Raw genomic sequence first — 111902 nt, forward strand, 5'->3', positions numbered from 1 at the left:
TTTCTTCGGGACAATAGGCGTTGTCGGTGCCGCAGCCGCCGCAACGCCCGTCACCCCCCGCGCAGCATCCCCGCCACCGCATCCGCAAGCTGTGCCAGCGCCGCGCTCATCGCCGCCACCATCGCTGGTGTCCCGTCGCCCGCTGCCGGCAGGCTCAGCCGCAGCGACCGCGTCCTCGTCCCCTCCCTGCGGCCGCTGCCGCGCCGCACCGCCACCTGCGCCAGCAGCGTCACCCTGCCGGCCGCATCGGCGTCGAAGCGCTGCACGTCCAGCTCCACCACCCCGTCGGCATCGGCCGAGAGCCCGCCCGCCTCGGTGAAGACCGTGCTGCCCGGCAGGCGCTGCGTCAGGTTCTCGGCCAGCACCCGGCCGAGCATGTCGGCGAAGGGCTCCGCCCAGCGCTCCGCCCCCGCCAGCCCCACCTGGTAGGGCCCCGCCGCGCGCACGATCTCCGGCCGGTCGAGATAGCCGGCCAGGCCCGGGCGCCGCAGCTCGATCGTCCGCGGCCCGCCCGGCCGCGCCTCCCCCGGCAGCGGCGCGAGCGTGAAGAGCCGCGGCTCCGGCGAGCGGGCGCAGGCGCCGAGCGCCAGCGCCGCGAGCAGCCCCCGCCGCCTCACCGGAAGGCCTCCCCGCTGCGGCCGCGCAGCAGCGCCTCCGGGTGCCTGTTCAGGAAATCCGCCAGCAACCGTATGGAGCGCGCCGCGTCGTTCGCCTGCTCGAGCATCCGCTGCGCCTCCCGCCGCACCGCGCTGTCCTGGCCATAGCCGCGCTCGGCCGAGCCGAGCAGCGCCGTCGCCCGCGTCAGCGCCTCGTTCATCCGGGCCAGCGTGCGCGGCAGCTCCGCCATTGCCGGGGCAAGCCCCTGGTTGGCCTGCCGCAGCACCCCCTGCGCCTCCTCCATCGTGCCGGTGGCCGCCCGCAGCGCGGCGCCGAGATCCGCCGCAAGGCGGTCGAGTGGCAGGGCATTCACCTTGTCCGCGATCGAGGTCAGCGAACTCGTCAGGTCGTCGAGCCCGCCGCCCGCCGTCGGCAGCACCGGCACCTCGCCCTCGAAGCCCGGCTCGGCCGGCGGGGCGGCGGGATTGAAGTCGAGCGCCACGAGCTGCTGCCCGGTCAGCAGGCTGGCGCTGGCCAGCCGCGCCCGCAGCCCGCCCGCCACCAGCCGCCGCGCCGCCTCCGGCACGTCCTTCGGCGGCGGCGCATCCGGGCCCATGAAGCGCTCCGGCTGGATCTCGATCCGCACGCGCACCCGCGGCCGCTGCCCGCGCGCGAGATCCTCGGTCAGCCCCACCTCCGTCACCGTGCCGATCTGGATGCCCAGCATCTCCACCGGCGCGCCGGGGGCGAGGCCGCGGGCGGCGCTGTCGAAATAGGCCAGCGCCGCGACGCGCTGGCGATAGCCGGCGGCGCGCGCCTCCTCCTGCGAGCGGTAGAGGCGGAAGCGGCCATCCTCCGGCGCCGGCTGGTGCTGGCCGTCGACCGAATCCTCGAAGGCGATGCCGCCGGCGAGCACGGCTTGCAGCGATTCGAGCTCCACCCGCACCCCCTCCGCCCCGACCCGCACCGCGACGCCGGAGGCGTTCCAAAAATGCGTGCCGCCATTGATCAGCCGGTCATAGGGCGCGCGGACGAAGGCATTGATCGTCACCGGGCCGCGGCCATCGTCCGGCAGGTCGTAGCCCAGCACCTCGCCGACCGTGATGTCGCGGTAGAAGATGGGCGAGCCGCTGGCGAGCGAGCCGATGCGGTCGGCGGTGATGTGCACCGTCCGCCCCGGCTCGCCCGAGCGCACGCCGGGCGGGGAATCGAGGCCGGTGAAGGCCCGCCGCACCGTCCCACCGGGCTGGCCGGGATCGAGCTCGATGAAGGCGCCGGAGACCAGCGTCTCCAGCCCCGAGACATTGCCCGCCGTCACCCGCGGCCGCACCACCCAGAAGCGGGCGCGGTCGGTCAGGAAGGGCTCGGCATCGCGCGACATGCGCAGCGTGGCGACGACATGGTCGAGGTTCTCCGTCAGCCGCACGCCCTCGACGGTGCCGAGCTCGACCGCCTTGTGCCGCACCTTGGTCTGGCCCGCGGTCAGCCCGTCCCCGGTCTGGAAGGTGATGGTGATCTCCGGCCCGCGCTGGGACAGCGTCCGCCAGGCGAGCCAGCCGGCGATGCCGGCGGCCACCACCGGGATCAGCCAGATCAGCGACCAGCGGCCGCGCGGGGCGAGCCGCGCCTCCGGCATCGCGTCATGCCCGCTCATGCCGCGCCGCCCCGCCGCTCCGCGGCATCCCAGACGAGGCGCGGGTCCAGCCGCTCCGCCGCCAGCATGGTCAGCACCACCACGGCGGCGAAGGCGAGCGCGCCGAGCCCCGGCGTCACGGTCGCCAGCACGCCCGCCTGCACCAGCGCGACCAGGGTCGCCAGCATGAAGACGTCGATCATCGACCAGCGCCCGACCGCCTCCACGATGCGGTAGAGCCGCATGAGGTCCCGCAGCCGCCCCCGGGCCCCGCGGCGGGAGGCGACGAGCAGGAGGCCGAGGCCCGCGAGCTTGAGCACGGGGACGGCGATGGAGGCGACGAAGACCAGCAGCGCGAGCGGCCAGAGGCCGGCGCTGACCAGGTCCTCCGCCCCGCCGAGGATGGTGTGCGGCGCGCCGCGGCCGAGATAGGTGACGGTCATCACCGGATAGGCATTGGCCGGCAGGTAGAGGATTGCCGCCGCGGCCACCAGCGCCCAGGCCTGGCCGACGCTCCCCGGCCGCCGCCGGTGCAGCCGCGTCGCGCAGCGCGGGCAGCGCGCGCCCTCCGCCGCCCGGCTCACCAGCCCGCAGCCGGTGCAGGCGATGAGCTGCGGGCCGGCGAGCGGCCGGCGCGCGGCGGTGCAGCCGCGCCGCTCCAGCGCCTGCCAGACGGCATGGCCGTCCTGTGCCGCATCGGCCGCGCACATCGCCAGCATGACGGCGCCGAGCGCCCAGAGGGCCGGCCCGACCTCGACCTCGGCCAGCGCGACGAGGCGGGTGTAGGCGACGAAGACGCCGAGCAGGAAGACCTCCGTCATCGCCCAGGGGCGGAGCGCTGCCTGCCAGCGATAGGCCAGGTAGAGCCGCCGCGGCGGCGCCGGCAGCCGCAGGCCGAGCAGCACGGCGAGCAGCAGCAGCAGGCGCAGCACGGGCAGCAGCACGACGGTGGCCGCCGTCAGCGCCGAGAGCTCCCAGAAGCGGTAGCGGTCGAAGGCGAGGGGGAGGGTGGCGAGCGTCGTCGCCTCCCCCCGGCCGCGGATGTCGATGGCGAGCAGGGGGAGGGAGAGGGCGACGAGGGCGAGGAGGAGGGCGGCGAGGATGAGGGCGAGCGGCGCGCCGAAGGGGTCCCGCCGCTGGCGGCGGAGCACCGCGTCGCAGCGCAGGCAGCTTGCCGCGGCGCGGGGCGGCAGGGCGCCCGGCAGGCGCTGGAAGAGGCCGCAATCGGGACAGCCGGCGAGGTGCGGGAGGCCGAGCGGCGGCGCGGGCGGGGTGGTCATGCCGGGCGAAGCGCCGACGGGGAGGATTCGTTGCGCGGTGGGTGGGTGACGAGCGCGCGGGCGGGGGTGAGGCCGTCCTGTGCGGGATCGTCTGCGGGCCTTGTCAAGATCGCCACTCGATCTGTCGGACGGTGTCCGATCAGGGCGGATGTGCGGCCCTCATCGGTCCATTCCGGCCGAGGAGCGCCGCGCCGTCATGGCGCGACTCTTCGCTGGGCTGGTTCCGCCGATCTGCCGACACAGGTGCCGATCACCATCAGATCAGATACTGCCCAGGTCGTGCTGGGTGCTGCGATCACCTCGGCCAATCGGTCGCTTGCATGTCCAGACCATTGAGCTAGCCCCGCATGAGCCGCCGCGCATTGGCCCGCACCCGCCGGTGCGCCGGGGCCAGCGCGGCCTCGATCACCGCCGGCGCCGCGGCGCCGGCCAGCACGGCATTGCCCGCCGCCATGGCGCCGGCCGCGAAGGCCTTCTGCTTTTCCAGCGCATAGGAGGTCAGCCTTGCCTGCGCCGCCGCCGGCTCGGTCCAGAGCTGCAGGCTGCGCAGGGTGAAGACGAAGGCGGTCTGCCAGGCGAGGGTCGCAGTGGTGAAGGGGTTCAACGCCGTCGCTCTCCGGATGGGGCGGCCGACAGAACGCGGCCGGCGCACCGCGGGATGCCATGCGCCGACACAGTATAACGGCTGCGCGACCTATGGTCAGTCAAAATTGTGCAGTGCAACATAAAGCTCCGGTCGAGGCCGAGTCGCCGGAGGTCCGGCGCGTGCCGGGACCGGCGCCGAGGCCCCACCGGGCGCCCGCCGGCAGGCGTGGCGATGTCGGCGGCGCGCATCGAGCCCCGGAGCCGGCAGCCGGGGCGCCGCCGGCGGGCCGCCAGGGACGACGGCCCTGGCCCTTTACAGGGCGCCGAGGACCGCCTCCGCCCGGCTGACCTCGAAGGCGCCCGGCGCCTCGACCGCGATATGCGTCACCTTGCCGTCCTTGGCGACGAGCGCGAAGCGCTGGCAGCGGATGCCGAGGCCGCGGGCGGTCAGGTCGAGCTCGAGGCCGAGCTTCTTGGTGAACTCCGCGCTGCCGTCAGCGATCATCGCCACCTTCCCGGCGACGCCCTGGTCCTTGCCCCAGGCGGCCATGACGAAGGCGTCGTTGACCGCCATGCAGGCGACCACCTCGGCGCCCTTCGCCTTCAGCGCCTCGAAATTATCGACGAAGCCCGGCAGGTGCTTGGCCGAGCAGGTGGGCGTGAAGGCGCCCGGCACGCCGAACAGCACGGCGGTCTTGCCGCCGAACAATTCCTCGGTGCTGGTCTCCTTCGGCCCTTCCGGCGTGCCGAGCATGAGCTTCGCGGACGGGATGCGGTCGCCGACCTGGATGGTCATGGGTGGTCCCTCCCTCGTTGGGGTGCCGTCGCATGTAGTCGCTTCCGCCTCCCCTGTCACCGCGCCGTGCCGCCGATGAAGAGACGCGGCGCGGCCGGCATGGGCTGCTTGCGCCGGTGCCCCGCCACGGCCATCTTGCCCGCATGGCAAGACGCGTGCGCCCCGAACCGGCAAAGGCCTCCTCCGCGGAGGCGGGCTACCTTGGCGGGCAGGTGCTGATCGCCATGCCCAGCATGCAGGACCCGCGCTTCGCGAAGTCCGTCATCTGTCTTTGCGCCCATTCCTCCGAGGGTGCGATGGGCATCGTGCTCAACCGCCCGCTCGAGGGCATGTCCTTCGACGAACTCCTGGCCCAGCTCGGCCTCAAGCCCGTGCCGCCGCAGCGGCGCATCCGGCTGTGCCAGGGCGGCCCGGTGGATGGCGGCCGCGGCTTCGTGCTGCACACGCTCGACTGGTCCAACGACCAGTCGCTGCGCGTCACCGAGGATCTGGGGCTGACGGCGAGCGTGGACATCCTCTCGGCCATCGCCGGCGGCGGCGGGCCGCGGCAGGGGATCCTCGCGCTCGGCTATGCCGGCTGGGGCCCCGGGCAGCTCGAGGACGAGATCCAGGCGAATGCCTGGCTCTCCGTGCCGCCGGACGAGGGCCTGCTGTTCGGTGAGGATGGCGACCGGAAGTGGTTCCAGGCCATGGCCAAGCTGAAGGTCGATCCGCTGCTGCTCTCGGGCGCGGCCGGGCACGCCTGAGCCGCCCGATGACCGAAGGGCCGGATGGCCCGGAGGTCTGAATCGGCTCGCCCACCATACAAGCCGGCCCGATGGCCGCAGCGCCCGCAGGGCGTGGAGGCCTGAATCGGCCTGCCTATCGGACAAGGGCGGCAACCATTCCTGATCGGGGCCGGCACGGGTCCGACAGCGTGCACAATCGTTGTACGACCTGTGCGGGCAGGCACAGTACAGGACGTCCTCGCGCCAAATACAGATTTGGCATTTCCACAGCATGCAATCCTCCGGCGCTGGCAAAAGACAGGAGGATGTCGCCGTGTCGGATCCCCAGGTTGCATCGCTTGCCCAGGCCCTCAGTCAATCGAATGCCCGATGGCAGGCGCGCAACACGCCCCTGACCACCATGCCGGACGACCTGCGCCGCCGCCGCCTCGGCGTGGTGGTGGACCAGGCCTCGCTCGCCGCCGCCATGGCGCCGAAGCCGGCCCTCGCGGCGCTCGCCGCCGGCGCGCTCGGCTTCGACCCCGCCGTCGACTGGCGCAACCGCAACGGCCGCAACCACATCACGCCGGTGAAGGACCAGGGCAATTGCGGCTCCTGCGTCTCCTTCTGCTGCGCCGCGCTGGTGGAGGCCATGGCCTCGATCGAGCATGGCCAGGCCCTCGACCTCTCCGAGGCCGACCTGCATTTCTGCTCCTCGCACGGCGCCAATTGCGGGGGATGGTGGCCGGACCAGGCGCTCGGCCAGATCCAGTCGCGCGGCATCCCCGACGAGGCTGCCTTCCCCTATGCCTCAGCCTTCGAGGGCGGCGCGCCGCATTGCCACCTCGCCCCGGACCGCGACGCGCGGGCGGTGAGGATCACCTCCTTCGGCAGCCTCGCCGATGCCGATGCGCGCAAGCACCATCTCTCCACGGTCGGACCCTGCTCGGCCATCCTGCACGTCTTCAACGACTTCTTCTCCTATGGCGGCGGCGTCTACCACCATGTCTCGGGCACCGAGGCCGGCCTGCACTGCGTCGAGGTCATCGGCTATTCCGAGGCCGACCGCTGCTGGATCTGCAAGAACTCCTGGGGCCCCGGCTGGGGCGATGCCGGCTTCTTCCGCATCGCCTATGGCGAATGCGGCATCGACACGGAATTCCCCTTCTTCTGGGGCACCGGCACGGTGCTGCCCGTGCATCGCGGCTGGTCGAACTGGGTGCCGCTCGGCGCGCCCGCGGGCGGCTTCACCGGCGCGCCCTCGGTCATCTCGCGCAACAGCACGGTCTGCAACATCTATGTCCGCGGCAGCGACAATGCGCTGTGGCAGAAGGCCTGGTTCAACAATGCCTGGCACGACTGGGGCCGGCACAACGACGGCGGCGTGCTGGCCTCGGAACCCGCGCTCGGCTCCATGGGCCCGAACCACGAGCACGTCTTCATCCGCGGTACCGACAACCAGGTCTGGCAGAAGTTCTGGACGGCGGAGAAGGGATGGTCCGGCTGGTTCGCCCTCGGCGCCCCGCCGGTCGGCTTCCAGGGCGCGCCCGCGGTCATCTCGCGCAACAGCACGGTCTGCAACATCTATGTCCGCGGCAGCGACAATGCGCTGTGGCAGAAGGCCTGGTTCAACAATGCCTGGCACGACTGGGGCCGGCACAACGACGGAGGCGTGCTGGCCTCGGAACCCGCGCTCGGCTCCATGGGCCCGAACCACGAGCACGTCTTCATCCGCGGTACCGACAACCAGGTCTGGCAGAAGTTCTGGACGGCGGAGAAGGGCTGGTCCGGCTGGTTCGCGCTAGGCGCCCCGCCGGTCGGCTTCACCGGGGCTCCGGCGGTCATCTCCCGCAACAACACGGTCTGCAACATCTATGTCCGCGGCAGCGACAACGCGCTGTGGCAGAAGGCCTGGTTCAACAATGCCTGGCATGACTGGGGCCGGCACAACGACGGCGGCGTGCTGGCCTCCGAGCCGGCGCCCGGCTCCATGGGCCCGAACCACGAGCACGTCTTCGTCCGCGGCACGGACAACCAGGTCTGGCAGAAGTGGTGGAATGGCTGAGCAGCGCCAGGTGTCCCTCGACCTCTCCGTCGGCGAGGTCGGGGCGGTGCCGCTGGAGCGGCAGGGCACCGCCGGCTATGACTGGCAGGTCACGCAGATCCCGCCGGGCATCGCGGATGTGGCGATCGAGCCGCGGGCCGGCGGCGCCGCGGCGGTCGGTGCCGCGACGCTGGAGACGCTGCGGCTGCGCCCGACGGCGCCCGGCGAGCATGACCTAGTGCTGACGCTGCGCCGGCCCTGGGAGAGCGCGCCGGTGCAGGTGCTGCACGTCATGGTGCGGGCGCGGTAGGGCGGTCCGCCGCGGGGCGGAAGACCGGGAGCAGCGGATCGGCCTGTGGTCATGGGCGCGATCCGCTGCAATGCCCGCCCGGCCGGCCTTCGCCTAAGCAGGCTTTCGCGGATTGGGCCACACTTCGTGCGGCCCAACTTCTTCAAGTGAAAGCCTGCTTAGGGTTTTGTTGCAGCGCAAACCCCCAAGGGGTTTGCTTAGCCGCCGTGCCGCCGGGCGTAGCGCAGCGCCGCCTGCGCCCCGAGCGCGCCGGCCAGCATGCAGGCGCCGCTGGCGATGCCCGCGCCGCCCTCCAGCGAGCCGGCCAGCACCGTCGCCAGCGCGCCCGCGCCCATCTGCAGCGCGCCGATCAGCCCGCTCGCCGTGCCGGCCAGCATCGGCCGCACGCTGACCGCGGCCGCGATCGCGCTCGGCTGCGTCATGCCGTTGCCGAGCGCGACGACCGCCATGGGCAGGAAGAAGGAGAGCAGGCTCGGCGCCACGGCCAGCGGCAGGACGAAGGCGGCGAGGCCGCCCGCCGTCGTCACCGCCGTGCCGACCAGCAGCATCCGCGCCGTCCCCAGCCGCCGCACCAGCCGCGCCGCGGTGAAGGTGCCGCTGCTCCAGCCGGCCGAGATCGCCATCATCGCCAGCGCATAGGTGGTCGGCGCATGGCCGAGGCCCTGCACCACCACGACGGGCCCGCCGGCGGCGAAGGAGAAGAACATCGAGGTCGCGCAGGCGGTGATGCCGCAATAGGCCCGGAAGACCGGGATGCGCAGCAACGTGCGGTAGGCGCCGAGCATGCCGCCGAGGCCGGGCAGGGGCGCCGGCTGCGCCAGCGTCTCCGGCAGCTTCGCGCGCACCGCTAGCAGCAGCGGCAGGCCGAAGCCGAGGCAGGCCAGCATGGTCGCCCGCCAGCCGAGATGCGCATGCAGCAGCGAGCCGATGATGGGCGAGAGCATCGGCGCGACCGCCATGGCGGTGGAGACATAGCCGAGGACGACGGCCGCTTCCTCCCGCGGGTAGCTGTCGCGGATCATGGCGCGGCCGAGCACGAGCCCGGCGCAGCCGCCGACCGCCTGCAGCACCCGCGCCGCGATCAGCCAGCCGGCCGAGGGCGCCAGCGCCGCGGCGACGCTGCCGACGAGGTAGATCACGAGGCCGCCGAGCAGCAGGTTCTTGCGGCCGAAGCGGTCGGAGAGCGGACCGTAGCCGAGTTGCGCGACGGCGACGCCCGCGAGGTAGAGCGTCAGCGTGAGCTGGATGGTGGAATAGGGCACCGCGAGCGCCGCGGCGAGGACCGGCAGGCTCGGGATCAGGATCTGCATGGTGAAGGGGCCGAGGCCGGTCATCGCCACCAGCAGCCAGGTGGCGGGCTTCGGCCGGGCCGCGGGCGCGGCCTGGAGAGGCGGGGCGAGGTCGCCCTCCGGGAGGTCGCGCGGGCTCATGCGGGGCGGGTTGTAGGACGGCCGGGCGGTTGCGGGAATGGTACGGCGCGCGGCGCGGCGGGCCGGATGGTGCGGGAAAGGGATGACGGCGCCCGGGTGGGCCGTCCCCGGCGGCACTCCGGGCATCGCTGCCAGCGGAGTCTTGCCAGCGGACTCTTGATGGTCCGGGACTGCGATGCCCGGCAGTCCCCGGAGGGCGGTGGCCGGACCCATGCCGGAGCCGGCAGGCACATCGGCGCCCGCCAGGTGGCAGGCGCCGCAATCCTGCTCAGGCCGCTCTCGCGCCCTCCGTCCTGCCGATGTCCGAGAGGAAGCTGCCGATCTCCTGGTCGAGGGTCTTGGCCTGCCGCCCGAGTTCCTCGGACGCGGTGGCGACCTCGCCGGCGGTGGTGCGGGCCTCGCCGGCGGCACGGCTGACCGCGCCGATCGCGCCCGAGACGCTCTGCGTGCCGGCCGCGGCCTGCTGCACGCTGCGGGCGATCTCCGAGGTCGCCGAGCCCTGCTCCTCGACGGCGGCGGCGATGGTGGCGGCGATCTCGCTCACCTCGGCGATGCGCGTCCCGATCGCCTGGATCGCGCCGACCGCGTCGCCGGTGGCCGACTGCATCGCCCCGACCTGGGCCGCGATCTCCTCGGTCGCCTTGGCGGTCTGTGCCGCGAGGTTCTTGACCTCGGAGGCGACCACCGCGAAGCCCTTGCCGGCCTCGCCGGCCCGCGCCGCCTCGATGGTGGCGTTGAGGGCGAGCAGGTTGGTCTGGCCGGCGATGGTGGTGATCAGGCGCATGACCTCGCCGATGCGCTGGGCGCCCTCGGCGAGGCCGCGGACGACCTCGTCGGTGCGCCGCGCCTCGGCGACGGCCTGGCCGGCGACCTTGGAACTCTGGGAGACTTGGCGGGTGATCTCGGCGATGGAGGCGGAGAGTTCCTCGGCGGCGGCGGCCACCGTCTGGACATTGGCGCTGGTCTGCTCGGCGGCGGCGGCGACCGCGCCGGCGCGCTCGAGGGTGCCCTCGGCGCTGCCGGCCATGGCGCGGGCGGTGCCCTGAAGCTGCAATACCGCCGCCGCGACCGCCTCGACGGTGCGGCGCACCTTGGTCTCGAAGCCGCGCAGCAGCGCGGCCAGCCGGTCCGCCCGGGCTGCCTTCGCCGCCTGCTCCGCCGCCTGTTCCGAGGCCAGCCGATCGGCCTCGCGTAGGCCATTGCGGCACTCGTCGAGGGCGCGGGCGAGGTCGCCGATCTCGTCGCTCCGGAGAGCGCAGGGCAGGTCGAAGCCGTAGTCGTGTCGTGCGAGCTGCCGGGTGACGCCCGCCAACCGGATGACGCGGGCGATCACGTTGCTGTTCAGCCAGGCAGCGGCAGCGAGGGTCAGGCCCGTGGCCGCCAGCGAAACCAGGCCGATGATCCAGAGCGAAAACTGGTAGGCTTCGCTCCCCCGATCGGCGGCCGCTTTGCCGGAGCGCTCGTTGAAATCGGCATCGGCCATAATCGCGGCGCGCAGGCGGTCGAACACCGTCCGGCCCTCACCCATGAAGAGTGCCGCCGCCGCGGCGGTGTCGCCACCCCGCACGAGATCGGCAACGCGCCGGCTGAGGGCGCTGTAATCCTGCCAGGCCTGCCCGATGGCGGCCGCGAGGGCCTGCTCCTCACCGGCCGACACGAGCGATCGGTAGTCCGACCAGAAGCGCTCGACCTCCGCCTCGGTGGTCACGAGGGCCTTCGCCAGACTTTCCCCGCGTTCGGGATCGGTGTTCAGGAGCGCGAAGGCCTGAACCTGGCGGTACCGGGTGGCCCGCTCGCCCAGCCGGCCGAGTACGCTGACGCTCGGCAGCCAGTTGTCTCGCACCTCGCGTGCACGGGAGTCGAGGCTGCCGAGCTGCAGGACGGCAAAGCCGCCCATCACGATGACCGCCAGGAGTAGCGCGCCGAACGCGGCCATCAGCTTGGCACGGACGCCAAACCCTTGGCGCCCGGGAGGAGGCGACGAGGCCGCGTGAAAGGCCGGGGAGGCGTAGGTCATGCAGGGATTCCAGATGAGAAGCAGATCCGGAGCGGAAGGCTCGTGACTGGACCCATCTAAATCGACGCGATACCGGGTCGCCTACCGCAATCTCAGGGTGTGGTGCCTGGATTTGCGGGTCCGGCTCCCGGATCCGGCACCGGCGACGGACGGGCTGCCGGTCCAGGCCCGCCGAGGGCTGCGGTGCATCGCGGGCGGTCCCTCGCCACCGGGCGGGGCGCCTTGCATGTCGGGCGAGCCGATCCGGACCTTCGGGCTATCCGGGGCACCCCACGAAGCGCTGCTTCGTGGGGACCCCTCCGGCCCTTCGGTCATCGGCACGCCTTGTATGATGGGCGAGCCGATTCAGACCTCCGGGCCATTCGGCCCTTCGGTCATCCGCACGCCTCACCCCCTGACCGCCTCCGCCAGCCGCCGCGCCGCGCGCCGCAACTCCGGCGGCCCATATCCCGAGAACCCCAGCATCAGCCCCTGCAGCGGCGGCGCCGCGAGGAACATCGGGCTGACCGGCCGCGCCACGACCCCGCGCCGCGCCGCCGCCTGCGCCACCGCCAGGTCGCTCCGCCCGCCGTGCAGCCGGGCCACCAGCTTCAGCCCCTGCTCGGGCGCCTCGACCTCGAGGATGTCGCCGGCCTCCGCCCGCAGCGCCTCGACCAGCGCGTCCCGCGCCGTGCGGTACTGCAGCCGCATGCGCCGGAGGTGCTGGGCGAAATGCCCCTCCGCCAGGAGATCCGTCACGACCCCTTCGGTCAGCGTCGCCGGATGCCAGTCCGTGCGCAGCCGTGCCTCCCGCACCGGCCCGAGCAGCGCCGGCGGCAGCACGCAATAGCCGAGGCGGAGGCCGGGGAAGAGCACCTTGCTGAAGGTGCCGACATAGATGACGCGCCCCGCCTCATCGATGCCCTGCAGGGAGGCGAGCGGGCGGCCGGCGTAGCGGAACTCGCTGTCGTAGTCGTCCTCCAGCAGGAAGGCCCCGGTGCGCCGCGCCCAGGCCAGCAGCTCCAGCCGCCGCGCCATGGAGAGCACGCTGCCGAGCGGGTATTGCGAACTCGGCGTGACATAGGCGAGGCGCGCCTCCGGCGCCGCGGCGATTCCGGCGGCGACATCCAGCCCCTGCGCGTCCACCGGCACCGGCACCAGCCGCGCGCCGGCCGCCGCCAGCGCGGTGCGCAGCGCGGGATAGCAGGGATCCTCCAGCCAGACCGGGTCACCCGGCCGCAGCAGCACGCGCAGCACCAGGTCGATCGCCTGCTGCGCCCCGGTGGTCACCACCACCTGGTCCGGGTCGCAGCGCACCGCGCGGGCGGCCCGCAGGTAGTCGGCGATCGCCACCCGCAGCGCCCGGCTGCCGCTCGGGTCGCCATAGCCGAACATGGCGGGGTCCGGTGCCGCGAGCCGCTTCAGCGTCAGGCGGCGCCAGACCCGCTGCGACCGGTCGTCCCAGCCGGTGCGGCCGGTGTTGAAGGGGCGGGTCGACAGGTCGTCGAGTGCCGGCCCCTCGACGGGCGGCGGCACGGGCGGCGCGGGCGGGGGCGGCTCCGGCGCCTCCGGCAGGTCGCGCGAGACATGCGTGCCGGCGCCGACCCGCCCCTCGACGAAGCCTTCGGCGAGAAGCTGTTCATAGGCCACGACCACGGTATTGCGGGCGAGGCCGAGCTGCTGCGCCAGGGCCCGGGTCGGCGGCAGCCGCGCCCCGGGCGGCAGGGCGCCCGAGAGGATGGCGCCGCGCAGCGCCAGGTAGAGCTGCCGCAGCACCGGCACGCCGGAGCCGCGGTCGGGTGGCGGCAGCATCAGCTCGACGGCATGGGCCATGGCGGATTGGACCAGCGCTTGCGGCCCCGATTGGCCCTCGCGCTGGTCCAATCATGGTGCTGTCATGATCCCGCCCGCAACACCTTCCGCCGAGTGCCCGATGCCCGACACCGCCCTGCCGCCCGACAGCTACCCCGTCTCCGAGCGGAACAAGGTCCGCCGCCTGCATGAGCGCGGGCGCTACGACCGGGCCTCGGTCCACGCCATCCTCGACGCCGCGATGATCGCCCATATCGCCTATGTCATCGACGGCCAGCCCTACTGCACCCCGACCGCCTTCTGGCGGGAGGGCGACACGCTCTACTGGCACGGCTCCTCGGCCAGCCGGATGCTGCGCGCGCAGAAGGGCGGCCTGCCGGTCTGCCTGACCGTGACGCATCTCGACAGCCTCGTCCTTGCCCGCTGCGGCTTCAACCATTCGGTCGACTACCGTTCGGCGATGTGCTTCGGCACCGCGCGCATCCTGGAGGATGCGGCGGAGAAGGCGCGGGCGCTGGATGCGATGATCGACCGCTTCTACCCCGGGCGCGCGCAGGAGTTGCGGCAGAGCACGGCGCAGGAGCTGAAGGCCACCACCGTCATCGCCATGGAAATCGAGGAGGCCAGCGGCAAGGTCCGCAGCAAGGGCGTGGCCGACGAGGAGGAGGACTACGCGCTGCCGATCTACGCCGCGCGCTATCCGGTGACGCTGGTGATCGGCGCCGCCGAGCCCTGCCCGCGCATGCCGGCGGGCGTGCCCCTGCCGGAGGGGCTGCAGGGCTTCACCCCGGGCCGGCGCCTGGACGCGCTGATGCTGGAGAACCAGCAGAAGGCCTATGGCGGGGAGTAGCCGCGCCGGCCGGACGCCCCGACTGGACGCGTAGACCGGGGCGCGCGATGGTCGGCGCATGCCGACGACCGATCTCGCCACCGCCTCCGCCACCGAGCTTGCCGCGCTGGTCCGCGCGCGACAGGCCTCCCCCGTCGAGGTGACGGAGGCCGTGCTCGCCCGCATCGCCGCCTGGGAGGGGCGCCTGAACGCCTTCGTCGCGCTGGACGCGGAGCGGGCGCGGGCGGCGGCGCAGGCGGCCGAGGCGGCGGTGATGCGCGGCGATCCGCTCGGCCCGCTGCACGGCGTGCCGGTCACCATCAAGGACATGCAGGCGGTGGCCGGCCTGCCGACCCGGCGCGGCTCGCGCCTCTCCGACGCGACGCCCGCCACGGCCGATGCGCCGCTGGTCGCCCGGCTGCGCGCGGCGGGCGCCGTCATCCTCGGCAAGACCACCAGCACGGAGCAGGGCTGGACCGCGGTCAGCCACAACCCGCTGACCGGCGCGACGCACAACCCCTGGCAGCACGGCATGACCTCGGGCGGGTCGTCGAGCGGCGCGGCGGCGCTCTGCGGCGCGGGCTGCGGGCCGCTGCATCTCGGCACCGACGGCGCCGGCTCCATCCGGCTGCCGGCGCATTTCTGCGGCGCGGTCGGCTTCAAGCCGACCTATGGCCGCGTCCCCTATGCGCCGGTGCCGAACAACGGCGCGCTGTCGCATGCCGGGCCGATCACTCGCAGCGTCGCCGATGCGGCGCTGATGTTCTCCGTCATGGCCGGGCCGCATCCGCTGGACCACACGACGCTGGGCGAGACCTTTCCGGGCGGGGTGCCGACGGACGGGCTGCGAGGCCTGCGCATCGCCTATAGCCCGGACCTGGGCCATGCGAAGGTCGATCCGGAGGTCGCGGCGCTGGTCGCCGATGCGGTGCGCGCCCTGGAAGCCGCGGGCGCCGTCGTGGAGCAGGTGACGCCGCCCTGGGGCCCGACCGGCCCGGCGCTCGAGCGCGAGATCTGGGGCGCCGCCATGCGCCCCTTCCTGCCGCGCGACGCGGCCGAGGCGGCGCAGATGGACCCCGGCCTGGTCGCCTGCACCGAGGCCTACCGCGACTTCGGCTTCCTGCAGGGCCATGCCGCGCAGGGCCGCCGCTTCGCCTATGCGGCGGCGGTGAATTCCTGGTTCGAGGAGGCGGGGTTCGACCTGCTGGCGACGCCCGCCGCCTCTGTCGCCGCCTTCCCGGTCGGGCTGCAGCGGCCGCCGCACTGGGAGCAGCACGCCTGGGACTGGCTGGTCTGGGCGGAGTTCTCCTATCCCTTCAACCTCTCGCATGGCCCGGCGGTCGCGCTGCCCTGCGGCCGGACCGCGGCGGGCCTGCCGGTCGGGCTGCAGCTTGCCGGCCCGCGCCTCGCCGACAGCCTGGTGCTGCGCGCCGCGGCGGGGTTCCTGGAGGCAAGGCCCTTCGCGCCCGGCTTTTCATCCTTGTAGCCGAATCAGTTTCGGTCCCGTATGCTGCGCCGCGAAGGAGGACCGCCATGAACCGCCTCTCCCGCCGCCGCCTGTTGCAGGGCAGCGCCGCCGCCGGTCTCGCCTGCACCGGCTTCGTCCGCGACGCCGGCGGCGCCGAGGTGCCGCGCATCGAGGCGCCGGTGGTCGACAGCCTCTCCATCCAGGTGGTGACCGACGGCAACCACGACATCTTCATCAGCGGCGCCCAGGTGCCCGGCATCCGGATCGAGCGCGTGCGCGGCTTCAACGGCCCGAAGGAACGCCGCGTGCTGCGCAGCGAATGGGGCCTGTCGCTCTGGCTGACCTCGGCGAAGGGCGGCGAGGAGAAGCGGATCCTGCTCGACTACGGCTGGACCGGCGAGACCATCAACAACAACCTCGACCTGCTCGGCCTCGACCCCGCGACGCTCGACGCGCTGGTGGTCAGCCATGGCCATCTCGACCATTTCGGCGGGCTGGAGGGCTTCCTCGAGAAGCACCGGCCGCGGATGAAGGGCGACCTGAAGCTCTATCTCGGCGGCGAGGACGCCTTCTGCCAACGCCTCTCGCCCGCGGGCAACGGCGCCTTCGCCAGCTTCGGCCGCTTGGACCGCGCCATGTTGGCCGCGGCGCGCGTCACGCCGGTGCTCAGCGAGGACCCGCTGGTGATCGAGGGCCATGCCTTCACCACCGGCGCGGTGCCGCGGGTGAGCCAGGAGCGCGTGCTGCCCAACAGCTACGTCGTCTTCGGCCAGCAGGACGGCGCCGGCTGCGACGTGAGCAAGTATGCGGCGCACCACTTCACCCCGGCCGAACTCGCGGGCCAGCCGGTCCCGGACCAGCACCTGCACGAGCACGCCACCTGCTACCACCTGAAGGGCCGCGGCCTCGTCGTCATCACCTCCTGCGGCCATGGCGGCATCCTCAACACGATCCGCCGCGCCCGCGCGGTGACCGGCATCGAGAAGGTGCATGCGCTCGTCGGCGGCTTCCACCTGGCGCCGGCGCCGCAGGACTACCTGGACCGCATCATGGCGGAGCTGAAGCAGCAGGACGTCGACTACGTCTTCCCCATGCATTGCAGCGGGCCCAACTTCCTTGAGGCCGCGAAGCGCGAGATGCCGCAGGCGCTCGTGCTCTGCACCACCGGCAGCCGCTTCGCCTTCGGCGCCTGACGGCGGCGGCGCAGCCAGGCGTGATCCCGCCGCCTTGAACTGCGGCGCCGCGCCGCCGGGTCTATGGGATGTGCCTCAAGGAGGGACGTCCCGCATGAAGCAGCACCTCACCAACAACCTCTGGCTCTGGGCGGGCCTCATGGCCGGGCTCGCCGCCGTCGCCGCCATGGCCCGCGCGCGCATCGGCCTCGGCTACCACCTCGGCGACCTGGCCGCCCTCGCGCTCATGGCCAGCGCGACCTTCGTGATCATGATCAGCCAGCGCCATGGTCCGCAGCCCGGGGCGGAGGAGGATGGGCCCTGAATCTCCCCTGATCGTGATGTCTTGCGTCTGCAACAGGTACGTGATGGCGCCGTTCCGCCCGAACGGCGGTGTGGGCGGGGGCCTGCGCCGCCGACTGGCATGACGATGCCGCAGGCGGCGCCGCCTGCGCGGCAAGGGGGGAAGACATGGCGCTGGTCCTCGGGACGGACATACGGGACACCCTCGCGGGCGGGACGGGCGGCGATCTGATCGTCGGCGCGGGGGGCGACGACTACCTCATCGGCGGGCCCGGCGCCGACACCTTCGCCTTCGCGCCCGGCGACGGGCTGAACTGGATCGACGGCTTCACGCCCGGCACGGACAAGCTGCTGCTCGGCGGCGGCATCACGCCCGGCGATGTCAGCGTGCAGCCCTTCACGCTGGAGGGCGTGCCGGGCCTGGTGGTGTTCTACCATCCCGGCACCTTCGAGGACGCCTTCCTCGCCAATGTCTCGGCATTGCAGGCGAACGACATCGTCTATGAGGCGCTGCCGCCGGTCTATTTCGCGCCGCCGGCCGGCAATACCAATGGCGATGCCTTCGGCGACATCCTGCTGCAGACCGGCTTCGGCACGCTGGTGAACTGGATGATGAACGGCCCGACCGTCGGCGGGGCCAGCATCCTCGGCGACCCGCCGGCGGGCTACGAGGTCGCCGGCCAGGGCGACTTCAACGGTGACGGCCGCACCGACCTGCTGCTCCGCAACGATGCCGGCACCCTGGTGGAGTGGCAGCTCAATGCCGCCGCCACGCCGGTGCAGGCGACGGTCGCGGATCCCGGCGCCGCCTGGCGGGTCGAGGCCGTCGCCGATTTCAGCGGCGACCGCCAGGCGGACATCCTGCTGCGCAACATCGATGGCTCGCTGTCCGTCTGGCAGATGAATGGCGCGGCGGTCGCCAATACCGCGATCATCAGCAATCCCGGCAATGCCCAGGCCGTGGTCGGCTATGGCGACCTGACCGGCGACGGGAAGGCGGACATCCTGCTGCAGGGCACCGACGGCGCCCTGACGCTCTATGTCATGAACGGTCCCGCGATCGCCACGTCGCAGCCCTTCGGCAATCCGGGCGCGGGCTGGAAGGTGATCGGCATCGGCGATTTCGACGGTGACGGCCGCAACGACATCCTCCTGCAGGGGACCGACGGCTCCCTCTCCGACTGGAACATCGTGGCCGGCACGGTCAAGCTCGTCGGCAATCCCGGCCTCGGCGCGCATGTCGCGCATACCGGCGACTACACCGGCGACGGACGGGCCGATATCGTCCTGGCGAACCAGGACGGCACGCTCTCGCTGTGGGAGCTGAACGGCAATGCGGTCGTCAGCGCCCGGCTGGTCTCGCCCAACCCGCAGCCGGACTGGCACATCGTCTGAGCAAACCCCTCGGGGCTTGCGCTGCAACACAACCCTGAGCAGGCTTTCGCTTCAAAGGGCTGGGCCGCACGACGTGTGGCCCAGCCCGCGAAAGTCTGCTTGGGCGCGGGCGCGGGCGCCGCTACCAGCGCAGCGCCCGGAGCGCGGCGACCGGCTCCACCCCCTCGCTGCGCGCGACCTCGCGCAGCAGGTCGGGCGAGGGATCGTCGCCATGCGCATGCTGCGCGAGGCCGGTCAGCGCCCAGAGCGCGTCCAGCCCCGCCGCCTGCGCGCCGGCCAGGTCGGTATGCGGCGTGTCGCCGATCGCCACCACGCGGCGGCGGTCGGTGATGCCGAGCAGCTCCAGCACCGGGTCGTAGACGGCGGGGTCGGGCTTGCCGACCTCGAAGATGTCGCCGCACATCGGCTTGTAGAGGTCGGCCAGCGCGCCGGCGCAGATCAGCCGGTCGTTGCCCACCATCACGTGCCGGTCCGGGTTCACGCAGAGCATCGGCAGCCGGTAGCGCGCCGCCGCCTCCAGCGCCGGCATGTAGGCCGAGGCGTCGTGCGAGCCGCGATCGGGATCGGGGCCGGTATTGAGCAGGAAATCGGCCTCGGCCGCATCGGCGACCAGCTCCGCCGCGCCCTCCTCGGCGACCGAGAGGTCGCGCTCCGGCCCGATATGGAAGGCGCGCGGGCCGAGCCGGGCGAACCAGGGGTGGTCCTTCCGCTTCAGCATCCGCCAGGCGATCTCGCCCGAGGAGATGATGCCGTCATAGAGCGCGCGGTCGAGCCCCATGCGGTCCAGCATGCCGGCGATGAACCAGGACCGGCGCGGCGCATTGGTCAGGAAGACGATGCGCTTGCCGCCCGCCTTCAGCCGGCCGAGCGCCTCCGGCACGCCGGGATAGGGGCGCTGGCCGTCATGCACCACGCCCCAGAGGTCGAGGACGTAGCCGTCATAGCGGTCGGCAATCGGCGCGATGCCGTCCAGGATGTCCATGCGTGTTCCTTTCCTGCCGAGGCTGTCCGGACGGGGGGCGAATGGCCGGTCCGGGTTACCCGGCCGTGGACGCCGCCCCGGTCCCGACCGCCTCGGCGACATGGGTGAAGCCCTCGCGCCGCAGCAAGGCGGCGAGCTCGGCCTTGATGCGGGGGATCAGCGCCGGGCCGCCATAGGCGAAGCCGGTATAGAGCTGCACCAGCGAGGCGCCGGCCTTGATCTTCTCGAATGCCTCTACGCCCGTCGACACGCCGCCCACGCCGACCAGCGCCAGGCGGCCGCGCGCGAGGCGATGCGCCTGGCGCAGCATGGCGGTCGAGCGGGCGAAGACCGGCGGGCCGGAGAGGCCGCCCGTCTCGGCGCGGTGCGGGCTGCGCAGCGTCTCCGGCCGGGCGATGGTGGTATTGGCGATGATCAGCCCGGCGACGCCGCGCGCCGCGCATGCCTCGACGATCGGGCCGAGCGCATCCTCGGCGAGGTCGGGCGCGATTTTTACGAGTAGCGGCGGGCCGGAGGCCTGCCGGACCGCGGCGATGGCGTCGAGGATCTCGATCAGCCGCGCCTCCCCCTGCAGGTCCCGCAGGCCGGGCGTATTGGGCGAGGAGACGTTCACCGTCACGTAGTCCACCAACGGCGCGAGGGCGGCATAGAGCGCCGGATAGTCCCGCGCCGGATCGGCGCCTTCCTTGTTCACCCCGATATTGCCGCCGAGCACCGCCGGCAGCGGCCGGGGCAGGGCGGCGAGGCGCGCGCGGTAGGCCTCGAGCCCCGCATTGTTGAAGCCCATGCGGTTGATGACCGCGCGGTCCTCCTCGAGCCGGAACAGCCGCGGTCGCGGATTGCCCGGCTGCGGCCGCGGCGTGACGGTGCCGCATTCCACGCAGCCGAAGCCGAGGCGCATCAGCGGCAGCACCGCCTCGGCATTCTTGTCGAAGCCGGCGGCGAGGCCGATGGGGTTGCGGAAGGAGAGGCCGAAGGCGGTCGTGGCCAGCACCGGATCCTCCGGCCCGGTGTCGCGGCCGGCGAGGCCGGCGCGCAGGCCCCGCAGCGCCAGGCCATGCGCCGTCTCGGCATCGAGGCTGCGCATCAGGGGCATGAGGGCGGAGGCGAGGCGGGGCGTCATCGCGCGGGTCAATGCCGCAGGACGGCGCGGAAGGGAAGGCGGGGGGCCGGCTGGCCGGGCCGCGCGCGCCCGACCGTCGCGCAATCCACCCCTGCGCCGCGCAGGCTCGGCAAGCCCGGCGCCTTCTGCGATATGTCCGGGCGACACCGCGACGCGCTCCGACGGCGCGCAACGACGACCGGGAGGAAGGCGCGTGAAGGGTCCGGCCCTGCTGCTGGCAGGCATCCTGTTTTTCAGCCTGCTGGATGCCAACAGCAAGCTCCTCTCCGGCCACTATGCCGTCGGGCAGGTGATCGCCCTGCGCTTCGCCGTGCTGGTGCCGCTTTTCCTCGTGGCCCGCGCGCTGCGCCCCGGCTTCGGCGGGCCGCTCGGCACGAGGCGGCCCGGGCTGCATGCCCTGCGCGTCGCTGCCATGATGGTCTCGGCCGCCAGCTTCTTCCTCGGCTTCCGGCACCTGCCGCTGGCCGAGGGCTACCTGGTCTTCTTCACCGCGCCGCTCATCACCCTCGCCCTCTCGGCCCTCGTGCTGAAGGAGGCGGTGCCGCGCGCCGCCTGGCTGTGGTGCCTTCTCGGCTTTGCCGGGGTGGTGCTGGCGGTCGCGCCGCGGCTCGGCGGCGGCGGCGGGCCGCTCGCGGGCTATCTCGCCGTCATGACCGGCACCCTCGCCTTCTCCGTCACCCAGACGGTGAACCGGCGGCTGCGGGCGGAGCCGGGGCTGGTCGGCGTGGTGCTCTGGCCCGGCCTGGTCGGGCTGCTGGTCTTCGGGCCGCTGGCGCTGCGGGACTGGGTGCCGCCGCCGCCGGCCGACCTCCTGCGGCTCGGGCTGAACGGGCTGCTGGCCGGCGGGGCGGTGGTGCTGGCCGCCGCCGCCTACCGGCATGCGGATGCGGCGCGGCTCGGGCCCTATGGCTTCGCGGCGCTGCCCGTCTCGGTCGCGCTCGACATCGCCCTGTGGGATGTCTGGCCGGACCCCGCGACGCTGGCCGGCGGCGCCGTGGTGGTCTTCGCCTGCCTGATGAGCGAGCGGGCGCGCCGGACCGCGGCGGCACCCCTGGCCGTCCCGCCCCGGCGCGAGCCCGCGGCCGCCCTGCGGCGCATCCCGGAAGGCTGAGCGTCCGGGCGCTCAGGGGATCTCCGCCGGGAAGACGTGTCGCCCCTCCGCATCGAGCGGCAGCGGCGCGACGGAGCGGACCTTCGCCACCGGCAGCGCGCCGTAGAGATGTGGGAAGAGGCCGGGGCGGCTGCCGCCCTTCGCGGGCTCCCAGACCAGCGCCTCGCCGAGCGCCGCGGCCTCGACCGCGACCAGCAGCAGGTCGCGCTCCCCCGCCCGGTGCTTCGCCGCGCTGGCGCGAAGCTGCGCCGCGGCGGAGAAGTGCAGGAAGCCGTCGCGCCGGTCGTCGGCGCTGCCGCGATACTCGCCGAGCCGTTCCGCCGCCTGCCAGTCGGCGGCGCGGACCATGGTGTAGATCAGGTCGTCCATGGCGCCGGTGTAGCGGCGCCGCGCCATGGCCGGAACACCGCCCGCCCTCACCGGGGGGCTGTCCCGTTCGCGCCGGCGCTTGGGTGGTCGTGTCCGGCAAAGCGGTAATGGTTTCCGGACCTATGCTGTGAGTGCCAAATAAAGATCAAAGTCGATTTGGCGAAAATGCCAGCTTCCCCATCACAGATGCTTTGGATTGCGCTGCGGTCCATTGGCCGTTTCAGGCGAAGGTCTGACATGATGGTCATCCGGCCGGGGGCCAGCGGCGGCTCCGGCGGCCATCGCACGGGAGCAGCGCGGCATGGCGGAGGAATACGGCAGGTGGATCATCGGCTCGGTCTACCGGGACATCCTCGGTGCCGACGACCCGCCCGGCGCACCGCCCCGGGGCGACCTGATCATCGCCGGGCCGGGCAATGACTTCCTGATCGGCGATGTCGGCGCCGATCTGTTCGGCTTCAACCCGGGCGACGGGCTGGACTACATCGCCGACTTCACCCCGGGCGAGGACAAGCTGCAGTTCGGCAGCGGCCTGACCGCGGCCTCGCTGACCATCCGGCAGGAGGCGATTTTCGGCATCCCGGGCACCAGCATCTACTACGACGGGCCGAACGGGATGAACTCCATCGTGCTGCGCGACGTCACCGCGCTGCAGCCGGGCGACATCGTCTTCGGCGACCTGCCGGCCCGCGTCATCGAATACCCGCGCGGCGACCTGAACAACGACGAAAGATCCGACCTGCTGCTGCGCGGCCCGGACGGCACGGTGGCGCTGTGGCGCCTGGACGGCACGACAGTCGCCGACCGCTCCACGGTCGGCATGGCGAGCGCCGACTGGAGCGTGGTCGGCACCGGCGACTTCAATGCCAACGGCACGCAGGACCTGGTGCTGCAGCAGCAGGCCGGGCCGCTGCTGGACTGGAGCCGCGCCTTCAGCGGCGCCGTCACGCCCTTCCCGCTGCCCGATCCCGGGCCGGGCTGGCGCGCGCTGCAGACCGGGCATTTCGACGACGACCCGGCGGCCGACCTGCTGTTCCAGCACGCCGATGGCCGCGTGGCGATCTGGTTCATGGGCGGCTGGCAGAACCCGGACGGCACCGTTGCCGCCATGGCGGATGTCGGCAATCCCGGCGCCGCCTGGAAGGTGGCGGGCGTCGGCGACTTCAACCGGGACTACAGGACCGACATCCTGCTGCAGGACACGAACGGCACGCTGGTGCAGTGGCTGATGGACGGCGCCGCCGTCACGGCCGCGACCACCCTCGGCAGCCTTCCCGCCGGCACCAGGGTGGCGGGCACCGGCGACCTGGACGGCGATGGCCGGGATGACATCCTGCTGCGCCAGGCCGATGGCAGCCTGACGCTCTGGAGCATGAACGGCGGAACGGTCACCGCGACGACGCCCATCGCCAGCCCCGGACCTGACTGGGCGGTGGCCGCGACCGGCGATTACGACGGCAACGGGCGCGACGACATCCTGCTGCGCAATACCGACGGCGCGCTCTCGGTCTGGCTGATGGAGGGGGCGCGCGTCGCCACCGCCGCCATCATCGGCAATCCCGGCACCGACTGGCAGGTGGCCTGAGCCGGCTCGGGCGCTTCCTCCAGCCGGTAGAAGACCAGCCCGCCGATCTCGGCCAGCGGCACCCGGCCCAGCGCCCAGCCGGGCAGCGTCTCCGCCGCGTGCCAGTGGGTCGCGCCGCCGGTCGGGTCCGGCAGCGCGCCGGCCATCGCGCGGGCCGCGACGCGGCGGCAGATGGCGAGTGGGGAATCCTCCTGCCGTGCCGCCTCCAGCAGCGCCGCGCGGCGCGGGTGCCGCGGCCGCCAGCAGGCGAAGAGGAAGGGCGCGCGGCAGGCGAAGGCCAGCAGCCGCGGCCAGGGCTCCCGCGCCGCGGCGCCCGGCGCGAAGCGGGCGCGTGCGGCCGCATCGCCCATGGCCAGCCGCGCGCGGTTGACCACCAGCGCGGCCAGCGCCTCGATCGCGCGGACGGGACGGTCGCCGGCCTCGGCCCGCAGGGTCAGCGCCAGGATCTCGGCCGCGGTCACGACACGTCCTCCCCCACCACGCCCCCGAGGGACCTTGCGTCGCGCAGGCGCGGCACCGCCATCTGGTGGCGCTTCACCTCCTCCAGCTTCTCCTCGATCCGCAGCAGGTGCTGCGACAGGCGGCGGTCCACGTCGCGGATCAGCGACAGCGGCACATAGGCGCGCGCCACTTCCAGCTTGAACTCCGCCAGCTCGTCGCGCGTGCGCGTCACCACGTCGCTCTCGCGCTGGTCGCTGCGCTCGATCCGCTCCTGCAGGTCCCGCCGCAGGCCGTGGATCATGGTGAAGAGGGCGGCGACGATCGGGGCCTCGATCGCCGTGATCCACCAGCTCGCCTCGATCTGCATGGCTTCTCCGCTGCCTCCTTGAAGGGATGGGCCGGCACGACCACCCTTGCGGGCGATGCGACCGGGAACGACGAACTCCGTGACGATATGGAACGAGCCCTATCTCGAGACCTGCTGCCGGTCGGCCCTGCACCGGCTGACGCTGGTGGGCGAGCCCGGCCGGCCGGACGGGCTGAAGGACGGCCCCTGCCTCGCGCGGCTGCGCGAGATGGGCCTGGCCGAGCGGCGCGCCGACGGGCGCTACGTGCCGACGGCCGAAGGCGTCGCGCGGCATGCGCGGGAGGTGCTGAGGCGGTGCGCATAACGCAGAGGGGGCGCTGCCCCCTCTGCACTCCCCCGCCAAGGGCTTAAGGCCCTTGGATCCCATGGGTAAACGACGAAGGGGAGGCCCCCGCCGGGGGCCTCCCCTTCGTCGTTGAACTCACGCCGGGGTCCGGGGGGTCGCTTGACCCCCCGGCGGGGGTGCAGGGGGCAGAGCCCCCTGCGGTCACGCACCTCTCCACGACACCCCGCGCACCGCCGGCGGCACCTGCGGCAGCCGCACGGGCTCGGTCAGCAGGCAGCCGGCGACGGCGTCGAGAGCGTCGTCGCGCGCATGGGCCGCTTCCGGCCGCCAGGCGGCCATTTCCGCCGGAAAGGGCGTGCGGAAGACGCTGTCATGCGCGTGCAGCCGGCGCCCGGCTAGCGCCGGGTCGAAGGCCGAGAGGATGCGGTCCGCCTTGGCGCGCCGGCTGCTGTGCTCGATCACCGTGCAGGGCGCATTGGCGCGGGCGAGTTCCCGCCGCAGCAGCGCCGGCAGGAAGCGGCCGAGGCCGTTGGTCTCCACCCGCACCGCCGGCAGCAGCAGGTCGCGCACGATCTGCGCCACCGCCCGGCATTGCTGCGTCGCGGGATCCGTCGCGCCGTCCGGGTCCTGTGTCAGCCAGGCGAGGCGATGCAGGTAGCTGTTGCCCTCGCCATCCACATAGACGGCGGCGAGCACGCTGCCGTCGCCGAGGCCCGGCTTGCCATAGGCCGGGTCCCAGAAGGCGCTGCCCGAGAGCAGCCTTCGCCCGAGCAGCATGAGCTGCGCCCGGCCATGCGCCTCGCGGTAGTCCGGCTCCTCCGCGTAGCGGATGATGAGCGAGGGATCGAGCCGCAGGGCGGATTCGGCGACGGGCTGCAGCAGCATCTGCCGCGCAAAGGCAAGCGGCCCGACGCGGTCGCGCAGCGCCGCGATGCCGGCGGACGTGAAGCGTTCCGGCCAGGCGCTCTCGCCATCCGCATCGAGCAGCGGCAGCGCGAGGCGCCGGTAGCCGCGGAGGAAGGCGCCCTCCGCGGCGGGCGGGGCATAGATCGTCTCCGTCGTATGCGGCGTGCCGGCGAAGAGTAGCGTGCCGCCGGGGACCAGGATGAACTCGCATTCCGCGAGGCGCTCGCGCAGTTCCTCCCGCTTCGCCGGCGTGTCGCAATTGCCGGCGACCTCGACGTCGTCGCAGATGATCAGGTCGGCGCGGGCGCCGGTGATGTTGCCGGTGATGCCCTGCGCGAGCATGGAGGGATCGCGCAGCACCGCCTCCCGCGCCACGGTGAAGCGGTCCATGGCCCAGTCGCCCGGCCCTTCCGGCAGCAGCGGCCGGCAGAGCGGGTGGCGTTCCAGGATGCGGCGGACCTGCGCGACCATCTTCACCGCCAGCATCTGGTCGGCGGCCAGCACCAGGATGCGCGTGTCGGGCGCCGCGAGCAGGCGCCAGGCGCAGAACAGCCCGACCAGGGTGGACTTGCCGCAGCCGCGGAAGGCCATCAGCAGCAGGCGGTGGTCGCCGGCCTCCCAGCGCGCCTGCAGCCAGCGGGCGATGCGTCGGTGCGGCGCCGGCGTCGCCTGGTTCTGCAGGTGGTTCCAGATCCAGACGAATTCGAGGAAGTCAGGCGTCTCCCCCTGCGTCGTCATCCGGCGCCTCCATGTCATCGCTGGCCTCGGCGGCGATGTGCCGCCGCGCCTCCTCGAGGATGTTGCTGACGGCCCGGTGCTGGTCCGGATCGCCGCTGGCTTCCGCGCGCTTCTCGATATGCTCGAGATGCGTCAGCGCCGAGCGGGCCGCGGTGTGGCGCGCGGCGAAGGCCTTGCTGTCGCCGCGCTCCGAGGCCGGCACCGGGCTGTTCAGGAATTCCAGGTAGCTGTCGAGCACGAGCCGCGCCGCGGCGGCGTAGTCGAACTCGACCTGCAGCCTGCGCTTCGGGGCCATGCGGATCAGGCCCTCGGCTTCAGGGCGCGGACGAAGAGCGTGCCGGCCGCGAGGTCGATGGCGGTCGAGCCGTGCCGGTTCGTCACGCGCGCCGTCACCGTGCCGGTGGCGCCGGTGGTGGTGACGGCGGCCGTCCATTCCATATAGGCGCTGGCCTGGCCGCTGAAGCCGGCCTGGACGAAGTCGCCGTTCTGGATGTTCGGCAGCGTCACCGCCTGCATGGCGCTGGCGCCGGCGGCAAGGCTCGGCGGGTCATAGGCCAGCGAGGCCGAGAGCTCCCGCGTGCCCCAGGCCCGGCCGCCGCCGGCGAGCACCATCGGTGCCTCCGTCGCGGGTACGTAGAGCCGGAGCGACTTCAGCACGGAGGCCGCATTGCCGCCGCGCACGCCGATGACGGCATAGGCGGCGCCGGGGGCGAGCGTGACCCGCTGCAGTCGGTTCAGCGGCAGGCCGCCGACCAGGCTGTCGAGATCGGCATTGCCCTCCCACCAGTAAGAAGGCGCGCCCTGCCAGACCGCGTTCATGTTGGACCAGAGCAGCGGCGCGCTGCCGTCGAGCACGTTCTCCGCCGCGTCGAACTGCATCGCCATGGGCCGCAGGCCGCTGCCCTCGGCCGCGAGGAAGAACTCCTTGCAGGTGCTGCAATCCACCACAAAGGCGAGCGCCCGGCTGGTCGGCAGCGTCACCGTGTCGGCGTTCAGGGTGATGGAGGAGAGGCCGGGGAAGCAGAAATTGGTCAGCGTATTGGCGGGGATGGTCGGGTTGCCGGAGAGCACCGCCAGCCCCTCGAACCCCGTCGCGGTCGTGTCCCAGCGGAAGGCGCGGGCACGGATGTTGGACGCATCGGCGGCCAGCCGCGGCGTGCCGAGCGCGGCCGCGGCCTGGTGCAGCGGCAGCACCGTGCCGCCGGCGCGGGTGGCGCCCGCATAATCCACCGCGCAGCCGGCGAAGCCGTAGGTGCCGACATAGGCGACCTCGTAGCGCGCATCGTTGAAGCCGCCGGTGTGGCGCGCCACGAAGGGCGAGCAGGCCTCCATCCGCACGCCCTGGGCGGTCAGGCTACGGCCATCGACCTCCAGCAGGAAGGGGATGGCGTCCACCGTGCCCGGCGTGCCCTGGCGCTGCAGCTCGAAGGCGGGACCGACGAAGAGATGCGCATTGTGCAGCCGGTAGGCGCCGGCGGCCGCCGAGAGCCGCACGCCGAAGCGGCCCACGCCCGGGTTGGTCCCGCTGCTGCAGGCGAAATGGCCGCCGTGGTGGCGCAGGGAATTCATCCAGGCGCTGCCGGTCAGCGTGCGGAGGTCGAGGCCGATGCGGTTGTCGGCGATCCGGCCGTAGTGGATGTCGCTGTCCTCACAGCCCCGGGCATCGCCGAGGAGCTGCACGCCGATGGTGAAGCGCTCGGCGCGGCGGATCTCCACCTTGCAGGCATCGATGTTGCGGATGCGGATGCCGACATCCGCCTCGTCCAGCCAGTCGCTCTGCAGGGAGCGGTAGACCGCGAGGCCGGTATAGGACTTGCGCTGGTTGTTCGCCGTGCCGCCATCGCCCAGCGTCAGCGCCGCATTGCCGCCCGGGCCGGCATAGAGGAGGGTGCCGCGCATGGAGAGGCCGGCGGCCGCGCCCGGCAGCAGCAGCGGCATGGTCGTGCGGAAGATGCCCTCGCCGATCTCGAGGAACTTGCCGCTGGCGGCGGCCGCGTTCATCGCCGCTTGCAGCGCCGGGCCGTCATCCGCCGTGCCGTCGCCGATCGCGCCGAAGTCGCGGGCCGAGAGGCGCTCGGCCAGCTTGTCCTCCACCGTGCGCGGGATGCCGCCGGGGAAGGGCACGGTCATGGTGCCCTCGCCGCGGTCGAAGACCGTCACGCCGCCGGTGCTGTCGAAGCCGAGGAGCTTGTTGGCGCGGGCCTCGCGCAGCGGCAGGGTGGCGGCGCCGCCGACCTCGGAGGGGTCGAGGCGGAGGGCGCTGCCGAGCTCCTCCTTCACCTCCTGCAGGGCGGCGACCTGGTAGTCCAGCTCGTCGTTCAGGGTATTGGCGCGCAGCACGCCGTTCGGCTGGAAGTCCGTGGTGCGCGCGACGGCGAGGTTGCGGCGGAGCGTGACGCGCCGGCCCGTGGCGGGCGGCGCATCGAAGAGCACGCTGCCGCCCTCGGAGGCGCCAGCGCCCGCGACGGCGTAGCCGGCGGACAGCACCAGGCCGTCCAGCCGCACCTCGAGATCCGTGGCCTCGAAGATCGGGAAGGGATAGGTGAAGCTGGCCTGGACGCCATCGGCCAGGTACTGCACGCGCGGCGCGACGTCGCCGATCCTGATGTGCTCGTCCATCGGGCGAACTGGCTCCTAAGGGGGGTTAGGGGGGACCTGTCCCCCCTTCGGCCACACCATCAGGGTTGGTGTGGCGGCTGATGCTGTGGCCGACTAATCCAACAAGCTCCGCGCGGCGAAGCCGAAGGTCCGGCCGCTCTGCAGCAGCGCGGTGAAGGTGCCGTCGGGGTTCAGCAGGCTGACGCGGCCCTGCGCGAGGCGGGCGCGCAGCGTCGCGTCGTCCGCCTGCTGCGCTGCCGCGGCCTCCTGCGTCAGGCCTGCCGCCAGCGCGCCGGCGGAGCCGTCATCCGGCGCGAGGCCGGAGGCGGCGAGCCGCGCGCGCGTGGTGGCGATGGTCTTCGCCAGCGTCTGCGCGCGCTGTTGCGCATCGGCCGCCTGCTGGGCGCGCAGCGCCTCCTGCCGGGCGGCGTCCTGCTGCTGCGCGATCTGCACCTGGGCGCGGTTGATCGCGTTGGTCTGCTGCGCCTGGCGGGCATTGCCGTAGATGGAGGCGCCCGCCCCGACCAGGGTGGCGAGCGAGGCGAGTGCGGCCATCAGTCGGTGATCCTCGTCTCTGTGGTGACGGAGAGCAGCGTCATCGGCAGCGGCGTGTCGTCCGCGATGCGCCAGAGTGGTGCGAGCGCATCGCGCCGCCAGCCGATGGCACGCAGCCGCACATCGCCGGTGAAGGCGGGCGGCGGCGCGTCCAGCATCGGGGTGTCGAGCCGGCGGAAGCTCACGGGCTGCGGCCCGCGGCCGAGATCGACGCGCAGCGCCGCCGTCTCCAGCAGCCGGAAGGTGACGGCGACCAGCCGCAAGGGCGCCGCGCCGCTGCCGCCGGGGATGCTGAGGTCGGGCGGCAGCGGCTCGACCTCATGCGCGAAGGGCAGGCCGATCTGCACCGCCTGCGCCGGCCGCTCGAGCGTGACCGCGCCGCCCGCGACCTCGGCCGTGCCGCGCGGCGCGCCATCGGCGACCACGCCGACGATGCAGCCCTCGAGGTGGTCGAGGCCCGTCCAGCGGTCCTGCGGCGCGGCGCTGCTGCCGGTCAGCGCCGCGTCCGTCGCCAGCGCCTCGTCGAAGCGCTCCAGCCGCGGCGTGCCGGCGCGCTCGACCACGGCCCAGACCGTGCCCTCGATATCGGCGAGCGAGCGGACGAGCCCATCCGTCGCCTGACCGCACCAGGCGGTCACCTGCTCGGCGCGGTAGAGCGTCAGCGTCGCCAGCGACCCGTCCGCCATCGCCACGTGCAGCAGCCGGCGGCGCTGGTCATAAGCCATCGCCACCGGGTCCCGCACCAGGTGCTGGGAGACCAGCGCGAGGTCGTTCGCCTGGTAGAGCTGCTGCAGGTCGGTATAGGTGAACTCGACGATCCCCCGCCCGTTGCGGGCGGCGAAGATGGTGGATCCGTCCACGTCCACCGGCTGCACCAGCCGATCGACCGGGGAGCCGACGCGGGTCTGGCGGTTGAGCTGGATGCTGCCTGGCGTCAGCGGCGCGCCGCTGACCATCCACTCCGCGCCCGAGGTGAAGACCTGCAGGTGCTGGCCGGAGAAGACGGCGCGGATGGCGTTCACCTGGTCGGAGACCAGGCCGAACTCGATCGCCTGGTCGTCCAGCCCCGTGCCGAGGTCGAAGTCGAACAGGTCGCCGGAGCGGGAGAGCCAGAGCCGGTTCGGCAGGTCGCGCGAGCCGCCGATCACCAGCCGGTCCTGGTGGAAGCAGACCGTCACGGGCCAGCCGCGCACGGGGGGAGAAGGCGGCCTCCTCCCAGTCCGTCGTGGCGGCGGTGTCGGAGAGGGTCTCCTCCACCGTCGCGCTCGCCTGGGTGGCGCCGGCGACGGACGTGACCAGCAGGCGCTTGCCGCCGAGGCGGAAGCGCATCCCGGTATGGCCCGGCTGGAAGACGGCGGCGGAGGCCGTCAGCGTCACACTGCCCGAGGTGGCCGAGGGCGTCAGCGTCACCGCCGCATCGGCGAAGCGGGAGAAGGGCTCGCGCAGGAAGGACCAGGGCGCGACCGTCCAGCTCGTGTGGCTGGTGCGGGTGACCTGCTGCGGCGGCATGTCGGGGTGGCAGAGCAGCAGCGTGTCGGCGCTCTGCGTGAAGGCCATCTGCGGCAGCATGGCCGCGGTCCAGGGGCCGGCCACCTGCGCCACCTGGGCATCGCCGACGAAGACCGAGAGCGCGCCTTCGGTCAGCACCAGCAGGTAGGTCTGCTCCGTGTTGAACTCGAAGGCGATCAGCTTCGCCGCGCCGGGCAGCATCGCCACATGGCGCAGGCCGGGGCGGCGCGTGACGCCGCCCGTCGGCTGGATGAAGACGTTGCGCAGGCGCCGCGCGCCATTGGCATAGGCGCGCAGGTCGGGCCGGCCGAGCAGCTCCGGCGCCAGCTCCCCCGCGGTGAAGCTGGTCTTGAGGGTGCGGGACTGCGCCATGCTCAGCCCCGGACGTTGATCAGCGGGAAGTCCTCGATCGCCCGCGGCGTCGCCTGCTGGCTGTCGGTGCGGCGCGCGGCGCGGAACTCCGCCTCCGCCTGGCTGGCGAGGAGCTGGGCGCGGCCGGTGTTCTCCGTCAGCGGAATGCAGAACTCGGCCGCCAGCCGGTCGACCAGCGCGGCGGCGAAATGCGGCGGGAAGGCGCTCTCCTCCGGGCGGAAGATGTAGGTCAGCACCACCTGGTCCGCGTTGCAGTGCAGCCGGTCCTCCTGGATGCGGTAGGGCAGGCCGCGGCCGCGCTGCGGGCTGCCGGCCGAGAGGGCGCGGAGGAAATTCGCCGGCAATTGGAACGCGTTGGCGAAGTCGGCGACGGGCCTGGCGGCGAGGCGCGGCAGCGTCGCCTGACCGGTCGCGAAGCTCCAGGGATGGGCTGCCAGCAGCGCGTCGCGCAGGCCGGGATAGAGATTGGCCGCGACCTCGGCCTCGGCGGTCCCTTCGTCGAGCGAGGCGATGGGCTGCGCGCCGATCTTCAGCAGCGCGCGCGCGCAGAGCGCGAGGGCGGAGAGGGCCATCGGGAGACTCCGGCAGGGAAGGAGGGATGGCCCCACCCGCATCCGGGTGGGGCCGAGAGATGCGCGACTACTCCTTCGCGCGCATACGCACGACGCCGATGTCGTTCACCAGCACTGCGCCCTGGCTCATCATCGTATTGACGAAATGCGCGGCGCGGTCGCCGTGCCAGGTGATGTCGGTGGTGATCTCCATGCCCGCGGCATGGCCGATCGCCGTCTTGTGGTAGAAGTAGCAGTAGCGCAGCGCGCCGTTCTTGGTCAGGCCGCTATGCGGGATCCAGGTGGCGCCCAGCCAGCGCTTCGCCTGGGTGCCCTTCCAGGGCAGGTCGCCATCGCCGATATACTGGGCATTGGCGAATTCCTGGATGGTCAGCAGCTCGCTCCACTGCTTCCAGCCGACCACCGCGTAGCGCTGGCCGTCATCCGGCACGTCGGCATTGCCGAGCATCTGGAAGGCCAGCAGCACCTTGGCGCGGGTCAGGCCGTCCGTGTCGGTCTCGCCGGCGCCGGTGCCCACCGCCTCGCGCGTGCCGCTGTCCATGGCCGCGATGATCAGCTCGTCCGTCTTGCGGCCAAGGGCATAGGCGCCGGCATTTGCCGCCACCGCGCGCTCGTCGATATTGGTCTTCAGCTCGTCGAGGCGATCCACCCAGTCGCCGGCGTAGTAGTCCTGCAGGAAGCACTCGACCGTGCTGTGGTCGATGTTCATCACCGGGACGACGCCGTTGCGCGCCTTGGCGGCGGCGGTGCCGGCGCCGACCTTGTTGAAGACGGTGGAGGCGCCGCGCACCTCCGTCTTGCTGCGCACGGTCGGGCGCAGCTTGGAGCCCTGGCGCTGGTAGGCTTCCTGCACCTCGGCCTGGTACTGCTTGATGAAGGCCTGGTCGATGGACGCGGACATGCCTTGGTCCTCCTAGGAGTGGCGGGGGAAGCGCGACGCGGCGGTTGGCCGGCATGCGGGCCGCAGCGGCGCGCACGGCCCCGCGCCCGCGGATGCGGGTTGGGCAGGGCCGGGCAGGGGAAGGGGCGGGCGGCGCGCGCGGGGATGGCGCGCGCCGCCCGCCCGGAGCGGCGGGGCGAGCGCGGCGGGGGTTTGGGCGCTCGAGCCCCGCCGGGTCTCAGCCGTTGCCGCCGACGAGGCGGCGGAAGCCCTCGGTCACGCGCTGGATGAACTGCGGGTCGCGGCTGCGCCAGTAGCGCGGGTCGCGCATCATGGCGCGCAGCGCCGACTCGCTCTCGGGTGCCGGCACCTCGGCCTCCCGCGCCAGGCCGGGCTCCTGCGCCGCCATCATCTGCTCCATGGCCGTCACGCCCTCGGCGGTCGCGGCGAGCGCGGCATAGACCGCCGGCGGCAGCTTCGCCTGACCCCAGGCCGAGAGCTGCGCGGCGATGCGGCGGAAGGCGTCCTCGCCGCCATAGTGCCGGACCAGCACCTCGCGCTGCCGGTCGGCCTCGTACTGCGCGGCCGCCTCGGCGATCAGTGGCAGCAGCCGCTCGGCCGCGAGGTCATAGACGAGCTGCGCCTGGTCGTTGCTGAACTGCGCGGCGTGCAGGCGCTGGTTCACCTCGGCATCGGGGCAGCAGAGATCGTGCGGCGCCGCGATCGCGTAGCCATCCGGCGTCTCCGGGATGCCCATCATGGCGCGGAAGCGCGCGAGGTCGTCGGGCGCCGCATCCGGGCCCGGGCGCGCGATGCGCTGGGACAGGCGCCGCTCGAGCTCCAGGTAGGACTTCAGCAGCGCATCGGTGCGCAGCGTGCCGGTCGCGGCATCCCAGAACTTCTCCGGCACCTCGGCCGGGCGCGGCGCGGGCTTGCCATCCTCCGGCATCGCGTCGGCCGGCGGCTGCAGCAGGTCCTCGGGCATGCGGGTCACTCCTTGGAGGGGACAAGCACCTCGGCCGGCGCGCCGAGGGTCTTCGCCAGCCAGCGCGTCGCGGCGCCGGCATCGATCTGCGCCGCCGCCTCGCCACCGAGCTGCGCGGCGGATTGCAGGAAGAGCAGCGTGTTCGCCGCATCGGCGCGGCCCTGCAGGCGCGCCAGCGGGCTCTCGTAGCGCAGCGCCACGCCGCTGCCGTCGAGCAGCAGCGGCGGGATCTCCCCGCGCCGGCGCAGGATGGCGAGGCAGCGGGTGACCAGCGGCGTCAGCAGCTCCGCCTGCAGGCGGCCATAGGTGGCGCCGAGCAGCCGCGCGGTCTGCGCGCCGCGCTCCAACACCTCGGTCGCGGTCATCCGCGCGTCCTGCAGCGGGCCGATGCGGTCGGCGAGCAGCGCGGTGCGGATCCGCGCCCTGAGCTCCTGCAAGACGAGCTGGGAGACGTCGAAATTGCCGGGCGCGGCGAGCGGCGTGAGGCCGGCGCTCCCCGGCGCCTTCGGGATGATGGCGCCGGGGACCAACTTCACCGTGTCCGGGTTCAGCACGCCGTCATCCTCGGCCTGCCAGATCCCCGTCACGGCGATGGAGGCGTTCTTGAGGACCAGCTCGACCACCTTGTTGGCGGTGCGGATGTCCGGCAGCGCCTTCATGACGGGGCCGCGGCCGTAGCTCTCGCCCGGCGCCTTCAGCCAGCGGAAGGCGATGGCCGGGCTCTCGGCGAAGCGGCCCTCGGCAAGCAGCAGCGGCTGCGCCGGGTCAGCGAGGATGGCGGCATAGCGCGTCGCCCCGCGCTCGGGCCAGAGCGCCTCCAGCACCGGCTGCGGCGCCGGGTCGTCCGCGGCCGCGGCGCGCTGCAGCGCCTCCGGCAGTTCGGCGCGCGGGAAGCGGGCGCGAAGCTGCGCCGCGGTCAGCCGCATCTGGCGATAGACGGTGGAGAGGCGGCCGTCCGGCCCCTCCTCCAGCACTGCGCTGCGCACGGGCACCGCAGCGAAGCGGAAGGCCGAGGCTTCGCCGAGCGGCGCTTCCTCCACCAGCAGCAGGCCGGTGCCGGCGACGACCAGGTCGAGGAAGGCCTGGTGCATCTCGACGACGAAGTTGGAGCGGTCGAAATGCCCCTGCAGCGTCGTGGCCGCCTCCTCCAGCGCCTCGGCCGCGGCGCGGTCGGCGGTGGGGCGCGCGGGGGCGAGCCCGAACCAGCGCGACCAAGGGGGCGTCAGCTCGGCGAGGAGGGAGGCGGCGAGCTGCTCCGCCGCATCGGCGGCCGTCGCGTCGAAGAGCGCGGGCGCATCCGCGGCGTGCGGCAGGACATGGTCGTAGCAGGCCTGCCAGAGCGGCTCGAGCGGCCGGCGCCGTTCCAGCGCGCGGCCGAAGCGGGCGAGGATGTCGGTGGGGTCCATGCGCCTCACTCCCCGAGCAGCGACTTGCGCGGCGCCGCCGGGATCGGGTCCAGCACGCCGCGGGCGGAGGTGGCGATGGTGCCGGCGAGGCCGCGGGCGGCGCGGGCGCGGGCCTCGGCGCGGGCCTCCTGCCCCTGCTGCTCGGGCGGCGGGGCGGCGGGCGCCGGGTCTGGGGCCGGCGGCGGCGGGACGACGACCGGCTTCGGGGCGCGGAACAGGCCACCCATGCGCGTCACCTCATCCTGGTTGGGAGTCCCGCGCCGAAAAGCCCGCGGGCCCGCCCCCGGTGAGGGAGGCGGGCCCGCGGCAAGGTCGGGCAGGGATCGGGAGGATGCCGCCGGGCGCAGTTCGCCCGTTGGCGGAATGGGTGTTAGCGCGCCGCCGCAAGGCGCGTCAAGTATTTTTTCCTATTATCTGCGAGGGCGCGGAACAGCCCCCAGGGCGTCAGCGCGAAGGGCGCGCCGGCGCCCAGCACGGCGCGGCAGAGCGCGACGCAGGTGAAGGGCGAGAGCGGCGGCAGGGGCCGCCAGCGCGGCGCGCCCGGCACGAAGGGGCCCGTCACCGAGAAGCCGGCGCGGCGGTAGAAGCCCGGCAGGTCGAATTGCGGCGGCACCTCCAGCCGCACCACCACCAGCCGGCCGGAGAGCGGGTCGAGCACCGTCCAGCCCCTGGCATCCGCGATGGCCGCGAAGCAGTGGCGGAAGCCCGGGCGCAGCAGGCGGAGCCAGGGCTGGTCCGCCTCCCCGCCGAAGACGATGAAGGCGCGCTGGCCGGCCTGCACGGCGCGCCGGTGGGCGGGCTTGGCCGCGGCCGTCACGACGTGCCGCCCGGGAAGGGAATGATCTCCGCGCCCTCCGCCAGGGGCAAAGGGCCGGCGACGATGCCCTTCACCCGCAGCGGCCAGTCGAGCCGCGTCATCACCTCCCGCCACAGCCGCCAGTCGCCCTTCTCGCGGGGGTAGCGCGGGTCGGGCACCTGCTGCCGCTCGCCCCAGATCCGCAGGATGCGCACATGCTGCAACTCGACCCGCCGCTGGCGGTAGAGCCGGTCCAGGCACTTCACCACGTCGTCCGGCTCGCAGGGGCGGGCGACCAGGCCGGCGCCGGAGACGATGCGGGCGCCGTCGCGCCGCGCGATCAGCGCGGCCATGGTCCAGAACCAGGCCTCCTCGGCGCTGCGGAAGGGCTCGGCCCGGGCCGGGCCGCGGGGGGCGGGGGCATGGCCGGGGCGGGGGGCGGTGGTCATCGGGGGGATTTTCCTCTCTCGCCGGACGGGAACAGAACGGGAACTTATTCGCGCCCGAGCGTCACATGCAAGCGAATTCAAGGAAAATTAGCCTATTGATCTCAGACTCGATCCCTAGGATGTTATCCCCAGAAAACAACCTATCCTGGTTCGCCGGGGGCTTCTCGCAGGGGCGATGCCGTGACGCATGAGGATATCTGGCGCGCGCTGGACGCGCTGGCGGCGGAGAACGGTCTCTCCGCCTCCGGTCTGGCGCGCAAGGCCGGGCTGGACGCGACCGCCTTCAACCCGTCGAAGCGAATCGGCGCCGATGGCCGCGCGCGCTGGCCCTCGACCGAGAGCGTGGCGAAGGTGCTGATGGCGACCGGCGCCGGCCTTTCCGAGTTTGCCGCGCTCGTCACCGGTGTGCCGGCGCTGCCGCGCAGCGGCCGCGGCGGGGTGACGCGGCGCATCCCGCTCATCGGCCTCGCCCAGGCGGGCGGGGAGGGCTATTTCGACGATGGCGGCTATCCCGTCGGCGGCGGCTGGGACGAGATCTCGGTGCCCGAGGTCGCCGATCCCAATGCCTATGCCCTCGAGATCTCGGGCGAGAGCATGGAGCCGGTCTACCGCGACGGCGATGTCGTCATCGTCTCCCCCGGTGCGCCGGTCCGGCGCGGCGACCGCGTGGTGGTGAAGACCCAGAAGGGGGAGGTGATGGCGAAGGAACTGAAGCGGCAGTCGGCGAAGCGCATCGACCTGCGCAGCCTGAACCCGGCGCATCCCGACTACAGCTTCGAACTGCCCGAGATCACCTGGATGCACCGCATCGTCTGGGCGACGCAGTAGCGGTCAGGCCGCCGCCGGGTCGAGTTCCACCACCAGCCCCTCATGCGGCCGCAGCCGCGTCGGGCTGCCGGGATCGCCATGCGTCGAGAGCAGCGGCGTGCCGCGCAGGTCGAGCGCATGTTCGGCGCCGCCGAGATTGAGCATGACCAGCAGCCGGCGGCCATCCTGCGGGTCCTGCCGCTCGTAGCGCAGCACCTCGCCCTCCGCCGCCACCGCGGTGATCGGGCCGAGGGCGAGCGCCGGCTCCCGCCGCCGCAGCATCAGCAGGTCGCGGGTCAGCGACAGCATGGAGCGCGGGTCGCGCGCCTGCGTCGCGGCGTTCAGCGCCCGGTGGTCCTCGCCGAGCGGCAGCCAGGGCGTGCCTGACGTGAAGCCGCCCTGCGGCGTATCATCCCAGGGGATCGGCGTGCGGACGGGGTCGCGGCCCAGGCCGAGGCCGGGCACGCGCCGCTCCCAGGGGTCCTGCACGAGATGCGAAGCGATGGGCACGTCGGTCAGGCCCAGCTCGTCGCCCTGGTAGAGGGTCGGCGTGCCGCGCGAGGTCAGCAGCAGCATGGCGGCGACGCGCGCCTGCGCTGTCCCGAGGCGGCTGGCGACGCGGCTGCGGTCGTGATTGCCGAGCACCCAGTTCGGCCAGGCGCCCGCCGGCAACGCCGCCTCGTAGCGGGCGATGAGGTCGGCGATGGCATCGGCCCGCCAGGGCGTCGAGAGCAGGTGGAAATTGAAGGGCAGGTGGAAGCCCGTCAGGTCCACGCCGTAATAGGCCATCAGCCGGTCGATCGGCAGATAGGCTTCGCCGATCAGCAGGCGGTCGCCGGGATAGGCATCCGTCACGCGGCGCATGGCGCCAACGGCCGCCTGCACCTCCGGCTGGTCCATCGTGCGGGCGCGGATGACGCGGCGCGCCGGCGACATCTCTTCGCGCCAGTCGGGGTTGGGCGGGTTGTCGCGGAACCCGGCATCCTCGACCAGGTGGTGGATGGCATCCACCCGGAAGCCGTCCACGCCGCGGTCCAGCCAGAAGCGCAGCACGTCCAGCATGGCCTCCTGCACTGCCGGGTTGCGCCAGTTCAGGTCCGGCTGCTGCGGCAGGTAGGCGTGATAGAAATACTGGCCGGTCCCCGCGTCCAGCGTCCAGGCGCCGCCGCCGAACTCGCTCAGCCAGTTGTTCGGCGGGCCGCCATCCGGCGCCGGGTCGCGCCAGACATACCAGTCGCGCTTCGGATCGTCGCGCGAGGCGCGGCTTGCGACGAACCAGGGATGCGTGTCCGCGGTGTGGTTCGGCACATAGTCGAGGATGAGGCGCAACCCGCGTTCATGCCCCGCGGCGACCAGCGCGTCGAAATCCGCCAGCGTGCCGAAGGCGGGATCGACGTCGCAGTGGTCGGCGACGTCATAGCCGAAATCCGCCATGGGCGAGGGGTAGAAGGGCGAGATCCAGACCGCGTCCACGCCGAGCCGGACCAGATGGTCCAGCCGCGCCGCGATGCCGCGCAGGTCGCCCAGGCCGTCCCCGTCGCTGTCCTGGAAGGAGCGTGGATAGACCTGGTAGATGACGGCCGACTGCCACCATGCCGCCATGCCGCTCAGCCCCGCGCCAGGGGCGATTCGTCGTAGTGCGCCAGCAGGTCGGCCGGGTCGCGGTAGAGCGCGATGCAGCCGGCGCCACGCAGGTCCTTCTCCGGGAAGCCGCCGCTGAGCAGGCCGATGGTGCGCAGCCCGGCCTTGCCGGCCGCCTCCGCGTCATAGGGCGAGTCGCCGACGACGATCGCCTCCTCCGGCGGCAGGCCGTCCAGGGCGGCGAGGAAGATGTCGGGATGCGGCTTCGACTTCTCCGCATCCTCCGAGGTGGTCGCGGCATCCACCAGGTCCCCGATGCCGAGGAGCGTCTTGTAGTGCTCCAGCTCGTCCGGCTTGCCGGAGGAAGCGAGGACCACGCGCCGCCCATCCGCGCGGATGCGGCGGAACAGGTCGGCGACGCCGGGGAAGCCCTGGGCGCGCTGGATCAGGCGGCTCATGTAGAGCTCCTTCCGGAAGCCCTCCATCTCCTTGCCCTGCCGCTCCACCACCTCCTCCGGCAGGAAGACGGGCATGAGCTGGTCGCCGCCCTTGCCGATCTGCGCGCGCACGGCATCGAAGCCGACCTCGTGGCCAAAATGGCGGAAGGTCTCCACCCAGCTTTCGGCATGCAGGTCCACCGTATCGACCAGCGTGCCATCGACATCGAACAGGACAGCCTTCACCGCGGCACCTCCACCAGGGGCGGCGCCACGCCGTGCCGCGTGGCGTCACCCTGGCCTCTTGTTAGTCGGGCAGACGGGCGCCTTTAGGCATACCTGCCCTGCGGCGATCCGCCCTGGCGCAACCGGCGGGCCGGGCGCCGGTTCCCTCAGCGGTTGTCGACCTCGTCCTCGGTCGGCAATTCGCAGCGGTTGTGGATATGGGTCGCGGCGGTCGCGGCATGCGCCATGGCGACCACGATCTGGTCGAGGCCGCGCACGATGTCGCCGGCGGCATAGAGGCCCTTCACCGTGGTCTGGCAGTGCTCGTCCACGCAGAGGGCGCCGCGGCCGTCATGCTCCGCGCCCAGCGCCACCGCCAGTTCCGAGCGGTAATGCAGGCCGAGCGCGGAATAGAGCACGTCGAAGCGATGCTCCCGCCCGCCCTCGCGCAGCGCGGCGATGCGGCCGTCGCGGATGTCGAGGGCCTCGATCGGCTGCTCCACGATTTTCAGCCGGTGCTCGGCGACCTTCGCGCGGTCCTGCTCGGAGAGGTCCATGGGGCAGCCATGGGTCAGCAGGGTGACGTCGTCCGAATAGGTGCGGGCGATGAACAGCGCCTCGCCCAGGCCGCGGGCGCCATGGCCGATGACGGCGATGCGGCGCTCGCGCGACTCGTAGCCGTCGCAGATCGGGCAGTAGCGCACCAGGCCGCGGCGGACGGCGTCCGGCAGGTCGGGCAGGTCGGGCTCCACATCCACCGCGCCGGTCGCCAGCAGCACGCGGCGGGCGCGGATCGCCCGGTTGCCGCCGCCAGCCTCGTGCGCCGATGCGGTGAAGCCGTCCCGGTCGCGCGAGAGGCGCGCGACCGTCGCGTCCAGCACCGCCACGCCGTAGCGCGCCACCGTCTCCCGGTCCCGCCGCAGGATGTCCTTGCCGCCGATCCCCTCGGCGAAGAAGGGGATGTTGTGGCTGGTCGGGATCCAGCTCGCCCGCGGCTCGCCGCTGTCCACCACCAGCACGCGGCGGCGGAAGCGCGCGAGGTAGAGGGCGGCGGTCAGCCCGGCCGGCCCCCCGCCGATGACGAGGCAGTCCAGCGGCGAATCCTCGGTCGGCGGCATGATCCTGGCCCCTTGCCGGTGTCACCGTGCCGCAACGCAGCAGACATGCGGAAGACCGCTCGCGCCGCGCAGGTTTATCCCGGCCGCAGGCAGCGGCGGGCGGAAGGCCGCGGCGCGCCGGCCCGGCATGGCCATGAGAAGCAGCCCGGGGGCGAGGGACGGCAGACCTGCGCGTCGTGCAGGAGCGTCATGCAGGGAAGAACCCGCGGGCGCCGCCGCCGTTCTGCCGGCTGGCGCCCGGGCGAACCGTCCGGGCGGAACTCGCGCAGAAGGAATGACAGCATGGATCGACGCGGCATCCTGCTCGGCTCGGCCGGGCTCGGCCTCCTCTCGCTGGCGCCCGGGCTGGTCCTGGCGCAGGTGCGGACGGTGCCCACCGTCTCCGGCAGCGAATACCTCGCGAAGACCCTGATGGGCGGCACGCTGGCCAAGCAGACCAGCGCCCTGGCGCAGGAGCGGGCGCAGAACCCGAAGGTGAAGCAGTTCGCCGGCTACGAGATCGCCGAGCAGACGGCGCTGGCCCAGGTACTGACCGATACCGAGAACCCGCCGCCGGTCCCGCTGGATGCCGACCATGCGGCGGTGCTGAAGACGCTGCAGGCCCAGCCGGCCGGCCCGGCCTTCGACCGTGCCTATATCCTCGGCCAGGTGCAGCAGCACCAGGCGCTGCTGCTGATCCAGCAGGGCTACCTGGAGAACACCAACCGCAGCACGGACACGCAGCACATCGCCGTGCTGGCGCGCATGTCGATCCAGCAGCACCTGACCATGCTGCAGGAGATCGCGATGATGCTCACCTGAGCCAGGCGATCAGCAGGGACAGCGTGACGACGGAGGCCGCGGTGCTGACCAGCACCGTGGCCCCCGACCGTGCCTCGTCCAGCCGGTAGCGCTGCGCCAGCATGAAGGCATTGGCGCCGGTCGGCAGCGCCGCCGCCACCACCGCGACCGCGGTCTCCAGCGGCGAAAGCCCGAGCAGCCGCGCGATCGCCCAGACCAGCGCCGGCAGCGCCAGCAGCTTCAGCCCCGCGATCAGCAGGGTCGTGCGCCAGGCGCCGCGGGCATCGAAGCCCAGCAGGCTGCCGCCGAGGCAGAACAGCGCGGCCGGCGGCGTCGCGGCGCCCAGCATCTCCAGCGTCCGCCGCAGCAGGCCGGTCAGCGGCGGCAGGCCCAGCAGCCGCCAGGCCAGCGCGGCGACCACGGCCATGACCACCGGGTTCCGTACCACGCCGAGGACGGTGGCGCGCAGCACGCGCTGCCAGGGCGCCCTGGCATGCAGCCCGATCTCCGCCACGATCGTCGCCGCGCCCAGCATCAGCATGGAATGCAGCGCGATGACCGCCAGCAGCAGCCCCAGCGCCTGCTCGCCGAAGGCGGCGAGGATGAGCGGGATGCCCATCATGACGGCATTGCCGTAGGTGGCATCCAGCGCGAGCGCGCCCGCCTCCCCCAGCGGCAGGCGCCGCCGCGCCAGCACCAGCAGGCCGGCATAGAGCAGCGCGGCGCCGAGGAAGAAGGCGAGCGCGGTGCGGCCGCCGCCCGCCTGGCCCGAGGTGCCGCCGAGGAAGAGCAGCGCCGGGGCGCAGAAGGTGAAGGCGGAGCGGTTCAGCCCGGCGAAGCCCGCCTTGTCCACCAGCCCGCGGCGGGCCGAGAGCCAGCCGAGGCCGATGATGAGGAAGACGGGCGCGACGACGGAGAGGATGGCCTGCACCGGCTCAGCCTCCGCGCGGCGGGGCGGCGCGCGTCACACCCGTAGCAATTGGGCGACGAAGCCGGCCAGCCAGGGCTGGCGCGTGCGGTGGGTGCGGGCGGCATGCAGCACGGCGCGCACCGCGGCGACGGTCGCCTCGAAATCTTCGTTCACCAGCACATGGTCGAACTCGTGCCAGTGCTCCATCTCGGTCCTGGCCGCGACCATGCGGCGGGCGATCTCGTCCTCCGGGTCCTGGCCGCGGCCGCGCAGCCGGCGCTCGAGCTCGGCCAGGCTCGGCGGCAGCAGGAAGATGCCGACCACATCGGCCGGCATGGTCTGCTTGAGTTGCCGGTGGCCCTGCCACTCGATGTCGAAGAGCACGTCCCGCCCGGCCTCCAGCGCCTGCTCCACCGGCGCGCGCGGCGTGCCGTAGGAGCGGCCGAGGAAGCTCGCATGTTCGAGGAAGTCGCCGGCCGCGACGCCGGCCGCGAATTGCTCGGGCGTGCGGAAGAAGTAGTGCACGCCCTCCTCCTCCCCCGGCCGCGGCGCGCGGGTGGTGGCGCTGACGGAGAGCGACAGCTCCGGCTCCGTCGCCAGCAGCCGGCGCGATACGCTGGTCTTGCCGCCGCCGGGGGCGGAGGCGAGGACGAGGCAGATACCCCGTCGCCTGGGCATGTGGGTGGCCATCCGGTTCATGCTCCGCTCCCCGGTCCCCTGGACCTCCGGTGCTCCGCGACCGGATGGCGTGCCTGCTTGGCCATCCGATTCACGCTCCGCGCCTCGGTCCGCCGGACCTGCGGTGCTCCGCGACCGGATGGCGTGTTGGGCTGGCCATCCAATTCACGCTCCGCTCCTCGGTCCGGCGGACCTGCGGCGCTCCGCGACCGGATGGCGTGTCGGGTTGGCCATCCGATTCACGCTCCGCGCCTTGGTCCATTGGACCTGCGGCGCTCCGCGATCGGATGGCGCTACTCGACATTCGCCGCCTGCTCCCGCAGCCGCTCGATCGCCGCCTTGAGGTCGAGGCCGATCCGCGTCAGCGGCACGGAGGCCGATTTGGAGCAGAGCGTATTGGCCTCCCGCACGAATTCCTGGGTCAGGAATTCCAGCTTCCGGCCCGCGCCCTCGCCCGCCGCCAGCAGGGCCCGCGCGGCCTCGATATGGGCGGCGAGCCGGTCCAGTTCCTCCCGCACGTCGGATTTCTGCGCGAGCAGCGCCACCTCCTGCGCCAGCCGCTCGGGCGGGACGCGGGCCGTGCCGTTCTCCCCGAGCAGCGCCGAGAGCTGCTCCAGCAGCCGCGTCCGCTGCGCCTCCGGCTGGCCGGCCGCCTCCGCGGCCGCCGCCTCGCGCAGTCCGGCGATCTCGTCCAGCAGGCCGGCGAGGATGCCGCGGAGCTTCGCCCCTTCCGCCTCGCGGGCGGCGGCGAGGCCGGCCAGCGCCGAGTCGAAGGCCGTCGCCAGGGCGGCGCGCTTTGCCGCCTCCTGCGCCTCGTCCGGCTCCGCCTGCTCGGCCCGCAGCACGCCGGGGAGCGCCAGCAGCGCCTCCGCCCGCGGCGGGGCGGCGCCCGGGATGCGGCCCGAGAGGTGCAGGGCGAGGTTCAGCGCCTGCTCCAGCGCCGCCGGGTCGACCGACAGCTTCGGCCGCTCCGTCCGGGTCAGCGTCAGGGTGGCGGAGACATTGCCGCGCTTCAGGCGCTTCGCCGTCGCCTCCCGCAGCAGCGGCTCCAGCGCGTCCTGCCCGTTCGGCAGCCGCAGGCGGAGGTCGAGGCCCCGGCCGTTCACGCTGCGCAACTCCCAGGCGAAGGCGGTGCCGTCCGGAAGCTGCCCGCTCTCGCGCGCGAAGCCGGTCATGCTCATAAGGGTGCCCATCGGGGCGCCTTGTCCCGCCGAAGGGGATCGGATGCAAGCGATGGCGGGGCAGCCCTATCCGTGGCGACACGTGCTGGTCACCGGCGCCTCCTCCGGCATCGGGCGGGCCCTGGCGGTGGCGGCCGCGGCGCCGGGCGTCACGCTGCATCTCAGCGGGCGCGACGCGACGCGGCTGGAGGCGACGGCCGCGGCCTGCCGCGCCGCCGGCGCCACGGTGGCGGTGCGGGCGGCGGATGTGCGGGACCGCGACGGCATGGCCGCCTGGATCGCCGGCGCCGGGCGGCTGGATCTGGTCATCGCCAATGCCGGCATCTCGGCCGGCACCGGCGGTGCGACCGAGCCCGCCGACCAGGCCCGGGCGATCTTCGAGACCAATGTGGCGGGCGTGCTGAACACCGCCCTGCCGGCGATCGAGGCCATGGCCGCGCAGGACCCCGGCCCGGACGGGGTGCGGGGGCGGGTCGCCGTCATCGCCTCCATCGCCGCCTTCATCGCAGTGCCGGGGGCGCCGGCCTATTGCGCCAGCAAGGCGGCGGTGCAGCGCTGGGCGGAGGCGCTGGACGCCACCGAGAGGCGGCGCGGCATCCGGCTGCACGCGGTCTGCCCGGGCTATATCCGCACGCCCATGACCGCGGCGAATGCCTTCCCCATGCCGCTGCTGATGGAGCCGGAGGAGGCGGCGCGGCGGACGCTGCGGGGCATCGCGGCCGGGCGGGTCCGGATCGCCTATCCCTGGCCGGTCTATCTCGCGGCGCGACTCGGCGGGGCGCTGCCGCCCGGGCTGCGGGCGGCCCTCTTCGCGGCGGCGCCGGCCAAGGGGGCGATGCCGCGGGTGGGGTGAGGGCGCCCGGCCCGGGCTATCGGCGCCCCCTCCCGCAGCCAGACGATCGCCGCGCGCGCGGGCGGTGCGCCTGCGGCACTCGACAGGCCCGTTCCGCCGCCCTATAGGCCTGCCCTCGCGCCGCGGCCGGGCCGTGGGCGTGCAGGGGCATAGCTCAATTGGCTAGAGCGCCGGTCTCCAAAACCGGAGGTTGGGGGTTCGAGACCCTCTGCCCCTGCCAGCGCCCCTGCCAGTCCGGCATCTCTGGTCTTCACCAGGGTGGCGCCCTTCCCCATCTCTCCGGGGTCGGGCGACCGCCCGCGAAGCGTTCCACCGCAGCCCAGGAAGGTTCGTCCCGTTGGCCAAGCTGGATCCCGCGCAGTATGTCCGGGACGTGCGGTCGGAGGTGGCCAAGGTCACCTGGCCGAGCCGCAAGGAAACCCTGATCACGACCGGCCTCGTGCTGGCGATGTCCGCGCTCGCCGCCGTGTTCTTCCTGATCGTGGACCAGGTCATCGCGCTCGGGATGCGCGGCCTCTTCGGGCTCGGGTGAGGGGGTAGGGATCGATGGCCAAGCGCTGGTACGTGGTGCACGTCTATTCGGGCTTCGAGAAGAAGATCGCCCAGCAGATCAAGGAGCAGGCCGCGCAGAAGGGCCTCGGCGACCAGTTCGACGAGATCCTGGTCCCCTCCGAGGAGGTGACCGAGGTCCGCCGCGGCCAGAAGGTGAACTCCGAGCGCAAGTTCTTCCCCGGCTACGTGCTGGTGAAGATGGAGATGTCGGACGAGGCCTGGCACCTCGTGAAGGACACGCCGAAGGTCACCGGCTTCCTCGGCAACAAGAACAAGCCGAGCCCGATCACCGAGGCCGAGGCCCAGCGCATCGTCGCCCAGGTGAAGGAAGGCGTGGACAAGCCGCGCAAGCCCGCCGTGGTCTACGAGGTGGGCGAGCAGATCCGCGTCGCCGACGGCCCCTTCACCAGCTTCATGGGCACGGTGGAGGAGGTGGACGAGGAGCGCGGCCGGGTGAAGGTCAGCGTCTCCATCTTCGGCCGCTCCACCCCGGTCGAACTGGAATACGGCCAGGTCGAGAAGGCCTGACGCGCGGGGCGCGGCGGCCGGTTGCCGCCGCCCGACCTGCCCGGGCGAATTTCCGGGCGCAAACCCCGAGAGGTTTGCTTAGGCTCCCCGGCCCAAGAACAGGCACGGGGAAACGACCACATGGCGACAACCCGAAGGGCCGCGCTGGCGGCCGCGGCGGCCCTGCCGCTCGCGCGCCAGGCGGCGGCGCTGGACTTCCCGACCCGCACCATCACCTGGGTGGTCCCCGGCGGGCCCGGCAGCGTGCTCGACGTCGCGGCCCGGCTGATCGCCACCAAGCTCGGCCCACGGCTCAGCCAGGGCGTGGTGATCGACAACCGGCTGGGCGCCGGCGGCACGGCCGCGGCCGAATTCGCGGCCCGCTCCGCGCCGGACGGGCATACCCTCTTCTTCGGCAATTTCGCCACCTTCGCCATCGCGCCGCTGCTGATCCCGAACCTGCGCTACGACGCGCAGCGCGACTTCGTGCCGGTCCATGGCATCGGCGCCTCGGCCAATATCGCCGTCACCGGCATGAACCGGCCCTGGAAGACGATCCCCGAGCTGATCGCCTATGCCCGGGCAAATCCGGGCAAGGTGACCTTCGGGGCCAGCATCGGCTCCGGCCAGCATGCCGCCACCGCGCTCTTCATCGAGAAGGCGGGGATCGAGCTGACGCACATCCCCTACAACAATTTTGGGCAGATCACGAACGACCTAGTGGCGGAGCGGGTGGACCTCTATTTCGACTACCCCCTCAGCAGCCTGCCTTTCGTGCGCGACAACCGGCTGAGGGCGCTGGCGGTCAATGCCGCAGAGCGGCTGGCGGTCGCGCCCGAGGTGCCGACCCTGGCCGAGGCCGGGCTGCCGGATGCCGAACTGCTCGGCTGGTCCGGCCTCTATGTCCCGGCGCGCACGCCGCCCGCCGTCCTGGCGCGGCTGGCCGCGGCGACGCGGGAGGCGCTGCGCGAGCCGGAGGTCAAGGCGCTGTTCGACAGCACCGGCACCATCCTCTGGGACGGGGTGGATGCGGAGCAGCTTGCCCGGGCGCTGGAGGAGGAGATCCCGCGCATGCAGCGGCTGATCGGGCGGACCATTCCGAGGAAGGGATAGGGCGCGCCGCGCGGGACTTCCTCAGGCCGGCGTCATCCGTCCCGGACCGGCGCGGGGCATTGCCCCAGAGGCCCGCGCCACCTCCTCCCGGGCCTGCGGAAATCGGCCCTGTCCGGTATCGAAAGGCCTTGTCTGCCATGGCGGCCGATCCCAAGGCCAGTCCGAAGGAGAGCCCTCACATGTCCGATACCAGGCCCATGGTCGACGGTGTCGCATCCGCGCCGCCCGCCCTCCCGCCGCTCTACCGCTCCCTCGAACCGCTGACGCCGGAGCGCCACGGGGCGCTGCGGGTCCGCGATGCCGGCTATGCCTTCGCCGCCGCCGCCAATGCGGTCCCGCTGGCCGCGGACGAGTTCCCGGCCGCGGCGCGGACGCTGCCCATCGTCTTCGGCGCCCAGGCGCCGCATCTGCCGGTGGCGCTGACCGGCCTCGCCGCCGGCAGCAACCTCTATGTCCAGGCGGACGGGACCTGGCGGCCGGGCGCCTATATCCCCGCCTATCTCCGCCGCATGCCCTTCTTCCTGGTCCGCGCAGCGCCGGGATCGGAGCAGCTCGTGCTCTGCCTCGACACCCGGGCGCCGCAGGTGAGCGGGACGGAGGGCGAGCCGCTCTTCACCGAGGAGGGCAAGCCCACCCCGCAGCTCGAGCAGGCCCTGGCCTTCACGCGCATGGTGGAGGAGGGGATCCTGCGGACCCGTGCCATCACCGAAGGCCTGAACGGGCTCGGCCTGCTGAAGGCCGCCCAGGTGGAGGTCCCGCACCATGGCAAGCCGCTGCGCATCGACGGCTTCTTCGCCGTGGACCGGTCCGCGCTCATGGCCTTGCCGGCCGGGCAGCTCGCCGAGCTGCGCGACAAGGGCTGGCTGGAGGTGGTCTATGCCCATCTCTTCTCCCTCGGCAGCTTGGCGGACCTGGCGCGCGACCTCGCCGCACCGGCGGCCTGACGCGGACTGATGACCGAAGGGCCGGATGGCCCGGAGGTCTGAACCGGCTCGCCCGACATACAAAGCGGACCGATGGCCGCAGCGCCGCAGGGTGCGAAGGCCTGAATCGGCCCGCCCGACATGCAAGGCGGACCGATGGCCGCAGCGTCGCAGGCCGCGAAGGCCTGAATCGGCCCGCCCGACATGCAAGGCGGCGGCCGTCGCGCTTGCCGGCTGCATCCCGGCGCGTTGCCGCCGACCCGGCCGCGCGATAGACCGGAGGGCGTGACCGGGAGGAACCCATGCTGCACCGCCGCCCCATGCTGGCCGCCCTCGGCGGCCTTGCCCTGCTTGCGCGGGGCGCCGCGGCGGAGCAGCGATACCCCAACCTCTATGTCATGGTCCCGGCCGGCCCGGGCGGCGGCTGGGACGGCCTCGGCCGCGCCATCGAGCAGGTGGCGCGGCAGGCGGGCCTGGTCGGCAACTTCCAGTTCGAGAATGTCGGCGGTGCCGGCGGCACCATCGGCCTGACCCGCTTCGTCGCGCAGCGCCGAGGCCGGCCCGAGAGCATCCTGATCGGCGGCTCGATCATGGTCGGCGCGACGCTGACCAACAAGACGCCGGTCGGGCTGAAGGACGTGGTGCCGGTCGCGCGGATGACGGAGGAAGCCGGCGTCATCGTCGTGCCCGCCGGTTCCGACATCCAGGACTTGGCGGGCTTCATGGCCGCGCTGAAGGCGAATCCCGGCGCGGTCTCGATCGGCGGCGGCTCGGCCGGCGGGACGGACCACATCACGCTCGGCCTGCTGCTGAAATCGGTCGGGCGCTCCGCGAAGGAGGGGTCCTATGTCGCCTTCGCCGGCGGCGGGCCGGCCCAGGCCGCGATCCTCGGCGCGCAGGTGAAGGCGGGCATCTCCGGCCTTTCGGAATTCGCCGAGCAAATCAAGGCGGGCCGCATGCGGGCCCTGGCGACGACCGGCGAGACGCGCAGCGACCCCAGCATCCCGACGCTGAAGGAGAGCGGCGTCGACGTGGTGATGACCAACTGGCGCGGCGTCTTCGCCGCCCCGGGCGCCAGGCCGGATGCGCGGGCGAAGCTGGTCGGCCTGATGACCGAGGTGCATGCCCTGCCGGCCTGGGCGGAGATGCTGAAGACCCGCGACTGGCAGGACGCCTTCCTGACCGGCGATGACTTCACCGAATTCCTCGCCAGGGACGTGCAGCAGACCGAGGCGGTGCTGAAGGAGGTCGGGCTGGCGTGAGCGGGACGGGGATGCGCCGGACGATCGGCCCCGACCTCATGGTCGGGATCTTCGTGCTGCTGCTCGGCGGGCTGGCGATCTGGCAGGCCGCCGCCATCCCGGACTCGCCGATCTATGCGCAGGTCGGGCCGAAGGCGGTGCCCTATGTGGTCGGCGCCGGGCTGCTGGCGCTGGGCGCGGGCCTCGTCGCCAGCGCGCTGCGCGGCGGCTGGTCCTGGACCCTGGAGGGTTCAGCGGCGGAGCCGATGAACCAGGAGGCACCGCCGACCAACTGGCGCGCGCTCGGACTGCTCTTCGCCGGGCTCGCCGCCAACCTGGTGCTGATCGGGCCGCTCGGCTTCTCCATCGCGGCGACCATCCAGTTCGTGCTGGTGGCGGCCGCCTTCGGCTCCCGCAGGTTCCTGCGCGACCTCGTGCTGGCGCTGGTGCTGTCGCTGGTCGTCTGGTTCGGCTTTGTCGAGGTGCTGGGCGTCAATATCGGCGCCGGCGTGCTGGAGGGGCTGATCCTCCGCGCGCTCGGGCAGGAGGTGTACTGACCATGCTGCGACCTGCCGATCCGCGCCGCGGCCTCGCCACCTCGCGGGCAGGGCGCTGATGGACCCGATCGCCGGCCTCTCCCTCGGCTTCGCCAATGCGCTGACGCTGGCCAATCTCGGCTGGGCGCTGCTCGGCTGCTTCCTCGGCACCGCGGTCGGCGTGTTGCCCGGCATCGGCCCGGCGCTGACCATCGCGCTGCTGCTGCCCATCACCTTCCAGGTCTCGGCGACCGGCGCCTTCATCCTCTTCTGCGGCGTCTTCTACGGCGCGATGTATGGCGGCTCCACCACCTCGATCCTGCTGAACACGCCGGGCGAGAGCGGGTCGATCATCACCGCGCTCGAGGGTGCGAAGATGGCGCGCAACGGCCGTGCCGGGCCGGCGCTGGCGACGGCGGCCATCGGCAGCTTCGTCGCCGGCACCATCGGCACGCTCGGCATCAGCTTCCTTGGCCCGATCGTGGTGGAACTCGCGCTGAAGCTCGGCCCGGCCGAGTATTTCTCGCTCATGCTGCTCTGCTTCGTTACCGTCTCGGCGGTGCTCGGCGGCTCACCGCTGCGGGGACTGACCAGCCTGTTCTTCGGCCTGCTGCTGGGGTTGGTCGGCATCGACCTGCAGACGGGACAGCCGCGCATGACGCTCGGCATCCCCGAGTTGCTGGACGGGGTGAACGTGGTGCTCGTCGCCGTCGCGCTGTTTGCGGTGGGGGAGACGCTCTACCTCGCCTGGCACCACCATGAGGGCAAGCAGGAGGTGCGGCAGGTCGGCAGCATCATGATGTCGCGCGCCGACCTGCGACGCAGCATCGGGCCCTGGTTCCGCGGCTCGCTGCTCGGCTTCCCCTTCGGCGTCATGCCGGCGGGCGGGACCGAGATGCCGACCATGCTGAGCTACTATGCCGAGCAGAAGCTGGCCTCGCCGGAGGCGAGGAAGGAGTTCGGCACGACCGGCGCGATCGAGGGTGTGGCCGGGCCGGAGGCCGCGAACAATGCCGCCGCGGCCGGCATCCTGGTGCCGATGCTGACGCTCGGCCTGCCGACCTCGGCGACGGCGGCGATCATGCTGAGCGCCTTCCAGAGCTACGGAATCAATCCGGGGCCCCTGCTGTTCGAGCAGCAGGCCGACCTGGTCTGGACGCTGATCGCCAGCCTCTACGTCGCCAACATCATGCTGGTGGTGCTGAACCTGCCGCTGGTCGGGCTCTGGGCGCGGATCCTGAAGATTCCCCAACCCCAATTGTATGCCGGCATCCTGGTCTTCGCCACCATCGGCACCTACGGCATCAGCAACAGCGTGACGGACTTGGTGCTGCTCTATGCCATCGGGATCGTGGGCATGTTCATGCGGCGCTTCGACTTCCCGACCGCGCCTGTCGTGATCGGCATGATCCTCGGGCCCATGGCGGAGCAGGCGATGCGCCAGGCGCTGACCATCAGCCAGGGGGACTGGACGACCTTCGTCACCCGGCCGGTGAGCCTCGGCATCCTGCTGCTGGCGGTGGCGGCGCTGGCGGGGCCGCGGATCTATGGGGCCTGGGTACGGCGGACGGCGGGGTAGCCTGAGGCTACTTCGTGCTTGTTCCGGGTCCGGATTCTGGCTAGTCTTACGCCATGGATGATCCGAAGACAGGTGTCGAGGCGGCGATCGTGGCGGCCGGCGGGGTGAGTGCCCTGGCCGCGGCTATCGGCATCTCGCATGTCTCGGTCATCCGCTGGCGGGCACGCGGCGTCATCCCGGCGGAACGGGTGGCGGCGGTGGCGGCCGCGACCGGCCTGCCGCGGCAGGCGCTGCGGCCGGACCTCTTCGCCGCCTCGGGGCTGGCGGAAGCGCAGGCGCCGCTTGCGCCGCCGGCGCAGGAAGCCGAGACGGCGGCGGCGCGCGAAGCCGCCGGGTGGGAGCGGGCCCGCCGCTGGGCGGAGGAGAACCGCGAGGCGATCGAGGCCTACAACCGCCACTTCGAGGAGAACGACACTCCCCTGGCCGAGTACCGCGCCTTCTGATGTCGCACTTCCGCTACTACCCTGGGCGCGGTGGGGCGAGATACCTGCTCGATGTCCAATCCTCGCAGCTTGAACGGCTGGCGACCCGGGTCGTCATCCCGCTCGTTCCGCTGGGCGAGCGCTTCTCCGATATCGCGGACCTGAACCCCCTTCTGGTTGTCGAGGAGGAGCGCTTGGTCATGATGACGTCGCTCATCGCCTCGGTCCCGAGGCGCGCGCTTGGCGCGCCGCTTGGCAACCTGCTCGACCAATCGGACGACATCACCCGCGCGCTCGGGATCCTGCTCAACGGCTTCTGAGCGCCCCTACTCCGCCGCCATCCGCTTCGGCTGCCAGTCCCCGCGCATCGCGCGCGGCAGGCCCAGATGGTCGCGCAGCGTCGACCCGGTATAGTCCTCGCGGAACAGCCCGCGCCGCTGCAGTTCCGGCACCACGTGCTGCACGAAATCCGCATAGCCCGTCGGCACCGCCGCGGCGGCAATGACGAAGCCGTCGCAGGCGCCGCCCACGAACCACTCCTCCAGCTTGTCCGCGACCTCCTTCGGCCCGCCCACCATGTCGAGCCGCGGCCGGCCGCGGCCGCTGCCCACGATGAAGTCCCGCACCGTCGGGTTCTTCTTGCCGGTGTTCTTCACCACGCGGTCGCGGATCGCCTGCAGGCCCTGGATGCCGGCCATCTCCTCGTCGGTGAAGGGCTCGTCCATGCCCTTGCTGGCGAAGTCGAAATTCAGCGCCTCGCTCAGCAGGGACAGCGCATCGATCTCGAGCGGCAGCCTGGCGATCAGCGCCGCCTTGTCCTCCGCCTCGGCCTTCGTGGCCGCGCAGATCGGCGTGCAGAGCGTCGCCACCTTCACATGGTCCGGGTTGCGCCCCTCGGCCGCGACCATCGCCTTGAACTCGTCGTATTCCTCCTTGCCGCTCTTCACGTCGTGGTAGGCGACGAAGACCAGTTCCGCCCAGCGCGCGGAGAAGCGCTTGCCGCGGCCGCTGCTGCCGGCCTGGATCACCACCGGATGCCCCTGCGGGCTGCGCGGCACGGTGAAGGGCCCGCGGGAGCTGAGGTACTTCCCCTTGAAGTCGAGCCGGTGGACCTTGTGCCCGTCGCCGAAGCGCCCGCTCGCCTTGTCCACGATCAGCGCGTCGTCCTCCCAGCCATCCCAGTGGCCGAGCACCACCTCGATGAACTCGTCGGCGCGGTCGTAGCGCGCATCATGCGCCATCATCTCGGCGTGGCCCATGTTCGCTGCCTCCCCGTCGTTCAGGGAGGTGACGACGTTCCAGGCCGCCCGCCCGTCGCTCATCAGGTCCAGCGTCTGGAAGGCGCGGGCGACATGAAAGGGCTCGAAATAGGTGGTGGAGGCGGTGGAGCCGAGGCCGAGGCGCTGCGTCACCGCCGCCATCATGGTCAGCACCACGACCGGGTCCATCTTCACGCAGCGGATGCCGTGCTCGATGGTGTGGACATGGTCGCTGCCGTAGCGGTCCGGCATGGACAGCCGGTCGTCGAAGAAGCCGAGGTCGAACTTTCCCGCCTCCAGGATCCGGGCGATCTCCTGGAAGAAGTCGGCCTTGAGGAAGTCGGTCCGGCTGTCCGGGTGCCGCCAGGAGCTGGCGTAGATGGTGCAGTTCTGCGCCTGCAGGAAGCCGACCAGGTGCATCTGTCGCATGGATGTCTCTCCCCTTGCCGGCCAGCTTCCGCCCGGGCCGCGGGTGCGTCAACGCTGGCCCTGGCCGCCTGCGGTGCTAGCATCCACCGATCCGGCGCGGAGACGCCGGCACGGGAAGGAGATGCCATGCAGGTCCGGAGACGCGCGGCGCTGGCTGCCGCGATCCTCGCAGTCCCCGCCCTCGCCCGGGCCCAGGGCACCTGGCCGGACAAGCCGATGCGCTTCGTCATCGGCGGCTCGGCCGGCGGCGTCTCCGACATCCTCGTCCGCATCCTGGAGAACCGGCTGCGGGAGCGGTTGGGCCAGCCCCTGGTGCTGGATCCGCGACCGGGCGCCGGCGGCATGGTGGGGGCGGAGGCCGTCGCCCGCAGCCCGGGCGACGGGTACAATTTCTACATCAACCACATCGCCTCCCACGGCATCGGGCCGACGCTCTACAAGCGCCTCGCCTTCGACCCGCTGAAGGACCTGCCGGGCGTGGCAAGGCTCGCCGCCATGCCGAACGTGCTGATCGTCAAGGGCGACAGCCCGCTGAAGAGCGTGGCCGATTTCGTCGCCTACTGCCGCGCCAATCCGGAGAAGGCGGTCTTCGCCTCAGCCGGCACCGGCACCTCCTCCCATCTCTCGGGCGTGCTGCTCGGCTTGCGCATCGGCATCGAGACCACGCATGTCCCCTATCGCGGCACGGCGCCGAGCATGGCGGCCGTCATGAACGGGGAGGTGCTCTTCGCCATCGACAACGCGCCCGCCAGCCGGCAGCAGGTGCTGGCGGGCATGCTGCGGGCGCTCGCCGTCAGCACCGCGGCGCGCGCTTCCACCATGCCGGAACTGCCGAGCCTGCAGGAGAGCGGCGTCCCAGAATTCGACGTTGCCTCCTGGTACGGCATCACTGCGCCGGCGGCGACGCCAAGGCCGATTGTTGAGAGGATGGGGGCGGAACTCGTCGCCGCGCTGCAGGGCCCGGCGCTCGCGCAGCGCTACCGTGACTTCGGCGCTGAGCCCATGCCGCTCGGCCCCGCGGAGTACGACGCCTTCATGCGGGCGGAGGTCGCCAAATGGGCGCCGGTGGTGCGCGCCAGCGGTGCGACGGTCGATTGAGATGCGCCGCCGCGCGCTCCTCGCCGCCCCGGCGCTGCTGGCCGCCCCGGCGCGGGCCATGGACGCCTGGCCCGACCGTCCCTTGCGCTTCGTTGTCAGCGCCCAGGTCGGCGGCGTCTCCGACATCCTGGTCCGCATCTTCGAGAGCCGGCTGCGCGAGCGGCTTGGCCAGCCACTCTATGTGGACCCGCGCCCCGGCGCGGGCGGGCAGATCGCCGCCGAATCCATCCTGCGCGCGAATGACGGCCACAGCGTCCTGGTGAACCATATTGCGGGGCACGGCATCGGATCTTCTTTGCACCGCAACCGCAGCTACGACCCGCTGCGCGACATGCCGGGCGTGGTGCGGATCTGCTCCATGCCCAATGTCCTGATCGTCCGCAGCGAGACAGGCATAAGCAGCCTCGCCGATCTCCTCGCCCGCATCCGCGCCGAGCCGCGCCGGGCGACCTTCAGCTCGGCCGGTTCCGGCACCTCCTCCCATCTCTCGGGCGTGCTGTTCGGCCAGATCATGGGCGTGGAGGTGACGCATGTGCCCTACAGGGGCACGGCGCCCAGCATGCTGGCCGTGCTGAACGGCGATGTGCTGTTCAACATCGACAACGCCCCGACCTCCCGACCGCATGTCGCCTCCGGCGCGCTGCGGGCGATCGGCGTCAGCACGGCGGCGCGGGCGCGCACCATGCCGGACCTGCCGACCCTGCAGGAGCAGGGCGTGCCGGGCTTCGACGTCGCGTCCTGGTACGGCATCGCCGCGCCCGCCGCGACGCCGCGGGCGGTGACGGCGAAGCTCGCTTCGGTCTTCCTCGAGGCGCTGGAGGATCCCGGCATCGTCGCGCGCCTCGCCGAGATCGGCGCCGAGCCCTGGCCGCTGGGGACGGAGGCCTACAACGCCTTCATGCGGGCGGAGGTGGCGCGCTGGGCGCCGGTGGTCGCGGCCTCCGGCGCGACGGTGGACTGATGGCGGGTGTGACAGGCCGGGCGAAACCGCGTAGGGCGGCGGGATGACCTTTCCCGTCGCGATGCCTGCCGCGTGCTGACCTCCAAGCCCGCGAACCTCGCGCTGATCGTGGTCGCGCAGGTGCTCGCCCTGGCCCTCTGGTTCTCCGGCACCGCGGCGGGGCCGGCCATGGCGCGGGAGGCGCCGCTGCCGCCCGGCTTCCTCGCCTGGCTGACCGGCGGCGTGCAACTCGGCTTCGTGCTGGGCACGCTCGGCAGCGCGACGCTCGCCTTGCCGGATCGGCTGGACCCACGCCGGCTGATCGCGGTGGCGGCGCTGATCGGGGCGGCGGCGAATGCGGTGATGCTGGTCCTGCCGGTGGGCGATACGGGCGTGATCCTGGCGCGCGGCGTCACCGGCCTGGCGCTGGCCTGCATCTATCCCGTGGGCATGAAGCTGGCCGCGGGCTGGGCGACGAAGGCCGATGTCGGGCTAGTGGTGGGCATGCTGGTCGGCGGGCTGACGCTCGGCTCGGCCTCCCCGCACCTGGTGAATGCCCTGGGCGGGCTGGACTGGCGGGTGACGGTGGGCGCCGCTTCGGTGCTGGCCGTGGTCGCGGCGGGACTGATCCTCGGCACGCGCCTCGGCCCGGCGCATGCGCCGGCGCCGCCCTTCCGGCCCGGCCTCGCCCTGCTGCTGTTCCGGACGCGCGGGACGCGGCTCGCGACCCTCGGCTATCTCGGGCATATGTGGGAGCTCTATGCCATGTGGGCCTGGATCGGGGCCTATCTGGCGGCGAGCTTCGCGGCGGCGGGGACCACCGGCAGCCCGGCGCTGGCGACCTTCGCCGTCATGGGCGCGGGCGCCATCGGCTGCGTCGCCGGCGGGCTGATCGCCGACCGGATCGGCAAGGCGCGGCTCACCATCTGGGCCATGGCGATCAGCGGCGCCTGCTGCCTGGTGGCGGGGCCGGCCTTCGGCGCCGCGCCCGTCGTCACGGTGCTGCTCTGCCTGGTCTGGGGCGCGACGGTGGTCGCGGATTCCGCGCAGTTCTCGGCCAGCGTCGCGGAATACGCGCCGCCCGGCCTCGCCGGCACGATGCTGACGGTGCAGACCTGCCTCGGCTTCGCGCTGACCCTGCCGGCCATCCACCTGATGCCGCTGCTCGCCGAGCGCTTCGGCTGGGGCGGCGCCTTCGCGGCACTGGCGATCGGCCCGGCGCTGGGCTGCGTGGCGATGGCAAGGCTCGCGCGCGGATAGGAAAGATCGGGGAGGAGGTATCCTCCCCGAGCCCCTCCTCTATTTTTCTGAGTCTGCGCTCGCCTCGCGGGTCAGGCCGCCGCGCGCGTCCCCGCCCGCGCGCTTGCCTTGATCATGTCGGCCGCCCGCTCCGCCGTCATCAGCACGGCCGGGTGGATGTTGGAGGACGGGACCAGCGGGAAGACGGACGCATCCACCACCCGCAACCCTTCCACGCCGCGCACCCGCAACTCGGTATCCACCACCGCGCGGTCGTCCGTGCCCATGCGGTTGGTGCCGCAGGGGTGGTACACGGTGGTCCCGGCCGTCCGCAGGTATTCCAGGAAGTCGTCGTCGCTCTGGGTCTTCGGCCCGGGCGAGAGCTCCTCCTCCACCAGGTCGGCGAAGGGCCGCGTCACCGCGATCTTCCGCGCCAGCTTCGCCGCCTCCAGCATCACCCGCACATCGGTCGGCGCGGTGATGTAGTTGGCGAGGATGCGCGGCTTGTCCTCGACGCGTGGGCTGCGCAGCGTCAGCTCCCCGCGGCTGTCGGGCCGGCACTGGCAGAAGTTGAAGGTGAAGCCGGGGTGCTTGGCCAGCTTGCTCGCCGAGATCCCCTGGTTCGTGGTGTCCAGGCTGAAGTTGACGAACTGGAACTGCACCTCGGCCTCCTCCGAACCCGGGAGGACGCGGGCGAAGAGGCTCGCCTCCGAGGCGCCGATGGTCATGTGCCCGCGTTGCCGCAGCGCCCAGTCGAGCCCCATCTTCGCGGTCTTGATCGGGTTCGCCAGCGCCTCGTTCAGCGTATCCGCCGGCTTGGTGCGGAAGGCGAAGCGGACCATGAAGTGGTCCTGCAGGTTCCGCCCCACCTCCGGCGCATGCATGCGCGTCTCGATGCCCAATCCCTGCAGTGCCGCGCCGTCGCCGATGCCCGACAGCATCAGCAGCTTCGGGCTCTCGATCGCACCGGCGGAGACGATCACCTCCCGTCGCGCGGTCCAGCTCTCCTCCCGCCCATCCGCTGTGCGCACGACGACGCCGGTGCAGCGCTTGCCCTCGAAGACCAGCCGCAGGCCGAGCCGCTCCGTCTCGACCCGCAGGTTCGGCCGCTTCAGTGCGGGCCGCAGGTAGCCCACCGCCGGGCTCCAGCGCCGCCCCTTGTGGACATTGAGCTGGTTCGGCGCCACGCCCTCGAACCACTCGCCATTGTTGTCGCGGTTGCGCGGGAAGCCGAGCTTCTCGCAGGTCTCGACGAAGGCGCGGCAGCCGGTGGTCGGCTCCGGCACCTCGGCGATCTGCATCGGGCCGGCCTTGCCGCGGTAATGGCTGTCCGGACCGTGGAACGTCTCGAGCTTGCGGAAGGCCGGCAGGCAGTCCTCGTAGCTCCAGCCGCGGGCGCCGAGCTGCGCCCAGCGGTCGTAGTCGCGCGGGCTGCCGCGCAGGAAGACCAGGCCATTGACGCTGCCCGAGCCGCCGACGACGCGGCCGCGCGGCCAGTAGACGCTGCGGCCATGCAGCTCCGGCTCGGCCTCGGTCTGGTAGTTCCAGTCGAACTTGCGGGTCACGTAGAGCCGGGCGAAACCCATCGGGATGTGGATCCAGGGATTCCTGTCCCAGGGCCCGGCTTCCAGCAGCACGACCTTGACGTTCGGGTCCTCCGACAGCCGCGCCGCCAGCACGCAGCCGGCCGAGCCGCCGCCCAGGATGACGTAGTCCGCCTCGTTCATCTCCGCTCCCCCACAGCCGTTGTTCGTATCAGGGCATGGGCGGCGGCCCCGGACAAGCCGGGCTCACAGGCTCAGCCCTTCCAGGGCCGCAGCTTCCACAGCGCGTGCAACTGCGTGTCGATCACCGTCGCCATCGCCTTGTACTCGGCGCCGACCAGCGGGCGCAGCGGCATGGCCTGCCGCGCCGCGTCCCGCACGAAGCCGGGGTCCGCGAGGGCGCTGCGGAAGGCCTCCTCCAACTGCGCGGTAACGGCCTGCGGCAGGCCGGGCGGGGCAATGATGCCGCGGGCCGCGGCGGCGACGATGTCGTAGCCGAGCTCGCGGAAGGTCGGCACCTCCGGCAGTTCCGGCACCCGCTGGGCGCTCGCCACCGCCAGGCCACGCATCTTGCCCTCCCGCGCCAGCGGGGCGAGCTCGGTCGTATTGCCGACGCCCATGTCGAGATGCCCGCCCAGAAGCTGCGGGATCAGCGGCGCGACGCCGGCGAAGGGCACATGCGTCAGGGACGGCAGGCCGGCCAGTGCCTCGAAGGCCAGCATCATGATGTGGTCGTCGCTGCCGATGCCTGTGGTGCCGTAGTCGAGGCCGCCGGGCTTCGCCTTCGCCTGCGCGACCAGATCCGCCAGGCTGCCGATCGGGCTCTCCGCCCGGACATAGAGGCAGTTCGGGTCCTCGACGATATTGGCGAGGAAGGTGAAGTCGAGCGCCCGGTAGCGCGCCGACCGCTCGATCGGGATGGCGCTGTGCGCGGGCGTCGAGGTGGCGCCGAGCGTGTAGCCGTCCGGCGCGGCGTTGAAGGTCGCCTCCAGCCCCACCTGCGACCCGGCGCCGGGACGGTTGGTGACCACCGCCGTCATGCCCGGGATGCGCGCCGCGACCAGCGGCATGACCAGGCGGGTCATGATGTCGACGCCGCCGCCGGGCGGGAAGGGGACGATCACCTCGACCGGCCGGTCCGTGGGCCAGGCCTTCTGGGCCAGGGCGCCCCGCGGGGCAATGGCGGGCGCGGCGAGGGCTGCGGCCAGCAGGGTGCGGCGGTGCATGGGCGTCTCCCGGTGGTTTTGCGGCATCCTGGCACGCGCCGGGCGGCGGCGCAGCCCCGCCCCCGGTTGCCAGTGGGCAGCCGGGCGCGCCAGGATTCCCCGGCCTCTGCCGGGAGTGCCCGCCGCCATGCTCCGCCGCCGTCCCTTCCTCGCCGCCTCGACCGCGCTGCTCGCCGCGCCCGCGCGAGGCCAGACCAGCCGCGCCGCGACGCTGCGCTTCGTGCCGCATGCCAACCTGACCAGCCTCGATCCGGTCTGGACCACGGCCTGGATCACCCGCTTTCACGCCTATGCCGTCTACGACACGCTCTACTCCATCGGGGCCGATCTGGCGCCGAAGCCGCAGATGGCGGCCGGCCACACCGTGGAGGATGACGGCCTGCGCTGGACCATTACCCTGCGCCCGGGCCTGACGTTCCATGACGGCGAGCCGGTGCGCGCCCGCGACGCGGTGGCGAGCCTGGCGCGCTGGGCGAAGCGCGACAGCTTCGGCCAGACCCTCTGGCAATCCGTGGCGGAGGTGCAGGCGCTCGACGACCTGCGGCTGGAGATCCGGCTGCACCGTGCCTTCCCGCTGCTGCTCGATGCCATCGCCAAGCTCGCGCCCGCCTTCGTGATGCCGGAGCGGATCGCCGCGACGGATGCCTTCACCGCCATCACCGATGCCACCGGCTCCGGTCCCTTCCGCTTCCGGCGGGACGAGTGGCTGCCCGGCTCGCGCGCCGTCTACGAGAAGTTCGAGGGCTACCAGCCGCGGCCGGAGCCGCCGGACATGCTGACCGGCGGCAAGCAGGTGCATGTCCAGCGCTTCGAATGGCACATCATGCCGGACCCCGGCACCGCCGCCGCGGCGCTGCAGTCGGGCGAGGTGGACTGGTGGGAGAACCCGCCGAACGACCTGCTGCCGCCGCTCAAGCGCAACCGCAACGTGGTGGTGCAGGAACTCGACAATTTCGGCTATGTCACCGTGCTGCGGCCCAACCACCTGCACCCGCCCTTCGACAACCCGGCCTTCCGCCGCGCCCTCTGGCCCGCCCTCAGCCAGACCGACGTGATGACGGCGGTGGTCGGCACGGACAGCGCGCTCTGGACCGACCGGATGGGCTTCTTCACGCCGGGCACGCCGCTGGCGAGCGATGCCGGGATGCAGCGGATCACCGCGCCGCGCGACCTGGAGGCGGCGAAGCGCCTGATCGCCGAGAGCGGCTACCGGGGCGAGCGGATCGTGCAACTCATGGCGACCGACAATCCCAGCCAGGTCGCCGCCGGCAACGTCATCTACGACATGCTGAAGAAGCTCGGCCTGAATGCCGAGTTGGTGGCGACGGACTGGGGCACGGTGGTGCAGCGCCGGGCCAGCCGCGAGCCGGTGGAGAAGGGCGGCTGGAGCCTCTTCATCAGCAACATCACCGGCGCCGATACGCTGAGCCCGGCGACGAACCACGTCATGCGCTCCTCGGGCCTCGAGGGCACCTGGTTCGGCTGGCCGCGCAGCGAGCGGCTGGAGGCGCTGCGCAGCGCCTGGTTCGCGGCGCCCGACCTCGCGGCGCAGCAGCGCATCTGCCGGGAGACGCAGGAGCAGGCCTTCGAGGACGCGCCCTACTACCCGCTCGGCCAGTACCGCCAGCCCGCGGCCTTCCGGCGCGAGCTGCAGGGCTTCATCCGGGCGCCGGTGCCGCTGGCCTGGGGCGTGCGGCGGGCCTAAACAGAAACCGGGTCTCCGGTGGGTGCGAGGGAGCAGGTAAAGCCGAGCCTGGCGATCTGCTGGGCGAGGTGCCTGACCTGCTGCTCCGGTGATCGCCTGTGGAAGTGGTCTGGGCCGAGGTCGCGCCAGAGGGTGCCGTCGCGCAGCATGTGCCAGATGGCGGTGAGGATGGAGGCGGCGACGGCGCAGACGGCCTTTTTCGGCCCGCGCTTCTGGCGCAGGCGCTGGAACTGGGCGCGGAGATAGCTGTCCTTCTTGCGGGCCGCGGCCCAGGCGCACTGGACGAGGGTGGTCTTCAGCCAGGGGGCGCCCTTGCGCAGGCGGTTGGAGCGGCGCTTGCCGGCGCTCTCGTCGTTTCGCGGACAGAGGCCGGCCCAGGAGACCAGATGGGCGGCGGTCGGGAAGCGGCGCATGTCGGTGCCGATCTCGCTGACGATCACCTCGGCCGAGAGGTCGCTCACGCCAGGGATGGAGCGGAGCAGCCGGACCGCTTCACGAAAAGGGCCGAGGTCGCGTTCCACCTCGACGTCGATCTCCGCCAGCGCCTTGGCCAGGGCGTCGTACTGGCCGAGATGCAGGCGCAGCAGAAAGCGGTGCCGGTCGGTGAGGCGTCCGGTGAGCGCCGCCCGCAGCCGCGCGGGCTCGGCCTTGACGCGGTAGGTGACCAGGGCCAGCAGCCGGTCGGGGTTGGTCTCGCCGGCCAGCAGCGCCTCCAGGATCGCTCGCCCGGTGGTGCCGACCACGCTGCTCAGCACCGAGCCGAGCTTCAGGTTGGCGTCCTCCAGCACCTTCTGCAGCCGCTGGACGTGGCTCGCTTGCTCGCGGACCAGTTGCTTGCGGGTGCGCAGCAGGGCGCGCATGGCCTGGGTCGGGGCGTCCGGCACGAAGCTGGCGCGGACCAGGCCGTGGGCCAGCAACTCGGCCAGCCAGGTCGCATCGGCGACATCGGTCTTGCGGCCCGGCACGTTCTTCACATGCGCTGCATTGGCCAGGATCAGGGTCAGGTCGCCGTCCGACAGCACGTGCCAGACCGGCTTCCAGTAGACCCCGGTCGCCTCCATCACGGCGTGGGTGCAACCGCACCCGGCCAGCCACTCGCCGAGCGCCAGCAGCCCCGGCGTGGTGGTGTCGAAGCGGCGGACCTCCACCTCGGCGCCGCCCGGCCCGGCCAGTCGCACCGCCGCCACCACGCTGTCCTTGTGCACATCGAGACCCGCACAACGCGGATAGAGCACCTCCATCGCGCCCTCCTCTGCCGCCGCCGGCGCAGGAGGCCCAAGGATCCAAAGTCTAAACAGCGCGCTCCAGGGCCATGCAGCCCTTGGCGCAATCGGGGGTGCTTCGGGCCTCCCAGGTCCAACTGATACGCGGGCTCGCTCGCACCATGACAAAGCCGACCTCTCCGCCGGCACCCACCAGCCTGCCACAGGTTTCATCCCCGGCGGGTCGGCCATTCCGGTGGGTAACTGATACTGACCGGCAGACGTCGAGACATCTGCCGGTCAGTATCAGGGCGGGGTTGGTGTGGCGGCTGCGCGCCCACCAATAAGCCATAACGGTCAGCATTTATGCTGGCCGGTATGAGCCCGCGCAATTTCGCCACGCTGCCCGGCGAGGGTCCCGGCGTGCCTCATCCGCCCCTCGGCCTGCGCCGCCTCGCCTTCGCCCTGCTCGGCCTCTGGCTGGCCGCCCTGCTGCTGTGGCTGGCGGTGCGGGTGCTGGCGCCCGGCGGCTGGACGGTGTGGGAGGTGCTGGTCTTCCTCTGCTTCGCCGGCACGGCGCCCTGGACGGCGCTCTGCGCCGCCAATGCGCTGGTCGGGTTCATCATCCTGCTGCGGGCGCCGGACCCGCCGGCCGCCGTGCTGCCGGCGCTGCGCCGCGCGCGGCCCGGGGCGCCGGGGCTGCGGACCGCAATCGCCGTCTGCATCCGCAACGAGGCCATGGCGGAGGTCCTGCCGCCGCTCGGCCGGCTGCTGGACGGGCTGGAGGCGGCAGGCGCGGCGGACCGCTTCGTGCTGTGGTTCCTCTCCGACACCGCCGATCCGGGCATCGTGGCGGCGGAGGCGGCGGCGATCGCGGGCTTCCGCGCGGCGCGCCGGGGCGGCATCGCCGTCCACTACCGGCGTCGGGCGGCGAATACCGGCTTCAAGGCCGGCAACGTCATGGACTTCCTCGACCGGCACGGCGGCGATGCCGAACTCATGCTCTGCCTCGATGCCGACAGCGAGATGACGGCGCCGGCCGTGCTGCGCCTGGTCGCCTGCATGGAGGCCGATCCGCAACTGGCCATCGTCCAGCAGCTCATCGTCGGCCGGCCGGCGACGGCGGCCTTCCCCCGGCTCTTCCAGTTCGGCATGCGCGCGGGCATGCGCGCCTGGGCGACCGGCCAGGCCTGGTGGCAGGGACCGGAGGGTCCCTATTGGGGCCACAACGCCATCATCCGCATCGAACCCTTCCGCCGCCACTGCCGGCTGGAGGCGCTGCCGGATGGCCGCCCGATCCTCTCCCACGACCAGGTGGAGGCGGTGCGGCTGCACGCCGCGGGCTGGAAGGTCTGCTGCCTGCCGGCGGAGGAGGGCAGCATGGAGGGCAATCCGCCGGCCCTGCCGGAGTTCATGGCGCGCGACCTGCGCTGGGCGGCGGGCAACATGCAGTACTGGGACCTGCTCCGCCTGCCCGGGCAGACCTGGATGGGCTGCTGGCAGCTCGTGCAGGCGATCCTGCTCTTCCTCGGCGCGCCGCTCTGGGTGGGCGTGCTGGTCTTCGGCGCGCTGAACGCCGTGACGGGAGGCGGGGAGGCGACACCATTCGGCTGGCTGCTGCCCCTGATCGCCGCGACCTGGGCGATGCTGCATGCGCCGAAGCTCACGGGCTATGCCGAGGTGCTGCTGCGGCCGCACCTGGCGGCACGCTATGGCGGGCGTGGCGCCTTCCTGCGCGGCGCGCTGGCCGAGCTCGGCTTCACCACGCTGCTCGACCCGATCTCCATCTTCAACAAGGCGATGTTCCTGCTGGCGCTGCCCTTCGGCGGGCGGCGTGCGGCCTGGGCGCCGCAGAACCGGGCCGACCGCGGCGTCGCCAGGGGGGATGCGGCGCGGCTGCTCTGGCCGCACACGCTGTTCGGCGCCTTGGTGTTCGGGGGGCTGGCCCTGGCGGCACCGGGGGCGCTGGCCTGGGCGCTGCCCTTCGCCGGGGGGCTGCTGGCGGCGATTCCCTTCTGCGTCCTCACCGCCTCGCCGGCCGTCTCGGCCCGGCTGCGGGCGGCGCGGCTGGCGGCGACGCCCGAGGAACTGGCGGCGGGACCGGCGCCGCCCTGACGTCTCCGCCAGTGGGCTGTGCGACGGCGGTTGCTGTGGGCCTGCTACACCAGCATTGGATCGCGCTCGCGCGTTCCTGATCCGCAACGTCGGCGGCCGGACCAAGCCGCCTGCGTTACGGGCGCCATGGAACGATCCGGCCTTACGCGACGGGCTATGGGCGGTCTGGCACTCGGGCTGCCGGCGCTGGCCGGCTGCGCGAGCATCCCTGTCCTGCCCGATGGCCCCGCCGATCCGATGGAGCGCCATGCCCTGGTCGCGGAGGCGCTGGACGGCGCGCCGCTGACCGAGGGCAACAAGGTGGACGTCCTCGATGGCGGCGGCGCCGCCTTCGCCGCCATCTTCCGCGCCATCGCCGAAGCCCGCGACTACGTCCACCTGGAATACTACACGCTGGAGGATGTGCTGGTCCCCGGCACCATGGGCCCGCACCTCTTCGACCTGCTGGCCGTGAAGCTGCGCCAGGGCGTCGCGGTGAACCTGATCCATGACGGCTTCGGCTCCTCCGCCACGCCGGCCGGGGCCTTCGAGGCGCTGCGCGCCGCCGGCGCCCGGGTGATCGTCTTCAACCCGATGGACCCGCTGGAGGCGAAGCGGGGCTGGGCGCCGAACGCCCGCGACCACCGCAAGATCATGGTGGTGGATGGCCGCATCGGCGCGACCGGGGGCGTCAACCTCTCCAGGGTCTACCAGAATCCCTGCCAGGTGGAGACCGCGCCGCAGGATCCGGAGACGGCCTGCTGGCGCGACACGGCGCTGCGCATCGAAGGGCCGGCGGTCGCCTCGCTGCAGCGCCTCTTCCTCGAGACCTGGTCGAAGCAGGGTGGCGAGCCGCTGCCGCGGCGCGACTGGTTCCCGCGCCTCGACGCGCGCGGGCCGGCGCGGGTGCGCATCCTCGGCAGCGCGCCGGGCGAGAAGGAGCCACGCTACTACGTCACGCTGATGTCGGCGATCGCGGCGGCGCGGCAGCGGATCTGGCTCTGCACCGGCTATTTCGTGCCGACCTGGCAGCAGCGCCGGGCGCTGCGCGCCGCCGCGCGGCGCGGCGTGCAGGTGCGGCTGCTGCTGCCGAGCGTGAGCGACGCGCCGCCCGCGCTCGACGCGCAGCATGCCGCCTATGACGACATGCTGGAGGCCGGCATCGGGATCCGGGAGGTGCAGGGCGCCATCCTGCATGCCAAGCTGGCCGTGGTGGATGGCGTCTGGAGCGCGATCGGCTCCTCCAACCTCGACCGCCGCAGCGTCGCCTGGAACAACGAGGTGGATGCGGTGGTTTTGGGCAGCGACACGGCCGCGCGGCTGGAAGCGCTGCTGCAGCGCGACTGGGAGCGCGCGAAGCCGGTGACCCTGGCGGAATGGGAGGCGCGGGGCCTGGGCGAGCGGATCCGCGAGCAGACCTCGCGGCTGGTCATCGACCTGCTCTAGCCTTTTGATTTGTAGAGCAGATTCACGCCTCCGAGCGTCTCCACGCTGCGGCGATCTGCTTTAGGCGGCCAGGCCGCGCGCGGCATCTCCGCCATGGCGGCGAGGTCCGGTTCCACTGTCGCGCCCAGGCCCGGCGTCTCGAGCGAGCCGATCTCCAGCACGCCGTCGCGGATGCGCAGGCGCGGGCCGCGCGGGGTGTCGGCATAGAGGTCGGGATGCGCCTCCAGGAAGCGCACCGCCTCGGCCTTCGGGCGGCCGGCGAAGCCGGCGACGAAATGGTGGCCGTTGCGCTCGACATGCGCGAGGCCGAGCAGCGCGACCAGCGCCAGGTCCTGCTGCAGGCAGACGCCCGGCAGCGTCGTCAGGTCCTCGCCCGAGAGGAAGTACCGCCCGCCCGCGGCGTTCCAGGCATGGCAGCGCGCGAGGTTGAGCAGCGACCGCCAGATGCCCTTGCAGGACTTGCTGGATACGCCGGCATAGCCGAGCGCGCGGGCCCGCGGGAAGGCGTCGAGCGGGCCGTCGCTCTCGTCGATGATCACCGGCCTGGCCGCGGCGAGCGCCGCCATGCCCGTCTCCAGCGCGCGGGCGCGCGCCACCGGCTGCTCGATATAGACGATGGAGGCACGGAGCCGGGCGAGCCGCGGCTCCGCCTGCATCGCGTGCCAGAGCGCGAGTGCGCCTTCGGCATCGGCATACTGCTCGTTGCCGTCGAGGGTCACGTGATAGCCGTGCAGCCGGTCGAGCACCGCGGCGATGCGGCAGAGGCGCTCCAGGTCGGCCGCGACGTCGCCGCAGAGCTTCAGCTTCCAATAGCGATGGTCATAGGCTTGTGCGACTTCCTCCAGCGTCTCCGGCAGGCCATCCTCCACGCGCGTCGCCTGGTCGGCCGTGGTGATGGGATCGACCAGGCCGACGGTGTGGCGGGCATGGATGCGGCGGGCGGGAGACAGCCCGGCCAGCATGGCGGCGAAGTCGAAGCCGGCGAGGTCCGGCACCACGGCATGCGGCGCCATGCCGCCGAGATTGGCGCGCATGCCGGCGAAGAAGGAGAGGCCGTGCAGCTTCAGCAGCGCATCCAACGCGGCGCGATCGACCAGGGCGCGGCCATAGCTGGCGATCAGCGGGTTCAGGCCCTCGGCGGTGCAGGCGGCGGCCTGCGCGGCATAGCCATCCGCGAAATGCCCGAAGGCGGCGTTCGGGCCGGCGGCGAGCGCGGCCTCGCAGGCCAGCTCGAGCGAGCGGCGGAGCTGGTCCTCGTTCTCCGCGTCGGAGAGCGACGGGTCCTTGTCGAACCACTTGGCGGCGAGGGTCTCGGCGGCGATGCCCCAGGCCTCGCGCCCTGCCTCGTCGCGGATGCGGAGGCGCAGCACCGCCTGGCGGCCCCGGGTCATGGTGACGGCGCCGAAGCGGAAGGGTAGGCGGAGGGTGAAGGGCCATTCCCGGCGCTCCACGGCCGTGATGGTGAAGCGGGGAGGCATCATGGCGCCGGCCCTCTCGGAACTTGCAATCTGCCCTCGCCGACGCTCGGCTGCATCGCCTGGCCCGGGCCGGGAGATCACAGCCTCGCCCGCAGGCTCGGGCCCGTCCAGGGGTCGTTATGGCGACATGGCCGGGCGGTGCAGATAGCGGGCTCGTTCGAGGAACGCGCCACTCTGCCCCTGGTGTGGCGCGCGGCGCCTTGCGCAACCTGGATTGGAGGCAAAGAAGTGTGCCGTGCCCGACGGCTTGGCGCGGCATTCCGTCGGTGCCGGCGGATAGGCGTGAACCGCGCTGGTGTCGAGCTCGTCGAGACTGTCGTGCCAGGACGAGGGACGTCTCGCCATTATGACACCGCGCAGGTGCTGCACGATATGCGGCACCAATCCAGTTTCATCCAGAATGGTACAGACTAGAGAAACAAGATCGCGCGAACTTGTAATCAAATTTTTAGATGGTTATCCTGACCGAAACCTCATGAAGGCGCGCCGACATTGCTTTCGACCGAGTGCCTTGAGATCGTGCCAAGAGAGGCCGCGAGGCGGCCTCTGGCATTCACGGGTGAGAGGCTCACTTCAGCGATCGCCGGGCAGGTCGCGGTCGAACACCAGCATCGTTACCTTCTTGCACGCGATTACTGCCGGGGCCGCGATGTGCTCGACGTGGCTGCAGGTGAGGGATACGGGACCGCTTTGCTGTCGCAGGTCGCCCGTTCCGTCATCGGGGTCGAGATCGATGCGGCGACGGTGGGCGCCGCTGGCCGGGAGTTCGGCCGCGGCAATCTCCGATATCTCTGCGCCGACGCGCGGTCCCTGCCATTGCCCGATGCCTGCGTGGACGTCGTCGTCTCCTTCGAGACGCTCGAACACTTCGATCGGCAAGACCACTTTCTGGACGAGTGCCGCAGGGTCTTGCGCCCCGGCGGCCTCCTGATCATCAGCACGCCCGACAAGGCCGTCTATTCCGCCCCGGGCGCGCCTCCCAACCCGTTCCATGTCCGCGAACTGGACCGCCCGGAATTCGAAGAACTGCTCTGTGCTCGTTTCGCCAACTGCGCAATCGCGACCCAGCGCCCGCTGATCGGTTCAGCGATCCTCGGGGAGGGCCGCCTCGCGCCGCGCGTCTTCGATGCGGAGCCGGACGACCGTTTCGCCGCCGCGGCGCATCTGACGAGGGCGCCGTACCTCATCGCTTTCGCCTCGGACGCGGATCTGCCATCGCCGGTGGCGAGTCTGCTGATCTCCCGCGACGACCTCGACACGGACCTGGCCATGCGCCGCGAGGCCGAAGCCCAGGCGAGGGACGCCCTCGCGCGCGCTGCCGACGCCGCGGCGGCACTGGCCGACTCGCAGGCCGGCGCCACCGAAGCCGCAACCAGGGCAGCCGAGGCAGAGGCACGGCTCGCCGATGCCGCGATGCGGTTGGCAGAGGCGGAATCCCGGCTGGCCGAAGCCGGAGCGCGGGCCGCGGGCGCCGAGCGGGGGCTTGCGGATGCCGCGGTGCGGGCGGCGGAGACGGAATCCCGGCTGGCCGAAGCCGAAGCGCGGGCCGCGAACGCAGTGGCGCAGCGCGCCGCAGCCGAGGCGCGTGCTGCCGAGCTCGCCATGCAATTTCATGCTTTTGAGGCGAGCCTCGCCGGGCGGGCCGCTCGGCGCGTCCAGCACTGGGCGGCGCGCCGGCCACGGGCGATGCGGCTGCTGCGGCGCGCCACACTGCTTGGCTGGTGGACATTGCGCGGCCAGTTGCCGATGCGGGTCGGGCTCTGGCTGCGCCACAGGCGACGTTTGCGGGAGATCGGCGCTCCGAAGCCGGAAGCCGATACCGATATCGGCCGCTCCCGCGAGGCGCCCAGGCCGGAGACATGCGCGAAGCTGCCGTTGCCGTCCGACATCCGCCTGCCGCCGGCGTCCGCGACGCCCTTGGTGTCCGTCATCATTCCCACCTATGGCCAGGTCGGGTTCACGCTGCGCTGCCTTGCCTCGATCGCTGCGGCGCCGCCGCGCGCCGGCATCGAGGTGATCGTGGCCGAGGATGCCTCCGGTGATCCGGCCATCGCCAGCCTGCGCGAGGTGACTGGCATCACGTTGCGGGAGAATGCGGCCAATCTCGGTTTCCTGCGCTCCTGCAACGCGGCCGCCGCCACGGCACGGGGGCGCTTCCTGCTCTTCCTCAACAACGACACGGAACTCCTCCCGGGTGCGATCGATGCATTGGTGGAGCTTGCCCAGGCGCGCCCCGATGCCGGTCTCGTCGGTGCCCGCCTGGTCTACCCGGATGGCCGTCTCCAGGAGGCCGGCGGCATCGTGTGGCAGGACGCGTCGGCCTGGAATTACGGCCGCTTCGACGATCCGCGCCGTCCGGAGTTCAACTATGTCCGCGAGGTCGACTATGTGTCGGGCGCCGCGATCCTGGTGCGGCGGGACGTCTTCGAGCAACTGGGCGGCTTCGACGACATCTTCGCGCCGGCCTATTGCGAGGACACTGACCTGGCATTCCGGATCCGTGCGATCGGGTTGAAGACCCTGTACCAGCCGCGGGCCGTGGTTGTGCACCATGAGGGCATCTCGCACGGCACGGACACCACGAGCGGCGTGAAGGCCTATCAGGTCAGGAACCAGGCGGTGATGCGGGACCGCTGGGCCGGCGTTCTCCTGGCCGAGCACTTTCCGAATGGCCAGCAGGTGCTGCGGGCCCGCGACCGCGCGCATGGCCGGCCGGTGGCGCTGGTGATCGACCACAAGGTGGTGGAACCCGACCGCGATGCCGGGTCGCGCACCACGCTGGAGCACATGCAGGCGCTCCTGCGGGCGGGTTGGGTGGTCAAGTTCTGGCCCGACAACGGCTACCCGACGCCCGGCTATACGGAGGCGCTGCAGGATCTCGGGATCGAGGTGCTGCACGGCCCCTGGAGCGGCAGCTTCGCCGACTGGATCGCGGCGAATGGGGGCCAGATCGACGACGTCATCCTGAACCGCCCCACGCTCGAGACGGATTACCTGTCCCTGATCCGCGCTTCGAGCCATGCACGGGTCGCCTATTACGGCCACGATCTGCATTTCGCGCGGATGCGCCGCGAAGCGGAGGTGACCGGCATCCCCGAAACCGGACGGCGAGCAGAGCTGATGCTGTCCGCCGAACTGCGGCTCTGGGCGGGTTCCGATGTGGTTCTCTACCCGTCGGAGGAGGAGGCGGCCGAGGTGCGTCGCCTCGCGCCGGGGACCGATGCGCGGGTCGTCCTGCCCTTCGCCTTTGCAGAGTTTCCGCGGCGCAGCGTGGTGCCACCTCCCGACGGCGGCATCCTTTTCGTGGCGGGATTCGCGCATCGGCCGAACGTGGATGCGGCGGTATGGCTGGTGCGGGAGATCCTGCCACTCGTTCGCCAGGTGCGGCCCGGGGTCGGGCTGGTCCTCGCCGGGTCCCATCCGACGACGGAAGTGACGGCGCTGGCGGGCAACGGGGTGGAGGTGACCGGCATGCTGAGCGTCGAGGATCTCGCCGCGCGGTACGCCGCGGCCCGGGTTGCGGTGGTGCCCCTGTGCTTCGGTGCCGGCGTGAAGCTGAAGGTGGTGGAGGCCCTGCAGCAAGGCCTGCCGCTGGTCACCACGCCGGTCGGCGCGCAGGGTCTGCCGGGGCTGGAGCAGGTGCTTCCCGTCGTCGAGGCTCCGCAGGCCATGGCGGAGGCGCTGATCCGCCTGCTGCAGGACGATGCCGCGTGGCGCGAACAATCGGCGCGGCAGTCGGAGTTTGCCGAGGCGCGCTTCTCCCGCGAGGCACTCGGCGAGAGCCTCCTGTCGGCCTTGACCGCCCCGGCTACCGGCCGTGCGGTTCTGGCGGCGTGACGGCATAGGTTCGGCCTGGACCGGGTTGGCCGGCGCGCGAGCGCATGGCCGCCCGGCCGAGGGGCGGTGACCGCCGTGACGGGCAGGAATGCCGTCGCGTGCCGGCAGGACTGAGGGCGGACGCCCTGGGCGCCGGGCCCGCCTGCCCTACCCCAGCAACTGCCCGATCACCCGCGCCGTGTAGTCCACCACCGGGATCACCCGGCCGTAGTTGATCCGTGTCGGCCCGATCACGCCGATCGCCCCCACGATCCGCTCCTGCCCGTTGCGGAAGGGCGCGACGACCATGGACAGGCCGGCGGTGTCGAACAGCCCGCTCTCGGCGCCGATGAAGATCTGCACGCCCTCGCCGCGCTGGGCGAGTTCGAGCAGGCGGAGCACCGTCTCCTGCGCCTCCAGCCGCTCGAACAGCGCCTGGATCTCCTGCACGCGGGCGAGCTGGTCGAGGTTCTCGAGCAGCCGCGCCTGGCCGCGGACGATGAGGCTGCCGGCGCCGCCGCCGGCCCAGGTGGCCAGCCCCGCCGCGATCACCTGCTGGGTCAGGACATCGAGGGCGGTGCGGTTGGCCGCGATCTCATCCGTCACCTTGGCCCGCGCCTCCTCCAGGCTGCGGCCGGCGAGGCGGGCATTCAGGTAGTTGCTGGCCTGGGCCAGGGCGGAGGGCGGCAGGCCGGCCGGCACCTCGATCACCCGGTTCTCGACCTGGCCGTCATCGGTGACCAGGACGACGAGGGCACGCCCGGGGCCGAGGGCGACGAACTCCATGTGGCGGATATGCCCCTCGCTCTTCGGCGCCACCACCAGCCCGGCGGCGCCGGCGAGGCCGGAGAGCATCTGCCCGGCCTCGGCCAGGGTCTCCTGCAGGGAGCGGCCGGAGGCGGCGCAGCGGGCGGCGATCGCCTCCCGTTCCCTCTCGCCGAGGTCGCCGAATTCCAGCAGCCCGTCGACGAAGAGCCGCAGGCCGCGGTCGGTCGGCAGCCGCCCCGCGGAGGTATGCGGGGCATAGAGGAAGCCGGCCTCCTCCAAGTCCGCCATCACGTTGCGGATGGAGGCGGGGGAGAGGCCAAGAGGCAGGCGACGGGACAGGGTGCGCGATCCCACCGGCTCGCCGGTCAGGACATAAAGTTCGACGAGCTCGCGCAGGATGGTCGCGCTGCGGCTGTCAAGGCCCGCGATGGAGGCCCCCGCGGCGCCGGCGAGCGCTTTCGGTGACGTCATCATCGGTCGGCTCGGGTCGAGGCGTGACACAAAGGGAGGCTAGGGAGGGGGGGCGCGAGCGTCAACCGTCCTCCTTGCCGCCTGCGGTAACCCATGCCGGCAACATGGGGTGGCTGCGGACGTAGTTCAAAGGTGGATCGTCAGCTTCCCAACCCTGCCGGGACGCTCTCCTTCCGGTGGCGGCGCAGCGCGAGGAGATTGCCCGCCGCAAGCGACTGAATGGCCGGCCGGCGATCAAGCCGAGCGGCATGGAGCAGGCCACCGAGCCGAAGCCGCCGTGCGCCGGTAAGAGCCGCCGCCGGCGCGGCAAGGTGGCGCCGCGTCGGCTCGAAGTTGCGGATCCGACACGTCGTCGCGGATCGGCAAGCCCCTCGCGCTCATCCCGTGCTGCCCTCAGGGTCGGACAGCACGAGACTCACGCCGCCCCGCGCCGCCGCAAATCACCGCCAAGCCGGAACATCCGCACGGCGGTATCACAGGCGATCGCGGTGCAGGCGCTCGCCGTCAGCCCCTCCGCCTGGGCGGGATCGGGGGCGAGGTGGAGATGGGCGAGGAGGATCTGTCCGGGGCGGAGGCGCCGCCAGACCTCCGGCTGCGGCTCCTTCACCTTGACGACGAGGTCCGCTGCGCCGGCGCGGGGAGCCTTACCCCGCCGCCTGGGTGTCCCGCGGCACCACCCGGTTCGCCAGGCGCAGGAGCTCCGCCCGGATCTCCTCCCCGGCGAAGGGGATGACCTCCGGCACGCTCAGCCGCGTCAGCTCGTCGAAGAGCTGGTCGGTCCGCCGCAGGGTGCGGGCGAGGTCCTGGGTCACCCGCACCGTCTGGTGCGTGTTGCGCGCGACGGCCAGGTCGGCGCGCGTCCGCGCCACCGCCACCGCCAGCCGCTGCAGCTTCTGGCGGAAGCGCTCCTGCGCGATGGCGATCGCCTCCAGCGCCACGCCCTGCGCCGCGGCATTGGCCTCCAGCAGGGCGCGCCGGGCGCCGTCGCGCTCGGCCGCGCGCAGCCGGGCGGTCTCCCGCTGCAGGGTGCGGGTCTCGGCGAGGCGGGCCTGGATGGCGGGCACGTGCTCCTCCCGGATCCGCGCCACCACGCGCTCCTGCACCACCAGCAGCGTCTCGAGGAAGAGGACGGCATAGCCGTAGTAGCGCGCCGCCGAGTCGGGGTCGGAGCGGTCGGGCAGCAGCACGGCGAGCGCGGCCATCACCTCCCGCAGGCTGACGACGCAGGAGATCAGGCCGATATCGTCGTCGCCGCCCGGCAGCATGGCCAGCGCCTCGAGCTGCGCCTCGGTCAGCGGCACCCGCGCCGCCTCGAAGGCGGCGCGCAGGCCCTGATGCGCGCGGGTCAGCGCGGCCTCGGCCTCGCGGGTGGCCTGGCCGGCACGCTGGACCTCGGGCGCGGTGGCCGCGGCCGCGGCCCCGACATCCTCGCGCAGCCGCGCCTCGGCCGCGCGGGCCTCGCGCAGCGCGGCTTCGGCGCCGCGCAGGCGGTCACGGGCGGCGGCGAGCGGCCCGGCCTCGAGCAGCGCGATCATCTCCCGCTGCAGGGCGGCGAGGTCGCGCTCGGCCGCGGCGCGGTCGCGGCCGATCCAGCGGCGCTCGGGCAGGCTCTCCTGCTCGGCGCGCACGTCCTCGATCCGCCGGGCGAGCGCGATGGCCTTCGCGTCGCGCGGCGGGTCGCGGCGCGCAAAGGGCCAGATCATCGGGGAGACTCCTCCGCGCCGGTCCGCAACAGGTGGCAGCAAAGCCCTGCCGCGCGCAAGGCCGGCGGGGTCAATCGACCGGCAGGAAGATGAAGACCACCGCCGCGACCAGGCAGCCCATGGCGGCGACGTAGGTCCAGCGCAGCGGCTCCCCCAGCACCAGCACGGAGAAGCCGGCGAAGACCGAGAGGGTGATGACCTCCTGCATCACCTTGAGCTGCTGCCCGGAATAGGCGCCGCCCTCGTAGCCGATGCGGTTGGCCGGGACGGCCAGGCAGTACTCGAAGAAGGCCATGCCCCAGGAGATCAGGATCGCCATCCACATCGCCCAGCCCGGGCGCTTGAGGTGGCCGTACCAGGCGAAGGTCATGACGATGTTGCTGCCGATCAGCAGCAGGGGCGGGAGGAAATGGGAGGGGGTCATGCGGGCTCCTTGCGTCGCCCGAACGCTAGGGAAAGCGGCAGCGTTGCCAAGCCTGCGGCCGTTGCGGTGCCCGATGCCGTTACCCATAGTAAAGTCCCACTATGGGTAACGCGCCCCGCCTCGATCCCTCCCTCCAGGCTGCCTGGCTCGACCTGGCGGAGCGCGCCCATGCCGCCGCCCTGCCGGTCGGCGAGGAGGGCGTGTTCGTCCGCCGCGAGATCCGTGGGCGCGGCTACCTCTATCATCGGGTCTACGATGCCACGGCAGGCCGGCAGCGCGACCGCTACCTGGGGCCCGAGACGCCGGAACTGCAGGCGCGCATTGCCACCGCCCGCACGATGCGGGATGCCGGGCGCGAGCGCGCCGCGCTGGTACGTTCCCTGGTCGCGGGCGGCCTCCCGGTGCCGACCGCCGGCATCGGCCGTGTGCTGGCCGGACTGGCGGAGGCCGGGCCGGGCTGTTCCGCCTGCGAGCGGTGCTCGTCGGCACGCAGGCCTTTGCCGCCTATGGACCGCTGCTCGGCGTCAGGCTCGGCCGTGCGCTGCAGCAGACCATGGATGTCGACGTGGCGCAGACGCCCGATGTCTCGGTCGCGGTTCAGGACAGGCTGGACCTGCCCCTGGAGGAGACCTTGCAGCGGGTGGATCCCGGCTTCGCCGCCATTCCCGGCCTCGATCCGCGTGAGCCGCCCTGGCGCTTCGCGGCTCCGCCCGGGCTGCGGCTGGAAGTGCTCACGACGCGCCGCGGCCGCGGCGGCAGGGGCGGCGTCGTGCCGCTGCCGGCGCTGCAGGCCGGCGGGCAGGTGCTCGACTTCCTCGATTTCACCCTGCGCGATCCCGTCCCGGCGGTGGTGCTGCACGGCACGGGCATCCCGGTGCTGGTGCCCGACCCGGCGCGCTACGCAGTACACAAGCTGATCGTGAGCGTGCGGCGGAAGGACCTCGCGCAGGCGAAGTCGGCGAAGGACGTGGCACAGGCCGCAGCGCTGGTGGAGGTGCTGGCGGCCGACCGGCCCGACTACCTCGTCGCGGCCTGGGAGGAGGCCTGGGCGCGCGGCATGGCCTGGCGCCGGGCCCTGGAGGAGGGCGCGACCCGCCTGCCCGCGGCGACCCGTGGGCTGCTGCCTATCCCCGCCCCTCGGCCGGCAGCGCCCGCAGCAGGTAAAGCATGATGCCCATCGCCGGCAGCGCCGCCGCCGTGGTCAGCAGGAAGAAGTCCGGCCAGCCCAGCCAGCGTGCCGGGTAGCCGGAGAAAGCGCCCAGCGTCCGCGTGGCGAAGACGGCAAGTGAAGACAGCAACGCATACTGGGTGGCGCTGAAGGCTCGGTTCGTCAAGCTCGAGAGGTAGGCGAGGAAAGCGGCGTCGGCGAGGCCGTCAGTGAAGTTCTCGATGCCTACCTGGGCCCATAGCATCGGCATCGAATGGCCGGTCCGTGCCAGGGCGACGTACATCAGATTCGACAGCATCTGCCCGAGGCCGGTGGCAACGAGGGCGCGCGCGATGCCGATTTGGGCGATCAGCCAGCCGCCGGACAGGGCGCCGAACAGGATGGCGGCAAGGCCGAAGACATTGCCGACGGCGGCAAGCTCGACCCCTGTGAAGCCGAGTTCGGTGTAGAAGGACGGCGTCATGACGCCGGCGAGCGCCTCGCCCAACTTGAACAGCACGATGAAAAGCAGGATCGCCAGCCAGTGCGGTCGCCGGACAAAATCAAGGAAGGGATCAACGACGGCAACGCGGATCCGACTCCGCCAATCTGCCGGGGCCACCACCTGGGCGGTTGGCTCCGGCGCCAGCAAGACTGCGACGAAGCCGATGCCGACCAAGCCAGCACTGTAGCAGAAGGCGACAGGCCAGCCGAAAAACTGCGCGATGGCGAGCACGCCCGCATTGCTCGCCAGCAGGGCGGCACGATAGCCCCATACATAGAGCGCAAGGCCATAGCCCTGCTCTCGCTCCTCCAACACATCGATTCGGTACGCATCGATGACCACGTCTTGGCTGGCCGAGAGGAAGGCGACTAGGGCCGCAATAGCGAAGGTCAGGGTGACGTCCGTCGCCGTTGGTGCCGTGAAGCCGAGCAGCAGGACGGCCAGCGCCAAGAGCGGGTGGATGCTCGCCAGCCAGCCGCGCCGGCGACCGAGCGCGCGGAAGGCCGGCGGCGGGACGTGGTCGAGGACCGGAGCCCAGAGGAACTTCAGGGAATAGGCCAAGCCAAGGGCTGCAGTCGCGCCCACCAACTCAATCGGTATCGCCGATTCCGCCAGCCAGCGTCGCAGGACGAAGCCGCTGAGCGGCAGGGGCACGCCGGCGGAGAAGCCGAGCGCAAGAAGCACGAGGAAGCGCCGGTCCCGCCACGCGGTGCGGGCGGGAGCGACGGAGACGGGGACGCCATCGGCCATGTGCGCCCGCTAGCAGAGCCGGCGCGCCGTGGCCATCACGGAGTTCGCGAGGCTCAGCAAACCCCTGTGGCCCTGCGTGCCGGGACCCGGCCTATTCGCCGATGTTCAGCAGCGCCCCGCGCTCCCGTGCGCTCTGGAACTGCCGCATGAAGACCCAGGCCATGATCGCCAGCCAGACGCCGTCCAGCAGGAAGCCCGCGACGAGGTGGCCCCAGGCGATCTCCCCCTGCAGCAGGGCGGCGCGCATGCCCTCGAAGACATGCGCCGCCGGCAGGGCGAGGGCGACCGGCTGCAGCCAGGCGGGCAGCACGCTGACGGGATAGAAGACCGCGGCGAAGGGCGTCAGGCCGAACAGCACGGACCAGGCCAGCGCCTCCGCCCCCGCGCCGTAGCGGAGGATGAGGGAGGTGACGCCGAGCGCCACCGCCCAGCCCATCATCAGCAGCGCGGCGAAGAAGGCGACCACCACCGGGCCCATGCGGAAGATGCCGAAGCCGTAGAGCGCCCAGGCCAGGATCGCCGCCGGCGTCACGCCGACCAGGACGCGGATGACGCTCATGCCCATCAGCCCCGCCACCAGTTCCCGCGGCCGCAGCGGGCTGACGAAGACATGGCCGAGGTTGCGCGACCAGATCTCCTCGAGGAATGAGATGGAGAAGCCCATCTGGCTGCGCAGCGCCACCTCCCAGAGCAGCACGCCGCCGAGCAGCACGCCGGCGGCGACCGAGGTGACGCTGTTCTGCACCCCGGCGAGGTAGGCGGTCACGAAGCCCCAGACCACCATCTGCAGGATCGGCCAGTACATCAGCTCCAGCACCCGCGGCCAGGAGCGGCGGTAGAGCGCGAGGTGCCGGTAGACCAGGCCCCAGACGCGGCGCAGCGCGGCCCGGTTCACGCCACGGCCTCCGCCTCGCGCTGGCGGCCGCGGGCGATGTCGAGGAAGACCTGCTCCATGTCGTCGCGGCCGTACCGCTCCAGCAGCGCCGCCGGGCTGCCCTGGTCCACCACCCGGCCCTGCTTGAGCATGAGCACATGGTCGCAGAGCCGCTCCACCTCGCCCATGTTGTGGCTCGCCAACAGGATGGCGCAGCCGCTCTCCGCCCGGTAGCGCTCCAGCCAGGACCGCACCCAGTCGCCGGTATCGGGGTCGAGGCTCGCGGTCGGCTCGTCGAGCAGCAACAATTCCGGGCGGTTGATCAGCGACTTGGCCAGCGCCACGCGGGTCTTCTGCCCGGCCGAGAGGTTGCCCGCCGGCCGGTCCAGCAGCTCGGTGAGCTGCAACTGCGCCGCCAGCTCGGCGATCCGCCGCTCGGCATGCGGCACGTCGTAGAGATGGGCATAGACCCGGAGGTTCTCGGCGACGCTGAGCCGCGAGGGCAGGGCGATGTAGGGCGAGGAGAAGTTCATCCGCGCCAGCGCCGCGAAGCGGTCCTTGGCCATGTCCTGGCCGAGGCAGGCGACGCGCCCGCCGCTCGGCACCAGCAGGCCGAGCAGCATGGCGATGGTGGTGGTCTTGCCCGCGCCGTTGCCGCCGAGCAGCCCCCAGGTGGCGCCGCGCGGCATGGCGAAGGAGAGGCCGTCGACCGCCGGCGGCGCATCGGACGCGTAGCGCTTGGTCAGCCCCTCGGCGAGGATGGCGGGCGCGGTATCGGCGGGAGGGGTCATGGCCGGCCATATGCGGGCGCGGGACCGCCCCGCCAACCCGCATTCGGCGGCCCCGGCCGTCACGGGCGGGGGCGCAGCAGCCGTCCCTCGAACAGGCTGATGCCGGCCTCCCAGCCCCAGCCGATCGCCGCCGCCTGGTCGGTGCCGGTCAGCACCACCCGCCCGGCCGGCAGTGCCGGCGCCAGGCGCGGCAGGTCGGGCGACCAGGGCAGCCGCAGCAGATCCATCCCGAGGCCGTCCCAGGACAGCAGCGGCAGCAGCGCCGGCCCCGGCAGGTCCAGCGCCAGGCGGTAGCCGCGGATGCGGGCGAAGTCGCGGGCGAAGGCGAAGCCGGCGGGATCGGCCAGCGCATCCTCGACCGGCAGGGCGAGGACGGTGCGGCCCCGTGCCGGCGGGTCGAGCAGCACGTCGAGGCGGAGGAATTCGGGCTCGGCCAGCATCGCCGCGGCGAGGCAGAGGCCCATCGGGCCGCGCTGCCGCGCCTCCTCCGGCCGCGCCAGCTCGGCCAGCAGCCGCCGGTCGAGCAGCCGCCGCAGCCGCCGCGCCAGCCAGGGGGGCGAGGCCGGGCTCGGCCTCCGGCGCCAGCTCGGCGCGCAGCTCCGGCCAGGCGAGCCCCCACTCCTCCCATTCGATGGCCGGGCCGGGTCCCCCCCGCTCCAGCCGGCAGACCGGCCGGCGGCGGAGGAAGCGCGCCAGGCTCGCCCCGCGCAGCGCCGCCTCCAGCGCGGCGAGGTCGTCCGGCCCGAACCGCGCCGCCCCGGCGCCGCGCGGCTCGGCCAGCGGCGGCGGGCCGAGCGCGTCCTCGACCGCCGCCAGCAGGGCGGCCGCGTCGCGCGGCAGCTCGTGCACCGCATGCAGGCCCGCGGTCGGCGCCTCGCCCTCGGCCGGGGCGAGGAGCAGGTCCAGCATCGCCTCGGCCTCCTGCAGGTGGCGGCCGGCGGGCGGGGCGACGGCGACCAGGTCGCCGTTGGGCAGCTCGAAGAGCCGGCTGCGGACGGGGCGGAGGGCGGGCTCCAGCCCCTCCCGCAGCAGGCGGCGGTGATGCTCCCGGCGCATCCGGCCGGCGAGGCGGGAGAGGCGGAGATGCAGCACCTGCCGCGGCACCTCGGCCGCCACCGTCTCCCGCACGAGCTGCGCGAGCGCCAGCGCATCGGCGGTGCCGGGCCGGCCGGCGGCCAGCGACGCCAGGCCGAGCTGGGCGGCCTCCCGCGGGAGGGGCGCGGCCATGCTCAGGCCGGCCGGGCGAGGAGCAGCCCGGCCTCCCGCGCGAAGGCCGTCCCCGGTCCCTCCCCCGTCCCGGTCAGCACGACGCGGCCGGGGCCGAGGGCGCGCAGCGCCGCCGCCGGGGCGCCTTCCGCCAGGGCCGGCGACCAGCGGAGCAGCAGCAGGTCGGCGGCGAGCCGCCGCGGGTCGAGCACGCGAAGCGTCCCGGCCTCGAGCCCCGCGAAGCCGAGGCCCCAGCCGCGCTCCGCCAGGCGCCGGCGCAGGCCGGCCAGGCCCGGATCGACGAGGACGGCGAGCGGCAGGACGGCGACGGCGCCGGGCTGCCGCGCGGGAGCGGGCAGGCGGTCCCGCGAGACGGGGATGAGGCGCAGCCCCGGCAGGTCGCATGCCCAGGCGGCGAGGCCCGGCAGCAGCCGGGCGGCCATCCGCTCCCCGGCATGGGCCAGCAGGTCGGGATCGGCGGCGGCCGGGCCGATCGCCGCGGCGATGGCCGAGCGCGAGAGGCGCAGCCGCCGCCCGGCCGCCGGCCCTTCCGGCGGCAGCAGCAGGTCGGCCCGCAGCACGGCATCGGCCGTCAGGCCGTCCAGCGCCGGGTGCAGCCCGGCGACCGGCGCTGGGGGCGGCGGCATGGGGATGGGGGCGGGCGCCTCCAGGGCGGCCCAGGTCAGCACGGCCTCGGTCTCCTGCGGCAGGTGCCAGACCGGCAGGCCGCCAGCCTCCTCCATGAGGCGGCCAAGCGCCTCGGCCGCCCGCCGCGCCGCCGAGGGCGAGGCGCCGAGCAGCAGGGTCCCGCCGCCGGCCGAGCGCAGCAGGGTGCCGCCGCCGGTCGCCGCCGCATCCTCCAGCACCGCCTCCGCCAGGCGCCAGCGCGCCGGGGTGGCCACCAGGCGCGGCGCCGGGGGCAGCAGCAGGGCGGCCCGGCCGCGGGCGGCGGGCAGGCTGGCCAGCGCCGCGTCGAGCAGCCGGCGGGGCGCGCGCGCCCCACCCTCCGGTCTCGGGGGCATCGGGGCCACCGGCGGCGGGGGATCGGTCACGGCTGCGACGGTCACGGTCATGCGCAATCCTTGCGCGGTGCGGCGGGGCGGTATTTCCGCTAGGGTCGCGCCGGATGGTGAATGAAGCCCTAGCACCGGGCGCGCTGCCGCCTGGCCTCCGGATCTATGCCGTCGGCGATGTCCATGGCTGCGCCGACCGGCTCGCGTTGATGCATGACCGGATCGCGGCCGATGTGCGCGCGCGCCCGGCCGCGCATGTCGTGCTGGTGCATCTCGGCGATTATGTCGATCGCGGGGAGGACAGCGCGGGCGTGATCGAAAGGCTGCTCGCCCCGGTGCCGGTGCCGGGGGCCGACGTGGTGAACCTCCTCGGCAACCACGAGGTCATGATGCTGGATGCCTGCGACCCGCGGGCGCCGGCCGGGGCGATGCCCTTCTGGCTGGAGAATGGCGGGGCGGAGACGCTGGCGAGCTACAACACCCATCCCGACGACCCGGCGCCCTGGGAGGCGATCCCGCACGAGCACCTCGACCTGCTGCGGAACTGCTCCCTGCGCTGGTCGGCCGGCGACTACCTCTTCGTCCATGCGGGCGTCCGCCCGGGGGTGTCGCTGGAGCGGCAGGACCCCTTCGACCTGATCTGGATACGCGAGCCCTTCCTGTCCTTCGAGGGCGACCTGCCGCAGGTGGTGGTGCATGGCCATACCCCCGCCACGGTGCCCGCCATCCGCTCGCACCGGATCGGGATCGATACCGGCGCCTGTTTCGGCGGCGACCTCACCTGCCTGGTGCTGGAAGGCCAGCGGCTGCGCTTCCTGACCGCCTGAACCGCAGATGACCAGGGCGTGAGCCCGGCACCGGGCCGACCCGGCCGGAGGACCGCGGGCGTGCCGTGCTTCGTGCTGCGGACGTGAAAATTCCATGAAGATGCTGCAACGCTTTCACAAGCCGAACTCATCGAGGCCGAATCCTGGTCGCGTGCCTTGCGCCCGCACCCGCGCCTGCGCTACCGCAGAAGGATGCACGGACCCGCGCCCGTCCCCCGCCCTGGCCCACCTGGTCCGCTGCCCACCGTGCTGTTCGATGCCATCCGGCAGTTGAAGCGGGGCACGGTCCTGGTGGTGGGCGATGCGATGCTCGACCGCTACGTCTATGGCCGGGTCGAGCGGGTGAGCCCCGAGGCGCCGGTCCCCGTGCTGACGGTGGAGCGCGAGGTGGCCCTGCCGGGCGGCGCGGGCAATGTGGTGCGGAACCTGACGGCGCTCGGCGCCGCGGTCGCCTTCGTCTCCGTGGTGGGGGACGACCAGGCCGGCAGCGACCTGACCGGGCTGATCGGCGGCCAGCCGGGCGTGGAGCCCTGGCTGCTGGTCCAGGGCGGCCGCGCCACCACCACCAAGACCCGCTTCGTCGCCACGGGCCAGCAATTGCTGCGCGCCGATCATGAACTGGTCGCGCCCATCCACCCACGCCTCGCCGACCGCCTGGTGCGCATCGCCGGCGACGCGGTGGCCGCCACCGCGGCGATGGTCCTCTCCGACTACCGCAAGGGCGTGCTGGCGGGCGACACCCCGGGCCGGCTGATCGCGGCGGCGCGGCAGGCGGGGCGCAAGGTGCTGGTGGACCCGAAGGGCGGCAACCATGCCCGCTATGCCGGCGCCGACCTGATCACCCCCGATGTCGCCGAGCTTGCCGAGGCGACCGGCCTGCCCTGCGGGACGGAAGCCGAGATCGCCGCCGCCGCCGCCTCGCTCCGCGCCATGCACGGCTTCGGCGCGGTCATGGTCATCCGCGGCGAGGATGGGGTGACCCTGGTCGAGGCCGACGAGGCCGGCGACGTGGTCCACCACCTGCCGAGCGACGTCGCCGAGGTGGTCGATCCCTCCGGTGCCGGCGATGCGGTGGTGGCGGTGGCCGCGGCGGGTCTGGCGGCCGGGCTGCCGCTGGTCGCCGTCGCGCGGCTCGGCGCGCTGGCGGCCGGCATCGTGCTCGGCAAAACCGGCATCGCGGTGGTGCGGGAGGACGAGTTCCTCGAGGCGCTGACCCCCGGGCGGCTGGCCAGCCGCAAGATGGCCACGCGGTCGGAGGCGGCAGAGCGCGTGGAGCGCTGGCGCCGGGCTGGCTGCCGGGTGGGCTTCCTGGTCGGCGAGGGGGCCGGCAGCACGCCGGAGGTCGTGGCCCAGGCGCGGAGTTGGTGCGACCGGCTGGTGGTCGGCCTTGGCGACGCCAGCCCGACCGCGGCGGCCCTGGCCGAGCTGCCGGGGGTGGACCTGATCGCCCGCTTCGGCGGGACGACGCCGCTGGAGCTGATCCGCCTGCTGCGCCCGGACGTGCTGGTGCAGGACCCGGGCCCGGTGCCCTTCGCGATGGCGGGCGGCGACGTGGTGCAGGAATGGGGCGGCACGGTCCGCCGCGTGACGCCCGAGGCCGAGCCGACGCCGGCCTGAGCCGCGTCTACTCCAGCACCGCCACCGTCCTGCGCGCGATCAGGTCGAAGTCGATCTCGGCGCCGAGGCCGGGGCCGGTCGGGGCATGCACCAGCCCGTCGCGGCCGACCTCGATTTCCTTCGCCAGGCCGTACTTGTGGGCGCCGTCGGGCAGCAGCACCTCGAAATAGGTGGTGTTGCGGATGGCGCAGGCGACGTGGAGGTTGGCGACGTTGTTCAGGCTGTTGCCGCCGTGGTGGATCTCGTAGGTCATGCGGAAGGCCTCGGCGAGGTGCGCGGTCTTCACCAGGGTGGTGATGCCGCCCTTCACCGCGACGTCGCCGCGGAGGTAGTCGGTGGCCTGCAGCATGATCCAGGGCGCGTAGGATTCGAGGCCCGTCGCTGGGTATTCCGTCGCCATGATCGGGATGTCGAGCTTCTGCCGCAGCTTGACGTAGTTGGTGATGTCCTGGTCGTGCAGCGGGTCCTCGTACCAGAGGAAGCCGAGGCGCTCGACGGCGCGGCCGACCCTGATGGCGGCGGGGAAGTCGTAGGACCAGGTGCTGTCCAGCATCAGGGTGAAGTCGTCGCCGACGGCGCGGCGCACCGCCTCGCAGACCTTAATGTCGGTCGGCGGGTGCTGGGGCGGGTGGATCTTGTAGGCGGCCCAGCCGGCATCGCGGAAGGCAATCGCCTCCTCCGCATAGGCCCCGGCGCCGTCGAGCACCTGGGAGCTGGCATAGGCCGGGATGCTGTGCCGGCAGGTGCCGAGCAGGCGGTGGATCGGCATGCCCGCCGCCTTGCCCGCGATGTCCCAGAGTGCCACGTCCACCGCGCCGATGGAGCGGACCGAGACGAGGCGCGAGAAGGGCCAGAGCTTCGCGTTGATGGCCTCCCGCTCGAGCGGGTCGCGGCCGAGCAACAGGGGTTTCAGGAAGCGGATCAGCCCCGGCCCGTCATTCGCCGCGGTATGGGTGGCGGAGCCGAGGAAGGCATGGCCCTCGATCCCGGCATCGGTGCCGATGGTCAGCAGCCCGAGGGCGGAAGAGCCGCTCTCGAGCTTCGCCGCCGCGTGGTAGCGGGTGGGCGGGATGCCGTCCCAGGCGAAGAGGGTGAGCGTGACGCGATCGATCTTCATGGCGGCGTGTCCTTCCCCGGGCGGGAAGGGTAGGGCGCGCCGCGGGGCGGGCGCTACAGCAGCTTCACCATGGCGCCGACCAGCACGACGGCGGCGGCGAGCATGGTGCCGAGGCGGATGGTCATGCGCTGCTCGAGGTCGCGCAGGCTGGCCTGCATCTCGGTGCGGACCGCCTGCATCTCGTTCTTCAGCTCCGTGCGGAGCGCCTCGATCTCGTGCTTCAGCCTCGCCTCGAGCGCCTGGAGATCGGCCCGCAGCGCCGCCTCCAGCTCGCGCAGGTCGCGCCTGGTCGAGAGGTCCTCGGTGAAGGTATCGGCGATGGCCGCGGCGGCGCCCTGGGCCTGGGCGGTGGTGAACCCGGCCTCCTCGAGACGCTTCGAAAGCTTCAGGGTGTCGAACAGCACCGCGTTCAAGCCCGTGACAATACTGTACCGATCCGTGCCGGCTCAACGCCGGCCATCGCCGCTCGCGCCCCTCAATTCCGGGTGCCAGGGGGTCCAGCCGGCGCCGCGGAGTGGCCGGGACACCGCCCGCCCGGCCAGTATAGGCCGATGAGCACGCTTCTCGCCGATATCGGTGGCACCAATGCCCGCTTCGCCCTGCTGGAGGGCGAGGGCTGGACGCCGCCCCTCCACCTGCCGCTCTCGGGCTTCACCGGCATCGCCGCCGCCATCGCCGCCTTCCTCGGCGACCGGCCGCCGCCTGCGGCCGCGGTGCTCGCTGTCGCCGGCCCGGTGCAGCGCAACCGCGTCACCCTCACCAACCGCGGCTGGGTGGTGGACGGGGCGGAGATCGCCGCCGCCCTCGGCATCGGCCACGTGCAGGTGATCAACGACTTCGCCGCGCTCTCCTGGTCCCTGCCGCATCTCGCACCGGCAGACCTCCACCCCCTCGGCGGCGGCCAGGGCGAGCGGGGCGAGCCCCTGGCGGTGGTCGGCCCCGGCACCGGCCTTGGCGTCGGCGCCTTCCTGCCGCCCGACCGCGTGCTGGTGACGGAGGGCGGGCATGCCAGCCTCGCCGCCCATGACGCGCGCGAGGCCGCCGTCGTGGAGTGGCTGCGCGCCCGGCACGGCCATGTCTCGGCCGAGCGCCTGCTCTCGGGCCAGGGGATCGAGAACATCCATACGGCGCTCGCCGCGCTCGACGATGGCGGGGCGGCGCCGCTGGACGCCGCCACCGTCACCGCCCGCGGCCTCTCCGGCGAATGCCCCACCTGCCGGGAGGCGCTGGAGATGTTCTGCGCCCTGCTCGGCGGCGTCGCGGGCGACCTCGCGCTGCTCTATGGCGCCCGGGGCGGGGTCTATGTCGCGGGCGGCATCTGCCCGCGCTTCCCGGAATTCCTCGCGGCGTCGCGCTTCCGGGCGCGGTTCGAGGCCAAGGGGCGGTTCAAGGCCTGGCTCGCCCCGATCCCCGCCTTCCTCATCCTGCGGCCGGATGCCGCCATGCTCGGGCTCTCGGCGCTCGCCCGCCGGGAGAGGCTTGCGATGTGAAAGCCGGAATGCTTGCATGACGCAAGCAAACAGGGACACGTCCAGGCCATGGGCCGCACCGACTTCACCCGGATGCGCTGCCCCGTCGCCCGCGCCATGGCGGTGCTCGGGGAACGCTGGGCCATGCTGGTCCTGCGGGAGGCCTTCTACGGCACCACCCGCTTCGACGCCTTCGAGCGCAACCTGGGCATCGCGCCCAACATCCTCTCCGCCCGGCTGAAGGACCTGGTCGAGCACGGGCTGCTGGAGAAGGCGCCGCTGCCCGAGGGCGCGCGGCACGAATACCGCCTGACGGAGAAGGGCCGCGACTTCTTCCCGGCCTATCTGGCGCTGAAGGCCTGGGCGGATCGCTGGATGACCGGGCCGGAGGGACCGCTGGTGGTCCTGGAGGAGGCCGCGACCGGCCGCCCGGTGGAGCCGCCGCCGGTGCTCTCCTCCGCCGGCACCCCACTGCGGCCGGAGGATGTCCGCGTGCTGCCCGGGCCGGGCGCCGGCCGCGCCACCCGGGCGCGCTTCGGCGGGGAGGATACGGCGTATGGCTGACGGCACCCTCGCCGCCGCTGCCGTCGCGGCCCCGCCCGCCGCGCCGCCGCTCGGCACGCTGCTGCGGCGGGTCCTGGCGCTGGCCGCGCCCACCACCCTGGTCGCCGCCGTGCAGTCGCTCTGCCAGCTCGTCGAGCCCTGGCTGGCGGCGCGGCAGGGCACGGCGGCCCTGGCAGGCTGGGCCGTGGTGCTGCCCTTCGCCCTGCTGCTGCAGCAGATGTCGACCGGCGCCATGGGCGGCGGCGTGGTCTCGGCCATCGCCCGGGCGCTCGGCGCGCGGAAGCCGGAGGAGGCCTCGGCCCTCGTCCTCCATGCCGTCGTCATCGCGCTGCTCTTCGGCCTGGCCTATGCCGTGCTGCTGGCCGGCTTCCCGAGGGAGATCCTCGGCCTGATCGGCGGCGCCGAGGCGGCCGAGGCCGCCGCCGGCTACTGCGCCTGGCTGTTCGGCGCCGGGGCGATCCCGGCCTGGCTGGCGAATACCCTCGCCTCCGTGCTGCGCGGCGGGGGTAGGCATGCGCTGGCCTCCCGCGTGCTGCTGGTCGCCTGGCTTTGCTATCCGCCGCTCGCCTGGGCGCTGATGGAGCCCGCCGGCCTCGGCCTGGCCGGCGCCGGGATCGGCTTCGCCGCCGTCATGGTGGGGGCGAGCATCGCCATGTCGGCGGTGGTGCTGGCCGGCGGCGCGGGGTTCCGGCCGACGTTCCGCCTGCCCGTCGCCACCGATCGCGGAGGGCCGGAGGCCGGCCGCGTGAATCGGTGGCGTCTTCCTCTGCAGCCCGCGCTGTTCGGCCGCATCCTCTCGGTCGGGCTCATCGCCTGCGCCATGGCGACCATCGCCAACCTGACCACCATCCTGGTCACCGCCCGCATCGCCCGCCACGGCGCGGCGGCGGTCGCGGCCTATGGCGTCTCCGCCCGGCTGGAATTCCTGATGGTGCCGCTCGCCTTCGGGGTCGGCTCGGCGCTGACCGCCCTGGTCGGCCGCGCGGTCGGCGCCGGGGACTGGGCGACGGCGCGGCGCACCGCCTGGGCCGGGGCGCTGATGGCGCTCGGCGTCACCCTCGGCGTCGGCATCTTCGTCGGGCTCTTCCCCGGCCCGACCGCGCGCGCCTTCAGCGCCGACCCGGCGGTGGCGGCGATCGCCACGGAGGCGCTCTCCATCATCGGCTGGGCGCTGCCGGGCTTCGGGGTTGGCATGGCGCTCTATTTCGCCGCCATGGGCGCGGGGCGGATGGCCTGGCCGGTGGCGGCGGCGCTGTCGCGCATCGGCCTCGCGGTCGGCGGCGGCTGGCTGCTGTCGGACGTGCTGGGCTTCGGCCTGCCGGGCCAGTTCCTGGCCGTCGCGCTCGGCATCACCGCCTATGGCGCCATCACCGCGACGGCGGTCCGGCCGGGCATCTGGTCCGCCCGCCGCCCGGCGGCGGGATGATGGCGGCAAGCATGGAAATGCCGATGGCGTGACGATACACCTCGCGGAACCTTCCTTCGGGGATCCCGCGATGCCGGCGACCGCCAACGCCCTCCAGCCGCCGCTGCCCGGCGACCCGGCGCCCTGGTTCCACGCCGTCTCCGCCGGCAACCCGCGGTACAATTTCGCCTCGGTCGCCGGCCGCTACGTGCTGCTGGCCTTCGCCGGCCCGGCGGCGATCCCGCGCCTCGCCGGGCTGCTGGAGCCGCTGCGGGCCGACGGCATCCTCGACGACCTTACGGCCACGGCCATGCTGGTGGTGCCCGGGCCGCTCCCCGAGGAGGGGGCGCCCGACCGCCTGCCGGGCTTGCGCGTCCTGTCCGACCCCGACGGCGCCGTCTTCCGCGCCTATGGCCTGCTGCGCCCCGCCCCCTCGGGCCAGGCCATGCTCGGCACCGGCGCCTTCCTGCTCGATCCGCTGCTGCGGGTGATGGCCGTCGCGCCGCTTGATCGCCTCGGCGATCTGCTGGACCTGCTGCGCCGCCTGCCCGCGCCGCACCTGCATGCGGGGCAGGAGGCGCCGGCCCCGGTGCTGCTGCTGCCACGGGTCTTCGAGCCGGAATTCTGCCGGAGGCTGATCGCGCTCTACGAGGAGAAGGGCGGCGAGGACAGCGGCTTCATGGTGGAGCGGGAGGGCAGGACGGTCGGCGTCCACGACTACGGATTCAAGCGCCGGGCCGACTGCGCGATCGAGGATCCGGCGCTGCAGGCGGCGATCCGCGCCCGCATCGCGCGGCGCATCCTCCCCGAGGTCAGGAAGGCCTTCGCCTTCGAGGCGACGCGCATCGAGCGCTACCTCATCGCCTGCTACGAGGGCGGGACGCGCGGGCATTTCCGCGCCCATCGCGACAACACCACGCCCGGCACCGCGCATCGCCGCTTCGCCGTGACCATCAACCTGAACGACGGATTCGAGGGCGGGGAACTGTGGTTCCCGGAATTCGGCTCGCGGCGCTACCGCCCGCCGGCGGGCGGCGCGGTGGTCTTCTCCTGCTCCCTGCTGCACGAGGCGACGCCGGTGACGCGCGGCATCCGCTATGCCGCGCTGCCCTTCCTCTATGACGAGGCGGCGGCGAGGATCCGGGCGGCGAATGCCGGCAGCCTCGCGCCGCCGCCCGAGCCGAGTCTGGCCAGCGCCGCCGCGGACGAATAGGGTCCGGCATCCAGGACAATAATGAGGAACGCCAGGATGCCAGCCGAGCCCGCCCCGGAACGGGCGAAGGGACATGCCGCCATCATCGGCTTCGGCCTGATGGGTTGCGACATCGCCGCCATCTTCCTGGCCGGCGGCTGGCGGGTGACGGCGGTCGAGCCTGACCGCGCGGCCTGGCCGGCACGGCTGGACCGGGTGGCGCTATCAATCTCGCAACTCGGCGCCGCCGAGGGCCGGGTGGATGCGCTGGACCTGGTCGCCTCGACCGCGGATGTGGGCTTCGCGGATGCCGACGCGGTGATCGAGGCGGTGCCGGAGCGGCTCGAGCTCAAGCGCCGGGTCTTCGCCGAGCTCGACCGGCTGGTGCCGGCGGGCGTGCCGGTGGCGAGCAATGCCTCCGGCTTCCGCATCACCGATATCGCGGAGGGCTGCGCGACCCGGTCGCGCATGGCGAACCTCCATTTCTTCCTGCCCGCGCACCTGGTGCCGGGGGTGGAGGTGGTGAAGGGTGAGCACACCGACGACGCGGCCTGCGATCGGCTGGCGGAGATCATGGCGAGCCTCGGCCGCGTGCCGATCCGCGTCGCGCGCGACGTGCCGGGCTTCCTCGCCAACCGCATCCAGCACGCCATGGTGCGGGAGGCTTTCAACGCCATCGACGAGGGACTGGCCAGCGCGGAGGACGTGGACAAGGCGGTGCGCTTCACCTTCGGCATGCGGATCATGGGCGCGGGGCCGATCCTGCAGAAGGAGCTGGCGGGGCTGGAGACGCAGTTGGCGGCGCAGGCGACGATCTATCCCTCGCTCTGCAACCGCGCCGAGCCGGGGCCGACCATCACGCGGCTGGTGCAGGACGGCAAGCTCGGCGCCAAGACCGGCGAGGGCTTCTGGACCTGGACGCCGGAGAGCGCGAAGGCGGCGCGCGAGCGCTACGAGCGGATGCTGCTGGCGGCGCTGGACCTGCTGAAGCGCGAGGGGTGAGGGCCGGCGGCCCCCACCCGCGCGCGGCTGGAGCATCCTCACGCTGACCGTGCAGCGCGAGGATGCTCCAGGCCTTTGATTTGCAGAGCAGATTCACGCCTCCGAGCGTTTCCACTCTGCGGCGATCTGCTCTAGCCCCGCGTCAGCTCCTGCTCGACCAGTGCGGCGAAGTAGCTGGCGCCGACCGGCAGCATCTCGTCGTTGAAGTCGTAGCGCGGGTGGTGCACCGGCACCCCGCCCTTCCCAGCGCCCTTCTGGCCCATCATCACGAAGGCGCCGGGGCGCTTGAGCAGCATGAAGGAGAAGTCCTCCCCGCCCATGATCGGCGGGGCGTCCCGGATGACCCGGCTCTCGCCCAGCACCTTCGCCGCGGCGAGCGCCGCGCGCGCCGTCTCCGCCTCATGGTTCACGGTCGGCGGGTAGAGCCGGTCATAGACCACCTCCGCCACCGCCTCGTGCGCCGCCGCCGTGCTCTCGGCGACGCGGGCGATCTGTGCCTCCATCAGGTCGCGCGTTTCGGGCAGCAGGGTGCGGACCGTGCCGGAGAGCTTCGCCTCGTCCGGAATGACGTTGTTGGCGCTGCCGGCATGGAACTGCGTGATGCTGAGCACCGCACTGTCGAGCGGATCGGTCCGCCGCGCCACCAGCGCCTGCAGCGCGACCAGCACATGCGCGCCGACGAGGACAGGGTCGATTGCCACATGTGGCCGCGCGGCATGGCCACCGACGCCGCGGATGGTGATGAAGACGCGGTCCGAGGCGGCGAGGATGGTGCCCGGGACCACCTTCGCCTCGCCGAGCGGCGTGGTCGGGTCGTTGTGGATGCCGTAGACGGCATCGCAGGGGAAGCGGTCGAACAGGCCTTCCTCGACCATGACCCGGCCGCCGCCGCCGCCCTCCTCGGCCGGCTGGAAGATGAAGTGGACGGTGCCGTCGAAGTTCTTCGTCTCCGCCAGGTACTTCGCCGCGCCCAGCAGCGTCGCGGTATGGCCGTCATGGCCGCAGGCATGCATGCGGCCCGGCACGGTGGAGCGATGGGCGAAGCCGTTCTGCTCCTCCATCGGCAGGCAGTCCATGTCGGCGCGGAGCCCGATGCTGCGGCCGCCGCTGCCGTTCCGCAGCACGCCGACCAGCCCGGTGGTGGCGAGGCCGCGATGCACCTCGATCCCCCAGGATTCGAGCTTCGCCGCGACGATGTCGCTGGTCCGCCGCTCCTGGAAGCCGAGTTCGGGATGGGCGTGGAAGTCCTGGCGCCACGCCGTCATCTCGGACGCGAAATCGGCGATGCGGTTGATGATGGGCATGGCATCCTCTCGGGTCGGGTCGGGTCGGCAGGCAAGCCCGGCCAGCCGCGGTTGTCGAGGGGGAGGCCGGTTGCGGGCAGGCCGCCGCGGGCGGATGATGCGCGCCGAGAGGGGACGTCATGCAAAGCACCTTCCTCGTCGGCAATGGCGGCGGGTTCTCCGGCGACCGGGTCGATGCGCCCATTCCCGTCATGCGCAGCCTGGTCGCCAGTGGCCGGCCCGCGGCGCTGTTCTTCGAGACGCTGGGCGAGCGCACCGTGGCCCTCGCCCAGCTCGAGCGGCGGCGCGACCCGGAACTCGGCTACGAGCCGATGCTGGAGCGGCTGCTGGAGCCGGTGCTGCGCGACTGCGTCACCCACCGCATCCCCATCCTCGGCAATTTCGGCGCGGCCAACCCGCCGGCGGCGGCGCGTCTGGTGGCACGGCTGGCCATGCGCCTCGGCCTGCCGGACTGCCGGATCGCCGTCGTGACCGGCGACGACGTCACCGGCAGCATCGCGCTCGACCAATTGCCGGTGCACGAGGCGGATGACAGCCTCGACATGAAGTCGGCGCGCCTCGTCTCCGCCAATGCCTATATCGGCGCCGCGCCGCTGGTGGAGGCGCTGCGGCAGGGCGCCGACGTGGTCGTCGCCGGCCGCACCTCCGACCCCGCGCTCGCCATCGCCCCGCTGGTGCATCATTTCGGCTGGAGCTTCGCGGACTGGGAGAAGCTGGCGATCGGTGCCGCCTGCGGCCACCTGCTGGAATGCGGCAGCCAGGTGACCGGCGGCGTCTTCTGGGACCCGGGCTTCAAGGACATCCCGGACCCCTGGAACATCGGCTTCCCCATCGCGGAGGTCACCGCGGATGGCGGACTGGTCATCACCAAGCCCGCGGATACCGGCGGCATCGTCGACCTGCGCACGGTGAAGGAGCAGCTGCTGTACGAGCTGCACGACCCCGCGCGCTACATCACGCCGGACGTGGTGCTGGACATCACGGGCTGTTCCGTCGAGCAGGTCGGCAAGGACCGCGTCGCGGTGCGGGGCCTGCGTGGCCATCCCGCGCCCGACACGCTGAAGGTGACCGCCTGCTTCGAGGGCACCTGGCTGGGCGAGGGCGAGGTCTCGGTCGCCGGGCCGAATGCGCTCGCGCGCGCGAAGGCGACGGCGGAGGTGCTGCAGCGGCGCCTCGAGATGCGCGGCCTGCCGGTGCGGGCGCGCCTGGACCTGATCGGCGTCGCCAGCGTGCATGACAGCGACGACGGCGCGCTCTGGCGCCGCTATGAGGGGCCCGAGCCGCCGGACATCCGCATCCGCCTCGCCGCCGAGGGCAGCGACCGCGATGCGGTGGACCAGGCGGCGCGGGAGGTGCTGGCGCTGCTCTGCTGCGGCACCGCGGGGACGGGCGGCGCCCGCTGGCGGCTGACGCCGCGCATCCTGACGCGGAGCTACCTGGTGCTGCGGGAGAGGGTGCCGACCACGGCCACGGTCCGCACGGCGCGGGAGATGGCGGCATGAGCGAGATGGTCGAGGTTCCGCTGCACGCCGTGGCGCATAGCCGGGCCGGTGACAAGGGCAACCGCTGCAACCTCTCCCTCATCCCCTACGATCCCGCGCTCTACCCGCTGCTGGCGGACCAGGTGACGGAGGCGCGCGTGCTGGAGCTGTTCCGCCATCGCGGCGCCACCCGCGTCACGCGCTACGATTTGCCGTCCCTGCAGTCCTTCAACTTCGTCGTGGACGACGTGCTGGAGGGCGGGGTGAACGGCAGCCTCAACCTCGACGGCCACGGCAAGACGAATTCATTCCGGTTGCTGTCCCTGACCGTCCGGGTCCCCGCCGGGGCGGTGCGGCGGTGAATTGACGCCGGTCTCGCGCGGCTGTTCTGATCCTGCCGGGGCGGGAAACGCGAGGACGAGGATGACGGAGGCTGCGGCGCTGGTGGCGGGCTTCGACCTGCGGTCGCTGCCCCGGTCCTTCTACGACGACCCCTTCCCGACCTACCGCGCGCTGCGCGAGCGCGAGCCGGTCCGCCGGATGCCCGACGGCACGCTGTTCCTGACGCGCTGGGCGGACCTCGACCGCGTGTACCGGGACACGAGAACCTTCTCCTCCGGCAAGAAGGTCGAGTTCCTGCCGAAATTCGGCGACACGCCGCTCTACGCGCACCACACCACCAGCCTGGTCTTCAATGACCCGCCGCTGCACACCCGCGTCCGCCGGCTGATCATGGGCGCGCTGACGCCGCGCGCCATCGCGGGCATGGAGCCAGCGCTGGTCGCGCTAGTGGACCGGCTGCTGGACGCCATGGCCGCCCGATGGGCGGAAGGGCGCGAGGCCGACCTGATCGAGGACTACGCCGCCGCCATCCCGATCGAGGTGATCGGCAACCTGCTCGGCGTGCCGCAGGAGGAACGCGGGCCGCTGCGCGGCTGGTCGCTGGCGATCCTCGGCGCGCTGGAGCCGGTGGTGGCGCCGGAGGCGGCGGCGCGCGGCAATGCCGCGGTCACGGAATTCCTGGACTACCTCAAAACCCTGGTCGCCCGCCGCCGCGCCGCGCCGGGCGATCCCGCGACCGACGTGCTGACCCGCCTGATCCAGGGCGAGGAGAGCGGCGAGCGCCTGACCGAGCAGGAGCTGCTGCACAACTGCATCTTCCTGCTGAATGCCGGGCACGAGACCACCACCAACCTGATCGGCAATGGGCTGGAGGCGCTGCTGCGCTTCCCCGGGGAAAAGGCGCGGCTGCTGGCCGAGCCCGGCCTGATCGGCACGGCGGTCGAGGAGGTGCTGCGCTTCGAGAGCTCCAACCAACTCGGCAACCGCGGCGTCGCCATCGCCACCGAGATCGGCGGCATCCCGGTGCCGCAGGGCAGCCTCGTCACCCTCTGCATCGGCGCCGCCAACCGCGACCCGGCGCAGTTCCCGGACCCCGAGCGCTTCGATATCGGCCGCACGCCGAACCGGCACCTGGCCTTCGCCGCCGGCGCGCATCAATGCGCCGGCCTGGCGCTGGCGCGGCTGGAGGGCAGGGTGGCGATCGGCCGCTTCCTCGCGCGCTTCCCGGGCTATGCGCTGTCCGGCCCGCCCGTGCGCGGCGGCCGGGCGCGCTTCCGCGGCTTCCTGCGCCTGCCGGTGCGGCTGTCCCGAGGCGTGCCGATGACCGAAGGGCCGGAGGGGTCCCCACGAAGCGGCGCTTCGTGGGGCGCCCCGGATGGCCCGGAGGTCTGAATCGGCTCGCCCAACATACAAGGCGTGCCGATGACCGAAGGGCCGAAGGGGTCCCCACGAAGCGGCGCTTCGTGGGGCGCCCCGGATGGCCCGGAGGTCTGAATCGGCTCGCCTCACGCGCCCACCGCCACCGCGGTCACATTGTCCCGCGCGCCGCGCGCCAGCGCCGCCGCCATCAAGCCGTCGACCACCGTCTCCGGGCTCTCCGCCGCCAGCAGCGCCGCAATCTCCACCTCCGGCACCGCCTTGCTCAGACCGTCGCTGCACAGCAGGAAGCGGTCATTCGGTTCCAGCCGATCCGTCACCTTCTCCAGCGCCAGGTCCCCGACGCCGAGTGCGCGCGTCACCACGTTGGAGTGCGGGTGGCCCTCCGCCGCCTCGGGCGTCAGCGTCCCGGCATCCACCATTTCCTGCACCAGGCTGTGATCGCGCGTGATGAGGGAGAGCGCGCCATCGCGCAGCCGGTAGAGCCGGGAATCGCCGGCCCAGAGGCAGGCGAAATGCCCCTCTCCCGCGATCAGCACCACCACCGTCGTGGCGCTGGTCGCACCGCCCGGCGCCTCGGCGCGCGCCAGCAGCATCTCGTGCACCTGGGCCAGCCGCGCCCGTACCTCCCCCAGCAGTTCCTGTGCGCCGAGCCCGGCCGGAATCGCCAGCAGCGCCTGCCGCACCAAGCCGGAGGCAACGTCGCCCGCGGCATGCCCGCCGGCACCATCGGCCACCGCCCAGACACCGATGTCCTGCCGCTCTACGAGATTGTCCTCGTTGCGGCGGCGGACGGCGCCCGGATCGCTGCGCCCCGCCGAGCGGAACCCGCTCGTCATGCCTCACCCTCCGCATCTTGGCCCGTATCCGACAGCATGGCGGCGAAGGCGGCGACCTCCGGCAGGGCCGCCGCGCCGAAGCGCCGCGGCGCGACGCGCGGCGCTCCCGCCGTCCACCAGGCGCCCGTCATGCCTTCCAGGCAGGCCCGGGGAGCCTCTCCGGCCAGCGGCGCCAGCCGTGCCGCCAGCGCGTCCGGCGCCACATCCTCCGTCACCGCGGCGACGCCCGCCGCCTCCAGCGCATCCAGCCAGGCCGCCTCCGCCGCCGGTGCGGCTGCCAGCCCGGGCAGCACTGCCGCGATGGCCAGCGGCCAGTGCCGCCCGGCCCGATCCACGCTCGGCAGCCAGACCCCGGTGGCCGCCATCGGGCCGCAGAGGCCGGGCGGCAGGGCGAAGCGCCAGACCGGCGCCTCCAGCCAGGCCGGCAGCCAGGTCTCGCCCAGCACCGCCCGGCTCGCCGGCATCACCGCCGCCGCCCAGGCATCCCAGGGCTCGCGGAAGCTGCGCGGCAGTCCGCGCGCGACGAAGTCGCCGCGGGCCGGCAGCTTGCCCAGGAAGCCGAGCATCGCCGGCGCGGTCACAGCACCGGACACCGGAACGCCTGCAACTCGCCCAGTACCGAGAGCGGGTTGAGGCTCGCCCCGGCCCGGATGTCGTAGCGCACCCGACGCTCCCCGGCGGCGAAGCCGACGGTCCAGCGGTCCGGCCCGCCCGCCTGCCGCAGCGTCCCCTGCTGCACCAGCAGCCGCAGCAGCGCCCAGGGGCCGGTCGCCTGCAGCGTGGCAGCCCCGGCGGCCGGTGGCGGGTCGAAGGAGAGGCTGACGCTTGCCATGCGCGCAGGGCCCGGCCAGGTGACCTGCAGGGGCCGCGCCGGGCCCTGCGCCTGGGTGAGCGTCACGCCGTCGAGGTCGAGCACCGCCTGCCGCGCCCCGGGATCCAGCTCCGCCGGCGTGATGTCGAAGCGGAAGGCCGGCTGCGGCGCCCCGGCGAAGAACGCCTCGCGGATCAGGGCGGCGCGCTGGAACTGCGCGACCGCCTCCGGGCTGAGCGGGGAGGGCACGCCGTCCATCGCCTGCGGCCGCCAGGTGCGGCCGGTCATGTCCACGAAGGGCCGAAGCTGGGTGTTGAAGAGGGCGTCCAGCACCCCGCCCGGGGCGAAGAGGCGGATGAAGTCGTCGAGCGGCGTGTCGCTTGTCCCGCCGGCGCGGAAGGGGAAGCGCGCCTCCACCACCTGCCGGCAGAGCTGCGCCGGCGAGACCCCGGCGCCGCCCCCGCCGCCCGCCGCGCCGCCGCTGCCGCCGCTGCCGCTCCAGGCTGCCGCCGCCTGTTGCCGCAGACTGCCGCCGCGCAGCGCCTGGGCGCGCGCCGCGATGGCGGCCAGCCAGCGCCCGACCGGTTCCGGTTGCCGCCCGGCTTCCGCCTGCAGCAGCAGCGCGGGGTCCGGGCCGGCGACGGGCGGCGAGGTCCCGGTGGCCTGCGCCGCCTGCGCCGCGCCGAGCTGCCGCTGCAGATCGTTCAGCAGGCCGAGCAGCCGGTCGAGCGGTGCGCCCGGCCCGCCATCGCCCATCAGCTCCCGCAGCGCCTTGTAGCGCTCGTCGATGGCGCTGCCGGGCGGCGGGCCGGCAGGCTGGCCGAGCAAGGCGCCGAGCCGCGCCGCCGTGCTGTCCGCGGCCTGCTTCGCCGCCGCCGCCGCCTGCGCGGCCACGCCCTGCGCGCCGGCCGCCTGCTCCGGCGGGCGGGACAGGGTGAGCTGCCGGGCAATGCCCTGCAGCAGGTCGCGCATGGGCGACTGCGGCGCCCCCAGCAGGAACAGGTCCTGCACCGCCTGCGGCAGGGTGCGCGGCAGCACCGGGTTGAGGTCCGCCAGCAGCGCGTCCCAGGCCCGGGCGTAATCGGCGACGTAGAGGGCGACCACGTCGCGCTCCAGCGTCTGCACGCCGGGGCTGGCGGGATCGAGCGCGGCGCGGGTGCCGAGCACCCAGCTCTCCCCCGCCGCCTCCAGCGCCGCGCGCGGCAGGGCCGGCAGCAGCACGCGGTGGAAGCCCTCCACGGTGTAGAAGCCGGGCACGCCCTCGGTCATCGGCCGGTCGCCGCCGCGGGCGAAGAGCCGCTGACCGGCGAGCCCGGCGGCGTCGGCCGGCCGCCAGGGCGGCAACGCCGCCGCCGCGGCGGAAGGGCGGATGCGCGAATAGACCCGCTCGGCCAGGGGCACGCGGCTGAACGCGCGCCGCGCCTCCTCGACCAAAGCGCCATCCAGCTCCAGCCGCGGCAGCGGCTGGTCGAGCAGGGCGGCGAGATGGACCCCCAGCCGCTCGCGCAGCGACGCGGCGGTGGCGCCGGGGTACCCGGCCGCCCAGTCCAGCGCCATCCATTGCCGCACCAGGTCGCGGTCGAGCGGCCCGGCCGAGCCGAGCATGAGGTAGATGCGCGTTGCCTCGTAGAGGAAGTCGGGCCGGTTGAAGCCGCCCCGCATCTGCGCCTCCAGCCGCCAGAGCAGCCGCGGCAGCAGGCCGCGCTGCAGCGCCCGGCGATAGGCGAGGCGCCCGGCCTCGGCGAGCTTGCCGTCCTGCGAGAGGCCGAGGTCCCACCACGCGACCTCGCCCGCCGCCGCCGACAGGGCGCGGGCCCGGTCCAGCACCGGGACGAGCGGCGCCAGGTCGCCGTCGCCCACCGTCTCGCCCAGCACGCCGCGCGCCGCCGCCTCGTACTCGGCCAGCGCGGTGGCGAAGCGCCCGGATTGCGCCGTGCCGGCCCCGGCCGCGGACCAGAGCTGCAGGCCGCCGCCCAGGACCAGCAGCAGGCAGGCGGCCCAGGCGGCGCCGCGCAGCAGCCTCGCGCGCCGCGCCGCGCTGGGGCGGGAGGCGACGAGCATCGCCTCGCCGAAGATCACCTCCCGCAGCAGCCGGCCCAGGAAATAGCTGCGGCCCTCGCCCGGGCGCAGCGCCGCCGGGCGGCGCTGGTCGATGCCGAAGGCGCGGGCGAGCACGGCGGTCAGCCGGTCGATCGGCGTCCCCTCCTGCGTGCCGGAGGTCAGGTAGACCCCGCGCAGGAAGGGCGCCGGGTTCAGGCGCGAGCCGCCGAAGGCCTCCCGCAGGAAGGCCGCGAGCGGCGCCTCCAGGCTCGCCAGTTGCGTCGGGAAGCCGGCGATCAGGGCGCGCCGCTCGGCGCTCCGCTCCTCCTGCAGCCGGTCCATCAGCCGCGCCTCGATGCGCTCGGCGAGCGCGTGGAACTCGGCGGCGAAGCCGGGAACCGGGCCGGCCTCGGTCGCGGTCTCGATCGGGAAGGTGACGCCCCATACCTGCGTCCGCTGCTCCCGGCCGAGGTCGTCGAAATATTCGGTGAAGCCGGCCAGCAGGTCGGCCTTGGTCAGCAGCGCATAGACGGGCAGGCGGATGCCGAGCCCTTCCTCGAGCTCCTTGATGCGCCGGCGGATCGCGCGGGCATGCGCCAGCCGCTCGGCCTCCGGGGCGGCGGCGATGTCGGAGAGGGCGATGGCGACGATCACGCCGTTCAGCGGCTGCCGCGGCCGGCCGCGGCGCAGCGCGTCGAGGAAGGCCTCCCACCCCGCGCGGTCCACCGCGGCCTCGCTGTCCTGCGTGGTGTAGCGGCCGGCGGTGTCGATCAGCACCGCCTCGTCGGTGAACCACCAGTCGCAGAGCCTGGTGCCGCCGGCGCCGGCGACCGCGGCCTGGCCCATCTCCTCCGCGAGCGGGAAATGCAGCCCGGCATTGAGCAGGGCCGTGGTCTTGCCGGCGCCGGGCGGGCCGATGATGACGTACCAGGGCTGCTCATAGAGGTAGCCGCGGGTGCCGCGCGCCCGCCGCAGGGTCTCGAGCGCGAGGGTCAGGCGCTCGCGCAGCGCCTCCGCCTCCTCGTCCGCGGCCCCCGCGGCGGTATCCGGACCGGCGGCCGCGCCCTCGACCAGGGCCTCCTCGGTCCGGCGGTTGCGGCGGGAGACGAGCCAGTTGCCGAGGCCCCAGGCGAGCGCGATGGCCGCGCCGATGGCGGCGCGCGGCGGCCAGGGCTCGAGCGGCTCGAGCAGCGGCCCGAACACCCAGGCGAGACCGCCGAGCAGCAGCGCCCCGATCCCGGTCAGCACCCAGCGCCAGAGCGTGCGGCGGAGCGCCATGGCTCAGCCCCCCTCCCGGCGCAGCAGCACCTCGATCCGCCGGTTGGCCTCGCGGCCGGCGGGCGTGGCGTTGCTCTCGACCGGCTCGGCATCCGCCCGCCCCTCGGCGGCGATTCGCCCGGGCTCGCCCAGCGCCGCGGCGATCACCCGGCGCGCCGCCTCGGCGCGCGCGGTGGAGAGCGCGTAGTTGGAGGGGAAGGCGACGCTGCGGATCGGCTGGTTGTCGGTATGGCCGATGACGAGGACCGGCCCGCGCTCCGCCCGCAGCGCCTCGCCGATCCGCTCCAGCAGCGGGCGGAAGGCCGGGTTCAGCGCGGCGCTGCCGGAGGGGAACATGCCGGGCGCGCGGAGGCGCACCAGCGGCGCTGCCTCGGTGCCGTCCAGCACCACCAGCCCTTGCGCGATCTCGGGCGCGAGGAAGCCGCGCAGCGGGTCGACCGGCGCCGGCGCGGCCGGGGCGGGCGGCGGCGGCACCGGGCGGACCGGCGCGCTGCGGATGAGGCGCGGCATGACGGCCGGCGGCGCCGCCTGCGCCCGCGCGAGCAGCGCGTCCGAGGCATCCTCGACGCGGTTCGAGACCCAGAGGAACAGCGCGGCCAGCAGGGCGACGGCCGCGCTGCCCAGCACCCAGGCCGGCACCTGCGCCCGCGCCGGGCGATAGGGCGCGGCCACGCCCCGCCAGCGCGGCGACAACTCCCGCTCCGGCGTCGCGCCGCGCTGGCGGGCGATGGTCGCGTGCAGGTCCTCGCGCAGCCGGTCGAGCTCGGCCGGACCGCGGGGGGAGAGCCGGTAGCGGCCCTGGAAGCCGAGGGCGAGGCAGAAATACATCACCTCGAGCACCGCCAGGTTGGCGCCCGGGCTGCGCTGGAGCTGCGCCAGGACCTCGAAGAAGCGTTCCCCGGCATCCACGTTCTGGTGGAAGCTCGCGATCAGCGGATTGAGCGCCCAGACACCCTGGCTGCCCCAGGGGGTCGCCAGCACCACGTCGTCGAGCGCGGCGCAGAGCGCGAAATGGGCCGGCCGGAGCTGCTCCGGGGAGACGCCGGCGGCGCGGCTGCGGCGCTCGAACTCGCGCAGCGCCGCCGCGGCGCGCTCGCGCAACGCGCCGGGATCGGGCGCGGCATAGGTGCCGCGGAGCCGCGCCATGAGCAGCAGCAGCGGCGTGGCGGCCGCCTGCAGCGGGCCGGCGCCGGGCGCGGCGGCGAGGTCCGCCGCGTCGCCGGGCAGAGGCGGCGGGGCGGGCGCCGATGTGGGGGGCGCCGGCATGGGCGCCGCGCGCCCGCCGAAGGTGTCCTCGGGGGCGGGCTCGACCGGGCGCAGCCGCGCGGCGCCCCGCCCGCCCGGGGCGGGGCGGATGATCGTGCGGTCCTCGTCGCCCGGCTCGTGGAAGGGATTGTCGCTCACCCCTCACCCCTTCAATTGCGGATTGCCCAGAGCTCGAGGCGCAGGTCCGGGAAGTCGCGGTTGATGTGCGCCGCGATGCCGCTGGCGTTCTGCAGGCTGGACCAGAGCGGGTCGCGCGGGTTGAGCTCGAAATAGGTGGCGCCGTCATAGAAGGGGAGCTGGCGCGGCGCGGCCGGCAGCGGCCGCACTTCGATGCCCGGAAGCTGGGTGTTCACCAGCGTGTGGATGTTCTCCACCGCCCCGATGCGCAGATGCCGCGGCAGCAGGCGCCGCAGCGTCTCGTCCGGCATGGATGCCTGGGCCGTCAGCACGAAGACGCTGCCGCGCAGCAGCGAGCGGTCGGTGATGAGGCCGACCCGGATCCCGTAGCCGCGTTCCTGCAGCGGCACCGGCACCGCATTGCGCGGCTGCACGCGCGAGAGCGCCTGGCGCAGGTCGGCGATGACCGGCGTGAAGCTGATCTGCAGGTCCTCGTGCCGGTAGGGCGGGTAGTCGCGCGGCCGGCGCCGGTCGGTGAAGGTGGAGAGCTCGGCCACCATCTGCACCAGCGTGGCGTAGAGAGTCTCCGGATGGATCAGCGGCGCCTCCGCCCAGTGGGCCAGCAGCCCCTGCCAGCGGTTCACCGCCTGCAGCAGGAGCACGTCCTGCACCTCCGCCGCGCCGCGGGTGCCGGGCTGCGCGAGCCGGCCGCCCAACTCCTCGCCCCGCTGCCCGAGCATGCCGAAGAGTTCGGCGACGAAGGCCTTCAGCACCGGCGCGGCGAGGCAAGTGAGTGCGGGCGGGATCCACTGCGGGTCGAGCACCACGCGCCGGTCGGGCGTCACCTCCCGCACCCGCGCGAGACCGATGCAGTGATGCCCCGTGCGGTCCTCGCTGCCGAGCAGGTAGCGCAGGCGGAGCCGGCCGACGGCGAGGCGGCCCTGCTCGCGCGCGAGGGACTGGGTGTCCGCGGCATCGAAATCCTCGACGGCGTAGCGCCCGTCATGGCCCGGCGCCGCCACCTCGGCATTGCCGGCCTGCAGGATCGGCAGCGCGAGATGGACCACCTGGCCGGCGGCGGACTCGCCCAGCTCCAGGGGGGGTGGGTGCTCGGCCTCGGCGGGGAATGCGAAGGGGGTGCCGTCCTCGAAGAGGCCGGCGGCCGAGGCCAGGGCGAAGCGCCCGCTGCGGAGCAGGCCCTCCTCCGGCTCCCAGGCGACGAGGCCCCAGGGATAGGGCCGCAGGGGAAGGGCGACGGCGCGCAGCAGCGCTTCCGTCCAGCGGTCCTGCTGCTGGAAATGCTGCGCGCGCAGGAACATGCCTTCCTGCCAGATGACACGGCTGCTCCAGCTCATCCGTCCCGGCTCCGCATCCCCGCCGCGCCTCCCGCCTGCCGGCAATCCGCTTCCTTACGGGATACCGTATGCCAGTCCGGCCCGGGGAGGCACGGTTCCGTCAGGCTGCCGGGGCGGGCCTCACCCGGTTGCGTTCGGCCCGCGGCCGCAGCCGAGTGCGACCCTTCGCCGCGGCGCAGGCGGACCGCCCGGGAGGTTGCGTCGCCGTCGGCGCCGTCCGGCCGCCGCGGTCGGGCAGCGCGCGGCGGCCGGGCCGTTCATTCGCGCCGATCCGCCTCGTGCAGCGCCTGCTCGTAGGCGCGGGCGAAGGCCTTGCCGAAGGCGCTGTCGAAATCGTCCGACAGGGCCTGCAGCGTCTCGGCGTGCAGCGCCGCGTAGGCCTCCCACAGCCTTGCCTCCCGCTGCCAGGGCAGCAGCGCCCGGCCGCCGGGCCCGGCGGCGGCCTCGATGCGGGCGGGGGAGAGCGAGTCCAGCAGGCTGCGCAGCGCGGCCTGCATGGCCTCCATGGTGGCGAATTCGTGCAGGCGGATGTCGCGCAGCGCATCGGCCACCGCCTCCGCCGCGTCCATGTCGGCGCGGCGGCCGGCGCCGAGCAGCGCGGCCAGCGCGTCCTCGTCATTGGCCGCGAATTTGAGGGGGTTGTTGCCGCGGGCGCGGATGGTGGTCTGCTCGATCCGGAACAGGCCCTTGATCTCGGCGCGGGCGATCAGCACCTGCCGCAGGCCCGCGACCAGGGCGCGGAAGGCGCGCCCGAGGCTGCGTGCGGCGGCGGCCTGGTCGGCCGGGCGGAGGTCCGGCATGCCGGCGGCGGCGAGCAGCGCGGCGAGCGCGTCGCCCGGGGGCGCCGGGACGGAGGCGGGCGGCGGCGCCTCGGCCGGTGCCGGGCTGCCGATCGGCGGAACCGCCATCGGCCATTGCGTCACCGGCGGCGGCGGCCGCTGCGTCAGGCTTGCCGGCCGGTCCCCTTCCCACCAGCGGTCGGGGATGGCGTCGCCGCCGGGCGTCTCCTCGGCATCGCCGACCGGCACCCCGCCCAGGGTCTCCTCCTCGGCCGGGCGCTGCAAGCGCACTTCGACCTCGAAGGGGCCGAGGCGGATGCGGTCGCCGTCGCGCAGATCGCGCGACCGGCCCTGGCCGATGGGCGTCGGCTCCTCGTTGAGGAAGGTGCCGTTGGCGCTGGTGTCCGTGAGCCGCCAGCCTTCGGGGTGCCATGACAGCACGCAGTGGCGCTTGGAGACGTGCCGCGTCGGGTCGGGCAGCACCCAGTCGTTGTCCGGCCCCCGCCCGAGCGTGACCTCGCCGCCGGTCGCCTCCCACTGGTCGGGACGCTGGCCGGGTGGGCAGCGGATGGTCGAGAGGGTGAGGCGCATCGTGTCAGCCGATGAGGACGGTGGGCCAACCGGAGACGATCACGCCGCCATGACCGCAGGGATCGCCCATGCGCGCGGCGGGCTGGCCGCCGATCAGGACGGTGGGCGCGCCCATCAGCACGGTGCCCGGCGGGCCGACGCAGAGGGCGGGGTCGCCCATGCGCGCGGCGGGCAGGCCGCCGATCAGGACGGTGGGCAGGCCCATGGCGATGGTGCCGCCGACATGCGGCACCACGCCGGTGACAGCCGGGCAGACATGCATGTCGGAGAGGCGGGCGGCGGGCTGGCCCATGCGTGCGACCTGTGTCTCGGCATCGGAGGTTGTCCGATCACGCTAGGCCAGCCGTCGGAAGATTGCATCCTGTCTGCCGTGCGCAACGACGCGACCGCGCCGCCCCGGAGCGGCGCATCGCCCGCATCGCCAGGGCCGCCTTCCCGCCTGCATGCCGCCCGGGGCCTGCCGGACGGGCCGGCTCACCCCGCCTCCACGTCCAGCCGCCCGGCGCCGCCACCGGCGATGTCGCGCGCGCTGTCGAGGAAGCGTGCGAGCCGTGCCGCCTGCCGCCGCGCGTCCCCGCGCACCGCGGCCAGGGCCACGGCGCCGGCCACCGCGGTCCCGGCAAGATGCGGCGCCGGCGGCACCACGGGCGCGCCGGGGGGCGCCATGGACTCGCCGCTCCAGAATGCGCCGACCGCCGCCCAGGCTTCGGGCGTGTCCATCGGCCCCGCCTCGGCCAGCGCCATGGTGGCGCGCCTGGCCTCGTCGGTCGGCCGCCGCACCCAGGCTTCGGTTGCCTCGAGCAGCCCGGCTGCCGCGGCGGGCGGTGTCGGCGGAAGCGTATGGCGGGCGCACATACAGGCCCACCACACGGCCTCCCGCCGTGGCAGGGCGAAGGCGGCCAGCCGTGCCGCCTCCCCCGCCCAGCCCGAGGCCTCGAGCCGCGCCAAGGCCTCAGGCACGCCGGTGAGGCCGGCGATCGCAGCGTCCGCGGCCGGGCCCAGCCCCGCCTGCGCCCGCACCGCGGCGAGGTCGGCGGCAAATTTCAGCGCGGACTGGACATGTCCCATGACGGTCTCGCCTGTGAGGGTGAGGCGGCGGGCTGACCCGGCACAGCTAAGCAGGCTTTCGCGGCCCGGGCCACAGGTCGTGCGGCCCGGGCCCCCGAGATGAAAGCCTGCTGAAGGGCTCTGTTGCAGCGCAAACCCCGAGGGGTTTGCTCAGTTGATCGTCGTCAGGCCGCCTTTCAGCGTCAGCATGCCGTCGCCCGACAGCCGCGACATCGGCGCCTTGAGGTCGAGCATGGCCTGACCCGACGCCTTGACCATCACGCCGTTGATGGCGATGCCGGTCTGGTCGATGGTGACGCTGTTGGCGCCTACTTTCAGCGTGATGCCCTGCAACGCCTCCACCGTCACCTGGCCGGCATCTACCTTCAGCGAATAATCGCCGAGCGAGACGTGCTCCGCCAGGCTGCCCTGCTCCACCGTGACGCTGCGGTCGCCCTTGACCTTGATGGATTGTCGGCCGCCGATGCTGACCGTCTCGTCCTGCTTCACGGAGACGACGCGGCAATTGTTGACGGTGAGGGACTGGTCGTTCTCGACCTCGACGGTCAGGTCCTTCTGCGCGTGCAGGAAGACAAGTTCGTTGCCCGTCCTGTCGTCGAAGCTGAACTCGTTGAAGTCGGCGGTGCCGCCGCCATCCGAGGAGCGGCTGCGGAAGCCCGACTTGGTGCGCTCGGCGGCGCTGAAGATCGGCTTGTCGCTGCCATTGTAGAAGCCGCCCACCACGACCGGCCGGTCGGGATCGCCATCGAGGAAGGCCACCGCCACCTCGGTGCCGACCCGCGGCAGGAACTGCGCGCCCCAGCCCGGCCCGGCCCAGGGCTGCACCACGCGCGCCCAGATGGCCTGCTCGCCCGAGGTCTCGCCGCGATGGTCCCAGAAGAGCCGCACCTTCACCCGTGCCAGATCGTCGGTATGGATCTCGGCATCGGCGGAGGTGCCGAGCACGACGCCTGCATGCAGCCCGGCCATGACAGGCCGCGCGGTCGCCAGCGGTTGGCGCCAGGGGACGGCCTCCGGGAAGGCCTCGAAGCTATTGGCGTAGTGCGGGACGGCGCCACCGCTCAGCCAGCCCTCGTCGATGGCCTCGTGCCGCACCTGGCGGATGCCATAGGTGCCGGCGGGCAGCGTCTCGTCCTGCGGAGCGAGTTCGAATTTCGCACCGGGCAGCAGGGCCGGCCAGTCGCCCTCGCCGAGGAGCAGCGAGGCTTCGGCCTCGGCCGCCTGCATGCGGCGCTTGGCACGGTCGCGCGCAGTATCGGCGGAATCGGTCAGGGCGGGCCAGGTGAAATCGTCCCGCATGGCCTGGCCGGCATGGCCGAGCGTCGTCGCTTCCTGCTGCTTCAGCATCTTCCCGGGTGCCTCGGGATCGTAATCCGAGGTGGCATAGGCACCGCGCGTCAGCGCGTGTTTGCCGCGCAGCGCGGCGATGCGGCCCGGCGTCTCCGCATCACCCTCCCACGGCGCCGTCCCGAGGGAGGTCAGCGCGCGATTGGAGGCGGCAACGACCAATTTCTCCTCTGCGCCATCGTGCCGGAAGTAGTAGAACCATCCCACTTCCTCAAGCAGGCGGCTGGCGAAGTCCAGATCGGTCTCGTTGAACTGCGCCCGATAGGGCAGCACCGGGTCCGGCGCGCCGGAGATTGCGTAGTCGGCCGGCGGCAGCGCGGCATCCTGCAGCAGCGCATTCAGGATCTCGCTCGTGCGCTTCTGTTGGTAGATGCGGCAGTCGCGGGTCTGCGACAGTCGCCAAAGCCGCGGCACGATCACCAGTTCGTAATGCCATTGGTCGCGGGAGGCTTGGCCGACCTGCACGAGGCTGCGCACCATGCCGCAGAAGCGGCGCGTGACCTGCCCGGCATGGCGGAGCATGACACAGGCAGGCTTGTGCAGCACCGTGGCGGGCGAGATGTCGCTCTCGGCCGAGACAGCGGTGATGCGGACCTCGTAGAGCGCGCTGATCGCTTCCTCCGCATGCAGCCGGATCGGCACCAGGAGCTGGTCTCGCCCGTCGAGCGACATGGACAGCAGCGCGGACTCGCGGTCCAGCACGATACCCGACATGTCTTCCGCCGCCTCTCGTAAGCTGCATCCGCCGGATTGCCAGCCCGCGTCATCGAGCCGCGTTCGGCCGCGGAACAGGGTACAGGAGGTGACAGGCGGCAATCCATACCGGACGATGTTCGGCCCGCGGCATGACCGCCCGGAGCGACCGGGAACCAGAGCGACCGAGAACCGAAAGCTGAAGACCCGCCGGGACTTTCATCGTTTCCGCGCCGTTCGATGGCGCGGGTGCAGGCAGGTGGGTGGCGTAACCCATCGAGTGTCAAGTTCTTGAGGTCTGGCGCGTCGTCATGGGATCGGGAGACCCGGTCGAACCGCGCCCTGACCGCGGTGGCCCGCCGGGATGGCCGGGAGCAGGCCGCCGATGGTGGTCGGGATCAGCGTCACCAGCAGCGCCGCCCGCACCGGCACGGAGGGCGGTTGGCCATTCCAGGCGGCGAACTCCGCCATGTCGCCACGGCGATCAGGGCGATGATCGTCATCCCTGCCAGCAGGATGTCGGGCGCGATCTCGCCAGACCGTGCCGCCCCTGGGCTTACCGATCGGCAAGCCGGGCAACGCCATGCCCCGGCTGTCGTTATGCCGGCAGGCCAGGGCAGCGCGGCCTGCCTGTCGCCGCCGCTGGCATCCCTTTCCCTGCACGGCGGATCATTCGCATGAGCAAGACGGTCGGCGATTTCTTCTGGCAGAGGCTGCACGACTGGGGCGTCCGGCGCGTCTTCGGCTACCCCGGCGACGGCATCAACGGCCTGCTCGGCGCGCTGAACCGCTTCGGCACGGACAAGATCGAGTTCGTGCAGGTGCGGCACGAGGAGATGGCCGCCTTTATGGCCTCGGCCCATGCCAAGTTTACCGGCGAGCTCGGCGTCTGCATCGCCACCTCCGGCCCCGGCGCCTCGCACCTCATCACCGGGCTCTACGACGCGCGGCTCGACCACCAGCCGGTGCTGGCCATCGCCGGGCAGCAGGCCCGCGCCGCGGTCGGCGGCCACTACCAGCAGGAGGTCGACCTGCAATCCATGTTCAAGGACGTGGCCGGCAGCTTCGTGCAGCAGGCCTCGACGCCGCCGCAGGTGCGCCACCTGGTGGACCGCGCGGTGCGCATCGCGATCGCCGAGCGGCGCGTGACCGCACTGGTCTTCCCCAACGACCTGCAGGACGAGAGTTACGAGGAGCCGCCGCGCAAGCACGGCACCGTGCATTCCGGCGTCGGCTACGCGCGGCCCAAGGTGGTGCCCTACGAGGCCGACCTGCGCCGCGCGGCCGAGGCGCTGAATGCCGGCAAGCGTGTCGCCATCCTGGTCGGCGCCGGCGCGCTGGGGGCGACCGACGAGGTGATCGCGGTCGCCGACCGGCTGCAGGCCGGCGTCGCCAAGGCGCTGCTCGGCAAGGCGGCGCTGCCGGACGACCTGCCCTGGGTCACCGGCTCCATCGGCCTGCTCGGCACCAGGCCGAGCTGGGACATGATGATGAACTGCGACACGCTGCTGATGGTGGGCAGCGGCTTCCCCTATTCGGAGTTCCTGCCGAAGGAGGGCCAGGCGCGCGGCGTGCAGATCGACATCGCGCCGGAGATGCTGAGCCTGCGCTACCCGATGGAGGTCAACCTCGTCGGCGACAGCGCCGAGACGCTGCGCGCCCTGCTGCCGCTGCTGGAGCAGAAGACCGACCGAGGCTGGCGCGAGGACATCGAGAAGGGCGTGCGGGACTGGTGGGGCGTGCTGGAGGCGCGCGCGATGCACTCCGCCGATCCGGTCAACCCGCAGCGCGTGACCTGGGAGCTTTCGCCGCGGCTCCCAGAGCGGGCGATCATCACCAGCGACAGCGGCTCCTGCGCCAATTGGTTCGCGCGGGACCTGAGGATCCGCCGCGGCATGATGTGCTCGCTCTCGGGCGGCCTCGCCTCCATGGGCGCGGCCGTGCCCTACGCCATTGCCGCCAAGATCGCGCATCCCGACCGGCCCGTCATAGCGCTGGTCGGCGACGGCGCCATGCAGATGAACAACATGGCCGAGCTGATCACGGTGGCGAAGTACTGGAAGACCTGGTCCGACAAGCGCTGGGTCTGCTGCGTCTTCAACAACGAGGACCTGAACCAGGTCACCTGGGAGCAGCGAGTGCAGGAGGGCGATCCGAAATTCGAGGCGACCCAGCAGATCCCGAACGTGCCCTACCACCGCTTCGCTGAGCTGATCGGCCTGCGCGGGATCTATGTGGACAATCCCGACCGGATGGGCCCGGCCTGGGAGGAGGCGCTCGCGTCGGACCGGCCGGTGGTGCTGGAGGTCAAGACCGACCCGAACGTGCCGCCGCTGCCGCCGCACATCACGCTGGAGCAGATGAAGAAGTTCACCTCCAACCTCCTCAGCCCGGATCCGGAGGAGGGGAGCGTGCTGGTCAACACGGCGAAGGAGGTGCTGAGCAGCGTGCTGCCGGGCCGGAAGCATTAGGGCAGCCAATCAGCGCCGGACTCGGGCCATGCCGGGTCTTGCCCGCCGCGCCCCGTTCGGGGCGCGGCGGCACGATCAGCGCGGCAGCTTGGTCCAGGACGGCCCGCGCGCCGAGAGGCCGCGCCAGGCCAGCGGCAGCAGCAGCCCGAGGGCGAGGCCGGCGGCGGCGCGCAGCCAGGCCGGATCAGGCTTCGACTTGGTCGCGGGCCCGTGCGTCGAACCGGCCATGCGTGCCGTGGTCGCCCGGAACCGGCGTCATCAGGTTGTCCGGGCGGCCCGGTGGCTCGGCTTCCCTCGTCAACTGGCCGGTGTAGCCCTTCCGCGCCAGCAGCCGGTCCAGCAGCCCGGGCGCGACCATGGTGCCGAGGATCGCCTGCACCGACGGCCCGCCGACCCAGAGCTCCCTTGGTGCCTGCAGGGCCGCCTGGAGGATACGCTCGGCCACGGGCTCCGGCTGGTGGATCGGCGGTACCGGCTGCGCGCGGCGGTCCATATGGCTGCGGGCCCAGCCGAATTGCGGCGTGTTCACCGCCGGCAGTTGCACCATGGTGAGGCGGATGCGGCTGCCCTCGTGCTTCAGCTCGCAGCGCAGGGAATCGGTGAAGCCGCGGATGGCGAATTTGGCCGCGCAGTACGCGGATTGTAGCGGAATGGCGCGATAGGCGAGGGCGGAGCCGACCTGGACGATCGTGCCCGCGCCGCGCGGCCGCATGTGCCGCAGCGCGGCCAGCGTCCCGTGGACGTAGCCGAGATAGGTCACCTCGGTGACGCGGCGGTATTCCTCCGGCGAGATCTCCGTCACGGGGCTGAAGACTGTCGCCATGGCGCAGTTCACCCAGATGTCGATGCCGCCGAGTTCCGCCACGGCGCGGTCGGCCGCGGCAAAGATGGCCGCTGCATCCGCGGTGTCGGCGGGCAAGGCGATGGCCTGCGCGGCGCCCGCGGCTTCCGCCTCGCGCCGCGCCGCGTCCAGCCCCTCCGTCCCACGCGCGATGAGGGCAATGCGCGCGCCACGGCGCGCGAAGGCACGCGCGGTCGCACGACCGACGCCGGCCGAGGCGCCGGTCACCACCACCGCCTTTCCCGCCAATCCCTTCCGAACCGCGTGCGACATGGCCGTCTCCTGCCTTGACGCCTCGGTGAACATGCCTGTCGCTGCATGGGTTTCCGGCAAACCTGGGTACGCCGCCGCGTTGCATCGCCGTGGCGGCCCGGCCGGAGGGTCCGCCCCGCCGGCCTGGGGGGACTGGAGCGGATGAGCAGTGCGCGATGATCCGGATGGCCGCTCCGCGCCCCGCGACGATGCCGATGCGCAACTCTTCCCACGCTGGACGACCCTGGCGGCGCGCCTCGCGCTGGTCTCCCTGGTCGCCCTGCCGCTCGGTGTCCTGGGGCTGCTGATGGCGCTGCCATACACGCCCTATGTCACCGGGCAGACCATCACGCCCGACCAGCCCGTGCCCTTCAGCCACGAGCACCATGTCGGCGGCCTCGGCATCGAATGCCGCTACTGCCACACCTCGGTCGAGCAGTCGCGCTTCGCCGGGGTCCCGCCGACGCATACCTGCATGACCTGCCACTCGCAGCTCTGGACCAATGCCGCGGTGCTCGAGCCCGTGCGCCGCAGCCTGGCGGAGGGCAGGCCGATCCGCTGGCACCGCGTGAACGAGTTGCCGGACTATGCCTATTTCGACCACAGCGTGCATGTGCGGAACGGCGTCGGCTGCACCACCTGCCACGGCCCGGTGGACAGCATGCCGCTGATGCGCCAGGCCGCGCCGCTGACCATGGGCTGGTGCCTGGATTGCCACCGCAACCCCGCGCCGCATCTGCGCCCTGAGAGCGAGATCTATGCCGGCCACTGGACGCCGCCCCCGGACCAGGAGGCGCGCGGCGCCGCGCTGATCCGCCACTACGGCATCCGGACGGAGCACCTCGCGGACTGCTCGGTGTGCCACCGATGAGCGACGCGGCGCTCACCCGCCGGCAGGCGGCGCTCGGCCTGCTCGCCGCGGCGATGTCGGGCTCGCTCGTCGCCTGCTCCGAGCCGGAGGAGGAGATCCTCCCCTATGTCGACCAGCCGGAAGGCCTGGTCCCCGGCGTGGCGCAGCGCTACGCCACGGCGCTGCCGCTGAACGGCTACGGCCGCGGCGTGGTCTGCACCGCCTTCGAGGGCCGGCCGGTCAAGGTCGAGGGCAATCCGCTGCATCCCGCCAGCCTCGGCGCGACGGATGTATTCGCCGAGGCGGAGCTGCTGCAGCTCTACGATCCGGACCGCCTGCGCAGCCCGCAGCGGGACCGCCGCAACACGGGCTGGGAGCGCTTCGAGGCAGAGCTGCTGCCGCGGCTGGAGGCGCTGCGGGCGCGGGAGGGCGAGGGCCTGCGGCTGCTGACCGGGCCGCTCACCTCGCCCACGCTGCTGCGGCTGATCGGCGCCGTGCGGGACCGCTTCCCGCGCATGGCCTGGCACACGCATGCGCCGATCGGCGAGGAGAATGGCCGGCAGGGCGCGGCACTCGCCTTCGGCCGGCCGCTCGACCTGCTGCCCGATCTCGACCGGGCGGCGGTCGTGCTGTGCCTGGATGCCGATCC

At 72.9% G+C, this 111902-nt stretch carries 103 protein-coding genes, 1 tRNA gene and 2 pseudogenes (1 of these 106 running past the window's edge); 46 read left to right on the forward strand and 60 right to left on the reverse strand.

The genetic code is table 11. The features are described 5' to 3' along the window. Positions 1-50 precede the first annotated feature (50 nt). The 5 genes from Q7A36_RS09950 to Q7A36_RS09970 all read right to left on the reverse strand — a co-directional run bounded on the left by Q7A36_RS09950 (position 51) and on the right by Q7A36_RS09970 (position 4891). The gene (locus tag Q7A36_RS09950; RefSeq protein ID WP_305103535.1) at positions 51-617 is read right to left on the reverse strand and encodes a PqiC family protein; all 567 of its coding nucleotides are present in this window, start codon (positions 615-617) and stop codon (positions 51-53) included. Continuing rightward, positions 614-2251: a PqiB family protein gene (locus tag Q7A36_RS09955; RefSeq protein WP_305103536.1), complete on the reverse strand. Its 1638-nt coding sequence runs from the start codon at positions 2249-2251 to the stop codon at positions 614-616. The genes Q7A36_RS09950 and Q7A36_RS09955 overlap by 4 nt, the downstream gene beginning before the upstream one ends. Beyond that, positions 2248-3510, reverse strand: a complete 1263-nt coding sequence (locus Q7A36_RS09960; protein ID WP_305103537.1) for a paraquat-inducible protein A — start codon at positions 3508-3510, stop codon at positions 2248-2250. The genes Q7A36_RS09955 and Q7A36_RS09960 overlap by 4 nt, the downstream gene beginning before the upstream one ends. 337 nt (positions 3511-3847) lie before the next feature. After that, positions 3848-4114, reverse strand: coding sequence for a hypothetical protein (locus tag Q7A36_RS09965; protein ID WP_305103538.1), 267 nt, complete (start codon positions 4112-4114; stop codon positions 3848-3850). 294 nt (positions 4115-4408) lie between these two features. Further along, the gene (locus tag Q7A36_RS09970) at positions 4409-4891 is read right to left on the reverse strand and encodes a peroxiredoxin (RefSeq protein WP_305103539.1); all 483 of its coding nucleotides are present in this window, start codon (positions 4889-4891) and stop codon (positions 4409-4411) included. A gap of 155 nt (positions 4892-5046) precedes the next feature. On the opposite strand from Q7A36_RS09970, the gene Q7A36_RS09975 reads away from it, so the two are divergent. The 3 genes from Q7A36_RS09975 (at position 5047) to Q7A36_RS09985 (ending at position 7952) form a co-directional block, all read left to right on the forward strand. Continuing rightward, positions 5047-5637, forward strand: coding sequence for a YqgE/AlgH family protein (locus tag Q7A36_RS09975; RefSeq protein WP_305103540.1), 591 nt, complete (start codon positions 5047-5049; stop codon positions 5635-5637). Positions 5638-5932: 295 nt separating this feature from the next. Then, on the forward strand, positions 5933-7663 hold the full coding sequence (locus Q7A36_RS09980; RefSeq protein ID WP_305103541.1) for a C1 family peptidase: 1731 nt from the start codon (positions 5933-5935) through the stop codon (positions 7661-7663). Then, positions 7656-7952 carry a protease inhibitor I42 family protein gene (locus tag Q7A36_RS09985; protein WP_305103542.1) on the forward strand — a complete coding sequence of 99 codons (297 nt, stop codon included), beginning with the start codon at positions 7656-7658 and terminating at the stop codon, positions 7950-7952. The genes Q7A36_RS09980 and Q7A36_RS09985 overlap by 8 nt, the downstream gene beginning before the upstream one ends. A gap of 197 nt (positions 7953-8149) precedes the next feature. Here the strand turns inward: Q7A36_RS09985 and Q7A36_RS09990 are convergent, their stop codons facing one another. From Q7A36_RS09990 to pdxR, 3 genes are all read right to left on the reverse strand, one after another. Then, positions 8150-9382, reverse strand: a complete 1233-nt coding sequence (locus Q7A36_RS09990) for a multidrug effflux MFS transporter (RefSeq protein WP_305103543.1) — start codon at positions 9380-9382, stop codon at positions 8150-8152. Positions 9383-9650: 268 nt separating this feature from the next. Further along, positions 9651-11399, reverse strand: a complete 1749-nt coding sequence (locus tag Q7A36_RS09995) for a methyl-accepting chemotaxis protein (RefSeq protein WP_305103544.1) — start codon at positions 11397-11399, stop codon at positions 9651-9653. 387 nt (positions 11400-11786) lie between these two features. Beyond that, positions 11787-13211, reverse strand: coding sequence for a MocR-like pyridoxine biosynthesis transcription factor PdxR (pdxR, locus tag Q7A36_RS10000; RefSeq protein WP_305103545.1), 1425 nt, complete (start codon positions 13209-13211; stop codon positions 11787-11789). A gap of 100 nt (positions 13212-13311) precedes the next feature. Between pdxR and Q7A36_RS10005 the strand changes: the two genes are divergently transcribed. From Q7A36_RS10005 to Q7A36_RS10025, 5 genes are all read left to right on the forward strand, one after another. Continuing rightward, positions 13312-14040: a pyridoxamine 5'-phosphate oxidase family protein gene (locus tag Q7A36_RS10005; RefSeq protein WP_305103546.1), complete on the forward strand. Its 729-nt coding sequence runs from the start codon at positions 13312-13314 to the stop codon at positions 14038-14040. Between the two features lie 58 nt (positions 14041-14098). Further along, positions 14099-15505, forward strand: coding sequence for an amidase family protein (locus Q7A36_RS10010; RefSeq protein ID WP_305103547.1), 1407 nt, complete (start codon positions 14099-14101; stop codon positions 15503-15505). A gap of 47 nt (positions 15506-15552) precedes the next feature. Further along, positions 15553-16680, forward strand: coding sequence for an MBL fold metallo-hydrolase (locus Q7A36_RS10015; protein WP_305103548.1), 1128 nt, complete (start codon positions 15553-15555; stop codon positions 16678-16680). Positions 16681-16774: 94 nt separating this feature from the next. Next, positions 16775-16984 carry a hypothetical protein gene (locus tag Q7A36_RS10020; protein WP_305103549.1) on the forward strand — a complete coding sequence of 70 codons (210 nt, stop codon included), beginning with the start codon at positions 16775-16777 and terminating at the stop codon, positions 16982-16984. Between the two features lie 146 nt (positions 16985-17130). Further along, a complete protein-coding gene (locus Q7A36_RS10025) occupies positions 17131-18357 on the forward strand; it encodes an FG-GAP-like repeat-containing protein (RefSeq protein ID WP_305103550.1) in 1227 nt (408 codons plus the stop codon). A 121-nt stretch (positions 18358-18478) separates the two neighbouring features. Here Q7A36_RS10025 and Q7A36_RS10030 read toward each other — a convergent pair whose 3' ends face one another. Continuing rightward, positions 18479-19339: a TIGR01459 family HAD-type hydrolase gene (locus Q7A36_RS10030; RefSeq protein ID WP_305103551.1), complete on the reverse strand. Its 861-nt coding sequence runs from the start codon at positions 19337-19339 to the stop codon at positions 18479-18481. Between the two features lie 55 nt (positions 19340-19394). Continuing rightward, positions 19395-20462: a quinone-dependent dihydroorotate dehydrogenase gene (locus tag Q7A36_RS10035; protein ID WP_305103552.1), complete on the reverse strand. Its 1068-nt coding sequence runs from the start codon at positions 20460-20462 to the stop codon at positions 19395-19397. Between the two features lie 193 nt (positions 20463-20655). Here Q7A36_RS10035 and Q7A36_RS10040 point away from each other — a divergent pair, with 193 nt between their 5' ends. Then, on the forward strand, positions 20656-21573 hold the full coding sequence (locus Q7A36_RS10040; RefSeq protein ID WP_305103553.1) for a DMT family transporter: 918 nt from the start codon (positions 20656-20658) through the stop codon (positions 21571-21573). 12 nt (positions 21574-21585) lie between these two features. On the opposite strand, the gene Q7A36_RS10045 is transcribed toward Q7A36_RS10040, so the two are convergent. Continuing rightward, on the reverse strand, positions 21586-21969 hold the full coding sequence (locus Q7A36_RS10045; RefSeq protein ID WP_305103554.1) for a DUF952 domain-containing protein: 384 nt from the start codon (positions 21967-21969) through the stop codon (positions 21586-21588). Between the two features lie 589 nt (positions 21970-22558). Between Q7A36_RS10045 and Q7A36_RS41570 the strand changes: the two are divergent. Next, positions 22559-23362: pseudogene (locus tag Q7A36_RS41570) on the forward strand (FG-GAP repeat domain-containing protein); the annotation flags it as partial. A gap of 29 nt (positions 23363-23391) precedes the next feature. Here the strand turns inward: Q7A36_RS41570 and Q7A36_RS10055 are convergent. Further along, positions 23392-23988 (reverse strand): cell wall hydrolase, encoded by a 597-nt coding sequence (locus tag Q7A36_RS10055; RefSeq protein ID WP_305103555.1) that lies wholly within the window; start codon positions 23986-23988, stop codon positions 23392-23394. Next, a complete protein-coding gene (locus tag Q7A36_RS10060; protein ID WP_305103556.1) occupies positions 23985-24335 on the reverse strand; it encodes a hypothetical protein in 351 nt (116 codons plus the stop codon). The genes Q7A36_RS10055 and Q7A36_RS10060 overlap by 4 nt, the downstream gene beginning before the upstream one ends. 85 nt (positions 24336-24420) lie before the next feature. Here Q7A36_RS10060 and Q7A36_RS10065 point away from each other — a divergent pair, with 85 nt between their 5' ends. Then, on the forward strand, positions 24421-24639 hold the full coding sequence (locus tag Q7A36_RS10065) for a hypothetical protein (protein WP_305103733.1): 219 nt from the start codon (positions 24421-24423) through the stop codon (positions 24637-24639). 183 nt (positions 24640-24822) lie between these two features. Here the strand turns inward: Q7A36_RS10065 and terL are convergent, their stop codons facing one another. The 5 genes from terL to Q7A36_RS41575 all read right to left on the reverse strand — a co-directional run bounded on the left by terL (position 24823) and on the right by Q7A36_RS41575 (position 30611). Then, entirely contained in the window at positions 24823-26265 is a 1443-nt protein-coding gene (gene terL / locus Q7A36_RS10070; protein ID WP_305103557.1) for a phage terminase large subunit, read from the reverse strand. Then, on the reverse strand, positions 26240-26560 hold the full coding sequence (locus tag Q7A36_RS10075) for a hypothetical protein (protein WP_305103558.1): 321 nt from the start codon (positions 26558-26560) through the stop codon (positions 26240-26242). The genes terL and Q7A36_RS10075 overlap by 26 nt, the downstream gene beginning before the upstream one ends. Before the next feature lie 5 nt (positions 26561-26565). Beyond that, positions 26566-28884, reverse strand: coding sequence for a phage tail fiber protein (locus tag Q7A36_RS10080; RefSeq protein ID WP_305103559.1), 2319 nt, complete (start codon positions 28882-28884; stop codon positions 26566-26568). Between the two features lie 93 nt (positions 28885-28977). Continuing rightward, complete coding sequence (locus tag Q7A36_RS10085) at positions 28978-29418, reverse strand: hypothetical protein (RefSeq protein WP_305103560.1); 441 nt, start codon at positions 29416-29418, stop codon at positions 28978-28980. Continuing rightward, positions 29418-30611: a hypothetical protein gene (locus tag Q7A36_RS41575; protein WP_370655650.1), complete on the reverse strand. Its 1194-nt coding sequence runs from the start codon at positions 30609-30611 to the stop codon at positions 29418-29420. Before Q7A36_RS41575 ends, Q7A36_RS10085 begins: the two co-directional genes overlap by 1 nt. A 41-nt stretch (positions 30612-30652) precedes the next feature. Here Q7A36_RS41575 and Q7A36_RS41580 point away from each other — a divergent pair, with 41 nt between their 5' ends. Further along, the gene (locus Q7A36_RS41580) at positions 30653-31075 is read left to right on the forward strand and encodes a hypothetical protein (protein ID WP_370655651.1); all 423 of its coding nucleotides are present in this window, start codon (positions 30653-30655) and stop codon (positions 31073-31075) included. A 226-nt stretch (positions 31076-31301) separates the two neighbouring features. Here Q7A36_RS41580 and Q7A36_RS10095 read toward each other — a convergent pair whose 3' ends face one another. The 7 genes from Q7A36_RS10095 to Q7A36_RS10125 all read right to left on the reverse strand — a co-directional run bounded on the left by Q7A36_RS10095 (position 31302) and on the right by Q7A36_RS10125 (position 36387). Further along, the gene (locus Q7A36_RS10095; RefSeq protein WP_305103561.1) at positions 31302-31871 is read right to left on the reverse strand and encodes a hypothetical protein; all 570 of its coding nucleotides are present in this window, start codon (positions 31869-31871) and stop codon (positions 31302-31304) included. A gap of 67 nt (positions 31872-31938) precedes the next feature. Beyond that, a complete protein-coding gene (locus Q7A36_RS10100) occupies positions 31939-32772 on the reverse strand; it encodes a phage capsid protein (RefSeq protein WP_305103562.1) in 834 nt (277 codons plus the stop codon). 217 nt (positions 32773-32989) lie between these two features. Continuing rightward, on the reverse strand, positions 32990-33736 hold the full coding sequence (locus tag Q7A36_RS10105) for a capsid assembly protein (RefSeq protein ID WP_305103563.1): 747 nt from the start codon (positions 33734-33736) through the stop codon (positions 32990-32992). Positions 33737-33741: 5 nt separating this feature from the next. Then, complete coding sequence (locus Q7A36_RS10110; RefSeq protein ID WP_305103564.1) at positions 33742-35142, reverse strand: portal protein; 1401 nt, start codon at positions 35140-35142, stop codon at positions 33742-33744. 5 nt (positions 35143-35147) lie between these two features. After that, positions 35148-35369 (reverse strand): hypothetical protein, encoded by a 222-nt coding sequence (locus Q7A36_RS10115; RefSeq protein WP_305103565.1) that lies wholly within the window; start codon positions 35367-35369, stop codon positions 35148-35150. Positions 35370-35512: 143 nt separating this feature from the next. After that, the gene (locus Q7A36_RS10120; RefSeq protein ID WP_305103566.1) at positions 35513-35959 is read right to left on the reverse strand and encodes a hypothetical protein; all 447 of its coding nucleotides are present in this window, start codon (positions 35957-35959) and stop codon (positions 35513-35515) included. Further along, a complete protein-coding gene (locus Q7A36_RS10125) occupies positions 35956-36387 on the reverse strand; it encodes a hypothetical protein (RefSeq protein ID WP_305103567.1) in 432 nt (143 codons plus the stop codon). The genes Q7A36_RS10120 and Q7A36_RS10125 overlap by 4 nt, the downstream gene beginning before the upstream one ends. 180 nt (positions 36388-36567) lie before the next feature. Between Q7A36_RS10125 and Q7A36_RS10130 the strand changes: the two genes are divergently transcribed. Beyond that, positions 36568-37215, forward strand: a complete 648-nt coding sequence (locus Q7A36_RS10130; RefSeq protein WP_305103568.1) for a S24 family peptidase — start codon at positions 36568-36570, stop codon at positions 37213-37215. A gap of 3 nt (positions 37216-37218) precedes the next feature. Here Q7A36_RS10130 and Q7A36_RS10135 read toward each other — a convergent pair whose 3' ends face one another. The 3 genes from Q7A36_RS10135 to Q7A36_RS10145 all read right to left on the reverse strand — a co-directional run bounded on the left by Q7A36_RS10135 (position 37219) and on the right by Q7A36_RS10145 (position 40555). Beyond that, on the reverse strand, positions 37219-38796 hold the full coding sequence (locus tag Q7A36_RS10135; protein ID WP_305103569.1) for an alpha-amylase family glycosyl hydrolase: 1578 nt from the start codon (positions 38794-38796) through the stop codon (positions 37219-37221). Positions 38797-38801: 5 nt separating this feature from the next. After that, positions 38802-39458: an HAD family hydrolase gene (locus tag Q7A36_RS10140; RefSeq protein WP_305103570.1), complete on the reverse strand. Its 657-nt coding sequence runs from the start codon at positions 39456-39458 to the stop codon at positions 38802-38804. Between the two features lie 146 nt (positions 39459-39604). Continuing rightward, positions 39605-40555, reverse strand: coding sequence for an NAD(P)/FAD-dependent oxidoreductase (locus Q7A36_RS10145; protein WP_305103571.1), 951 nt, complete (start codon positions 40553-40555; stop codon positions 39605-39607). A 282-nt stretch (positions 40556-40837) separates the two neighbouring features. On the opposite strand from Q7A36_RS10145, the gene Q7A36_RS10150 reads away from it, so the two are divergent. After that, positions 40838-41356: a DUF4142 domain-containing protein gene (locus Q7A36_RS10150; protein WP_305103572.1), complete on the forward strand. Its 519-nt coding sequence runs from the start codon at positions 40838-40840 to the stop codon at positions 41354-41356. Here Q7A36_RS10150 and Q7A36_RS10155 read toward each other — a convergent pair. The 3 genes from Q7A36_RS10155 to Q7A36_RS10165 form a co-directional block, all read right to left on the reverse strand. Next, positions 41349-42266, reverse strand: a complete 918-nt coding sequence (locus Q7A36_RS10155; protein ID WP_305103573.1) for an AEC family transporter — start codon at positions 42264-42266, stop codon at positions 41349-41351. The genes Q7A36_RS10150 and Q7A36_RS10155 overlap by 8 nt on opposite strands. Positions 42267-42299: 33 nt before the next feature. Beyond that, positions 42300-42944 (reverse strand): guanylate kinase, encoded by a 645-nt coding sequence (gene gmk / locus Q7A36_RS10160; protein ID WP_305103574.1) that lies wholly within the window; start codon positions 42942-42944, stop codon positions 42300-42302. Positions 42945-43216: 272 nt separating this feature from the next. Beyond that, positions 43217-44116 carry a YicC/YloC family endoribonuclease gene (locus Q7A36_RS10165; RefSeq protein WP_305103575.1) on the reverse strand — a complete coding sequence of 300 codons (900 nt, stop codon included), beginning with the start codon at positions 44114-44116 and terminating at the stop codon, positions 43217-43219. Positions 44117-44156: 40 nt separating this feature from the next. Here Q7A36_RS10165 and Q7A36_RS10170 point away from each other — a divergent pair, with 40 nt between their 5' ends. The 11 genes from Q7A36_RS10170 (at position 44157) to Q7A36_RS10220 (ending at position 52150) form a co-directional block, all read left to right on the forward strand. Continuing rightward, a complete protein-coding gene (locus Q7A36_RS10170; protein WP_305103576.1) occupies positions 44157-44957 on the forward strand; it encodes an SDR family NAD(P)-dependent oxidoreductase in 801 nt (266 codons plus the stop codon). Between the two features lie 143 nt (positions 44958-45100). Next, a tRNA-Trp gene (locus tag Q7A36_RS10175) sits at positions 45101-45177 on the forward strand. Between the two features lie 117 nt (positions 45178-45294). Further along, positions 45295-45489, forward strand: a complete 195-nt coding sequence (gene secE, locus Q7A36_RS10180; protein ID WP_305103577.1) for a preprotein translocase subunit SecE — start codon at positions 45295-45297, stop codon at positions 45487-45489. 14 nt (positions 45490-45503) lie between these two features. Further along, positions 45504-46037 carry a transcription termination/antitermination protein NusG gene (gene nusG, locus Q7A36_RS10185; protein ID WP_305103578.1) on the forward strand — a complete coding sequence of 178 codons (534 nt, stop codon included), beginning with the start codon at positions 45504-45506 and terminating at the stop codon, positions 46035-46037. Positions 46038-46157: 120 nt separating this feature from the next. Next, entirely contained in the window at positions 46158-47129 is a 972-nt protein-coding gene (locus Q7A36_RS10190) for a Bug family tripartite tricarboxylate transporter substrate binding protein (protein WP_305103579.1), read from the forward strand. Between the two features lie 179 nt (positions 47130-47308). After that, on the forward strand, positions 47309-48073 hold the full coding sequence (locus tag Q7A36_RS10195) for a SapC family protein (RefSeq protein WP_305103580.1): 765 nt from the start codon (positions 47309-47311) through the stop codon (positions 48071-48073). Between the two features lie 281 nt (positions 48074-48354). After that, positions 48355-49314, forward strand: coding sequence for a Bug family tripartite tricarboxylate transporter substrate binding protein (locus tag Q7A36_RS10200; protein WP_305103581.1), 960 nt, complete (start codon positions 48355-48357; stop codon positions 49312-49314). Then, complete coding sequence (locus tag Q7A36_RS10205; protein WP_305103582.1) at positions 49311-49850, forward strand: tripartite tricarboxylate transporter TctB family protein; 540 nt, start codon at positions 49311-49313, stop codon at positions 49848-49850. The genes Q7A36_RS10200 and Q7A36_RS10205 overlap by 4 nt, the downstream gene beginning before the upstream one ends. A gap of 58 nt (positions 49851-49908) precedes the next feature. After that, the gene (locus Q7A36_RS10210; RefSeq protein ID WP_305103583.1) at positions 49909-51408 is read left to right on the forward strand and encodes a tripartite tricarboxylate transporter permease; all 1500 of its coding nucleotides are present in this window, start codon (positions 49909-49911) and stop codon (positions 51406-51408) included. A gap of 53 nt (positions 51409-51461) precedes the next feature. After that, positions 51462-51851 carry a type II toxin-antitoxin system CcdA family antitoxin gene (locus tag Q7A36_RS10215; protein WP_305103584.1) on the forward strand — a complete coding sequence of 130 codons (390 nt, stop codon included), beginning with the start codon at positions 51462-51464 and terminating at the stop codon, positions 51849-51851. Next, complete coding sequence (locus Q7A36_RS10220; protein ID WP_305103585.1) at positions 51851-52150, forward strand: CcdB family protein; 300 nt, start codon at positions 51851-51853, stop codon at positions 52148-52150. The genes Q7A36_RS10215 and Q7A36_RS10220 overlap by 1 nt, the downstream gene beginning before the upstream one ends. A 6-nt stretch (positions 52151-52156) precedes the next feature. On the opposite strand, the gene Q7A36_RS10225 is transcribed toward Q7A36_RS10220, so the two are convergent. Then, positions 52157-53518: an LLM class flavin-dependent oxidoreductase gene (locus tag Q7A36_RS10225; protein WP_305103586.1), complete on the reverse strand. Its 1362-nt coding sequence runs from the start codon at positions 53516-53518 to the stop codon at positions 52157-52159. A 126-nt stretch (positions 53519-53644) separates the two neighbouring features. Here Q7A36_RS10225 and Q7A36_RS10230 point away from each other — a divergent pair, with 126 nt between their 5' ends. From Q7A36_RS10230 to Q7A36_RS10240, 3 genes are all read left to right on the forward strand, one after another. Then, positions 53645-54616: a Bug family tripartite tricarboxylate transporter substrate binding protein gene (locus Q7A36_RS10230; protein WP_305103587.1), complete on the forward strand. Its 972-nt coding sequence runs from the start codon at positions 53645-53647 to the stop codon at positions 54614-54616. Between the two features lies 1 nt (position 54617). Further along, positions 54618-55577 carry a Bug family tripartite tricarboxylate transporter substrate binding protein gene (locus Q7A36_RS10235; protein WP_305103588.1) on the forward strand — a complete coding sequence of 320 codons (960 nt, stop codon included), beginning with the start codon at positions 54618-54620 and terminating at the stop codon, positions 55575-55577. A gap of 72 nt (positions 55578-55649) precedes the next feature. Continuing rightward, on the forward strand, positions 55650-56816 hold the full coding sequence (locus tag Q7A36_RS10240) for an MFS transporter (RefSeq protein WP_305103589.1): 1167 nt from the start codon (positions 55650-55652) through the stop codon (positions 56814-56816). Positions 56817-56887: 71 nt separating this feature from the next. Here Q7A36_RS10240 and Q7A36_RS10245 read toward each other — a convergent pair whose 3' ends face one another. Together Q7A36_RS10245 and Q7A36_RS10250 are read right to left on the reverse strand one after the other, a co-directional pair. After that, positions 56888-58522: a GMC family oxidoreductase gene (locus tag Q7A36_RS10245; RefSeq protein WP_305103590.1), complete on the reverse strand. Its 1635-nt coding sequence runs from the start codon at positions 58520-58522 to the stop codon at positions 56888-56890. 71 nt (positions 58523-58593) lie between these two features. Continuing rightward, positions 58594-59565, reverse strand: coding sequence for a tripartite tricarboxylate transporter substrate binding protein (locus Q7A36_RS10250; RefSeq protein ID WP_305103591.1), 972 nt, complete (start codon positions 59563-59565; stop codon positions 58594-58596). Between the two features lie 127 nt (positions 59566-59692). On the opposite strand from Q7A36_RS10250, the gene Q7A36_RS10255 reads away from it, so the two are divergent. Next, positions 59693-61270, forward strand: a complete 1578-nt coding sequence (locus Q7A36_RS10255) for an ABC transporter substrate-binding protein (protein WP_305103592.1) — start codon at positions 59693-59695, stop codon at positions 61268-61270. On the opposite strand, the gene Q7A36_RS10260 is transcribed toward Q7A36_RS10255, so the two are convergent. Then, a complete protein-coding gene (locus tag Q7A36_RS10260) occupies positions 61267-62511 on the reverse strand; it encodes an IS110 family RNA-guided transposase (RefSeq protein WP_370655653.1) in 1245 nt (414 codons plus the stop codon). The two genes, Q7A36_RS10255 and Q7A36_RS10260, sit on opposite strands and share 4 nt — an antisense overlap. A gap of 339 nt (positions 62512-62850) precedes the next feature. Here Q7A36_RS10260 and mdoH point away from each other — a divergent pair, with 339 nt between their 5' ends. Beyond that, positions 62851-64587 (forward strand): glucans biosynthesis glucosyltransferase MdoH, encoded by a 1737-nt coding sequence (mdoH, locus tag Q7A36_RS10265; protein ID WP_305103593.1) that lies wholly within the window; start codon positions 62851-62853, stop codon positions 64585-64587. A gap of 156 nt (positions 64588-64743) precedes the next feature. Next, a complete protein-coding gene (locus Q7A36_RS10270; RefSeq protein ID WP_305103594.1) occupies positions 64744-66012 on the forward strand; it encodes a phospholipase D-like domain-containing protein in 1269 nt (422 codons plus the stop codon). Here Q7A36_RS10270 and Q7A36_RS10275 read toward each other — a convergent pair. Further along, positions 66009-67493, reverse strand: coding sequence for an enolase-like domain-containing protein (locus tag Q7A36_RS10275; RefSeq protein ID WP_305103595.1), 1485 nt, complete (start codon positions 67491-67493; stop codon positions 66009-66011). The genes Q7A36_RS10270 and Q7A36_RS10275 overlap by 4 nt on opposite strands. A 657-nt stretch (positions 67494-68150) precedes the next feature. On the opposite strand from Q7A36_RS10275, the gene Q7A36_RS10280 reads away from it, so the two are divergent. Next, positions 68151-71327 carry a methyltransferase domain-containing protein gene (locus Q7A36_RS10280; RefSeq protein ID WP_305103734.1) on the forward strand — a complete coding sequence of 1059 codons (3177 nt, stop codon included), beginning with the start codon at positions 68151-68153 and terminating at the stop codon, positions 71325-71327. Between the two features lie 147 nt (positions 71328-71474). Here Q7A36_RS10280 and hrcA read toward each other — a convergent pair whose 3' ends face one another. The 4 genes and pseudogenes from hrcA to Q7A36_RS10300 all read right to left on the reverse strand — a co-directional run bounded on the left by hrcA (position 71475) and on the right by Q7A36_RS10300 (position 74672). Next, on the reverse strand, positions 71475-72548 hold the full coding sequence (gene hrcA, locus Q7A36_RS10285; RefSeq protein WP_370655654.1) for a heat-inducible transcriptional repressor HrcA: 1074 nt from the start codon (positions 72546-72548) through the stop codon (positions 71475-71477). Positions 72549-72960: 412 nt separating this feature from the next. Continuing rightward, positions 72961-73167 (reverse strand): annotated as a pseudogene (locus tag Q7A36_RS10290) (hypothetical protein); the annotation flags it as partial. Between the two features lie 22 nt (positions 73168-73189). Further along, positions 73190-74248: a hypothetical protein gene (locus tag Q7A36_RS10295; protein ID WP_305103596.1), complete on the reverse strand. Its 1059-nt coding sequence runs from the start codon at positions 74246-74248 to the stop codon at positions 73190-73192. A gap of 70 nt (positions 74249-74318) precedes the next feature. Continuing rightward, positions 74319-74672: a DMT family protein gene (locus tag Q7A36_RS10300; RefSeq protein WP_305103597.1), complete on the reverse strand. Its 354-nt coding sequence runs from the start codon at positions 74670-74672 to the stop codon at positions 74319-74321. A 457-nt stretch (positions 74673-75129) separates the two neighbouring features. On the opposite strand from Q7A36_RS10300, the gene Q7A36_RS10305 reads away from it, so the two are divergent. Beyond that, complete coding sequence (locus tag Q7A36_RS10305; protein WP_305103736.1) at positions 75130-75843, forward strand: GSU2403 family nucleotidyltransferase fold protein; 714 nt, start codon at positions 75130-75132, stop codon at positions 75841-75843. Here Q7A36_RS10305 and Q7A36_RS10310 read toward each other — a convergent pair. The 5 genes from Q7A36_RS10310 to Q7A36_RS10330 all read right to left on the reverse strand — a co-directional run bounded on the left by Q7A36_RS10310 (position 75797) and on the right by Q7A36_RS10330 (position 80967). Then, positions 75797-77074 carry an AmpG family muropeptide MFS transporter gene (locus Q7A36_RS10310; RefSeq protein ID WP_305103598.1) on the reverse strand — a complete coding sequence of 426 codons (1278 nt, stop codon included), beginning with the start codon at positions 77072-77074 and terminating at the stop codon, positions 75797-75799. The two genes, Q7A36_RS10305 and Q7A36_RS10310, sit on opposite strands and share 47 nt — an antisense overlap. Before the next feature lie 91 nt (positions 77075-77165). Then, positions 77166-77969: an ABC transporter permease gene (locus Q7A36_RS10315; protein ID WP_305103599.1), complete on the reverse strand. Its 804-nt coding sequence runs from the start codon at positions 77967-77969 to the stop codon at positions 77166-77168. Beyond that, the gene (locus tag Q7A36_RS10320; RefSeq protein WP_305103600.1) at positions 77966-78739 is read right to left on the reverse strand and encodes an ABC transporter ATP-binding protein; all 774 of its coding nucleotides are present in this window, start codon (positions 78737-78739) and stop codon (positions 77966-77968) included. The genes Q7A36_RS10315 and Q7A36_RS10320 overlap by 4 nt, the downstream gene beginning before the upstream one ends. A 59-nt stretch (positions 78740-78798) precedes the next feature. Then, positions 78799-79203, reverse strand: coding sequence for a hypothetical protein (locus Q7A36_RS10325; RefSeq protein ID WP_305103601.1), 405 nt, complete (start codon positions 79201-79203; stop codon positions 78799-78801). 765 nt (positions 79204-79968) lie between these two features. Beyond that, the gene (locus tag Q7A36_RS10330) at positions 79969-80967 is read right to left on the reverse strand and encodes a hypothetical protein (RefSeq protein ID WP_305103602.1); all 999 of its coding nucleotides are present in this window, start codon (positions 80965-80967) and stop codon (positions 79969-79971) included. Positions 80968-81071: 104 nt separating this feature from the next. Between Q7A36_RS10330 and Q7A36_RS10335 the strand changes: the two genes are divergently transcribed. After that, positions 81072-81785, forward strand: a complete 714-nt coding sequence (locus Q7A36_RS10335) for a metallophosphoesterase family protein (RefSeq protein ID WP_305103603.1) — start codon at positions 81072-81074, stop codon at positions 81783-81785. A gap of 246 nt (positions 81786-82031) precedes the next feature. After that, positions 82032-83402 carry a bifunctional heptose 7-phosphate kinase/heptose 1-phosphate adenyltransferase gene (locus tag Q7A36_RS10340; RefSeq protein WP_305103604.1) on the forward strand — a complete coding sequence of 457 codons (1371 nt, stop codon included), beginning with the start codon at positions 82032-82034 and terminating at the stop codon, positions 83400-83402. Between the two features lie 7 nt (positions 83403-83409). Here the strand turns inward: Q7A36_RS10340 and Q7A36_RS10345 are convergent, their stop codons facing one another. Beyond that, the gene (locus Q7A36_RS10345; protein WP_305103605.1) at positions 83410-84519 is read right to left on the reverse strand and encodes an enolase C-terminal domain-like protein; all 1110 of its coding nucleotides are present in this window, start codon (positions 84517-84519) and stop codon (positions 83410-83412) included. A 53-nt stretch (positions 84520-84572) separates the two neighbouring features. Beyond that, complete coding sequence (locus Q7A36_RS10350) at positions 84573-84923, reverse strand: CCDC90 family protein (protein WP_305103606.1); 351 nt, start codon at positions 84921-84923, stop codon at positions 84573-84575. A 147-nt stretch (positions 84924-85070) separates the two neighbouring features. Between Q7A36_RS10350 and glk the strand changes: the two genes are divergently transcribed. The 5 genes from glk (at position 85071) to Q7A36_RS10375 (ending at position 90151) form a co-directional block, all read left to right on the forward strand. After that, entirely contained in the window at positions 85071-86009 is a 939-nt protein-coding gene (gene glk, locus Q7A36_RS10355; protein ID WP_305103607.1) for a glucokinase, read from the forward strand. A 48-nt stretch (positions 86010-86057) separates the two neighbouring features. Further along, positions 86058-86552: a winged helix-turn-helix transcriptional regulator gene (locus Q7A36_RS10360; protein WP_305103608.1), complete on the forward strand. Its 495-nt coding sequence runs from the start codon at positions 86058-86060 to the stop codon at positions 86550-86552. Next, a complete protein-coding gene (locus Q7A36_RS10365) occupies positions 86545-87978 on the forward strand; it encodes an MATE family efflux transporter (protein ID WP_305103609.1) in 1434 nt (477 codons plus the stop codon). The genes Q7A36_RS10360 and Q7A36_RS10365 overlap by 8 nt, the downstream gene beginning before the upstream one ends. A gap of 70 nt (positions 87979-88048) precedes the next feature. Then, on the forward strand, positions 88049-89170 hold the full coding sequence (locus Q7A36_RS10370) for a 2OG-Fe(II) oxygenase family protein (protein WP_305103610.1): 1122 nt from the start codon (positions 88049-88051) through the stop codon (positions 89168-89170). A 36-nt stretch (positions 89171-89206) separates the two neighbouring features. Then, on the forward strand, positions 89207-90151 hold the full coding sequence (locus Q7A36_RS10375; RefSeq protein WP_305103611.1) for a 3-hydroxyacyl-CoA dehydrogenase family protein: 945 nt from the start codon (positions 89207-89209) through the stop codon (positions 90149-90151). A 131-nt stretch (positions 90152-90282) separates the two neighbouring features. Here Q7A36_RS10375 and Q7A36_RS10380 read toward each other — a convergent pair whose 3' ends face one another. Next, the gene (locus Q7A36_RS10380; protein ID WP_305103612.1) at positions 90283-91455 is read right to left on the reverse strand and encodes a M20 aminoacylase family protein; all 1173 of its coding nucleotides are present in this window, start codon (positions 91453-91455) and stop codon (positions 90283-90285) included. Positions 91456-91574: 119 nt separating this feature from the next. On the opposite strand from Q7A36_RS10380, the gene Q7A36_RS10385 reads away from it, so the two are divergent. The 3 genes from Q7A36_RS10385 (at position 91575) to Q7A36_RS10395 (ending at position 94670) form a co-directional block, all read left to right on the forward strand. Beyond that, on the forward strand, positions 91575-92957 hold the full coding sequence (locus Q7A36_RS10385) for an acyclic terpene utilization AtuA family protein (RefSeq protein ID WP_305103613.1): 1383 nt from the start codon (positions 91575-91577) through the stop codon (positions 92955-92957). Continuing rightward, on the forward strand, positions 92954-93298 hold the full coding sequence (locus Q7A36_RS10390) for an AtuA-related protein (RefSeq protein ID WP_305103614.1): 345 nt from the start codon (positions 92954-92956) through the stop codon (positions 93296-93298). Before Q7A36_RS10385 ends, Q7A36_RS10390 begins: the two co-directional genes overlap by 4 nt. Positions 93299-93359: 61 nt before the next feature. Then, entirely contained in the window at positions 93360-94670 is a 1311-nt protein-coding gene (locus Q7A36_RS10395) for a cytochrome P450 (protein WP_305103615.1), read from the forward strand. Positions 94671-94783: 113 nt separating this feature from the next. Here Q7A36_RS10395 and Q7A36_RS10400 read toward each other — a convergent pair whose 3' ends face one another. The 10 genes from Q7A36_RS10400 to Q7A36_RS10445 all read right to left on the reverse strand — a co-directional run bounded on the left by Q7A36_RS10400 (position 94784) and on the right by Q7A36_RS10445 (position 107310). Continuing rightward, entirely contained in the window at positions 94784-95494 is a 711-nt protein-coding gene (locus Q7A36_RS10400; protein ID WP_305103616.1) for a PP2C family protein-serine/threonine phosphatase, read from the reverse strand. Continuing rightward, on the reverse strand, positions 95491-96087 hold the full coding sequence (gene tagF / locus Q7A36_RS10405; protein ID WP_305103617.1) for a type VI secretion system-associated protein TagF: 597 nt from the start codon (positions 96085-96087) through the stop codon (positions 95491-95493). The genes Q7A36_RS10400 and tagF overlap by 4 nt, the downstream gene beginning before the upstream one ends. Further along, entirely contained in the window at positions 96072-99623 is a 3552-nt protein-coding gene (gene tssM, locus Q7A36_RS10410) for a type VI secretion system membrane subunit TssM (RefSeq protein ID WP_305103618.1), read from the reverse strand. Before tssM ends, tagF begins: the two co-directional genes overlap by 16 nt. 3 nt (positions 99624-99626) lie before the next feature. Further along, a complete protein-coding gene (gene tssL, locus Q7A36_RS10415) occupies positions 99627-101027 on the reverse strand; it encodes a type VI secretion system protein TssL, long form (RefSeq protein ID WP_305103619.1) in 1401 nt (466 codons plus the stop codon). 11 nt (positions 101028-101038) lie between these two features. Beyond that, complete coding sequence (gene tssK, locus Q7A36_RS10420) at positions 101039-102361, reverse strand: type VI secretion system baseplate subunit TssK (protein ID WP_305103620.1); 1323 nt, start codon at positions 102359-102361, stop codon at positions 101039-101041. A gap of 257 nt (positions 102362-102618) precedes the next feature. Then, entirely contained in the window at positions 102619-103731 is a 1113-nt protein-coding gene (tagH, locus tag Q7A36_RS10425) for a type VI secretion system-associated FHA domain protein TagH (RefSeq protein ID WP_305103621.1), read from the reverse strand. Positions 103732-103735: 4 nt separating this feature from the next. Next, positions 103736-104023: a PAAR domain-containing protein gene (locus Q7A36_RS10430; RefSeq protein WP_305103622.1), complete on the reverse strand. Its 288-nt coding sequence runs from the start codon at positions 104021-104023 to the stop codon at positions 103736-103738. A 182-nt stretch (positions 104024-104205) separates the two neighbouring features. Next, positions 104206-104799 (reverse strand): DUF6931 family protein, encoded by a 594-nt coding sequence (locus tag Q7A36_RS10435; RefSeq protein WP_305103623.1) that lies wholly within the window; start codon positions 104797-104799, stop codon positions 104206-104208. Positions 104800-104949: 150 nt separating this feature from the next. Further along, positions 104950-106860, reverse strand: coding sequence for a type VI secretion system Vgr family protein (locus Q7A36_RS10440; protein WP_305103624.1), 1911 nt, complete (start codon positions 106858-106860; stop codon positions 104950-104952). 288 nt (positions 106861-107148) lie between these two features. Beyond that, positions 107149-107310 (reverse strand): hypothetical protein, encoded by a 162-nt coding sequence (locus tag Q7A36_RS10445; protein ID WP_305103625.1) that lies wholly within the window; start codon positions 107308-107310, stop codon positions 107149-107151. Between the two features lie 206 nt (positions 107311-107516). Here Q7A36_RS10445 and Q7A36_RS10450 point away from each other — a divergent pair, with 206 nt between their 5' ends. Further along, a complete protein-coding gene (locus Q7A36_RS10450) occupies positions 107517-109310 on the forward strand; it encodes a thiamine pyrophosphate-requiring protein (protein WP_305103626.1) in 1794 nt (597 codons plus the stop codon). 75 nt (positions 109311-109385) lie between these two features. On the opposite strand, the gene Q7A36_RS10455 is transcribed toward Q7A36_RS10450, so the two are convergent. Both Q7A36_RS10455 and Q7A36_RS10460 read right to left on the reverse strand, forming a co-directional pair. Then, complete coding sequence (locus tag Q7A36_RS10455) at positions 109386-109538, reverse strand: hypothetical protein (RefSeq protein ID WP_305103627.1); 153 nt, start codon at positions 109536-109538, stop codon at positions 109386-109388. After that, a complete protein-coding gene (locus Q7A36_RS10460; protein WP_305103628.1) occupies positions 109495-110424 on the reverse strand; it encodes an SDR family oxidoreductase in 930 nt (309 codons plus the stop codon). Before Q7A36_RS10460 ends, Q7A36_RS10455 begins: the two co-directional genes overlap by 44 nt. 148 nt (positions 110425-110572) lie before the next feature. Between Q7A36_RS10460 and Q7A36_RS10465 the strand changes: the two genes are divergently transcribed. Next, positions 110573-111274: a cytochrome c3 family protein gene (locus Q7A36_RS10465; RefSeq protein ID WP_305103629.1), complete on the forward strand. Its 702-nt coding sequence runs from the start codon at positions 110573-110575 to the stop codon at positions 111272-111274. Then, a protein-coding gene (locus Q7A36_RS10470; RefSeq protein ID WP_305103630.1) for a 4Fe-4S dicluster domain-containing protein crosses the window boundary here: on the forward strand, positions 111271-111902 show its start. It continues 2182 nt past the right edge of the window; 632 of the gene's 2814 nt are visible here — the first part of the coding sequence; the start codon lies at positions 111271-111273; the stop codon falls past the right edge of the window. The genes Q7A36_RS10465 and Q7A36_RS10470 overlap by 4 nt, the downstream gene beginning before the upstream one ends.

It is taken from the genome of Paracraurococcus lichenis (assembly GCF_030657435.1).
Taxonomy (GTDB): domain Bacteria; phylum Pseudomonadota; class Alphaproteobacteria; order Acetobacterales; family Acetobacteraceae; genus Paracraurococcus; species Paracraurococcus lichenis.

Coding starts and splice junctions, on each gene's coding strand:
- Q7A36_RS09955 (WP_305103536.1), bottom strand. CDS start 2,251: ATGAGCGGGCATGACGCGATGCCGGAGGCGCGGCTCGCCCCGCGCGGC.
- Q7A36_RS09960 (WP_305103537.1), bottom strand. CDS start 3,510: ATGACCACCCCGCCCGCGCCGCCGCTCGGCCTCCCGCACCTCGCCGGC.
- Q7A36_RS09970 (WP_305103539.1), bottom strand. CDS start 4,891: ATGACCATCCAGGTCGGCGACCGCATCCCGTCCGCGAAGCTCATGCTC.
- Q7A36_RS09985 (WP_305103542.1), top strand. CDS start 7,656: ATGGCTGAGCAGCGCCAGGTGTCCCTCGACCTCTCCGTCGGCGAGGTC.
- Q7A36_RS09990 (WP_305103543.1), bottom strand. CDS start 9,382: ATGAGCCCGCGCGACCTCCCGGAGGGCGACCTCGCCCCGCCTCTCCAG.
- Q7A36_RS09995 (WP_305103544.1), bottom strand. CDS start 11,399: ATGACCTACGCCTCCCCGGCCTTTCACGCGGCCTCGTCGCCTCCTCCC.
- pdxR (WP_305103545.1), bottom strand. CDS start 13,211: ATGGCCCATGCCGTCGAGCTGATGCTGCCGCCACCCGACCGCGGCTCC.
- Q7A36_RS10005 (WP_305103546.1), top strand. CDS start 13,312: ATGCCCGACACCGCCCTGCCGCCCGACAGCTACCCCGTCTCCGAGCGG.
- Q7A36_RS10010 (WP_305103547.1), top strand. CDS start 14,099: ATGCCGACGACCGATCTCGCCACCGCCTCCGCCACCGAGCTTGCCGCG.
- Q7A36_RS10015 (WP_305103548.1), top strand. CDS start 15,553: ATGAACCGCCTCTCCCGCCGCCGCCTGTTGCAGGGCAGCGCCGCCGCC.
- Q7A36_RS10020 (WP_305103549.1), top strand. CDS start 16,775: ATGAAGCAGCACCTCACCAACAACCTCTGGCTCTGGGCGGGCCTCATG.
- Q7A36_RS10025 (WP_305103550.1), top strand. CDS start 17,131: ATGGCGCTGGTCCTCGGGACGGACATACGGGACACCCTCGCGGGCGGG.
- Q7A36_RS10030 (WP_305103551.1), bottom strand. CDS start 19,339: ATGGACATCCTGGACGGCATCGCGCCGATTGCCGACCGCTATGACGGC.
- Q7A36_RS10035 (WP_305103552.1), bottom strand. CDS start 20,462: ATGACGCCCCGCCTCGCCTCCGCCCTCATGCCCCTGATGCGCAGCCTC.
- Q7A36_RS10045 (WP_305103554.1), bottom strand. CDS start 21,969: ATGGCGCGGCGCCGCTACACCGGCGCCATGGACGACCTGATCTACACC.
- Q7A36_RS10060 (WP_305103556.1), bottom strand. CDS start 24,335: ATGCAGATCGAGGCGAGCTGGTGGATCACGGCGATCGAGGCCCCGATC.
- terL (WP_305103557.1), bottom strand. CDS start 26,265: ATGACGACGCAGGGGGAGACGCCTGACTTCCTCGAATTCGTCTGGATC.
- Q7A36_RS10075 (WP_305103558.1), bottom strand. CDS start 26,560: ATGGCCCCGAAGCGCAGGCTGCAGGTCGAGTTCGACTACGCCGCCGCG.
- Q7A36_RS10080 (WP_305103559.1), bottom strand. CDS start 28,884: ATGGACGAGCACATCAGGATCGGCGACGTCGCGCCGCGCGTGCAGTAC.
- Q7A36_RS10085 (WP_305103560.1), bottom strand. CDS start 29,418: ATGGCCGCACTCGCCTCGCTCGCCACCCTGGTCGGGGCGGGCGCCTCC.
- Q7A36_RS10095 (WP_305103561.1), bottom strand. CDS start 31,871: ATGGCCCTCTCCGCCCTCGCGCTCTGCGCGCGCGCGCTGCTGAAGATC.
- Q7A36_RS10100 (WP_305103562.1), bottom strand. CDS start 32,772: ATGTCCGCGTCCATCGACCAGGCCTTCATCAAGCAGTACCAGGCCGAG.
- Q7A36_RS10105 (WP_305103563.1), bottom strand. CDS start 33,736: ATGCCCGAGGACCTGCTGCAGCCGCCGGCCGACGCGATGCCGGAGGAT.
- Q7A36_RS10110 (WP_305103564.1), bottom strand. CDS start 35,142: ATGGACCCCACCGACATCCTCGCCCGCTTCGGCCGCGCGCTGGAACGG.
- Q7A36_RS10115 (WP_305103565.1), bottom strand. CDS start 35,369: ATGGGTGGCCTGTTCCGCGCCCCGAAGCCGGTCGTCGTCCCGCCGCCG.
- Q7A36_RS10125 (WP_305103567.1), bottom strand. CDS start 36,387: ATGACCACCGCCCCCCGCCCCGGCCATGCCCCCGCCCCCCGCGGCCCG.
- Q7A36_RS10135 (WP_305103569.1), bottom strand. CDS start 38,796: ATGGCGGCATGGTGGCAGTCGGCCGTCATCTACCAGGTCTATCCACGC.
- Q7A36_RS10145 (WP_305103571.1), bottom strand. CDS start 40,555: ATGCCGCCGACCGAGGATTCGCCGCTGGACTGCCTCGTCATCGGCGGG.
- Q7A36_RS10150 (WP_305103572.1), top strand. CDS start 40,838: ATGGATCGACGCGGCATCCTGCTCGGCTCGGCCGGGCTCGGCCTCCTC.
- gmk (WP_305103574.1), bottom strand. CDS start 42,944: ATGAACCGGATGGCCACCCACATGCCCAGGCGACGGGGTATCTGCCTC.
- Q7A36_RS10165 (WP_305103575.1), bottom strand. CDS start 44,116: ATGGGCACCCTTATGAGCATGACCGGCTTCGCGCGCGAGAGCGGGCAG.
- Q7A36_RS10170 (WP_305103576.1), top strand. CDS start 44,157: ATGGCGGGGCAGCCCTATCCGTGGCGACACGTGCTGGTCACCGGCGCC.
- nusG (WP_305103578.1), top strand. CDS start 45,504: ATGGCCAAGCGCTGGTACGTGGTGCACGTCTATTCGGGCTTCGAGAAG.
- Q7A36_RS10190 (WP_305103579.1), top strand. CDS start 46,158: ATGGCGACAACCCGAAGGGCCGCGCTGGCGGCCGCGGCGGCCCTGCCG.
- Q7A36_RS10195 (WP_305103580.1), top strand. CDS start 47,309: ATGTCCGATACCAGGCCCATGGTCGACGGTGTCGCATCCGCGCCGCCC.
- Q7A36_RS10200 (WP_305103581.1), top strand. CDS start 48,355: ATGCTGCACCGCCGCCCCATGCTGGCCGCCCTCGGCGGCCTTGCCCTG.
- Q7A36_RS10210 (WP_305103583.1), top strand. CDS start 49,909: ATGGACCCGATCGCCGGCCTCTCCCTCGGCTTCGCCAATGCGCTGACG.
- Q7A36_RS10215 (WP_305103584.1), top strand. CDS start 51,462: ATGGATGATCCGAAGACAGGTGTCGAGGCGGCGATCGTGGCGGCCGGC.
- Q7A36_RS10220 (WP_305103585.1), top strand. CDS start 51,851: ATGTCGCACTTCCGCTACTACCCTGGGCGCGGTGGGGCGAGATACCTG.
- Q7A36_RS10225 (WP_305103586.1), bottom strand. CDS start 53,518: ATGCGACAGATGCACCTGGTCGGCTTCCTGCAGGCGCAGAACTGCACC.
- Q7A36_RS10230 (WP_305103587.1), top strand. CDS start 53,645: ATGCAGGTCCGGAGACGCGCGGCGCTGGCTGCCGCGATCCTCGCAGTC.
- Q7A36_RS10235 (WP_305103588.1), top strand. CDS start 54,618: ATGCGCCGCCGCGCGCTCCTCGCCGCCCCGGCGCTGCTGGCCGCCCCG.
- Q7A36_RS10245 (WP_305103590.1), bottom strand. CDS start 58,522: ATGAACGAGGCGGACTACGTCATCCTGGGCGGCGGCTCGGCCGGCTGC.
- Q7A36_RS10250 (WP_305103591.1), bottom strand. CDS start 59,565: ATGCACCGCCGCACCCTGCTGGCCGCAGCCCTCGCCGCGCCCGCCATT.
- Q7A36_RS10255 (WP_305103592.1), top strand. CDS start 59,693: ATGCTCCGCCGCCGTCCCTTCCTCGCCGCCTCGACCGCGCTGCTCGCC.
- Q7A36_RS10260 (WP_370655653.1), bottom strand. CDS start 62,511: ATGGAGGTGCTCTATCCGCGTTGTGCGGGTCTCGATGTGCACAAGGAC.
- mdoH (WP_305103593.1), top strand. CDS start 62,851: ATGAGCCCGCGCAATTTCGCCACGCTGCCCGGCGAGGGTCCCGGCGTG.
- Q7A36_RS10270 (WP_305103594.1), top strand. CDS start 64,744: ATGGGCGGTCTGGCACTCGGGCTGCCGGCGCTGGCCGGCTGCGCGAGC.
- Q7A36_RS10275 (WP_305103595.1), bottom strand. CDS start 67,493: ATGATGCCTCCCCGCTTCACCATCACGGCCGTGGAGCGCCGGGAATGG.
- hrcA (WP_370655654.1), bottom strand. CDS start 72,548: ATGATGACGTCACCGAAAGCGCTCGCCGGCGCCGCGGGGGCCTCCATC.
- Q7A36_RS10295 (WP_305103596.1), bottom strand. CDS start 74,248: ATGATCTGGCCCTTTGCGCGCCGCGACCCGCCGCGCGACGCGAAGGCC.
- Q7A36_RS10300 (WP_305103597.1), bottom strand. CDS start 74,672: ATGACCCCCTCCCATTTCCTCCCGCCCCTGCTGCTGATCGGCAGCAAC.
- Q7A36_RS10310 (WP_305103598.1), bottom strand. CDS start 77,074: ATGGCCGATGGCGTCCCCGTCTCCGTCGCTCCCGCCCGCACCGCGTGG.
- Q7A36_RS10320 (WP_305103600.1), bottom strand. CDS start 78,739: ATGACCCCTCCCGCCGATACCGCGCCCGCCATCCTCGCCGAGGGGCTG.
- Q7A36_RS10325 (WP_305103601.1), bottom strand. CDS start 79,203: ATGGGCCTCTGCCTCGCCGCGGCGATGCTGGCCGAGCCCGAATTCCTC.
- Q7A36_RS10330 (WP_305103602.1), bottom strand. CDS start 80,967: ATGCCCCCGAGACCGGAGGGTGGGGCGCGCGCGCCCCGCCGGCTGCTC.
- Q7A36_RS10335 (WP_305103603.1), top strand. CDS start 81,072: ATGGTGAATGAAGCCCTAGCACCGGGCGCGCTGCCGCCTGGCCTCCGG.
- Q7A36_RS10345 (WP_305103605.1), bottom strand. CDS start 84,519: ATGAAGATCGATCGCGTCACGCTCACCCTCTTCGCCTGGGACGGCATC.
- glk (WP_305103607.1), top strand. CDS start 85,071: ATGAGCACGCTTCTCGCCGATATCGGTGGCACCAATGCCCGCTTCGCC.
- Q7A36_RS10360 (WP_305103608.1), top strand. CDS start 86,058: ATGGGCCGCACCGACTTCACCCGGATGCGCTGCCCCGTCGCCCGCGCC.
- Q7A36_RS10365 (WP_305103609.1), top strand. CDS start 86,545: ATGGCTGACGGCACCCTCGCCGCCGCTGCCGTCGCGGCCCCGCCCGCC.
- Q7A36_RS10370 (WP_305103610.1), top strand. CDS start 88,049: ATGCCGGCGACCGCCAACGCCCTCCAGCCGCCGCTGCCCGGCGACCCG.
- Q7A36_RS10375 (WP_305103611.1), top strand. CDS start 89,207: ATGCCAGCCGAGCCCGCCCCGGAACGGGCGAAGGGACATGCCGCCATC.
- Q7A36_RS10380 (WP_305103612.1), bottom strand. CDS start 91,455: ATGCCCATCATCAACCGCATCGCCGATTTCGCGTCCGAGATGACGGCG.
- Q7A36_RS10385 (WP_305103613.1), top strand. CDS start 91,575: ATGCAAAGCACCTTCCTCGTCGGCAATGGCGGCGGGTTCTCCGGCGAC.
- Q7A36_RS10390 (WP_305103614.1), top strand. CDS start 92,954: ATGAGCGAGATGGTCGAGGTTCCGCTGCACGCCGTGGCGCATAGCCGG.
- Q7A36_RS10395 (WP_305103615.1), top strand. CDS start 93,360: ATGACGGAGGCTGCGGCGCTGGTGGCGGGCTTCGACCTGCGGTCGCTG.
- Q7A36_RS10400 (WP_305103616.1), bottom strand. CDS start 95,494: ATGACGAGCGGGTTCCGCTCGGCGGGGCGCAGCGATCCGGGCGCCGTC.
- tssM (WP_305103618.1), bottom strand. CDS start 99,623: ATGGCGCTCCGCCGCACGCTCTGGCGCTGGGTGCTGACCGGGATCGGG.
- tssK (WP_305103620.1), bottom strand. CDS start 102,361: ATGAGCTGGAGCAGCCGTGTCATCTGGCAGGAAGGCATGTTCCTGCGC.
- tagH (WP_305103621.1), bottom strand. CDS start 103,731: ATGCGCCTCACCCTCTCGACCATCCGCTGCCCACCCGGCCAGCGTCCC.
- Q7A36_RS10430 (WP_305103622.1), bottom strand. CDS start 104,023: ATGGGCCAGCCCGCCGCCCGCCTCTCCGACATGCATGTCTGCCCGGCT.
- Q7A36_RS10435 (WP_305103623.1), bottom strand. CDS start 104,799: ATGGGACATGTCCAGTCCGCGCTGAAATTTGCCGCCGACCTCGCCGCG.
- Q7A36_RS10440 (WP_305103624.1), bottom strand. CDS start 106,860: ATGTCGGGTATCGTGCTGGACCGCGAGTCCGCGCTGCTGTCCATGTCG.
- Q7A36_RS10445 (WP_305103625.1), bottom strand. CDS start 107,310: ATGGCGGAGTTCGCCGCCTGGAATGGCCAACCGCCCTCCGTGCCGGTG.
- Q7A36_RS10450 (WP_305103626.1), top strand. CDS start 107,517: ATGAGCAAGACGGTCGGCGATTTCTTCTGGCAGAGGCTGCACGACTGG.
- Q7A36_RS10455 (WP_305103627.1), bottom strand. CDS start 109,538: ATGGCCGGTTCGACGCACGGGCCCGCGACCAAGTCGAAGCCTGATCCG.
- Q7A36_RS10460 (WP_305103628.1), bottom strand. CDS start 110,424: ATGTCGCACGCGGTTCGGAAGGGATTGGCGGGAAAGGCGGTGGTGGTG.